The organism is Streptomyces sp. NPDC020490, from assembly GCF_044335305.1.
Lineage (GTDB): Bacteria > Actinomycetota > Actinomycetes > Streptomycetales > Streptomycetaceae > Streptomyces.
In genome coordinates this window covers 1-113,093 of the sequence record NZ_JBIRUY010000034.1, presented here as the reverse complement: position 1 = coordinate 113,093, position 113,093 = coordinate 1, and the positions used below count along the sequence as shown (strand labels likewise).

Annotated in this window: 93 protein-coding genes, 1 tRNA gene, 2 pseudogenes and 1 riboswitch; of the genes and pseudogenes, 58 read left to right on the top strand and 38 right to left on the bottom strand. The window is 72.6% G+C overall.

Annotated features, from left to right (window positions below; translation table 11 throughout):
* Window positions 1–355: 355 nt before the first annotated feature.
* The 4 genes from ACH4ZX_RS30350 to ACH4ZX_RS30335 all read left to right on the top strand — a co-directional run bounded on the left by ACH4ZX_RS30350 (window position 356) and on the right by ACH4ZX_RS30335 (window position 8,376).
* Entirely contained in the window at window positions 356–1,144 is a 789-nt protein-coding gene (locus ACH4ZX_RS30350; RefSeq protein ID WP_398279604.1) for an ABC transporter ATP-binding protein, read from the top strand.
* Complete coding sequence (locus ACH4ZX_RS30345; protein WP_398279601.1) at window positions 1,141–3,720, top strand: ABC transporter permease; 2,580 nt, start codon at window positions 1,141–1,143, stop codon at window positions 3,718–3,720. The genes ACH4ZX_RS30350 and ACH4ZX_RS30345 overlap by 4 nt, the downstream gene beginning before the upstream one ends.
* 319 nt (window positions 3,721–4,039) lie before the next feature.
* Window positions 4,040–7,573: a transcription-repair coupling factor gene (mfd, locus tag ACH4ZX_RS30340; RefSeq protein ID WP_398279598.1), complete on the top strand. Its 3,534-nt coding sequence runs from the start codon at window positions 4,040–4,042 to the stop codon at window positions 7,571–7,573.
* A gap of 86 nt (window positions 7,574–7,659) precedes the next feature.
* Window positions 7,660–8,376, top strand: coding sequence for an HNH endonuclease family protein (locus tag ACH4ZX_RS30335; protein ID WP_398279595.1), 717 nt, complete (start codon window positions 7,660–7,662; stop codon window positions 8,374–8,376).
* A 52-nt stretch (window positions 8,377–8,428) separates the two neighbouring features.
* On the opposite strand, the gene ACH4ZX_RS30330 is transcribed toward ACH4ZX_RS30335, so the two are convergent.
* The gene (locus ACH4ZX_RS30330) at window positions 8,429–8,809 is read right to left on the bottom strand and encodes a hypothetical protein (RefSeq protein ID WP_398279592.1); all 381 of its coding nucleotides are present in this window, start codon (window positions 8,807–8,809) and stop codon (window positions 8,429–8,431) included.
* 348 nt (window positions 8,810–9,157) lie between these two features.
* Here ACH4ZX_RS30330 and ACH4ZX_RS30325 point away from each other — a divergent pair, with 348 nt between their 5' ends.
* From ACH4ZX_RS30325 to ACH4ZX_RS30280, 10 genes are all read left to right on the top strand, one after another.
* Window positions 9,158–9,985: a glycoside hydrolase domain-containing protein gene (locus ACH4ZX_RS30325; RefSeq protein WP_398279589.1), complete on the top strand. Its 828-nt coding sequence runs from the start codon at window positions 9,158–9,160 to the stop codon at window positions 9,983–9,985.
* A gap of 146 nt (window positions 9,986–10,131) precedes the next feature.
* Complete coding sequence (locus ACH4ZX_RS30320) at window positions 10,132–10,767, top strand: SurA N-terminal domain-containing protein (protein ID WP_398279586.1); 636 nt, start codon at window positions 10,132–10,134, stop codon at window positions 10,765–10,767.
* A gap of 73 nt (window positions 10,768–10,840) precedes the next feature.
* Complete coding sequence (locus ACH4ZX_RS30315; RefSeq protein ID WP_398279583.1) at window positions 10,841–11,824, top strand: nucleoside triphosphate pyrophosphohydrolase; 984 nt, start codon at window positions 10,841–10,843, stop codon at window positions 11,822–11,824.
* A 652-nt stretch (window positions 11,825–12,476) separates the two neighbouring features.
* Window positions 12,477–13,772 carry a cytochrome P450 gene (locus ACH4ZX_RS30310; RefSeq protein WP_398279580.1) on the top strand — a complete coding sequence of 432 codons (1,296 nt, stop codon included), beginning with the start codon at window positions 12,477–12,479 and terminating at the stop codon, window positions 13,770–13,772.
* A 147-nt stretch (window positions 13,773–13,919) separates the two neighbouring features.
* Window positions 13,920–14,951 (top strand): transglycosylase family protein, encoded by a 1,032-nt coding sequence (locus ACH4ZX_RS30305; protein ID WP_398279577.1) that lies wholly within the window; start codon window positions 13,920–13,922, stop codon window positions 14,949–14,951.
* A 183-nt stretch (window positions 14,952–15,134) separates the two neighbouring features.
* A riboswitch (cyclic di-AMP (ydaO/yuaA leader) is annotated at window positions 15,135–15,304 on the top strand.
* Between the two features lie 3 nt (window positions 15,305–15,307).
* The gene (locus ACH4ZX_RS30300) at window positions 15,308–16,024 is read left to right on the top strand and encodes a transglycosylase family protein (protein ID WP_398279574.1); all 717 of its coding nucleotides are present in this window, start codon (window positions 15,308–15,310) and stop codon (window positions 16,022–16,024) included.
* Window positions 16,025–16,361: 337 nt separating this feature from the next.
* Complete coding sequence (gene eno / locus ACH4ZX_RS30295) at window positions 16,362–17,666, top strand: phosphopyruvate hydratase (protein ID WP_360743767.1); 1,305 nt, start codon at window positions 16,362–16,364, stop codon at window positions 17,664–17,666.
* Window positions 17,667–17,766: 100 nt separating this feature from the next.
* Window positions 17,767–18,243 carry a septum formation initiator family protein gene (locus tag ACH4ZX_RS30290; protein ID WP_398279571.1) on the top strand — a complete coding sequence of 159 codons (477 nt, stop codon included), beginning with the start codon at window positions 17,767–17,769 and terminating at the stop codon, window positions 18,241–18,243.
* Window positions 18,244–18,278: 35 nt separating this feature from the next.
* On the top strand, window positions 18,279–18,809 hold the full coding sequence (locus tag ACH4ZX_RS30285) for a DUF501 domain-containing protein (RefSeq protein WP_360743773.1): 531 nt from the start codon (window positions 18,279–18,281) through the stop codon (window positions 18,807–18,809).
* Window positions 18,806–19,747 (top strand): exopolyphosphatase, encoded by a 942-nt coding sequence (locus ACH4ZX_RS30280; RefSeq protein WP_398279568.1) that lies wholly within the window; start codon window positions 18,806–18,808, stop codon window positions 19,745–19,747. Before ACH4ZX_RS30285 ends, ACH4ZX_RS30280 begins: the two co-directional genes overlap by 4 nt.
* Before the next feature lie 4 nt (window positions 19,748–19,751).
* Here ACH4ZX_RS30280 and ACH4ZX_RS30275 read toward each other — a convergent pair whose 3' ends face one another.
* The gene (locus tag ACH4ZX_RS30275; protein ID WP_398279565.1) at window positions 19,752–20,021 is read right to left on the bottom strand and encodes a type II toxin-antitoxin system RelE/ParE family toxin; all 270 of its coding nucleotides are present in this window, start codon (window positions 20,019–20,021) and stop codon (window positions 19,752–19,754) included.
* Window positions 20,018–20,290: a type II toxin-antitoxin system Phd/YefM family antitoxin gene (locus ACH4ZX_RS30270; RefSeq protein WP_398279562.1), complete on the bottom strand. Its 273-nt coding sequence runs from the start codon at window positions 20,288–20,290 to the stop codon at window positions 20,018–20,020. The genes ACH4ZX_RS30275 and ACH4ZX_RS30270 overlap by 4 nt, the downstream gene beginning before the upstream one ends.
* Before the next feature lie 562 nt (window positions 20,291–20,852).
* On the opposite strand from ACH4ZX_RS30270, the gene ACH4ZX_RS30265 reads away from it, so the two are divergent.
* Together ACH4ZX_RS30265 and ACH4ZX_RS30260 are read left to right on the top strand one after the other, a co-directional pair.
* Window positions 20,853–22,244 (top strand): NAD(P)/FAD-dependent oxidoreductase, encoded by a 1,392-nt coding sequence (locus ACH4ZX_RS30265; RefSeq protein WP_398279559.1) that lies wholly within the window; start codon window positions 20,853–20,855, stop codon window positions 22,242–22,244.
* A gap of 224 nt (window positions 22,245–22,468) precedes the next feature.
* Window positions 22,469–23,755: a class I SAM-dependent methyltransferase gene (locus ACH4ZX_RS30260; RefSeq protein WP_398279556.1), complete on the top strand. Its 1,287-nt coding sequence runs from the start codon at window positions 22,469–22,471 to the stop codon at window positions 23,753–23,755.
* A gap of 98 nt (window positions 23,756–23,853) precedes the next feature.
* Here the strand turns inward: ACH4ZX_RS30260 and ACH4ZX_RS30255 are convergent, their stop codons facing one another.
* Complete coding sequence (locus ACH4ZX_RS30255; protein WP_398279553.1) at window positions 23,854–26,382, bottom strand: ABC transporter permease; 2,529 nt, start codon at window positions 26,380–26,382, stop codon at window positions 23,854–23,856.
* Entirely contained in the window at window positions 26,382–27,155 is a 774-nt protein-coding gene (locus ACH4ZX_RS30250) for an ABC transporter ATP-binding protein (RefSeq protein ID WP_398279550.1), read from the bottom strand. Before ACH4ZX_RS30250 ends, ACH4ZX_RS30255 begins: the two co-directional genes overlap by 1 nt.
* Before the next feature lie 389 nt (window positions 27,156–27,544).
* Between ACH4ZX_RS30250 and ACH4ZX_RS30245 the strand changes: the two genes are divergently transcribed.
* A tRNA-Leu gene (locus tag ACH4ZX_RS30245) sits at window positions 27,545–27,628 on the top strand.
* A gap of 559 nt (window positions 27,629–28,187) precedes the next feature.
* On the opposite strand, the pseudogene ACH4ZX_RS30240 reads toward ACH4ZX_RS30245, so the two are convergent.
* The 3 genes and pseudogenes from ACH4ZX_RS30240 to ACH4ZX_RS30230 form a co-directional block, all read right to left on the bottom strand.
* A pseudogene (locus ACH4ZX_RS30240) lies at window positions 28,188–28,779 on the bottom strand (HD family hydrolase).
* A 13-nt stretch (window positions 28,780–28,792) separates the two neighbouring features.
* Entirely contained in the window at window positions 28,793–29,008 is a 216-nt protein-coding gene (locus tag ACH4ZX_RS30235; RefSeq protein WP_398279547.1) for a hypothetical protein, read from the bottom strand.
* Window positions 29,009–29,071: 63 nt separating this feature from the next.
* Entirely contained in the window at window positions 29,072–29,485 is a 414-nt protein-coding gene (locus ACH4ZX_RS30230; RefSeq protein ID WP_398279544.1) for a spore-associated protein A, read from the bottom strand.
* 689 nt (window positions 29,486–30,174) lie between these two features.
* Here ACH4ZX_RS30230 and ACH4ZX_RS30225 point away from each other — a divergent pair.
* Window positions 30,175–31,350 carry a 4-hydroxybenzoate 3-monooxygenase gene (locus ACH4ZX_RS30225; RefSeq protein WP_398279541.1) on the top strand — a complete coding sequence of 392 codons (1,176 nt, stop codon included), beginning with the start codon at window positions 30,175–30,177 and terminating at the stop codon, window positions 31,348–31,350.
* Window positions 31,351–31,553: 203 nt separating this feature from the next.
* Complete coding sequence (locus ACH4ZX_RS30220; RefSeq protein WP_398279538.1) at window positions 31,554–32,465, top strand: Bax inhibitor-1/YccA family protein; 912 nt, start codon at window positions 31,554–31,556, stop codon at window positions 32,463–32,465.
* Between the two features lie 196 nt (window positions 32,466–32,661).
* Here ACH4ZX_RS30220 and ACH4ZX_RS30215 read toward each other — a convergent pair whose 3' ends face one another.
* Window positions 32,662–32,892, bottom strand: coding sequence for a DUF4287 domain-containing protein (locus ACH4ZX_RS30215; protein WP_351891514.1), 231 nt, complete (start codon window positions 32,890–32,892; stop codon window positions 32,662–32,664).
* 104 nt (window positions 32,893–32,996) lie between these two features.
* Between ACH4ZX_RS30215 and ACH4ZX_RS30210 the strand changes: the two genes are divergently transcribed.
* On the top strand, window positions 32,997–33,308 hold the full coding sequence (locus ACH4ZX_RS30210) for a hypothetical protein (protein WP_398279535.1): 312 nt from the start codon (window positions 32,997–32,999) through the stop codon (window positions 33,306–33,308).
* 41 nt (window positions 33,309–33,349) lie between these two features.
* On the opposite strand, the gene ACH4ZX_RS30205 is transcribed toward ACH4ZX_RS30210, so the two are convergent.
* The 3 genes from ACH4ZX_RS30205 to ACH4ZX_RS30195 all read right to left on the bottom strand — a co-directional run bounded on the left by ACH4ZX_RS30205 (window position 33,350) and on the right by ACH4ZX_RS30195 (window position 37,792).
* The gene (locus ACH4ZX_RS30205) at window positions 33,350–34,114 is read right to left on the bottom strand and encodes a hypothetical protein (RefSeq protein ID WP_398279532.1); all 765 of its coding nucleotides are present in this window, start codon (window positions 34,112–34,114) and stop codon (window positions 33,350–33,352) included.
* Between the two features lie 284 nt (window positions 34,115–34,398).
* Window positions 34,399–35,619 (bottom strand): acetyl-CoA C-acetyltransferase, encoded by a 1,221-nt coding sequence (locus ACH4ZX_RS30200; protein WP_398279530.1) that lies wholly within the window; start codon window positions 35,617–35,619, stop codon window positions 34,399–34,401.
* Window positions 35,620–36,754: 1,135 nt separating this feature from the next.
* Window positions 36,755–37,792 (bottom strand): SGNH/GDSL hydrolase family protein, encoded by a 1,038-nt coding sequence (locus ACH4ZX_RS30195; RefSeq protein ID WP_398279527.1) that lies wholly within the window; start codon window positions 37,790–37,792, stop codon window positions 36,755–36,757.
* A gap of 161 nt (window positions 37,793–37,953) precedes the next feature.
* Here ACH4ZX_RS30195 and ACH4ZX_RS30190 point away from each other — a divergent pair, with 161 nt between their 5' ends.
* On the top strand, window positions 37,954–39,342 hold the full coding sequence (locus ACH4ZX_RS30190) for a cystathionine beta-synthase (RefSeq protein ID WP_398279524.1): 1,389 nt from the start codon (window positions 37,954–37,956) through the stop codon (window positions 39,340–39,342).
* Window positions 39,343–39,773: 431 nt separating this feature from the next.
* Here ACH4ZX_RS30190 and ACH4ZX_RS30185 read toward each other — a convergent pair whose 3' ends face one another.
* Window positions 39,774–40,202: a hypothetical protein gene (locus ACH4ZX_RS30185; protein ID WP_398279521.1), complete on the bottom strand. Its 429-nt coding sequence runs from the start codon at window positions 40,200–40,202 to the stop codon at window positions 39,774–39,776.
* A gap of 184 nt (window positions 40,203–40,386) precedes the next feature.
* On the opposite strand from ACH4ZX_RS30185, the gene ACH4ZX_RS30180 reads away from it, so the two are divergent.
* Window positions 40,387–41,277: a MurR/RpiR family transcriptional regulator gene (locus tag ACH4ZX_RS30180; RefSeq protein WP_398279518.1), complete on the top strand. Its 891-nt coding sequence runs from the start codon at window positions 40,387–40,389 to the stop codon at window positions 41,275–41,277.
* A gap of 140 nt (window positions 41,278–41,417) precedes the next feature.
* Window positions 41,418–41,972: a hypothetical protein gene (locus ACH4ZX_RS30175; protein WP_398279622.1), complete on the top strand. Its 555-nt coding sequence runs from the start codon at window positions 41,418–41,420 to the stop codon at window positions 41,970–41,972.
* An 11-nt stretch (window positions 41,973–41,983) separates the two neighbouring features.
* On the opposite strand, the gene ACH4ZX_RS30170 is transcribed toward ACH4ZX_RS30175, so the two are convergent.
* The 5 genes from ACH4ZX_RS30170 to ACH4ZX_RS30150 all read right to left on the bottom strand — a co-directional run bounded on the left by ACH4ZX_RS30170 (window position 41,984) and on the right by ACH4ZX_RS30150 (window position 45,847).
* Entirely contained in the window at window positions 41,984–42,358 is a 375-nt protein-coding gene (locus ACH4ZX_RS30170) for a hypothetical protein (protein ID WP_324783146.1), read from the bottom strand.
* A gap of 19 nt (window positions 42,359–42,377) precedes the next feature.
* Entirely contained in the window at window positions 42,378–42,878 is a 501-nt protein-coding gene (locus ACH4ZX_RS30165) for a roadblock/LC7 domain-containing protein (RefSeq protein WP_398279515.1), read from the bottom strand.
* A gap of 13 nt (window positions 42,879–42,891) precedes the next feature.
* A complete protein-coding gene (locus ACH4ZX_RS30160; protein WP_398279512.1) occupies window positions 42,892–43,857 on the bottom strand; it encodes a hypothetical protein in 966 nt (321 codons plus the stop codon).
* On the bottom strand, window positions 43,854–44,261 hold the full coding sequence (locus ACH4ZX_RS30155) for a hypothetical protein (protein ID WP_398279509.1): 408 nt from the start codon (window positions 44,259–44,261) through the stop codon (window positions 43,854–43,856). The genes ACH4ZX_RS30160 and ACH4ZX_RS30155 overlap by 4 nt, the downstream gene beginning before the upstream one ends.
* A gap of 179 nt (window positions 44,262–44,440) precedes the next feature.
* Window positions 44,441–45,847 carry a diaminopimelate decarboxylase gene (locus ACH4ZX_RS30150; protein WP_398279619.1) on the bottom strand — a complete coding sequence of 469 codons (1,407 nt, stop codon included), beginning with the start codon at window positions 45,845–45,847 and terminating at the stop codon, window positions 44,441–44,443.
* A gap of 137 nt (window positions 45,848–45,984) precedes the next feature.
* Here ACH4ZX_RS30150 and hutU point away from each other — a divergent pair, with 137 nt between their 5' ends.
* The 4 genes from hutU to hutI all read left to right on the top strand — a co-directional run bounded on the left by hutU (window position 45,985) and on the right by hutI (window position 51,606).
* Complete coding sequence (hutU, locus tag ACH4ZX_RS30145; RefSeq protein WP_398279506.1) at window positions 45,985–47,649, top strand: urocanate hydratase; 1,665 nt, start codon at window positions 45,985–45,987, stop codon at window positions 47,647–47,649.
* Window positions 47,650–47,843: 194 nt separating this feature from the next.
* Window positions 47,844–49,058, top strand: a complete 1,215-nt coding sequence (locus tag ACH4ZX_RS30140; RefSeq protein ID WP_398279616.1) for an allantoate amidohydrolase — start codon at window positions 47,844–47,846, stop codon at window positions 49,056–49,058.
* Window positions 49,055–50,422, top strand: a complete 1,368-nt coding sequence (locus ACH4ZX_RS30135) for a formimidoylglutamate deiminase (RefSeq protein WP_398279503.1) — start codon at window positions 49,055–49,057, stop codon at window positions 50,420–50,422. Before ACH4ZX_RS30140 ends, ACH4ZX_RS30135 begins: the two co-directional genes overlap by 4 nt.
* Window positions 50,419–51,606: an imidazolonepropionase gene (gene hutI, locus ACH4ZX_RS30130; protein WP_398279500.1), complete on the top strand. Its 1,188-nt coding sequence runs from the start codon at window positions 50,419–50,421 to the stop codon at window positions 51,604–51,606. The genes ACH4ZX_RS30135 and hutI overlap by 4 nt, the downstream gene beginning before the upstream one ends.
* Window positions 51,607–51,721: 115 nt before the next feature.
* Here hutI and ACH4ZX_RS30125 read toward each other — a convergent pair whose 3' ends face one another.
* Entirely contained in the window at window positions 51,722–52,630 is a 909-nt protein-coding gene (locus tag ACH4ZX_RS30125; RefSeq protein WP_398279497.1) for an RNA polymerase sigma factor SigF, read from the bottom strand.
* 250 nt (window positions 52,631–52,880) lie between these two features.
* Between ACH4ZX_RS30125 and ACH4ZX_RS30120 the strand changes: the two genes are divergently transcribed.
* The 6 genes and pseudogenes from ACH4ZX_RS30120 to ACH4ZX_RS30095 all read left to right on the top strand — a co-directional run bounded on the left by ACH4ZX_RS30120 (window position 52,881) and on the right by ACH4ZX_RS30095 (window position 58,479).
* Window positions 52,881–53,267, top strand: a complete 387-nt coding sequence (locus ACH4ZX_RS30120) for an STAS domain-containing protein (protein WP_398279494.1) — start codon at window positions 52,881–52,883, stop codon at window positions 53,265–53,267.
* Between the two features lie 221 nt (window positions 53,268–53,488).
* On the top strand, window positions 53,489–54,043 hold the full coding sequence (locus ACH4ZX_RS30115) for an ATP-binding protein (RefSeq protein WP_398279491.1): 555 nt from the start codon (window positions 53,489–53,491) through the stop codon (window positions 54,041–54,043).
* Window positions 54,044–54,348: 305 nt separating this feature from the next.
* Window positions 54,349–55,053 (top strand): LPXTG cell wall anchor domain-containing protein, encoded by a 705-nt coding sequence (locus ACH4ZX_RS30110; protein WP_398279488.1) that lies wholly within the window; start codon window positions 54,349–54,351, stop codon window positions 55,051–55,053.
* Window positions 55,054–55,200: 147 nt separating this feature from the next.
* On the top strand, window positions 55,201–56,028 hold the full coding sequence (locus tag ACH4ZX_RS30105; RefSeq protein ID WP_398279485.1) for a hypothetical protein: 828 nt from the start codon (window positions 55,201–55,203) through the stop codon (window positions 56,026–56,028).
* Window positions 56,025–57,142: pseudogene (locus ACH4ZX_RS30100) on the top strand (hypothetical protein). Before ACH4ZX_RS30105 ends, ACH4ZX_RS30100 begins: the two are co-directional and overlap by 4 nt.
* Window positions 57,139–58,479: a hypothetical protein gene (locus ACH4ZX_RS30095; RefSeq protein ID WP_398279482.1), complete on the top strand. Its 1,341-nt coding sequence runs from the start codon at window positions 57,139–57,141 to the stop codon at window positions 58,477–58,479. The pseudogene ACH4ZX_RS30100 and the gene ACH4ZX_RS30095 overlap by 4 nt, the downstream one beginning before the upstream one ends.
* A 931-nt stretch (window positions 58,480–59,410) precedes the next feature.
* Here the strand turns inward: ACH4ZX_RS30095 and ACH4ZX_RS30090 are convergent.
* Window positions 59,411–60,907 carry an oligopeptide:H+ symporter gene (locus ACH4ZX_RS30090; RefSeq protein ID WP_398279479.1) on the bottom strand — a complete coding sequence of 499 codons (1,497 nt, stop codon included), beginning with the start codon at window positions 60,905–60,907 and terminating at the stop codon, window positions 59,411–59,413.
* Between the two features lie 314 nt (window positions 60,908–61,221).
* Here ACH4ZX_RS30090 and ACH4ZX_RS30085 point away from each other — a divergent pair, with 314 nt between their 5' ends.
* Both ACH4ZX_RS30085 and ACH4ZX_RS30080 read left to right on the top strand, forming a co-directional pair.
* Window positions 61,222–61,899, top strand: coding sequence for a response regulator transcription factor (locus ACH4ZX_RS30085; protein ID WP_225840188.1), 678 nt, complete (start codon window positions 61,222–61,224; stop codon window positions 61,897–61,899).
* Window positions 61,900–61,986: 87 nt separating this feature from the next.
* The gene (locus ACH4ZX_RS30080) at window positions 61,987–63,261 is read left to right on the top strand and encodes an ATP-binding protein (protein WP_324783132.1); all 1,275 of its coding nucleotides are present in this window, start codon (window positions 61,987–61,989) and stop codon (window positions 63,259–63,261) included.
* Between the two features lie 205 nt (window positions 63,262–63,466).
* Here ACH4ZX_RS30080 and ACH4ZX_RS30075 read toward each other — a convergent pair whose 3' ends face one another.
* A complete protein-coding gene (locus tag ACH4ZX_RS30075) occupies window positions 63,467–63,985 on the bottom strand; it encodes a GtrA family protein (RefSeq protein ID WP_398279474.1) in 519 nt (172 codons plus the stop codon).
* 209 nt (window positions 63,986–64,194) lie between these two features.
* Between ACH4ZX_RS30075 and ACH4ZX_RS30070 the strand changes: the two genes are divergently transcribed.
* The 4 genes from ACH4ZX_RS30070 (at window position 64,195) to ACH4ZX_RS30055 (ending at window position 68,414) form a co-directional block, all read left to right on the top strand.
* Complete coding sequence (locus ACH4ZX_RS30070) at window positions 64,195–65,334, top strand: 5-(carboxyamino)imidazole ribonucleotide synthase (protein WP_360758718.1); 1,140 nt, start codon at window positions 64,195–64,197, stop codon at window positions 65,332–65,334.
* On the top strand, window positions 65,331–65,855 hold the full coding sequence (gene purE, locus ACH4ZX_RS30065) for a 5-(carboxyamino)imidazole ribonucleotide mutase (protein ID WP_398279471.1): 525 nt from the start codon (window positions 65,331–65,333) through the stop codon (window positions 65,853–65,855). The genes ACH4ZX_RS30070 and purE overlap by 4 nt, the downstream gene beginning before the upstream one ends.
* Window positions 65,856–65,860: 5 nt before the next feature.
* On the top strand, window positions 65,861–67,045 hold the full coding sequence (locus ACH4ZX_RS30060; protein ID WP_398279613.1) for a dipeptidase: 1,185 nt from the start codon (window positions 65,861–65,863) through the stop codon (window positions 67,043–67,045).
* Between the two features lie 127 nt (window positions 67,046–67,172).
* Entirely contained in the window at window positions 67,173–68,414 is a 1,242-nt protein-coding gene (locus ACH4ZX_RS30055) for a dipeptidase (protein WP_398279468.1), read from the top strand.
* 105 nt (window positions 68,415–68,519) lie between these two features.
* Here ACH4ZX_RS30055 and ACH4ZX_RS30050 read toward each other — a convergent pair whose 3' ends face one another.
* Both ACH4ZX_RS30050 and ACH4ZX_RS30045 read right to left on the bottom strand, forming a co-directional pair.
* The gene (locus ACH4ZX_RS30050) at window positions 68,520–68,903 is read right to left on the bottom strand and encodes a VOC family protein (protein WP_398279610.1); all 384 of its coding nucleotides are present in this window, start codon (window positions 68,901–68,903) and stop codon (window positions 68,520–68,522) included.
* A 20-nt stretch (window positions 68,904–68,923) separates the two neighbouring features.
* Window positions 68,924–69,283 carry a VOC family protein gene (locus ACH4ZX_RS30045; protein WP_398279465.1) on the bottom strand — a complete coding sequence of 120 codons (360 nt, stop codon included), beginning with the start codon at window positions 69,281–69,283 and terminating at the stop codon, window positions 68,924–68,926.
* 127 nt (window positions 69,284–69,410) lie between these two features.
* Between ACH4ZX_RS30045 and ACH4ZX_RS30040 the strand changes: the two genes are divergently transcribed.
* Complete coding sequence (locus ACH4ZX_RS30040) at window positions 69,411–69,911, top strand: CGNR zinc finger domain-containing protein (RefSeq protein ID WP_398279462.1); 501 nt, start codon at window positions 69,411–69,413, stop codon at window positions 69,909–69,911.
* 110 nt (window positions 69,912–70,021) lie between these two features.
* Here the strand turns inward: ACH4ZX_RS30040 and ACH4ZX_RS30035 are convergent, their stop codons facing one another.
* A complete protein-coding gene (locus ACH4ZX_RS30035) occupies window positions 70,022–71,365 on the bottom strand; it encodes a UDP-glucose dehydrogenase family protein (RefSeq protein WP_398279459.1) in 1,344 nt (447 codons plus the stop codon).
* Window positions 71,366–71,552: 187 nt separating this feature from the next.
* Here ACH4ZX_RS30035 and ACH4ZX_RS30030 point away from each other — a divergent pair, with 187 nt between their 5' ends.
* A complete protein-coding gene (locus ACH4ZX_RS30030; protein WP_398279456.1) occupies window positions 71,553–72,710 on the top strand; it encodes an acyl-CoA dehydrogenase family protein in 1,158 nt (385 codons plus the stop codon).
* A gap of 81 nt (window positions 72,711–72,791) precedes the next feature.
* Here ACH4ZX_RS30030 and ACH4ZX_RS30025 read toward each other — a convergent pair whose 3' ends face one another.
* Window positions 72,792–74,483, bottom strand: coding sequence for a M28 family peptidase (locus ACH4ZX_RS30025; RefSeq protein ID WP_398279453.1), 1,692 nt, complete (start codon window positions 74,481–74,483; stop codon window positions 72,792–72,794).
* A 326-nt stretch (window positions 74,484–74,809) separates the two neighbouring features.
* On the opposite strand from ACH4ZX_RS30025, the gene ACH4ZX_RS30020 reads away from it, so the two are divergent.
* Window positions 74,810–75,172 carry a four-helix bundle copper-binding protein gene (locus ACH4ZX_RS30020; protein WP_398279450.1) on the top strand — a complete coding sequence of 121 codons (363 nt, stop codon included), beginning with the start codon at window positions 74,810–74,812 and terminating at the stop codon, window positions 75,170–75,172.
* A gap of 32 nt (window positions 75,173–75,204) precedes the next feature.
* Here the strand turns inward: ACH4ZX_RS30020 and ACH4ZX_RS30015 are convergent, their stop codons facing one another.
* Both ACH4ZX_RS30015 and ACH4ZX_RS30010 read right to left on the bottom strand, forming a co-directional pair.
* The gene (locus tag ACH4ZX_RS30015; RefSeq protein ID WP_360758735.1) at window positions 75,205–75,831 is read right to left on the bottom strand and encodes an HAD-IA family hydrolase; all 627 of its coding nucleotides are present in this window, start codon (window positions 75,829–75,831) and stop codon (window positions 75,205–75,207) included.
* On the bottom strand, window positions 75,824–77,107 hold the full coding sequence (locus tag ACH4ZX_RS30010; protein WP_398279447.1) for an LCP family protein: 1,284 nt from the start codon (window positions 77,105–77,107) through the stop codon (window positions 75,824–75,826). Before ACH4ZX_RS30010 ends, ACH4ZX_RS30015 begins: the two co-directional genes overlap by 8 nt.
* 119 nt (window positions 77,108–77,226) lie before the next feature.
* On the opposite strand from ACH4ZX_RS30010, the gene ACH4ZX_RS30005 reads away from it, so the two are divergent.
* Complete coding sequence (locus tag ACH4ZX_RS30005) at window positions 77,227–77,784, top strand: acyl-CoA thioesterase (RefSeq protein WP_398279444.1); 558 nt, start codon at window positions 77,227–77,229, stop codon at window positions 77,782–77,784.
* 27 nt (window positions 77,785–77,811) lie between these two features.
* Here the strand turns inward: ACH4ZX_RS30005 and ACH4ZX_RS30000 are convergent, their stop codons facing one another.
* On the bottom strand, window positions 77,812–79,155 hold the full coding sequence (locus ACH4ZX_RS30000; protein ID WP_398279441.1) for an LCP family protein: 1,344 nt from the start codon (window positions 79,153–79,155) through the stop codon (window positions 77,812–77,814).
* A gap of 254 nt (window positions 79,156–79,409) precedes the next feature.
* Between ACH4ZX_RS30000 and ACH4ZX_RS29995 the strand changes: the two genes are divergently transcribed.
* A complete protein-coding gene (locus ACH4ZX_RS29995; protein WP_398279438.1) occupies window positions 79,410–80,438 on the top strand; it encodes a glycosyltransferase family 2 protein in 1,029 nt (342 codons plus the stop codon).
* A 196-nt stretch (window positions 80,439–80,634) separates the two neighbouring features.
* Here ACH4ZX_RS29995 and ACH4ZX_RS29990 read toward each other — a convergent pair whose 3' ends face one another.
* The 4 genes from ACH4ZX_RS29990 to ACH4ZX_RS29975 form a co-directional block, all read right to left on the bottom strand.
* Complete coding sequence (locus ACH4ZX_RS29990) at window positions 80,635–82,290, bottom strand: LCP family protein (protein ID WP_398279435.1); 1,656 nt, start codon at window positions 82,288–82,290, stop codon at window positions 80,635–80,637.
* Between the two features lie 344 nt (window positions 82,291–82,634).
* Complete coding sequence (locus tag ACH4ZX_RS29985) at window positions 82,635–84,308, bottom strand: LCP family protein (RefSeq protein WP_398279432.1); 1,674 nt, start codon at window positions 84,306–84,308, stop codon at window positions 82,635–82,637.
* Window positions 84,309–84,385: 77 nt separating this feature from the next.
* On the bottom strand, window positions 84,386–86,176 hold the full coding sequence (locus ACH4ZX_RS29980) for an LCP family protein (protein WP_398279429.1): 1,791 nt from the start codon (window positions 86,174–86,176) through the stop codon (window positions 84,386–84,388).
* A 726-nt stretch (window positions 86,177–86,902) separates the two neighbouring features.
* On the bottom strand, window positions 86,903–87,658 hold the full coding sequence (locus ACH4ZX_RS29975; RefSeq protein WP_398279426.1) for a TIGR03089 family protein: 756 nt from the start codon (window positions 87,656–87,658) through the stop codon (window positions 86,903–86,905).
* 129 nt (window positions 87,659–87,787) lie between these two features.
* Here ACH4ZX_RS29975 and ACH4ZX_RS29970 point away from each other — a divergent pair, with 129 nt between their 5' ends.
* Window positions 87,788–89,272: a peptidoglycan recognition protein gene (locus ACH4ZX_RS29970; protein ID WP_398279423.1), complete on the top strand. Its 1,485-nt coding sequence runs from the start codon at window positions 87,788–87,790 to the stop codon at window positions 89,270–89,272.
* Between the two features lie 131 nt (window positions 89,273–89,403).
* The gene (locus ACH4ZX_RS29965) at window positions 89,404–90,486 is read left to right on the top strand and encodes a sugar phosphate nucleotidyltransferase (RefSeq protein ID WP_398279420.1); all 1,083 of its coding nucleotides are present in this window, start codon (window positions 89,404–89,406) and stop codon (window positions 90,484–90,486) included.
* Between the two features lie 139 nt (window positions 90,487–90,625).
* Here the strand turns inward: ACH4ZX_RS29965 and ACH4ZX_RS29960 are convergent, their stop codons facing one another.
* The 4 genes from ACH4ZX_RS29960 to ACH4ZX_RS29945 form a co-directional block, all read right to left on the bottom strand.
* Window positions 90,626–91,645 (bottom strand): DNA-3-methyladenine glycosylase family protein, encoded by a 1,020-nt coding sequence (locus tag ACH4ZX_RS29960; protein WP_398279417.1) that lies wholly within the window; start codon window positions 91,643–91,645, stop codon window positions 90,626–90,628.
* A 165-nt stretch (window positions 91,646–91,810) separates the two neighbouring features.
* Window positions 91,811–93,148: a coenzyme F420-0:L-glutamate ligase gene (locus tag ACH4ZX_RS29955; protein WP_398279414.1), complete on the bottom strand. Its 1,338-nt coding sequence runs from the start codon at window positions 93,146–93,148 to the stop codon at window positions 91,811–91,813.
* The gene (gene cofD, locus ACH4ZX_RS29950; protein ID WP_398279411.1) at window positions 93,145–94,104 is read right to left on the bottom strand and encodes a 2-phospho-L-lactate transferase; all 960 of its coding nucleotides are present in this window, start codon (window positions 94,102–94,104) and stop codon (window positions 93,145–93,147) included. Before cofD ends, ACH4ZX_RS29955 begins: the two co-directional genes overlap by 4 nt.
* A 104-nt stretch (window positions 94,105–94,208) precedes the next feature.
* Complete coding sequence (locus ACH4ZX_RS29945) at window positions 94,209–94,703, bottom strand: cysteine dioxygenase (RefSeq protein WP_398279408.1); 495 nt, start codon at window positions 94,701–94,703, stop codon at window positions 94,209–94,211.
* A 660-nt stretch (window positions 94,704–95,363) separates the two neighbouring features.
* On the opposite strand from ACH4ZX_RS29945, the gene ACH4ZX_RS29940 reads away from it, so the two are divergent.
* From ACH4ZX_RS29940 to ACH4ZX_RS29930, 3 genes are all read left to right on the top strand, one after another.
* Complete coding sequence (locus tag ACH4ZX_RS29940) at window positions 95,364–95,627, top strand: WhiB family transcriptional regulator (RefSeq protein ID WP_003975777.1); 264 nt, start codon at window positions 95,364–95,366, stop codon at window positions 95,625–95,627.
* 172 nt (window positions 95,628–95,799) lie between these two features.
* The gene (locus ACH4ZX_RS29935; RefSeq protein WP_398279405.1) at window positions 95,800–99,558 is read left to right on the top strand and encodes a glycosyltransferase; all 3,759 of its coding nucleotides are present in this window, start codon (window positions 95,800–95,802) and stop codon (window positions 99,556–99,558) included.
* Window positions 99,555–101,093 carry a DUF5719 family protein gene (locus ACH4ZX_RS29930; RefSeq protein WP_398279402.1) on the top strand — a complete coding sequence of 513 codons (1,539 nt, stop codon included), beginning with the start codon at window positions 99,555–99,557 and terminating at the stop codon, window positions 101,091–101,093. Before ACH4ZX_RS29935 ends, ACH4ZX_RS29930 begins: the two co-directional genes overlap by 4 nt.
* Window positions 101,094–101,206: 113 nt before the next feature.
* Here the strand turns inward: ACH4ZX_RS29930 and ACH4ZX_RS29925 are convergent, their stop codons facing one another.
* Window positions 101,207–101,656, bottom strand: a complete 450-nt coding sequence (locus ACH4ZX_RS29925) for a metallopeptidase family protein (RefSeq protein WP_398279607.1) — start codon at window positions 101,654–101,656, stop codon at window positions 101,207–101,209.
* A gap of 293 nt (window positions 101,657–101,949) precedes the next feature.
* Between ACH4ZX_RS29925 and ACH4ZX_RS29920 the strand changes: the two genes are divergently transcribed.
* From ACH4ZX_RS29920 to ACH4ZX_RS29885, 8 genes are all read left to right on the top strand, one after another.
* Window positions 101,950–102,372: a DUF3499 domain-containing protein gene (locus ACH4ZX_RS29920; RefSeq protein WP_324783104.1), complete on the top strand. Its 423-nt coding sequence runs from the start codon at window positions 101,950–101,952 to the stop codon at window positions 102,370–102,372.
* A 217-nt stretch (window positions 102,373–102,589) separates the two neighbouring features.
* The gene (locus tag ACH4ZX_RS29915; protein WP_398279398.1) at window positions 102,590–103,954 is read left to right on the top strand and encodes a phosphomannomutase/phosphoglucomutase; all 1,365 of its coding nucleotides are present in this window, start codon (window positions 102,590–102,592) and stop codon (window positions 103,952–103,954) included.
* A gap of 264 nt (window positions 103,955–104,218) precedes the next feature.
* A complete protein-coding gene (locus tag ACH4ZX_RS29910; RefSeq protein ID WP_159666488.1) occupies window positions 104,219–104,389 on the top strand; it encodes a Trm112 family protein in 171 nt (56 codons plus the stop codon).
* Between the two features lie 27 nt (window positions 104,390–104,416).
* Window positions 104,417–105,544, top strand: a complete 1,128-nt coding sequence (locus ACH4ZX_RS29905; RefSeq protein ID WP_398279394.1) for an SIS domain-containing protein — start codon at window positions 104,417–104,419, stop codon at window positions 105,542–105,544.
* Between the two features lie 64 nt (window positions 105,545–105,608).
* On the top strand, window positions 105,609–106,760 hold the full coding sequence (manA, locus tag ACH4ZX_RS29900) for a mannose-6-phosphate isomerase, class I (RefSeq protein WP_398279391.1): 1,152 nt from the start codon (window positions 105,609–105,611) through the stop codon (window positions 106,758–106,760).
* 129 nt (window positions 106,761–106,889) lie between these two features.
* Window positions 106,890–107,870 (top strand): cation diffusion facilitator family transporter, encoded by a 981-nt coding sequence (locus ACH4ZX_RS29895; RefSeq protein WP_398279388.1) that lies wholly within the window; start codon window positions 106,890–106,892, stop codon window positions 107,868–107,870.
* Between the two features lie 340 nt (window positions 107,871–108,210).
* Window positions 108,211–109,668 carry an adenosylhomocysteinase gene (gene ahcY, locus ACH4ZX_RS29890; protein ID WP_398279385.1) on the top strand — a complete coding sequence of 486 codons (1,458 nt, stop codon included), beginning with the start codon at window positions 108,211–108,213 and terminating at the stop codon, window positions 109,666–109,668.
* Between the two features lie 181 nt (window positions 109,669–109,849).
* Window positions 109,850–110,464 carry a hypothetical protein gene (locus ACH4ZX_RS29885; protein WP_398279382.1) on the top strand — a complete coding sequence of 205 codons (615 nt, stop codon included), beginning with the start codon at window positions 109,850–109,852 and terminating at the stop codon, window positions 110,462–110,464.
* A gap of 12 nt (window positions 110,465–110,476) precedes the next feature.
* On the opposite strand, the gene ACH4ZX_RS29880 is transcribed toward ACH4ZX_RS29885, so the two are convergent.
* The gene (locus ACH4ZX_RS29880; protein WP_398279379.1) at window positions 110,477–111,556 is read right to left on the bottom strand and encodes an RDD family protein; all 1,080 of its coding nucleotides are present in this window, start codon (window positions 111,554–111,556) and stop codon (window positions 110,477–110,479) included.
* Window positions 111,557–111,681: 125 nt separating this feature from the next.
* Between ACH4ZX_RS29880 and ACH4ZX_RS29875 the strand changes: the two genes are divergently transcribed.
* A complete protein-coding gene (locus tag ACH4ZX_RS29875) occupies window positions 111,682–112,689 on the top strand; it encodes a stage II sporulation protein M (protein ID WP_398279376.1) in 1,008 nt (335 codons plus the stop codon).
* Window positions 112,690–113,093 lie beyond the last annotated feature (404 nt).

The following is a 113,093-nucleotide window of genomic DNA, read 5'->3' as shown; positions in this document are numbered from 1 at the left end:
CCGCGATCTGGCACAACAACGCAACCAACGCACCGATCACCCGGTCACTGATCGCCTATGACCACTGACCGGAGATCGGACTTACTCGTCTAGGGGGAGATCCGTCCTACGGCTCGGGGAGGGGTCGTACCGCCGGAGGACGAGACGGGCCGGGGGGTGTCCTTAGCCTGGCTTTACGCCGCCGAGGGGTGGTCGGGAGGCCGTCGGGGGGTGGCCGGCCCGACCGGTGGGGTGGGGTTTTCCCCCCGCGCAAGACGGTGCCGGGCACCAGCGCGCGGGACCCCCTCGACGGACCAGACTCATCGGCGTACCGGGTTCGTGCGGTTCACCGATCCACCCACAGAGGAGACTCATCATGACTTCGGCCGTGACCATTCCCAGGCACGGGGGCACTGGAGGGCGTACGGCCGTTGCCGCGCGGGCGCGACAGGTCGTCAAGGCGTACGGGGCCGGGGCGACCCGCGTCGTCGCCCTCGACCATGTCGACGTGGACATCGCCCGCGGCCGGTTCACCGCGATCATGGGCCCCTCGGGGTCCGGCAAGTCCACGCTGATGCACTGCCTCGCCGGCCTCGACACGGTGACGAGCGGTCAGATCTACCTGGACGAGACCGAGATCACCGGCCTGAGGGACAAGAAGCTGACGCAGCTGCGCCGGGACCGGATCGGGTTCATCTTCCAGGCGTTCAACCTGCTGCCGACGCTGAACGCGCTGGAGAACATCACCCTGCCCATGGACATCGCCGGGCGGAAGCCCGACCGGGCGTGGCTGGAGCGGGTGGTGGAGACCGTGGGGCTCGCCGGGCGGCTCAAGCACCGGCCCAGCCAGCTGTCCGGCGGTCAGCAGCAACGTGTCGCCGTGGCCCGCGCGCTGGCCGCGCGGCCCGAGATCATCTTCGGGGACGAGCCGACCGGCAACCTCGACTCGCGCGCCGGTGCGGAGGTGCTCGGCTTCCTGCGGCGCTCGGTGGACGAGCTGGGCCAGACCATCGTCATGGTCACGCACGACCCGGTGGCCGCCAGCTACGCGGACCGGGTGCTCTACCTCGCCGACGGCCGGATCGTCGACGAGATGCAGCGGCCGACCGCCGAGGCCGTGCTGGACCGCATGAAGGACTTCGACGCCCGGGGGCGCACGTCATGACCGTCCTGAGAACCTCGATGCGCAACTTCTTCGCGCACAAGGGGCGCATGGCCCTGTCGGCGGTCGCGGTCCTGCTGTCGGTGGCGTTCGTGTGCGGCACGCTCGTGTTCACCGACACGATGAACACGACGTTCGACAAGCTGTTCGCGGCGACCTCCTCGGACGTGACGGTCAGCGCCAAGGGCGCCTCCGACACCGGTGAGACGACCTCCGAAACCGGCAAGCCGCCGGTCATGCCGGCGTCCGTGGTGGGCAAGGTGCGTCGGGCGGAGGGTGTGAAGTCGGCGGAGGGGACCGTGTTCTCCACCTCCGTGACCGTCGTGGACGCCGACAAGGACAGCCTGTCGCCCAAGAACGGCGGGCCGACCATCGTCGGCAGCTGGAACGGCAACGACGCCCGCACCATGAAGATCACCTCGGGGGCGGCGCCCAAGGGCTCCGGCCAGGTCATGGTCGACGCCGACACCGCCGACAAGCACCACCTGAAGCTCGGCGACGAACTCGGCGTGATCAGCGCGGTCGGCACGCACACCGCGAAGATCTCCGGCATCGCGACCTTCCAGGTCACCAACCCCGGCGCGGCGATCTTCTACCTGGACACCCGCACCGCGCAGCTGACGCTGGTCGGCGAGCCGGACGTCTACACGAGCGTCAACGTCACCGCGGCCGCCGGGGTCAGCGACGCCCGGCTGAAGAAGAACGTCGTCTCCGCGCTCGGCGCCGGTTACCGGGTGCAGACCGCCAAGGAGACCGCCGACGCCAACCAGAAGGACGTCGAGGGATTCCTGGGCGTCATGAAGTACGCGATGCTCGGCTTCGCCGGGATCGCTTTCCTCGTCGGCATCTTCCTGATCATCAACACCTTCTCGATGCTGGTCGCCCAGCGCACCCGGGAGATCGGCCTGATGCGGGCGATCGGCTCCTCCCGCAGGCAGGTCAACCGGTCGGTGCTGGCCGAGGCGCTGCTGCTCGGCGTCTTCGGTTCCGTCCTCGGCGTCGGCGCGGGGGTCGGCATCGCGGTCGGGCTGATGAAGCTGATGGGCCAGATGGGCATGCACCTGTCCACGGACGACCTCACGATCGCCTGGACGACCCCGGTGGCCGGCGTGGTGCTGGGCGTCGTCGTCACCGTCCTGGCCGCCTACCTGCCCGCCCGCCGTGCCGGGAAGATCTCGCCGATGGCCGCGCTGCGCGACGTCGGGGTTCCCGCGGACGCCCGCGCGGGCCGCGTCCGGGCCGTGACCGGCACGGTGCTCACCGGCGCCGGCTGCTGTGCCCTGTACCTGGCGGCGGCCGCCGACAAGGCCAAGGGCGGCTCGCTGTGGCTCGGCCTGGGCGTGCTGCTGTCGCTGATCGGTTTCGTGGTCATCGGCCCGCTGCTGGCCGGCGGTCTGGTGCGGGTGCTGGGCGCGGTCGTCCTCAGGGTCTTCGGCCCCATCGGCCGCATGGCCGAGCGCAACGCCCTGCGCAACCCGCGCCGCACCGGCGCGACCGGCGCGGCGCTGATGATCGGCCTGGCGCTGGTGGCCTGCCTGTCGGTGGTCGGCTCGTCCATGGTGGCGTCGGCGACGGACCAGCTCGACAAGACCGTCGGCACGGACTTCATCCTGCAGTCCGACAGCGGGCAGCTGATCACCCCGGAGGCGGTGAAGGCGATCAAGTCGGTGCCGGGCCTGGAGCGGGTCACCGAGTACAAGACCACCGAGGCGGATTACACCACGCCCGACGGCAAGACGCTCAAGGACACCGACATCACGGCGGCCGACCCGTCGTACGCGACCGACCTGCGCACCAAGACCGTCGCCGGGGACCTGAAGGACGCCTACCTGCCGGACTCGATGTCCGTGCACGAGAAGTTCGCCGAGGCACACGGCATCCGCCTCGGGTCGAAGATCGACGTGAAATTCAAGGACGGCGGCACCGCCCGCCTGACGGTCCGCGCGATCACCAGCAGCGACGTCGTCATCGACGCCGGGGCCAAGTACATCTCCATCGCCACGCTCGCCGAGTACGTTCCGGACGACAGGATGCCGCTGGACCAGATGATCTTCGCCACCGCGAAGGACGGGCAGCAGGACGCCGCGTACAAGTCGCTGAAGACGGCGCTGCACGACTACCCGCAGTACACCGTGCGCGACCAGACCGACTTCAAGCAGGACCTGAAGGACCAGATCGGCCAGCTGCTGAACATGATCTACGGCCTGCTGGCGCTGGCGATCATCGTCGCGGTCCTCGGTGTGGTGAACACCCTGGCGCTGTCGGTGGTCGAGCGGACGCGGGAGATCGGTCTGATGCGGGCGATCGGCCTGTCGCGGCGGCAGCTGCGCCGGATGATCCGCATGGAGTCGGTGGTGATCGCCCTGTTCGGCGCCCTGCTGGGGCTGGGCCTGGGGATGGGCTGGGGCGCGACCGCGCAGCAGCTCCTCGCCCTGGAGGGCCTGAAGGTGCTGGACATCCCCTGGCCGACGATCGTCGCGGTCTTCCTCGGCTCGGCCTTCGTGGGCCTGTTCGCGGCGCTGGTCCCGGCCTTCCGGGCGGGGCGCATGAACGTCCTGAACGCGATCGCGACGGAGTAGCCACCACGCGCGGGGGCCACACGCGGGCCTTGGGGGATCGCGGGGACCGGCCCGGCGCCGAGAAGTCACGGGGGACTTCTCGGCGCCGGGCCCTTTCCACGTCGCGGTCCACCGGCCAGGCGCCGGCCCTCCGGGCCGGGCCGGTGGACCGTTGCCGGCCGTCGGCGCCGGGTTTTCCACAGGCCGGGTGCCGGGCGCGGGCCGGGGTTGTCCACAGGCCACGGCACCGCCGAGCGCACCGTCGTAGGCTGGAGACCCCCGGCCGGTCTCCGTGTCGGGCCCTTCGCGTTGCCCACCCCCGGACGAAAGCCGCCTCCGAATGAGCCTGCACGGTCTGCTCGACGCCGTCGTCAAGGACACCGCCCTCGCGGAAGCGATTCAGGCGGCCCGCGACGGCAACCGCATGCACGTCGACCTGGTCGGCCCGCCGGCGGCCCGCCCGTTCTCGGTGGCCGCCCTGGCCCGGGAGTCCGGCCGGACCGTGCTGGCGGTGACGGCGACCGGGCGCGAGGCCGAGGACCTGGCCGCGGCGCTGCGCTCGCTGCTGCCGCCGGACGGCGTCGTGGAGTACCCCTCCTGGGAGACGCTGCCGCACGAGCGCCTCAGCCCCCGCAGCGACACCGTCGGCCGCCGCCTCGCCGTCCTGCGCCGGCTGGTCCACCCCAGCGCCGACGACCCCGAGACCGGCCCCGTCTCGGTCGTCGTCGCGCCCGTCCGGTCCGTGCTCCAGCCGCAGGTCAAGGGGCTGGGGGACCTGGAGCCGGTGGCCCTGCGCACCGGGCAGACCGCCGACCTGAACGAGGTCGTGGAAGCCCTCGCCGCCGCCGCGTACGCGCGCGTGGAGCTCGTCGAGAAGCGCGGCGAGTTCGCCGTCCGCGGCGGCATCCTCGACGTGTTCCCGCCCACCGAGGAACACCCCCTGCGGGTCGAGTTCTGGGGCGACGACGTCGAGGAGATCCGCTACTTCAAGGTCGCCGACCAGCGCTCCCTGGAGGTCGCCGAGCACGGCCTGTGGGCGCCGCCGTGCCGGGAGCTGCTGCTGACGGACGACGTGCGCGCGCGGGCCCGCGCCCTCGCCGAGGCCCACCCCGAACTCGGCGAACTGCTCGGCAAGATCGCCGAGGGGATCGCCGTGGAGGGCATGGAGTCCCTGGCGCCGGTCCTGGTCGACGACATGGAGCTGCTGATCGACGTGCTGCCCGAGGGCGCCATGGCCGTCGTGTGCGACCCGGAGCGGGTACGCACGCGTGCCGCCGACCTCGTCGCGACCAGCCAGGAGTTCCTGCAGGCGTCCTGGGCCGCCACCGCGGGTGGTGGCGAGGCGCCCATCGACGTCGGCGCGGCCTCCCTGTGGTCCATCGCCGACGTGCGGGACCGGGCGCGCGAGCTGGAGATGATGTGGTGGTCGGTGTCGCCGTTCGCCGCCGACGACGCGCTGGAGGAGGCCGACACCCTCAAGCTCGGCATGCACGCCCCGGAGACCTACCGCGGCGACACCGCGAAGGCGCTCGCCGACACCAAGGGCTGGCTCGCCGACGGCTGGCGCGCGGTGTACGTCACCGAGGGCCACGGCCCGGCGGCCCGCACGGTCGAGGTGCTGGGCGGCGAGGGCATCGCGGCCCGGCTCGACACCGACCTCGGGAAGCTGTCCCCGTCGGTGGTGCACGTGGCGTGCGGCGGCATCGAGCACGGGTTCGTGGACCCGGCGCTGAGACTGGCCGTGCTCACCGAGACCGACCTGTCCGGCCAGAAGGCGTCCAGCCGCGACGGCACCCGGATGCCGGCCCGCCGCCGCAAGACCATCGACCCGCTCACCCTGGAGGCGGGCGACTACATCGTCCACGAGCAGCACGGCGTGGGCCGCTACATCGAGATGGTGCAGCGCACCGTCCAGGGCGCGACCCGCGAGTACCTGGTCGTCGAGTACGCCCCCGCCAAGCGCGGCCAGCCCGGCGACCGGCTGTACATCCCGACCGACCAGCTGGAGCAGATCACCAAGTACGTCGGCGGCGAGGCACCCACCCTGCACCGGCTGGGCGGCGCCGACTGGACCAAGACGAAGGCGCGCGCGAAGAAGGCCGTCAAGGAGATCGCCGCCGACCTGATCAAGCTGTACAGCGCGCGGATGGCGGCACCCGGGCACACCTTCGGCCCGGACACGCCCTGGCAGCGCGAGCTGGAGGACGCCTTCCCCTACGCGGAGACGCCCGACCAGCTCACCACGATCGCCGAGGTCAAGGAGGACATGGAGAAGTCGGTCCCGATGGACCGCCTGATCTGCGGCGACGTCGGCTACGGCAAGACCGAGATCGCGGTGCGGGCCGCCTTCAAGGCGGTCCAGGACGGCAAGCAGGTCGCCGTCCTCGTCCCGACGACGCTGCTGGTGCAGCAGCACTTCGGCACGTTCAGCGAGCGCTACGCCCAGTTCCCGGTGAACGTCAGGGCGCTGTCCCGGTTCCAGACCGACTCCGAGGCCAAGGCGGTCCTGGAGGGCCTGCGCGACGGCTCGGTGGACGTCGTCATCGGCACCCACCGCCTGTTCTCCTCGGAGACGAAGTTCAAGGACCTCGGTCTGGTCATCGTCGACGAGGAGCAGCGCTTCGGCGTCGAGCACAAGGAGCAGCTGAAGAAGCTCCGCGCCAACGTCGACGTGCTGACCATGTCCGCCACGCCCATTCCGCGCACCCTGGAGATGGCGGTGACCGGCATCCGCGAGATGTCGACGATCACCACGCCGCCGGAGGAGCGCCACCCGGTGCTCACCTTCGTCGGCCCCTACGAGGAGAAGCAGATCGGCGCGGCGATCCGCCGTGAGCTGCTGCGCGAGGGCCAGGTCTTCTACATCCACAACCGGGTCGAGTCCATCGACCGGGCCGCTGCCCGCCTGCGCGACATCGTGCCCGAGGCGCGGATCGCCACGGCGCACGGCCAGATGTCGGAGCAGACGCTGGAGCAGGTGGTGGTCGACTTCTGGGAGAAGAAGTACGACGTCCTGGTCTCCACGACGATCGTCGAGTCCGGCATCGACATCTCCAACGCCAACACCCTCATCGTCGAGCGCGGCGACAACTTCGGCCTCTCCCAGCTGCACCAGCTGCGCGGCCGGGTCGGCCGCGGCCGGGAACGCGGCTATGCCTACTTCCTGTACCCGCCGGAGAAGCCGCTGACGGAGACCGCCCACGAGCGGCTGGCGACCATCGCCCAGCACACCGAGATGGGCGCGGGCATGTACGTGGCGATGAAGGACCTGGAGATCCGCGGCGCCGGAAACCTGCTCGGCGGCGAGCAGTCCGGCCACATCGCGGGCGTCGGCTTCGACCTGTACGTGCGGATGGTCGGCGAGGCGGTCGCGGACTACCGGGCCTCCCTGGAGGGCGGCGTGGAGGAGGAGCCGCCGCTCGAGGTCAAGATCGAGCTGCCGGTCGACGCGCACGTCCCGCACGACTACGCCCCCGGCGAGCGCCTGCGCCTGCAGGCCTACCGCGCCATCGCCTCCGCGAACACGGAGGAGGACATCAAGTCCGTCCGCGAGGAACTCGTCGACCGCTACGGCAAGTTGCCGGAGCCGGTGGAGAACCTGCTGCTGGTGGCGGGCCTGCGCATGCTCGCCCGCGCCTGCGGCGTCGGCGAGATCGTCCTGCAGGGCAACAACATCCGCTTCGCGCCGGTGGAGTTGCGCGAGTCGCAGGAGCTGCGGCTCAAGCGCCTCTACCCCGGCACGGTCATCAAGCCGGCCGTGCACCAGATCCTGGTGCCGCGCCCGAAGACCGCGAAGGTGGGCGGCAAGCCCCTGGTCGGCCGCGATCTGCTCGGCTGGGTGGGCGAGTTCCTGACCTCGATCCTGGGGTCGTAGACCTCCGCAGTACGGTGTGCGCACGGCCGTCCCCGGGAAGACGGCACCTGCGGGGGCGGATCGTGTCGGCAAGGGGAGGACGCGCCGTGAGGCGTACGAGGGGCGGGAGCGCGGCCGCCGTCGCGCTGGTGTTCGCGGTGGCCGGATGCACGGAGCAGACCACGGGGTCCGCGGGCCCCCAGGAGACCGGCGGGAAGTCGGGCGCCGCCCTCACCGCCGCCGAGTCGCTGCCGGTGAAGGGCCGGGCGCCGAAGACGGGTTACGACCGGGACCGCTTCGGCACCGCCTGGGCGGACACGGACTCCAACGACTGCGACACCCGCGACGACATCCTCCGACGGGACCTGGAGGACGTGCGGTTCACCGACGGCGACTGCAAGGTGTCCTACGGCGTCCTCGACTCGGACCCCTACTCCGGCAAGCACGTCGTCTACCGGCGCGGCCGCAGCCAGGTCGACATCGACCACGTCGTCGCGCTCTCCGACGCCTGGCAGAAGGGCGCCAAGTACTGGAACGCCGGCAAGCGCATAGCCCTCGCCAACGACCCCCTCAACCTCATCGCCGTCGACGCGAGCACCAACCGCGCCAAGGGCGACGGCGACACCGCGACCTGGCTGCCGCCCAACAAGGGCTACCGCTGCACGTACGTCGCCGCGCAGGTCGCGGTGAAGAAGAAGTACCAGCTGTGGGTCACCGCGGCCGAGAAGGCGGCGATGGAGAAGGTGCTCAGGACCTGCCCGGGCCAGAAGCTCCCCTCGGGCGGCAACCCGACCGAGGCACCGGCCCGCTTCCACGCGAACTGACGCGTGGTGCGAACCGGCGGCCGTACAGGGCGGTCAGGGCTGCCGAGGCCGGCTACCGCGCGTACGGGTATCCCTGGCCGTACGGCTGACCCGGCTGCGGGCCGGGCATCGGCATCGCTCCGTACGGCTGCTGACGCGGCAGCGGGCTGTCGAACTCGGCGAACAGCAGCATGATCGTCCCGATCAGCAGGGTCAGGACGATGACGGAGCCCAGGATCGCGTCGCCGTCGTCGTTGGAGAGGCTGAGCCAGGGGATGGTGATCAGCTCGTAGAGGACGAACGAGCAGAAGGCGCCCCAGTCCGACCCGCGGCCGCGGCGGATCGCCACGTACAGGAACGGCACCCACGCCAGCAGGCCCAACGACCCCCACACCAACACCGACCAGGCGATCCGCTGCAGCCAGCCGGCTTCCAGACGCTTGACCGTCACCATGGCGACCCCCATCCCCCGAAGCACTCGCGCCGCGGTACGCGTAAGGCGGCGCAGGCAGCAAGAGTAGGGCACGGAGGGGCGAGAACGGGCCATGGGCTGCCTTTGCCGAGGCATGAGGGAAACTTGTGGCCGCCGATAGGCTGCGTTTCCCGATCGGAGGGACACCGTCGGTTACGGTGCGATCCGCATCGGGCGCCGCGCGACAGGGCCGCGACAGGTCAGTGTCGTACGCCGCGCCGTCTCGGGGGCTCTGCAGAACCGGTTTTGGCGGACGTACGCCGTCGTGGACGCGACGCCGTACGACGCTCAGGCGCGTACGCACGCAGGCGTACGCATGAAGGGGTGGGGATGGCCGAGCACCGGCAGTCCAAGAAGCGCAGGTACCTCACGTGGGCGGTGGCCGGCGCGGCCGTCGTCGCGGGGGCCGGGATCGCGGCGCAGACCTCGATGGCGGCCACCACCTGGCCCGCCCAGAAGACCTACACCGGCCGCGCCTTCGACACCTGCGCCGCGCCCTCGCTGAGCGCGATGAAGGCATGGCACACCGGCTTCTACGGCGCCGCCGCCGTCTACATCGGCGGCAAGAACCGGGGCTGCAGCCAGCCCAACCTCACCGCGTCCTGGGTGAAGTCGGTCAACTCCGTCGGCTGGAAACTGATCCCCCTCTACGTCGGCGCCCAGCCGCCCTGCCAGAGCGGCTCCAACCCGGAGAAGCTCACCGCCTCCACCGCCGCCTCACTCGGCGCGACGGACGCGGCCGACGCGGTGGCCAAGGCGTCGGCGCTCGGCATGAAGGCCGGCAGCCCGATCTACCTCGACATGGAGCCGTACGACGTGACGAACACGTCGTGCAACGACGCGGTGCTGACGTACGTCCGCTCCTTCGACAAGACGCTGCGGGCCAAGACGTACCGCGCCGGTTTCTACGGCTTCACCAGCTCCAGCGCCAAGGCCATCGCCACGGCGAAGGACAAGACGGACCTGCCGGGCAACCTCTGGTACGCGCTGTGGGACAAGCAGAACACCACCACCGCCGACTGGCCGTGGGGGTCCACGCAGTACACCGGCCACAGCCGCGGCCACCAGTACATGGTGAACAGCAAGGAGACGCGGGGCGGGTACACGATCACCGTCGACCGCGACGCCTGGGACGCGCCCGTCGCCATCGTCGGCTGAGCCGCCCGCGCCGCGGCGGGGTCGCGGCGGTGCCCGAAGTCCTGGTGAATCGTTGGTCGAATGGGTTGGCCACAGCCGACCCACTGCCTACCATCGATCATCGCAAGACTTTGTGCACCGTCGCACAATCTCCTCGGGAGGCTTCCTTGCACCGCCGCCGTCGCACCGCGCTCCTCCTCTCCGCCGCGATCGTCGCCGCGGCCCCCGTCCTGACCGCCTGCGGAAGCGACGCGCATCCGGGCGCGGCGGCCGTGGTCGGCGGCCAGCGGATCACCGTCTCCCAGCTGCAGAGCCGCGTGAACGAGGTACGCGCTGCACAGCGCGCGGCGGTGCGCAGCGACGCGCAGTACCAGCAGGTCCTCGCGCAGACCGGCAGCCTCACCCGCGACACCCTGCACGGCATGGTCCTCGACCGGGTGCTGCACCGCGCCGCCGAGGACGCGGGCGTGACCGTGTCCCGCAAGGAGATCCAGCAGATGCGCACCGGCCTGGAGCAGCAGGTCGGCGGGGAGAAGGCGCTGCAGACGGCCTGGCTGCAGCAGTACGGCGTCGCCCCCGAGCGCCTCGACGACAACCTCCGCCTGCAACTGGAGGCCCAGAAGCTCGCCCGGTCGCTCGGCACGAACACCGGCCAGCCCGCGTTCTGGAAGGCCCTCTCGCAGACGTCGAAGGAACTCCACGTCGACCTCAACCCGCGCTACGGCAGCTGGGACGTGCAGAAGAGCAGCCGCGTCGACGCCAGGACGCCGTGGCTGCGCGAGGTCACCTCCTCGACGGCGTGACGGCGACGCAGGACGGTCGCCCGCCCTGTGGATAACTTCGGGGGGTGTCGGTGGCGTGGGTTACGTTCGGAGGGTGAACGCAACCAGCTCCGACGCCACGCCCGGCCGTATCGTCCTGCTCACCACCAGCCACCGCGTCGCGCCCGGCCTGCTGTCCTGGCCCGCCTGGCAGGCCCTGCACGCCGCCGACCGGGTGCTGTGCGCGGACGGCGCGCACCCGCAGCTTCCGTACCTGCGGGAGGCCGGGATACGGGTGGACGAGGCGTCCCCGACCGCCGAGGAACTGGTCGGCGCCTGCGCGGGCGGGCGGACGGTCGTCGTGGTCGCCACCGGCGAGGGCGAACCCGCCCTGACCGACGGCCTCGCGCGCCTCGCCGGCTCCGGGCGCGTCGCCATGCCCGAGCTGGAACTGCTGCCCGCCTCCTACGACCTGCCGGGCGCCCGCCTCCTCGACCTGGTCCAGGTCATGGACCGCATCCGCGCCGAGTGCCCGTGGTCGTCCCGGCAGACGCACAAGGGCCTGGCGAAGTACGGCATCGAGGAGGCGTACGAACTCGTCGAGGCGATCGAGGACGGCGACCGGGACGAACTCCGTGAGGAACTGGGCGACGTGCTCCTCCAGGTCGTCTTCCACGCCCGCATAGCGGAGGAGGACCCGGACGCCCCCTTCTCCATCGACGACGTGGCCGCCGGGATCGTCACCAAGCTCATCCACCGCCACCCCCATGTCTTCGGGGACGAGACGGCCACGACCCCGGAGGAGGTCAAGGAGCACTGGCTGCGCACCAAGGCGGTCGAGAAGCGGCGCACCTCCCTGACCGACGGCGTCCCCCTCGGCCAGCCGGGTCTCGCCCTCGCGTCGAAACTGGCCTCCCGGGTGCGCACGGCGGGCCTCACGGTGCCGCCACCGGCCGGCGAGGGCATCGGCTACGACCTCCTCGCGATGGCGGTGCGCGCGGAGGCGGAGGGCGTCGACCCCGAGGCGGCCCTCAGAGCGGCGGCCCGCGCCTACCGGGACGCGATCCGCGAGGCCGAGGGCACGCCGACGGAAGGCTGACGCCAACGGGGCGGGACCGCCCAGCGGGGCGGGACTGCCCACTGGGGCGGGACTGCGGAGGGCCGGCACCCGTGGCTCCTCGGCCGGGCACCCGTCGGCTCCTCGGCGGCTCCCCCGGCCCGGCACCCGTAGCTCCCCGGTCCGGCGGCCTCGTCGCTCAGGCGCGGTGCGACCGTGCCCGTGGGCGCGAAGGTCGTCACGTCGTCCGGGCCCGGCCCGGGACGCACACCGGCCGCGCCCAGGGCTCGGGCGCCCATTGGCCGCGCCCGGTGCTCGGGCGCTCGGGTACGCGTCGGTCGCGCCGGGCGGCGCGGTCGCGGTTGCGGTCGCGGTCGTGAGGGCGGGGCGTGCGCGGGTGCGCCGCCCGGCGGTCGTCCGTGGCTGCGGGGCCCCGCGTCTGCCGGGACGCGATCCGCGAGGCCCTACCGGCGCGCTCCTGGAAGTGGGCGCGCTGTCCGGGCCCGGCCCGGAGCGCGCGCCGGTCGCGCCGGGGGCTCGGGTGCGGTCGCCGTCGCCGTCGCCGTCGTGATGGCGGGCGTGCGCGGGTGCGCCGCCCGGCGGTCGTCCGCGGCTGCGGGGCCCCGCGGCCACCAGTACGCGATCCGCGAGGCCGAGGGCACGGAGCCGGAGGGCCGACGGATACCGTCGAGGGGTGACCGACCAGCCCACCGCCGACTCCGCCGCCCCCGAACTCTTCAGCTGGGAGTTCGCCACCGACCCCTACCCGGCCTACGCCTGGCTGCGCGAGCACGCGCCCGTGCGCCGCACACGGCTGCCCAGCGGGGTGGAGGCATGGCTGGTCACCCGGTACGAGGACGCCCGGCAGGCCCTGGCCGACCAGCGGCTGAGCAAGAACCCGGCGCACCACGACGAGCCCGCGCACGCCCGGGGCAAGACCGGCATCCCCGGGGAGCGCAAGGCCGAGCTGATGACGCACCTGCTCAACATCGACCCGCCGGACCACACCCGGCTGCGCCGGCTGGTCAGCAAGGCGTTCACGCCGCGCCGCGTGGCCGAGTTCGCGCCCCGGGTGCAGGAGCTGACCGACACCCTCATCGGGCGGTTCGCCGGCCGCGGCCACGCCGACCTCATCCACGAGTTCGCCTTCCCGCTCCCCATCTACGCGATCTGCGACCTGCTCGGCGTCCCCCGCGAGGACCAGGACGACTTCCGGGACTGGGCGGGGATGATGATCCGTCACGGGGGAGGCCCGCGCGGCGGGGTCGCCCGGTCGGTGAAGAAGATGCGCGGCTACCTCGCCGACCTCATCCACCGCAAGCGGGCGGCGTTGCCCGCCGAACCCGCCCCCGGCGAGGACCTCATCTCCGCCCTGATCCGCGCCTCCGACCACGGCGAGCACCTGACGGAGAACGAGGCGGCCGCCATGGCCTTCATCCTGCTGTTCGCCGGTTTCGAGACGACCGTCAACCTCATCGGCAACGGGACCTACGCGCTGCTGACCCACCCCGCCCAGCGATCCCGCCTCCAGCGCTCCCTCGCCGCGGGCGAGCGCGGCCTGCTGGAGACCGGCGTCGAGGAACTCCTGCGCTACGACGGCCCGGTGGAGATCGCCACCTGGCGGTTCGCGACCCGGCCGCTGAGCATCGGCGGGCAGGACATCGCCGCCGGCGACCCCGTGCTGGTCGTCCTCGCCGCGGCGGACCGGGACCCGGAGCGGTTCGCCCAGCCGGACACCCTCGACCTCGCGCGCCGCGACAACCAGCACCTGGGGTACGGCCACGGCATCCACTACTGCCTCGGCGCCCCGCTCGCCCGCCTGGAGGGCCAGACCGCGCTCGGCACGCTGCTGACCCGCCTCCCGGACCTCCGACTCGCCGTGGAACCAGCCGAGTTGAGGTGGCGCGGCGGCCTCATCATGCGCGGACTGCGCACCCTGCCGGTCGAGTTCACCCCTCCGGAACCAGAGGGCCGGAGTCCCAGAACATGACACGCACTCAACTTCGTGATCTTCATGTGATCTGTGCGGCATCAACTTGTGACAAGTGATCGTCTGCCTATACCTTCACCCATCAACGCGGCTGCTTCGAACACTCTTTGCCGCGTGGGTCACCGCTGTCTCGCGAAAGGTCTCCGCATGCTCTCCGGGAACGGTCGTCACCGTCGCCCCCGCCAGGCTCCGGCTCTCCTCGTCGCGGCCGGAGTGACCGGCTCCGCCATCGCCATCCCGCTCCTGGGCGCCTCCGCCGCGAACGCCGCCGACGGTTCGACGTGGGACAAGGTGGCGGAGTGCGAGACCGGCGGCTCCTGGAGCGAGAACAGCGGCAACGGCTTCTCCGGCGGCCTGCGGCTGTCCCAGGAGGACTGGGAGAAGTACGGCGGCCTCGACTATGCGCCGAGCGCCGACCTGGCCAGCCGCAACCAGCAGATAGCAGTCGCCGAGAAGATACTCGCCGACCAGGGTGTCGGCGCCTTCGCCACCTGCGGGCTGACCTCCGGGCTCGACAAGGACAAGGGCGCGGCCGACATCGACACCGGAATCGGTGACGACTCGTCCGACTCCACCGGCGCCACCGACTCCACCGGCCTGTCCAACGGCTCGTCCGGCGCGTCGGGTGACGCGTCCGGCGCGGCCTCGCCCTCGGACGCCCCGTCCGACGCCTCCGCGTCCCCCGGGGCGTCGAAGGGCTCCTCCAGGGCAACGGACAAGCCCGCCAAGTCCGACAAGTCGGCTTCGCCGTCCGCCTCCCCGTCCGCGTCGCGGACGTCCGACGGCTCACTCGACGAAACGGCTGAAAGCGACGACACGGACAACTCGGAGCAGATGGTGGGCTCCTGGAACCTCGTCGACACCGGCTCCCTTGACGCCGGCGGTGCCGGCGGCGACACCGGCACCGGCCGCCACCGCGGCGGCAGCGCCGACGAGGCGGCGAACGGCCGCTCCACGGAAGCGTCCTCGGGCCGTCATGCCGCGCGCACGGACGCCGACGACGGCGACGCCTACACGGTCCACGCCGGCGACACCCTCGCCTCCGTCGCGGACACCCTCGACGTCGACGGCGGGTGGCGCGAGCTCTACGCCCTGAACAAGAAGGCGATCGGTGCCGACCCGAGCCGCATCGTCCCCGGTCAGACCCTGCGAGTCGGGGCGGAAACGGGCGAAAACTAGCGGGAGTTGACGTCCGCTTTCGCTGTGGAATGTCCGGTTTGGTGAAAGTGTGGGATGAGTCTCAGAGGCCCTGATCGTCTTTGAAATCCGGTGGATTCCGTGTCTACGGTCATGACCGCTCGCCAACGCGGGCCCCGGCTGCCGCAACGCCGAATCCTGCCAGCGGCCGTCCGGGAACAGTCGTCGCGTCAAGCGCCGTAGGCAGGAGCGGGGGACCCAAGGTAGGCGCCGGGCCCGGCCCTTGAGGGGTGGGAACGGCTAGGGGTGGAGCCGCGCACCGGGAGGTGGGCGGCCGGGCAACTCAACCGGCCCGAACCCGACAGCTCACCTCGCAGGCGTCGGTGAGGGGATCAACCATGCTGTTTTCCGGCAAGGGCAAGCACCGTCGTCCGACCGTTCTCCAGCGCTCCACCCGCGCCGTCGCCGTCGCCGGTGTCACCGGCGCCGCCGTCGCCGCCCCGCTGCTGGCGGCCGGCAACGCCTCCGCCGCCACCGCCTCCGAGTGGGACGCCGTCGCCCAGTGCGAGTCCGGCGGCAACTGGTCCATCAACACCGGCAACGGCTACTACGGCGGCCTGCAGTTCTCCGCCTCCACCTGGGCCGCGTACGGCGGCACGCAGTACGCCTCCACCGCCGACCAGGCCAGCAAGGCGCAGCAGATCGCCGTCGCCGAGAAGGTCCTCGCCTCCCAGGGCAAGGGCGCCTGGCCGGTGTGCGGCACGGGCCTGTCCGGCGCCTCCTACGACGGCGCCGCCGGGGCACCCTCCTCGTCGTCCTCTTCGTCGTCCTCCTCGTCGAGCGGCGGCACCGCCTCCCGCTCCACCGAGCAGCAGAGCGCCTCCCGCTCCACCGGGCGCCCGGCCGTGAAGTCGCAGAAGACCGTCACCACCCCGACCGGCAAGAAGGTCAAGAAGGGCGACGGCGAGTACAAGGTCGTCAAGGGTGACACGCTCTCCTCGATCGCCGCGGAGCACGACGTCAAGGGCGGCTGGAAGAAGGTGTTCCGGCTGAACAAGGACATCGTCGAGGACGCCGACCTCATCTACCCGGGCCAGCAGCTGCACCTGAAGTGACAGCCGCCCGGTAGCCGGACCACAGGCCCCGCACAGCCGCGTCCCCCACAGTGGACCGCCATGGGGCCGCCCCCGGCCCCATGGGCTCCCCGCCCCGGTGCGTGTTCCCCCGTACGCACCGGGGCGGGGTTTTTCTTCGCCCGCCGGCGCCCGGTGTGCACGCGTTGTTCACCTCGCTTTGTTCCGGGGGTGAACAATAGGTACCGTCTGACCTTGTCCACGGGACGGTCGGTCGGCTGCCGACGGCCCCGGGACGGTTAGGCTCTAGTCGCAAGGCTGCAAGACGGGCCGTCAGGCCCAAGTGCCCCGCACTACCAGCGTCACATCCACGAAGGAGATGCTCGTGCCGTCCATCGACGTCGTCGTAGCCCGGGAAATCCTGGACTCCCGAGGCAATCCCACGGTCGAGGTCGAGGTCGGCCTCGACGACGGCAGCACGGGTCGTGCCGCCGTCCCCTCCGGCGCCTCCACCGGCGCCTTCGAGGCCATCGAGCTCCGTGACGGCGACCCGAACCGTTACCAGGGCAAGGGTGTCGAGAAGGCCGTCCTCGCCGTCATCGAGCAGATCGGCCCGGAGCTGGTCGGCTACGACGCCACCGAGCAGCGCCTGATCGACCAGGCGATGTTCGACCTGGACGCCACCGACAACAAGGGCTCGCTCGGCGCCAACGCCATCCTCGGCGTCTCGCTCGCCGTGGCCCACGCCGCCTCCGAGGCCAGCGACCTCCCCCTCTTCCGCTACCTGGGCGGCCCCAACGCGCACCTGCTGCCGGTGCCGATGATGAACATCCTGAACGGCGGCTCGCACGCCGACTCCAACGTGGACATCCAGGAGTTCATGATCGCCCCGATCGGCGCGGAGTCCTTCTCCGAGGCACTGCGCTGGGGCACCGAGGTGTACCACACCCTGAAGAAGGTCCTGAAGTCCAAGGGTCTGGCCACCGGTCTGGGCGACGAGGGCGGCTTCGCCCCGAACCTCGGCTCCAACCGCGAGGCCCTCGACCTCATCCTGGAGGCGATCAAGGAGGCCGGCTACACCCCCGGCGAGCAGATCGCCCTCGCCCTCGACGTCGCCGCCTCCGAGTTCTACAAGGACGGCAAGTACCTCTTCGAGGGCAAGGAGCGCTCCGCCGCCGAGATGACGGAGTACTACGAGGAGCTCGTCGCGGCCTACCCGCTCGTCTCCATCGAGGACCCGCTGTTCGAGGACGACTGGGCCGGCTGGAAGGTCATCACCGACAAGCTCGGCGACAAGGTGCAGCTCGTCGGCGACGACCTGTTCGTCACCAACCCCGAGCGGCTGGCCCGCGGCATCGAGGAGGGCACCGCCAACGCCCTGCTGGTCAAGGTCAACCAGATCGGCTCGCTGACCGAGACCCTGGACGCCGTGGAGCTCGCCCAGCGCAACGGCTTCAAGTGCATGATGTCCCACCGCTCCGGCGAGACCGAGGACGTCACCATCGCCGACCTGGCCGTCGCCACCAACTGCGGCCAGATCAAGACCGGCGCCCCGGCCCGCTCCGAGCGCGTCGCCAAGTACAACCAGCTGCTGCGCATCGAGGAGATCCTCGACGACGCCGCGGTCTACGCCGGCCGCAGCGCCTTCCCGCGCTTCAAGGGCACCCAGATCTCCAAGGGCTGACCCCGGCGCGGCCGCTCACGAGCCGGTCGTACGTACGTCCCCGTACGCGGTCCCGTACCGTGTGCGGGGACGTACGCGCGTGTGAAGGGGAGGCGGGGACATGGCCGGCAGGGACCGCGACCGGTTCTCCACCACGACCAGGATCAAGCTGCTCGGCGAGCAGACGGCGGCCCGGGTCTACCGCTCGCAGACCAGACGCCAGGCCCGCCGCTCCCGGCTGACCAGCCGGGCGGCGCTGCTCGCCCTCGTCGTGTGCACCCTGGTCGTCGCGCTCGCCTACCCGATACGGCAGTACGTCTCCCAGCGCGCCGAGATCGCCGACCTGGAGCGGCAGAAGCAGCAGGCCCGGGAACGGGTCGGGCAGCTGCGCGACCTCAAGGCACGCTGGAAGGACGACGCGTACGCCGAACAGCAGATCCGGCAGCGGCTGCACTACGTGATGCCGGGCGAGACGGGCTACGTCGTGATCGACCCGGGCGCGGCCCGGCGGTCCCGCGCCGGCCGGACGGCGGCCGACCGCTCCTGGTACTCCAACGTCTGGTACGGCGTCGACAGGTCCGACGCCGCCGCCCAGTGACCCGACCGACACTCGAGAGAGACTTTCGCACAGGCATGGAAACGCCCCCGCCGACCACCCCGCGCACCGAGCCCACCGACGCGGACGTCGAGGCCTTCAAGCAGCAGCTCGGGCGGCCGCCGCGCGGACTGCGCGCGATCGCGCACCGGTGCCCGTGCGGGCAGCCGGACGTCGTGGAGACCGCGCCGCGGCTGCCCGACGGCACCCCCTTCCCGACGCTGTACTACCTGACGTGCCCCAAGGCGAACTCCGCCATCGGCACGCTGGAGGCCGAGGGCGTGATGAAGGAGATGACCGAGCGGCTGCGCACCGACCCGGAGCTGGCCGCCGCCTACCGCGCCGCGCACGAGGACTACATCCGGCGCCGCGATGAGATCGAGGAGCTGACCGGCTTCCCGAGCGCGGGCGGCATGCCGGACCGGGTGAAGTGCCTGCACGTCCTGGTCGCCCACTCGCTGGCCGCCGGTCCCGGCGTCAACCCGCTCGGTGACGAGGCCCTGGCGATGCTGCCGGAGTGGTGGCGCAAGGGAGCGTGCGTGACGGCCGCGGAGGGGGAGCAGCGATGACCCGGGTCGCCGCCGTCGACTGCGGTACGAACTCCATCCGGCTCCTGGTCGCCGACGCGGACCCGGAGACCGGCGAACTGGTCGAGCTGGACCGGCGCATGACGATCGTGCGGCTCGGGCAGGGCGTCGACCGCACCGGCCGGCTCGCCCCCGAGGCGCTGGAGCGGACCTTCGCCGCCTGCCGCGAGTACGCGGAGATCGTCAAGGAGCACGGCGCCGAGCGCCTGCGCTTCGTGGCCACCTCCGCCTCCCGGGACGCCGAGAACCGGGACGAGTTCGTGCGCGGGGTGCTGGACATCCTGGGCGTGGAGCCGGAGGTCATCACCGGGGACCAGGAGGCGGAGTTCTCCTTCACCGGGGCGACCAGGGAGCTGGCCGGCAGCGACCACCTGGACAGGCCGTACCTGGTCGTGGACATCGGCGGCGGCTCGACCGAGTTCGTGGTCGGCGACGACCACGTGCGGGCCGCACGGTCCGTCGACGTGGGCTGCGTGCGGATGACCGAGCGGCACCTGGTGCGCGACGGGGCCGTGACCGACCCGCCCTCCGCGGAGCAGATCGCGGCGATGCGGGCCGACATCGAGCGGGCCCTGGACCTCGCCGAGCGGACGGTGCCGCTGCGCGAGGCGCGCACCCTGGTCGGACTCGCCGGTTCGGTGACCACCGTGTCGGCGATCGCGCAGGACCTGCCCGAGTACGACTCCGCGCGCATCCACCACTCCCGGGTCTCCCGCGACCGGGTCCGCGAGATCACCGAACGGCTGCTGCACTCCACCCACGCGGAGCGCGCGGCCGTCCCCTCCCTGCATCCCGGGCGCGTGGACGTCATCGCCGCGGGCGCCCTCGTACTGCTGTCGATCATGGAGCGGATCGGCGCGGAGGAGGTCGTCGTGAGCGAGCACGACATCCTCGACGGCATCGGATGGTCTTTGGCCTGACCGCCTACAGGTCGCGGTGGACGTCCCGCCGGTCGCCCACCTTGACGACGAGGATGACGAGTTCACCATCGTTGATCTGATAGGCGACCCGGTAGCTTCCGACCCTGAGCAGGCGGAGCCCGGACGGGCCGGTGAGTTTCTTGACGTCGGCGTCCTCGCGGTACGGGTCGTCACCGAGCGCGGTCAGCGCGGTCAGGATGCGCATGGCGTCGGGGCGGCTGATGGCCCGGAGCTGCCGCTGCGCCGCCGTGGTGAACCGGAAGGCGGATTTCACGCCGCGTCGCCGTCGTGCTCGGTGAACAGATCCGCCAGTAGTTCCGCCATCGTCACGGTGGGACCGCCCTCGGCCAGGACCGCTTCGGCTTCGCGCGCCAACATCACGTCGGCCGCTTCCTTCAGCGCCTCGAAGTCCGCGATCGGAACCACGGCCGCCACCGGAGCGCCGTTGCGCGTGATGACGGTCGGAACGCCTTCCTCGGCCCGGTTGATGTGGTCGGCGAGGTGCGCGCGGGCTTCCCGTACGGTCACGGTGTGCTCAGTCACGAGATCAGTGTGCGCATTCACGTGTACACGCGGCGCCGGCTCGGGGAGTCGCGTTCGGGAGCGATCCTCGACGGCATCGCGTGGCCGGTCGCCCAGGGGTGCCCGGCCGGTGTTCCGGGTCTCTTTCCTACTGATCAGTAGCTCTCGGCTGAGCAGGTCGGATAGCGTATGAGCGGGTCCCGGAGGGCCCCGACGGGCCCCTCGGGGGCGGGTCGCCGGGAAAGTTCGTGAAGTTCTTCACAAGGAATTCGGCTCCGCCGGTGCGGGAAAAGGCCCTCGTCGGCCCTCCAGAGGGGTCGAAAGGCCCTTGAACATGTTCAGAAGGGTGGTGTAGAGGGGTGGTGAGCACCGGATCCGCGAGGGTGTTTCGGAGGTCTCACGCAGCCCCCTCCGAGCCGGAGAGGCAGCTCACGCGGCATTGACAACGGTCCGGCCGGCGTGAAGGTTCCCCCACTCCGCGATGGCCTGCGCCAAGTGAGCGGGGGAGGATAACACAGCCCCCGCAGAAGCTTGTGAAGGGGCGCACGAGCCACCCCCCTGGGGCGGGTGGATACTCGATGCCATGAGCACCACGGAGCGTCCCAGGATCCTCGTAGTAGGCGGTGGGTACGTAGGCCTGTACGCAGCTCGGCGCATCCTGAAGAAGATGCGCTACGGCGAGGCGACCGTCACGGTCGTCGACCCCCGGTCGTACATGACCTACCAGCCCTTCCTCCCCGAAACCGCCGCCGGCAACATCTCCCCGCGCCACGTCGTCGTCCCGCTGCGGCGCGTGCTGCCGAAGGCGGAGGTGCTCACCGGCCGGGTCACCACCATCGACCAGGACCGCAAGGTCGCCACGATCTCCCCGCTGGTCGGCGAGTCGTACGAGCTGCCCTTCGACTACCTGGTGATCGCCCTCGGCGCGGTCTCCCGCACCTTCCCGATCCCCGGCCTCGCCGAGCAGGGCATCGGCATGAAGGGCATCGAGGAGGCCATCGGCCTGCGCAACCACGTCCTGGAGCAGCTGGACAAGGCCGACTCCACCACCGACGAGGAGATCCGCCGCAAGGCGCTCACCTTCGTCTTCATCGGCGGCGGCTTCGCCGGCGCGGAGACCATCGGTGAGGTGGAGGACCTGGCCCGCGACGCGGCCAAGTACTACAAGAACGTCTCCCGCGAGGACATGCGGTTCATCCTCGTCGACGCCGCCGACAAGATCCTTCCCGAGGTCGGCCCGAAGCTCGGCCAGTACGGCAAGGAGCACCTGGAGAGCCGGGGCGTGGAGATCTACCTCTCCACCTCCATGGACTCCTGCGTCGACGGCCACGTGGTGCTGAAGAACGGCCTCGAGGTCGACTCCGACACGATCGTGTGGACGGCGGGCGTCAAGCCCAACCCGGCGCTGTCCCGCTTCGGTCTGCCGCTCGGCCCCCGCGGCCACGTCGACTGCGAGCCCACGCTCCAGGTCAAGGGCACCGACTACATCTGGGCCGCCGGCGACAACGCCCAGGTGCCCGACCTCGCCGGCCGCAAGGCGGGCAACGAGAACGCCTGGTGCCCGCCGAACGCCCAGCACGCCCTGCGCCAGGCCCGTGCCCTCGGCGACAACGTGATCTCCGGCATGCGGGGCTTCCCGCAGAAGGAGTACAGCCACGCCAACAAGGGCGCGGTGGCCGGTCTCGGCCTCCACAAGGGCGTCGCCATGATCGTCATGGGCAAGATGAAGATCAAGGTCAAGGGACGCCTCGCCTGGTACATGCACCGCGGATACCACGGCCTGGCCATGCCGACCTGGAACCGCAAGATCCGCGTCTTCGCGGACTGGACGCTCGGCATGTTCCTCAAGCGCGAGGTCGTCGCCCTCGGCGCGCTGGAGTCCCCGCGCGAGGAGTTCTACGAGGCCGCCAAGCCGGCGCCGGTCGCCGCCGCGCCGAAGACGGAGAAGACCGGGGAGAAGGCCAAGGCCTCCTGACCCTCGCCCGGCCGGTCTGACGCCGGAGGACCTCCCGCCATCCGTGGTGCGGGAGGTCCTCCGGCGTTTCCGCGCGTTTGCGCGACCGCCGCCCCCGCCCGGGACATCCGCCGGCCACCGGCTTTTTTCCCAGCCGTAACGCCAACGGGGGAGTGCGCGGCCGCGCCGCCGGTGTTTACGTGGTGCTGGACATTCCGGGATCGCCCGTCACGGAGGTGTGTGCCATGGCCGACGCCGCGCCGCGGTTGAGGAACTTCGTCGAACAGTTGCTGGGAGTGCCGTTCCCGTTGCGCGTCCGCGCCTGGGACGGTTCACAGGCGGGGCCGCCGGAGGCGCCCGCCCTGGTCGTGCGCAACCGCCGGGCCGTGCGCCGCCTGCTGTGGAAGCCGGGCGAGCTGGGGCTCGCCCGCGCCTGGGTCGCCGGCGACCTGGACGTCGAGGGGGACCTGTACGTCGCGCTCGACGCCATCTCCGGACTGGTGTGGGACCGCGGGGAGGACGCCCGGGGCCTCGCCGAGACGCTGCGCGACCCCCAGGCGCGGGCCGCCGCCCGCGGACTCGTCCGGCTCGCCGGGCTCCCGCTGCCGCCCGCCCCGCCTCCCGAGGAGATCCGCAGGCCGCGCCACCTGCACACCAGGCACAGCGACCGACGCGCCGTCAGCCACCACTACGACGTCGGCAACGACTTCTACGAACTCGTCCTCGGCCCGTCCATGGTCTACTCGTGCGCCTACTGGGAGGACGGCGGCACCCTCGAGGACGCGCAGCGCGACAAGCTCGAACTGGTCTGCCGCAAGCTCGCCCTGAGGCCCGGTCAGCGCCTCCTCGACGTCGGCTGCGGCTGGGGCTCCATGGCGCTGCACGCCGCCCGCGAGCACGACGTGAGCGTCGTCGGCATCACGCTCTCGCAGGAGCAGGCCGCCTACGCCCGCAAGCGCGTCGCCGACGCGGGGCTGACCGACCGGGTCGAGATCCGCGTGCAGGACTACCGCGACGTCGCCGACGGCCCGTACGACGCAATCTCCTCCATCGGCATGGCCGAACACGTCGGCGCCGAGCGGTACCTGGAGTACGCCGAGACGCTGCACCGCCTCCTCAAGTCCGGCGGACGGCTGCTCAACCACCAGATCGGCCGGCCCCCGCGGCGCGACGAATCGGGCTACGCCGTGGACGAGTTCATCGACGCCTACGTCTTCCCCGACGGCGAGCTCGCCCCCGTCGGCAGCACCGTCACGCAGCTGGAGCGGGCCGGGTTCGAGGTGCGTGACGTCGAGTCGCTCCGCGAACACTACGCCCTCACCCTGCGCCGCTGGGTGGCCAACCTGGAGGACGGCTGGGAGCGGGCGGCCGGCCTCGTCGGACCGGGGCGCGCCCGGGTGTGGCGGCTGTACATGGCCGCCTCCGCCGTCGCGTTCGAGCGTCACGGCATCGGCGTCAACCAGGTGCTGGCCGTGAAGACCCCCGACTCCGGCGCCTCCGGGATGCCGCTGCGCTCCCGCACCTGGAACTGAGCACGGCAGGAGGGGCCCCGCCTCCCGGCGGGGCCCCTCCTGCCGCAGCGCTGCCCGGCAAATCGGCTGTGCCGCTGTGCCGCTGTGCGGCTGTGCGGCTATTCGGCCTTGATGGCCGCCAGGGTGTTCAGCCGGGCCGCGCGGCGGGCCGGCCACAGCGCCGCCAGCACACCGACCGCCGCGGCCAGCAGCAGGAAGACGCCCATCCTCGCCCACGGCAGGACCAGTTCGTACGTCGGCATCTTCGTGCCCAGCAGCTCACCGGCCGCCCAGCCGAAGAACACCCCGAGCCCGATGCCGAGCACACCGCCGAACAGGGAGATCACCAGCGACTCCAGACGGACCATCCGCTTGACGCCCCGGCGGTCCAGGCCGATCGCGCGCAGCATCCCGATCTCCTGCGAGCGCTCGAAGACCGACATGGCCAGGGTGTTGACGACCCCGAGCACGGCCACGATCACCGCCATCGCCAGCAGCCCGTAGAGCATGTTCAGCATCAGCGTGAACATCTGCGCGACGGTGTCGGAGAGGTCCTTCTTGTCCTGGACCTTGATGGCCGGGTTGGTGCCGAGGGCCTTCTCCAGCCGGTCCTTGGCGGCGCCGGACGCGCCGCCCGCCGTCTTGACCAGGACCTGCATGTCCGCCGGGTCGCTCAGGTGCGGGGAGAGCAGGGAGTCGTCCAGCATGATGCCCCGCATCAGCTGGTTGCCCTCGTAGACACCGGCGACCGTCAGCCGCTCGCCCTTGCCGTCCTCGAAGTGCGCGGTGAAGGACGAACCCGCCGTCCAGCCGTGCGACTCGGCGGTGTCGGCGTCGACGACGACCCGCGCGCCGTCCACCGTGAAGGAGCCGTCGTCGACCTTCAGGTCGGTCAGCCCGCCGATCGCCTTCCCGTTCACGCCGGTCAGGTACTCGGTCCGGCCGTCGATGCGCGAGGGGGCGTTGCGCAGCGGGCTGATGGCGGTGACGCCCTCGGTGACGGCCAGCTTCCGGGCGACGTCCGGCGACAGCTCGTTGCCGTTGGCCATGGAGACCACGTAGTCGGCCTCCACGGCGGACGCCGCCATCCGGTCGATCGACCTCTGCAGGCTGCCCGCCATCACCGTCATGCCGGTGATCAGGGTCAGCCCGATCATCAGCGCGGAGGCGGTGGCCGCCGTACGGCGCGGGTTGCGCAGCGAGTTCTGGCGGGCCAGCTTTCCGGAGACGCCGAACAGCCGCAGCACGGGCGCCGCCGCCGCGATCAGCGGGCGGGACAGCAGCGGGGTCAGCACGAACACGCCGATGATCAGCAGCACCGCGCCCAGGCCCATGGGGGCCTGCCCGTCCGTGCCGTCCATCGTCGTGGCCGCCAGCACCACGGCGACGCCCGCCGCGGCGAACAGCGCGCCCAGCGTGTTGCGCAGCACCAGCGACTTGGCCGTCGCCTTCGCGTGCACGCTGCTCATCGCGGCGACCGGCGGGATCTTCGCGGCCCGGCGGCCGGGCAGCCAGGCCGCCAGCACGGTGACCACGACACCGACCGTGAGGGCGGCGGCCACCGTGGCGGGGGAGATCACCAGGGGCCCGTCGGGGACGGTGGCGCCCAGCGTGCCCATCAGGGAGCGCAGCCCGGCGCCGATGCCGACGCCGGCGGCCAGACCGGTCACCCCGGCGACCGCGCCGACCACGAACGCCTCGACGAGCACCGACCGGGTGACCTGCCGGCGCGAGGCGCCGACCGCGCGCAGCAGCGCCAGCTCCTTGGTGCGCTGGGCGACCAGCATGGTGAAGGTGTTGGCGATGATGAACGTGCCGACGAACAGCGCGATGCCCGCGAAGACCAGCAGGCCCTGCTTCAGCCCGCTCATCGAGGAGGCGATCATCTCCGCCTGCTCGTCGGCCAGTTGCCGGCCGGTGGTGGTCTCGGTGAGTTCCGCGGGCAGGGCCTTGTCGAGCGCGGCCTTCAGCGCGGTCTGGGAGGTGCCGGAGGCGGCCGTCACGTCGATCTCGTCGTACGTGCCCGCCTTGCCGAACAGCTTCTGGGCGGTGGCCGTGTCGAACAGGGCCAGGCTGCCGCCGGCCGCGACGTTGCCGTCGTCGGTGGTGAAGATGCCGCTGATCACCGGCTTCAGCACCGGTCCGTCGACCGAGATCCGCACGGTGTCGCCGACCCGGTAGCCGGCCCGCCGCGCGGTCTCGGCGTCGATGGCGATCCGGTTCTCGCCGTGCGGGGCGGAGCCGGACGTCAGCGGGTAGCGCGGGTCCTCGTCGCCCCAGTAGTTGCCGCCCTCGGAGCGGAAGCCGCCGCCGATGAGCTTGCCGTCCTTGCCGGCGATGGCGGTGAAGCCGTTCACGACGCCGATCGCGTCCGCGGCCCCCGGCACCCGGGCGGCGGTGTCGAGCATGGCCCGGGTCAGTTCGGGCGTCCTGCCGATCCGGTCGCCCTGGTCCGCCCGGGACCTGGGCTGCACGGCCACGTCGACCCGGTCGAAGCCCTTGGCCGAACTCTTCTGGTAGGCGTCGGAGATGCTGTCGGTGAAGACCAGGGTGCCGGACACGAACGCCACGCCGAGCATCACGGCGAGCACGGTCATCAGCAGCCGGGCCTTGTGCGCGAGCACGTTGCGCAGGGCGGTGCGGAACATCAGCTGGTACGGCCCTTCGCGTCGAAGCGCTTCATGAAGTCCAGGACGGCGTCCGCCGTCGGACGGAGCATCTCGTCGACGATCCGCCCGTCCGCGAGGAACACCACCCGGTCCGCGTACGACGCGGCCACCGGGTCGTGGGTCACCATCACTACCGTCTGCCCCATCTCCCGGACGGAGTTGCGCAGGAAGCCCAGCACCTCGGCGCCGGAGCGGGAGTCGAGGTTGCCGGTCGGCTCGTCGCCGAAGATGATCTCGGGCCGCGCGGCCAGGGCGCGGGCCACGGCGACGCGCTGCTGCTGGCCGCCGGACAGCTGCGCGGGGCGGTGGCCGAGCCGGTCGCGCAGACCGACCATGTCGATCACCCGGTCCAGCCACTGCCGGTCCGGCTTGCGGCCCGCGATGTCCATCGGGAGGGTGATGTTCTCCAGCGCCGTCAGCGTCGGCAGCAGGTTGAACGCCTGGAAGATGAAGCCGATCTTGTCCCGGCGCAACTTGGTGAGCTGCTTGTCCTTCAGCGAACCCAGCTCGGTGTCGCCGATGCGCACGGAGCCCGAGGAGAAGGTGTCCAGCCCGGCCACGCAGTGCATGAGCGTGGACTTCCCGGATCCGGAGGGTCCCATGATCGCGGTGAACTCGGCCTGCCGGAAGTCGACCGAGACCCGGTCGAGGGCGACCACCTGGGTCTCGCCCTGTCCGTAGGTCTTCGACAGGTCCGTGGCGCGTGCGGCCACGGCGGCGGCGGTGCGGCCGGCGACGGGTGTGGTGGTCACGGGATGGCGCTCCTCGCGGGACGGCGGATGAAAGGGGACGGAAGTCCATCGTCGTCGCCGCAGGCGGCCGTGGAGTCAGCCGCTGTTCCGGTTGTCGGGGCAGACTCCGGTCGGACCCCTCGCCGCCGTGTCATACCTGGGGATGACGTCGCCCTGACGAGCGCTCTCGTCAAGAACGGGTGGAGCACCCTCGTTCGGGCGGTGAAATTCCGTCATTCCGCATGCGTGGGCGGCCGTCGCCCGCAAGGCTACTGGCAAGTGCGGATGGCGTGTACCCGGGTCTGATGCTCCCTCAGACGCCAATAAAATAAGACAACATCGGTCTGTCCGGCCGATGTTCGAGGGATGCATCCCGATAGGGTCGAACCTCGACGCGGAGCCCATGGCCTGCCCGGATGGTGGAATGCAGACACGGCGAGCTTAAACCTCGCTGCCCCTTCGCGGGCGTGCCGGTTCGAGTCCGGCTCCGGGCACTCACCGTTACGCAGCGTCTGACCAGTGGAAACGTCCCTACGGGGACGTTTTCTCGTTTTGGCTCGGGAGCACACTGGGAGCACCAAGCGTATGGTGCCGTGCCACGGCGTACGTGACACCACGGAAAGACACCGACGTGGACAACACGACCAGCAGTGGCCGCCTGGGTGGGGCAAGGGTGAGGGATACATCGACCCGTCCGCCGGGGTGGAGGAGCGGTTCATCTTCCGCGACTACGCCCGGGCGTGCATCGAGCGCACAACGGGTGTGGAGGACCGTTGCCGCCAGGACTGCCTCCGGGAGCTGCAGCAGCACCTGGTGCCCACGTTCGGCAACTGCGACGTGCGCAGCCCGGAGCACTTCAGCCGGGCGACCGTGGCGGCCCAAGTCAACAAGATTGCCCAGACGTGCGTATGGCTTGAGGCCGGGCCGTGCGCCAGGTGCCGGCGCAGGACCGCACAAGTACGGCCCACGCTCGTGCGGACCGCTGTGCAGCTGGTGCCGTGAGGCACTGGCGGAGAACGGCGCCCCGCCCCCTTGAGGTAGCTCTACAGGTCGTCAGTGCTGCGTCTCGCCAAGGGCGGCGCGCAGCCAGTCCAGGGAGCCGGTTTCCAGTACGGCGTCCGCGATGGCCTGGCCGCTCTTGGTGGTGATCCGGCCGCGGCTGTTGTCGATCCACCGTTGTACGTCGGCGTAGCCCTGCGCCCGGTACTCCAAGCCCTGGATCATGCACTCCAGCTTGTCCGCGTCCCGGGCGCAGACGGCTTCCGGGCTCTCCTTCGCCTCGTACTCGCCGATCAGGGCGCGGACAGCGTCGGCCAAGGCCGTCGGGCATTCCGGTGACCTGGTCGGCGGTGATGTCGCGTGGGTCCGCCTCGACCTTGGCGTACTTCTTGCCCAGATGGTTGACGTCGCCGGTGCGGGTCTCCTGGGTGTCATGCCACACGGCGAGGAAAGCGGCCCGGGCCGGGTCGGCACCTTCCAGTTGGGCGATGATCGAGGCGACAAGGGCGGTGCGCCAGGAGTGGTCCGCCACGGATTCCGGGTCCTTGACGCCCGCCATCCACCAGCCGCTGCGCCTGGTGTTCTTGAGCGTCCCCGCCTCGTACAGGAAGCGCGCCACCGCAGTCAGCTCCTGGGCCTCGGACACCGTGGGGCTCCTCTCACGCCTCGGCGAGGCGGATCGCGTACCGGATGCTCTCCAACTCCCGCCGCCCGCGCGCCGAGAGCTCCCGGCTGTCCAACGTGATCGGAAGCCGTTCGCGCAGGGCCCTGGCCGCCTCGCCCGACTGGAGCAGGTCGGGGCGGACCTGGAGCAGCGCCCACACGCTGTGAATATTGAGCTCCACATAACCGTGCTCGGGCGCGATGCCTGCCACGAGGTGGGCCAGAAGGAGACCGCCTCCTCGCCGGCTGGGTCGACGAGGTCGTTGTCCGGCCTGTCAGCCGCAGTGGTCGTTGTAGTTGACGCGGGTGTAGTTGGACGCCGCGGCGCCGCCCCAGTCGATGCACGAGTTCGGGGCGTAGACGTAGATGGGACCCGCGTAGTACTTGTAGCTGCCGTCGTCCACGGTGCCGGCTGCCCACGAGGTGGATGTGCTGTGCAGTCGCAGGCGGGCGTCCAGGTACGCGGCGGTCCCCGGGGTGTCGCTGACGGTCACGACGCAGTTGTAGCCGGTGGAGCTGTTGTAGGTCAGGAAGGTGTTGCCCTCGCCGACATCCATCGAGTCGATCACGCTGTAGCCGGATCCGCAGGCGCTGTTGTAGGAAGCCGCCTCGGCGGTGCCGACCGTCAGGGCCATGCCGGCGGTGGTGAGGCCGAGGACCGCCGCGGCGGACGCGAGTCGTCTGGGCATGCGCACGGGTGAACTCCTGTCGGGCTTGTTGCGACGTCGAAGGCGACGGGCTCGTGGCGCGGGCCGTCGCCTGAGAGCGCGGCCGAGGGATGGACGCTGCGGTTCCCGGCCGTTTCGGCTTCGGACCTGGCCGTGACTGGCCATGACAGCCCGTGCGGGGCACTGCCGGTCATGGGCGTCGGTTCGGAGCCGTTCAAGATCGTGACATGACTCGATCAATGGCGAAGTCCGCGCGCGCGACGATGGCTGAATAGGCAGGAAGGCTGGCCGATATCCAGGACCGCTGTCGATGCCCTGACCCGCGCGCGGCCCGGGATGGCGGGGCGCGGTGATCCGTGTACTATTGATCTTGAGCTGGTCGCCGCGACAACGGTGATCCGGTTCTGCGTTGGTGGTCCAAGGAAAGACGCCCCACTTCCTGTGGGGAGATGCAGGTGCAAGGCCTGCCCGGCGCTCCGGCGAACGAGTCCCATCCCGTGCCGAACGGGGTGGGACTCGTTCTGTTTCGCCGGGTCCTCGCAGGCGGCGGCGTCCCGCGGCGGCCGGGGCGTGTCCTCCAGGACGGTCGCGGTGACCGTGGACTTCGCCGCGCGACCGTTGACACTCGCTGGGCGTGGGCGCAGACTCACGTTCCGATGAAGTGAAGGAAATTTCACCAGACGAACAAGCCTCCTCGAAGGGAACGCCCGATGCGCACCACCGTCGGCATCATCGGCGCCGGTCCGGCCGGCCTCCTCCTCGCCCGGCTGCTGCACAACGCCGGCATCGACGCGGTCGTCCTGGAGAGCCGCGACCGCGCCTACGTCGAGCAGCGCCAGCGCGCCGGGATCCTGGAGCAGGGCACGGTGGACGTGCTGCGCGCGGCGGGCGCCGGGGAACGCATGGACCGCGTGGGGCTGCGGCACGACGGCATCGAGCTGCGGTACGCGCGCCGGCGCCACCGCGTCGACTTCCCCGCCCTCACCGGCGGGAAGTCCGTGATGGTCTACGCCCAGACCGAGGTCTGCAAGGACCTCATCGCCCTGCAGCTCGAGGAGGGCGGGCCGCTGCTGTTCGAGGCCGAGGCCCTCGCCGTGGAGGGCGCGGAGAGCGACCGCCCCCGCGTCCGGTTCCGGCACGAGGGGCGCGAGGACGTCCTGGAGTGCGACTACGTCGTCGGCTGCGACGGCTTCTGGGGCGTGGCGCGGAAGGCGGTCCCGGCCGGTGTGGGCCGGGTCTTCGAGCGGACGTACCCCTTCGGCTGGCTCGGCATCCTGGCCGACGTGCCGCCCTCCCACGACGAACTCGTCTACGCCCGCCACGACCGCGGCTTCGCCCTGCTGTCCATGCGCTCGCCGTCCGTCTCCCGCCTCTACCTCCAGGTGCCCGAGGGCACGGACGCCGAGGCGTGGAGCGACGAGCAGATCTGGGACGAACTCGAGCGGCGCTTCGAGACGGACGACGACTGGACTCTCCGGCGCGGCCCGATCACCCAGAAGTCGGTGACCCCCATGCGCTCCTTCGTGCACGAGCCCATGCGCCACGGCCGCCTGTTCCTGGCCGGCGACGCCGCGCACATCGTCCCGCCCACCGGCGCGAAGGGGTTCAACCTGGCCGTCGGCGACGTGGTCACCTTCGCGCGGGCGCTGACGCACCAGCGCGGGACGGGGTCCGCGGAACTCCTCGACGCGTACTCCGAGACCTGCCTGCGCCGCGTCTGGCAGGCCGAGCGGTTCTCCTGCGACATGACCGTCCTGCTGCACCGCGCGCCCGACGCCACCCCCTTCGAGGACCGGCTCCAGCTCGCCCGCCTGGAGCGGCTCGCCTCCTCCCGCGCGGCAGAGACCGATCTGGCGGAGGCGTACACCGGGTTCGCGTTCGGGTGACGTGCGGGCCGGATCTCCGCGCGGTTCCGGCCGTGTCGCGGGTTGGTCATGAATGACACCCTCCGGTCGTGGGAATCAGGGATCCGCGTAGCGTGTTGCGCAGCACGACGAGGGAAAGATCCTCCCCAAGCATTAGGGTCAATCCTTTGCCTACCTATTACTCTTGAGCCAAGGCGCACGCACCGTGGCCATGGAGGAGTGAAATGAGGAGCAGAAACCCGGTCTTCTCGCGACGGGGGTTCAGCCGCGACAACGGCTACGCGGGATTCAACGCGGCGCCGCAGGCCGGGGGACCCGCTGTCGGCACGCAGGGCAACCCGTACGCTCAGCCGTCCGGCAACCCCTACGCGCAGAACCCGTACGCGCAGAACCCCTACGCCCAGCAGGACCTGCAGTACGGCGCCCCGCCGCAGGCCCCGGCCACCACCGCGGGCCGCATGACGATGGACGACGTCGTCATGCGCACGGCGTCCACGCTCGGTGTGCTGATCCTGACGGCCGCGCTGTCCTGGGCGCTGCTGCCGGTGGACGACGCCAACGTCTCCCGCTCTTACGGGCTCGGGATCGGCGCCGCGCTCATCGGCATGGTTCTGGCGTTCGTGCAGTCCTTCAAGCGCACGGCCTCGCCCGCGCTGATCCTGTCGTACGCCGCGTTCGAGGGTGTGTTCCTCGGCGTCGTGTCCAACTTCGTCGACAGCCGCATCGCGAGCGGTGCGGCGATGCAGGCGGTGATCGGCACGATGGCGGTGTTCGCCGCCGTACTGGTCGCCTACAAGGCGGGCTGGATCCGCGTCAACCGCCGCTTCTACGGCTTCGTGATGGCGGCCGGGCTCGGCTTCGTGCTGCTGATGACGGTGAACCTGCTGTTCGCGGTCTTCGGCGGCGGTGACGGCCTCGGCTTCCGCAGCGGCGCGCTCGGCGTGTTCTTCGGCATCGTCGGCGTCATCCTCGGCGCCTGCTTCCTCGCCCTGGACTTCAAGCAGGTCGAGGACGGCATCGCCTACGGTGCCCCGCGCCAGGAGGCGTGGCTCGCGGCCTTCGGGCTGACGCTGACGCTGGTGTGGATCTACATGGAGTTCCTGCGCCTGATCGCGATCCTCAACAGCAACGACTAGCGGCGACCGACGGCGACGGCCGGTCGGCGACGACCGGCCGGGCGGCCGACGAGAAGGGCTCCGGCGCACCGCCGGGGCCCTTCGTCGTGGTGCGGGCAGTGCCGTGCGGACAGCGTCGTGCGGACGGTGCGTCAGGCGGACGGTGCGTCAGGCGGACGGTGCGTCGTGCGGACGGTGCCGTGCGGACAGTGCGCGCCTAGAGGAATTTGCGCGCGGCCCTCCTCAGGTCGTACTCGTGGACGATCGCCTTGGCGTGGCCGTACGCGAGATTGTGCTCGTGGCGGAGCCAGCTCACCTTCTCCTCGAAGCGGAAGAGAGCGGGTCCTTCTTCGACGGTGCGCAGCCAGTCGGAGATGGCACGACCGGTGCAGTGCGGGATGCGGGCGAGCAGGTTGCGATGGGTCTCCTCGGAGAAGACTTGGGACATCGGCGCCTCCGTACGCAAAAGGGGTGTAAGCCGGTCCTTCACGTCACGGTGCCTGAGCGTCGGCCTGTTGGCAACACTCGTGCGGGTCCGCGTACGCTCGGCCCGTGGTTGATACGACGCCCTTGACCCGAGCCGTTGATCACTTCGCCGACCGGTTGAGGGCCGCGCCGCAGAGCCGGCTGCAGCGGGGCGCCGCCGCCGAGGCCCTGCGGCTGGCCAGGGACCTGGCCCGGCGGGCGCAACTGCTGGAGGCTCCCGGGGCGGAGCCGCGCGAGATGCCGGACGCCGGGATGTTCGCCGCCGCCGACCAGATCACCGTCGCCGTACACGACCTGGCCCTCGTGCTCACGGACGAGGACCAGGTCGCGGAAGCGGTGCGGTGCGTGGCGCGGGCGCAGGAGCGGGCGGGGGTCTGACAGCCCGGCGAGATCCTGCCGGGGCGTCCTGGTGAGGTGTCCTAGAGGGACGCGATGACCCGGTCGGCCAGGATGTAGACGTTCTCCTCGCCGCAGGCGAACGTCAGCGTGTAGGCGCCGGAGACACCGGAACCGCCCAGCAGCACCGGCGTCTGGCCGGAGCGCAGGGCCGCGGCCAGGCGCTCCGCCGTCTCGCGGTGGCCCGGAGTCATGCACAGGGTGGTGCCGTCGGCGAAGACGTAGACGTCGAGGGTGCCGAGCGGGCCCGGGCGGACGTCGGCCAGTTCGACGCGGGAGGCGGCCAGTTCCTCGAGGGTGGCCACGGTGCGCTCATGGTCGTTCCCGGCCGGTGACTGCACCGGGACGAAGTCGGGGTGGGAGGGGTGCCGGCGGCGGGCCGCGGCCAGTTCCGGCGACTCGTCGGTGTCGGCGGCCTGCTCGCTGACCGGCTCGAGGCCCACGAAGTCCGTCTGGCGGGGGAGGAACAGCTCGCTGTCGGGCAGGCCCAGCAGCGAGGGCGCCTCGGAGGCGTCACGGGCCTCCTGGGCGGCCCAGAAGGCGCGCGCCTCGGCCAGTTCCCGCTCGCGTTCCTCGGCGAGCGCCTCGGCCACGGCGGCGCGTATCTCGTCGGCCTCGGCGGACGGACGCGCGGCGGGCACCAGACCGCGTGCCGCGCGGTGCTCCACGAGGTCGGTGTGCAGGGCCGCGACCTCACGGCGCAGCACCACGAGGGTGCGCAGGACGGCGACGCCCACGGCGCCTGTGGCGGCCGTGGTGAGCAGCAAAGCGATCGGCATGGCGCTCACTGACGTACTCCCGGTTCAAAGTCGACCCCCGACTTCCTACAACAGCTTGAAGGGCGGACGAACCGCCTGTCAGTGCGTAACGTCACGAAACGGGCGGGGAAGTGGGTCTGGGGTTCGCTGGTGCGGTGGCGCTGACCTGGGTCGTTGTCTCCGTAAGGGAGATAGGTCACATCCTGGGGGAGATTGGATCACAAAACGGCCCGGAGTTCAGGTGCTTCCCGAACTCCGGGCCGGAAGCTCACGGTGGGTCCCGCGGCGGTCACGCAGCGGGACCCACCGGGGGCTCAGCTGAGGCGCTCGATGACCATCGCCATGCCCTGGCCGCCGCCGACGCACATCGTCTCCAGACCGAACTGCTTGTCGTGGAACTGGAGGGAGTTGATGAGCGTGCCGGTGATGCGGGCGCCGGTCATGCCGAAGGGGTGGCCGACGGCGATGGCGCCGCCGTTGACGTTCAGCTTCTCCAGCGGGATGCCCAGGTCGCGGTAGGAGGGGATCACCTGGGCGGCGAACGCCTCGTTGATCTCGACCAGGTCGATGTCGTCGATGGTCAGGCCGGCCCGCCGCAGGGCCTGCTGCGAGGCCTCCACCGGGCCGAGGCCCATGATCTCCGGGGAGAGGCCGGAGACGCCGGTCGAGACGATGCGGGCGAGCGGGGTCAGGCCGAGCTCGCGCGCCTTGGTGTCGCTCATGACGATCACCGCGGCGGCGCCGTCGTTCAGCGGGCAGCAGTTGCCGGCGGTGACCATGCCGTCGGGGCGGAAGACCGGCTTCAGCCCGGCGACGCCCTCCATGGTGACGCCGGCGCGCGGGCCGTCGTCCTTGGAGACGACCGTGCCGTCGGGGAGGGTGACCGGGGTGATCTCGCGCTCCCAGAAGCCGTTCTTGATGGCCTCCTCGGCGAGGTTCTGCGAGCGGACGCCGAACTCGTCCATGTCCTGGCGGGTGACGCCCTTGAGGCGGGCGAGGTTCTCCGCCGTCTGGCCCATCGCGATGTAGGCGTCCGGGACCAGGCCGTCCTCGCGCGGGTCGTGCCAGGTGGTGCCCTCCTGCTCGGCCACGGCGGCGGTGCGGGCCTCGGCCTCGGCGAAGAAGGGGTTGTGGGTGTCCGGGAGGCTGTCGGAGTTGCCCTTGGCGAAACGGGAGACCGTCTCGACGCCGGCCGAGATGAAGACGTCGCCCTCGCCGGCCTTGATCGCGTGCAGGGCCATGCGGCTGGTCTGCAGCGACGAGGAGCAGTAACGGGTGATCGTGCAGCCCGGCAGGTGGTCCATGCCCATCTGCACGGCGACGATCCGGCCGAGGTTGTTGCCCTGCTCACCGCCGGGCAGACCGCAGCCGAGCATCAGGTCGTCGATGTCCCTGGGGTCCAGCTCGGGGACCTTGGCGAGGGCGGCCTGGATGATGGTGGCGGTCAGGTCGTCGGGGCGCAGGTCCTTCAGGGAGCCCTTGAAGGCGCGGCCGATGGGGGAGCGGGCGGTCGAGACGATCACGGCTTCGGGCATCACGGCTCCAGAAGAAGGTGCGGCAGGGCTGTCTGGGAAGTTACCCGTACGTATGGTCCCGGTCACGCCGTCGGTGGTGTGACCCTGGCCGCAATTTTCTAAGCGCTTGCTTTGTGCCCACCCGCTCACCCCCCGAACGCACCGGCCCCGGCCCGCGCCGGCACGGCGCCGCCCCCGGGCGCGTCGGCGCCCGCTAGCACCGGCGCCCGCTAGCACCGGCTCCTGCTCGCCTGATCCGGCCAGGCAGGGGCGGCCCCCGCCTGCCTCCCCGGGCCGGTCACGCGGGCCTGCGCCCGCGCCCCGACCCGTCCAGCCGCGGCTCGCGCCGGCTCCCCGGCGCCCATCGCGCGGGCTCGCGCCCCCTTGCGCGCCGGGCGGACCGGCGGGTGTGCCCGGCCGCCGGGGGCCCGGCGCATGGCCGCTCGGGCGGGCGGCTGCCCGGGCGGATCGGGGGCGGCCCGCTACCCGTGGTGTGCGCGGGCGTGCCGCGCACACCGCGGCGCGTCCGGGTGGGCCCGCGCCGTCTTCGGGTGCCGGGTGGGTCGGCGGGTGTGGCCGGCTGCGGATGGGGCCGGTGTATGGCCGCTCGCGTGGGTGGGCTGTGGTTGTGCGGCGGGGCGGGGTGGGGGCTGGTGTCCCCGGTGTGTGAGGGTGCCGAGGCGCGGGGGCGTGTCGGGTGGGCTCGTGCCTGTCCTTGTGCGCCGGGCGGGTCGGCGGGTGTGGCCGGCTGCCGGTGGGGCCCGGCCGGCGTATGCCACTCGGCGGCCCGCTGCCTGCGTGTGCGGCCTCGCGGCGCACGCCCGCGGCGCGTCCGGGTGGGCCCGCGCCGTCTTCGGGTGCCGGGTGGGCCGGCCGCCGTTGGGCCCGGCGGGCCGTTCAGGTGTGGCTGCGCGGCGGGACCGGGCGGGGCCGGTGCCCGTGGTGCGTTCGGGTTGCGGCGTACGGCCCGGGGCGGCGGGCTGCGGCTCACGCCCGGGTGTGTCGGGTTGGTTGCGGGTACGCCCCGGGCGCAGTGGGCTGCGGCGCACGCCCCGGGGGTGGCGGGTGCGGGTGCCTGGCTGTCGGTGTTCGGGGCGGGGGCGGTCGGGTGTCGGTGGTCGGCGGCTGCCCGGGCGGTCGCGGGTGGGCGGTGGGGTCAGACTCCGGTCGGGGTGGTGGGGGTGGTGGTGGGTTCCGGTTCGGTCAGGCGGCGGCGCTTGCGGCGCTTGAGGAGTGCCCAGGGGCGGCCGCGGGGACCGCTGGGGAGGGCCGCCGTGACCTCCGTACCGGCGTCCGAGGCGGCCTCCGCGGCGGCCCGCGCCACCGGCAGGAAGCCCTCGTGGCGGAAGGCGTCCGGGCGTTCCTCCTCGGCCGGCCACAGGCCCAGCGCCGCGCACACCGTCGGCAGGACGGCCATCGCGGCGGTCGCGTAACCCTCCGCCGAGGGGTGGTAGTTGTCGGGGCCGAAAAGCTCGCGCGGGTTGGCCTCGAACTCGGGGCCCAGCAGGTCGCCCAGCGACACCGTCCGGCCGCCCTGCTCGACGACCCCGATGGTCTGGGCGGCGGCCAGCTGGCGTGAGGTCCGGCGGGCCAGCCAGCGCAGCGGCTGCTGCACCGGCTCGATGGTGCCGAGGTCGGGACAGGTGCCGACCACCACCTCCGCGCCGGCCGTGCGCAGCCGCCGTATCGCACAGGCGAGATGGCGGACCGAGCGGGTCGGCGGCATGCGGTGGGTCACGTCGTTCGCGCCGATCATGATCACGCAGACGTCCGGTACCCGGGCGGGGTCGGACAGCACCAGCGACACCTGGCGGTCGAGGTCGTCGGAGCAGGCGCCGGGCAGGGCCACGTTGTGCAGCCGCACCGGGCGTTCCGCCACCGCCGACAGGCCCGACGCCAGCAGCGCGCCCGGGGTCTGCCCGGCGCGGTGGACGCCCTGCCCCGCGGCCGTGGAGTCGCCGAGCATGGTCAGCCGCAGGGGAGGTTCGTCGGGGACGGTGTACGCGGTGCCGTACAGGCCGTCCGCCACCGGGACGCGGCCGCTCGTACCGTTGCCCACGTGCCGCCTGGCCAACTGCATCTCGGCCAGCAGCAGCCCGACGGCCGCCGCGCCGGCCAGTCCGATCCCGCCACCGCCGTACGCGGCGCCGGCCGCGATCCGCCGGGCCACCCTCGCCCTCGACATGCTCGTCATGCCTCGCCGCCACCTCCTCGAGAAGCCGTACACCCACTCCTTGCCCCGTACGGGCTGTGGGCCAATCCCGACGGGGAGTGAACGACCGCCGTGGTCCCCTGCCAGGCCATAGGCTGGCGGGACCACCACGACCACCTCTTTTGCAGCATCCGGAGACAACGGTGCATTTCCACGACTCGATGATCAGCCTCGTCGGCAACACCCCGCTGGTGAGGCTCAACAGCGTGACCAAGGGCATCAAGGCGACCGTCCTGGCCAAGGTCGAGTACTTCAACCCGGGCGGCTCCGTGAAGGACCGCATCGCCCTGCGCATGATCGAGGCGGCCGAGCAGAGCGGCGAGCTCAAGCCGGGCGGCACGATCGTCGAGCCGACCAGCGGGAACACCGGTGTCGGGCTGGCGATCGTGGCGCAGCAGAAGGGGTACAAGTGCATCTTCGTGTGCCCCGACAAGGTGAGCACCGACAAGATCAACGTCCTGCGGGCCTACGGCGCCGAGGTCGTCGTGTGCCCCACCGCGGTGGCTCCCGAGCACCCTGACTCCTACTACAACGTCTCCGACCGGCTGGTGCGGGAGACCCCCGGAGCCTGGAAGCCCGACCAGTACTCCAACCCCAACAACGCCCTCTCCCACTACCACTCCACCGGCCCCGAGCTGTGGGAGCAGACGGAGGGGAAGATCACCCACTTCGTGGCGGGCGTCGGCACCGGCGGCACCATCTCCGGCACCGGGCGCTACCTGAAGGACGTCAGCGACGGCCGGGTGAAGGTCATCGGCGCCGACCCCGAGGGCTCGGTGTACTCCGGCGGCTCGGGACGGCCGTACCTCGTCGAGGGCGTCGGTGAGGACTTCTGGCCGTCCGCGTACGACCGGACCGTCGCCGACGAGATCATCGCCGTGTCGGACAAGGACTCCTTCCAGATGACCCGGCGCCTGGCCCGGGAGGAGGGCCTGCTCGTCGGCGGCTCCTGCGGCATGGCGGTCGTGGCGGCGCTGCGGGTCGCCGAGCGGCTCGGACCGGACGACGTGGTCGTGGTGCTGCTGCCGGACAGCGGCCGCGGCTACCTCAGCAAGATCTTCAACGACGAGTGGATGGCCGACTACGGCTTCCTGGAGGACGAGGGCCCGAGCGCCCGCGTCGGCGACGTGCTCAGCGACAAGGAGCACGGCGCCATCCCTTCCCTGGTCCACATGCACCCGGACGAGACCGTCGGCCAGGCCATCGAGGTCCTGCGCGAGTACGGCGTCTCGCAGATGCCGATCGTGAAGCCGGGCGCCGGTCACCCGGACGTGATGGCCGCCGAGGTCGTCGGCTCCGTCGTCGAACGGGAACTGCTCGACGCACTGTTCACCAAGCGGGCCTCCCTCGACGACCCGCTGGAGAAGCACATGTCCGCGCCGCTGCCGCAGGTCGGCTCCGGTGAGCCGGTCGCCGACCTGATGGCCGTGCTCGGCGAGGCGGACGCGGCGATCGTCCTCGTCGAGGGCAAGCCGACCGGTGTGGTCAGCCGACAGGACCTGCTGGCCTTCCTCGCGAAGAACGGGAAGTAGAGGAACGGGAAGCGGAAGAACGAGAAGCGGAAGAACGGCAAGCGGCGGCAAACGTCCGGTGAACGGCGGGTGCGGGCGCCGAACTTGCGGTGATCAACCACCTTCGTGGACTTCGTGAAAGTGGTACGAGCGCGTCACGTCCGCGCAGCACCCGCTTAACACGCGTCCGGCACATTGGTGGGTGTCGGCAGGGCGGGAGCGGCTCCCCGCCCCGGCCGGCGCCGAACGTCCAAGGACCTCCGGAGCGGCTCCCGGACCTCCATGGACGCCACGGACGCGCAGCCCGGCCTGACCCGGCCCGCGTCCCTCGCGGGGACCGCCGTCGTCCCGCCCCCCGGCAACGGGGGTGCGGCGGTCCCCGCGCACACCTCTTCTACGCGCGTCCCGCTCGGCGTTCCTGCCCGGCGCTCCTGCCCGGCGGGCGCGGGCGCTCACTCCTCCCAGTCGCCGCCGTCCTCGGCGCCCCTGCGGCGGCGGCCGAAGAGGTGGGGGTTGGCGCGCGCGGCCTGGAAGGCGTTGACGCCGACGATCCCGGCCCAGGCGACGAGCAGGCCGGGCAGGTGGGCGATGCCGCCGCCGATGGCGGACAGCGGGATCGCCAGCACCAGCGTGACGATGCCGAAGCCGAACCGCTCCCCCCAGGAGTCGGTGGGCCTCGGCGTCCGGGCGCCCCGCGCCACCACCATCTGCTGCTCGGCCAGCTGCCGGCGCACCCGTCGCTCGACGGCCCCGTCGATACGCTGGTCGACCTTCTCCAGGAACGAGTCGACCAGCGCGGACTCGTACTCCTCGCCCAGTTCCCTGCGGGCCTGCAGGGTGGCGTCGAGTTCCTTCTTGAGTTCGGTGTCGCGCGCGTCCATCCCCGTCTCCTCTTCCCGCCGACCTACCCGTCGACGGGATCCACGGTAGGCAGGCGGCACGCCCGCCGCACTGGGGATAGCCCCCCTGTCGGGGTGGGGGTCCACCGGTCGCCCTGCATAGGGTCATGCAGGGTTCTTACTATCTGAATAGGGTGGGCCGGTCGATCTCTGGAGGGAGCGGGGCATGAGCGCACGGACCACGGGGGTGGCCGACAGCTTGGCCGCACCGGCCGCCGGAGCGGCCGACAGCCCGGCCGCACGGCTGCAGGCGCTGTTCGAGGGGCACCGGCTGACGCCGACGCAGCGGCGCATCGCGCACAGCATGGTCCGGCGGGCCGCCGACGTCCCGTTCCTGTCCAGCGTGGAGCTGGCCGAGCTGGCCGGGGTCAGCCAGCCGTCCGTGACCCGTTTCGCCGTCGCCCTCGGCTTCGACGGCTACCCGGCACTGCGCCGGCACCTGCGCGAGGTCGCGCCCGCCGAGCCGGCCGCCGAGGCGGGGCCGTACAACGCCTACCAGCAGGCCGTGGAGGCCGAGATCGAGAACCTCCGGCACCTCGCCGAGGTGCTGGCCGACCCGCGGCCCGTGCAGCGGGCCGGGCGGATCCTGGCAGCCTCGCGGCCCCTGCCCGTCCTCGGCCTGCGGGCCGCCGCCTCCCAGGCCCACGGCTTCGCCTACTTCGCCGCCAAGGTCCATCCGGACGTCCGGCTGCTCAACGAGGGCGGCACGATGATCCAGGACCGCATCGAGGCGGCCGTGCGCGCCGGGGCCGGCGCGCTGCTGTGCTTCGCCCTGCCCCGGCATCCGCGCGAGGTCGTGGACACGCTGACGTTCGCCAGGGAGGCCGGGCTGACCGTCGTCACCGTCGCCGACTCGGCTTTCGCGCCGGTCGCCAAGGTGTCCGACCTGCTGCTGCCGGCCCCCGTCGGCACCGGCCTCGCCTTCGACACCGCCTGCGCGCCGATGCTGCTGGGCCGGGTCCTGCTGGAGGCGATGTGCGACGACCTGCCCGAGGCGCAGGCCCGCCTGGAGGAGTTCGACGCGCGCGCGGCGACCCGGGGCCTGTTCGTGGAGTAGACGGGCGCGGCCGGACGCGGCGTTCCTCAGACTCGTCTCACCTTCGCTCGCTAATCTGCCCGCCGGACAAGCACTGTGCCTGGACGACGAGGAGGGTGAACGTGGCACGCGGAGATCGTCGGGCGTACGGCCTGGCTCGGGTGGCCGTCGTCGTACGCGCGGGGGCGGCGCCCCTGTGGTGGCTCGGAGTGTTCTCGGCGGGCGCCGGGCTGCTGGTGCCGGGGCTGACCGGCCGCCGGATCGGCGTCATGGCCGGGGCGGCGCTGTTCATCGTCGCGGCGGCCGTGGTGGTGTGCGCCCGGCGCAAGCGCTACGCCGGACTCGCCCGCTCCGCCGTCCGCGCCGGCAGGCACGACGTGCTGCAGGACCGTGCGGTGAGCGTGCGCAACTGGCGCCGCGGACACCGCTGGTGGCTGCTGCTCGGCTTCGCCGCCGCGCTCGGCGGGTCCTTCGCGGTGCCCGCCGCGGGCGGCATGCTGCTCGCCGGGTGCGGCGCCGGGCTGCGGCTGAAGGCGGCCTGGCTCGGGCGGCTGGAGAGGGCCGGGGACGCCCTGCTGTGGGTGCGGGTCGACTGGCTCGCCGCGAACGGCGGCCGCCCGGCCGGCAAGGCGGTCAAGGGGTACCGCAGCACGGGCATCGCGGCGGGCGACGCGGCCCCGGGCGGGGCGCGGCGCCGCACCGCGGCGCTCGTCTGAGGGGCGGGAGGTCAGACCTCCAGCTCCTCCTCGATCCTCTTCAGCTGGTGGCGGGCCATCGCCAGGTTGGCCCGCTTGCCGTCGAGCACCAGGTAGAGGAAGAGGCCGTTGCCGCCGCGGCCGCTGAGCAGGCGGATCAGGTGGTACTGGTCGGACAGCGTGATCAGGATGTCCTCTATCTGGCCCTTGAGCCCCAGGTGCTCCATCGTGCGCATCTTGGCGCGGACGACATCGGTGTTGCCGGCGGCGGCGACGTTGAGGTCGAAGCTCTTGCCGCCGCCCATCGTGCCGAGTGCCATGCCGCTGGTGTAGTCGACGAGCGCGACGCCGGTCGCGCCCTCGATGGAGGCGAGCGCTTCCTTCAGCGCGGTCTCGGTGTTGGCCATGACTGTGGTTCCTCTCGGTTCAACTGTGCGTGTCGGTAACGGGGTCGGTGGTGGTCGGGCGCGGGGCGCGCGCGGTTCCGGTCCGGGCGCCGGCACCCTTGGCGGCGGGTTTCGCGGCCCTGGCCTGCCTCGCGGGCGCCGTGCCCGCCCGGCGCTCCTCGAGGAGTTCGCCGATGCGGGCGCCGGCGCGGCGGCCCTCCAGCAGCAGGCGGCCGACGTTGACGCGGTCCTGGGCGAGCAGGGTCAGCACGGCGCTGGGGCCGGCCGTGTACGTGGCGACGTAGCCGTACCCGCCGCGCACCAGCAGTTCGCGGAAGTCGCCCTGCCCCGTCGCGTCCGCCAGCTTCACGGCGAGGCCGTGCGCGCTCGTGATCAGCACGGCCACGCCCTCCGGTGCCACACCGGGGGTGTCCTGGGCGAGGACGACGCCGTCGACGCCGGTCGCCAGGGCGCCGGTGAGCTGGGGCACTCGGGCCCGCAGGCGGCGCAACTCGTCGAGGATGTCTGGGTCGGCAGCCATCCGGGGTCTCCTCTCAAAGGGCCTCCAGCGCATCCCTGAGCCTCTTCAGCAAGGTGATATGGGGGTCGGTCGACAAGTGCGCCGGCAGCGGGCCGGCGAGGTCGGGGGGCGGGTCGCCGCCGCGGGCGGGACCGTGGCCGGGGGCGGGAGCGGTGCCGGTCACGCGGGCGGGACCGCGGCCGGGGGCGGGAGCGGTGCCGGCCGCGGGTGCGGGACGGCGGCCGGTGCCGGTCGCGGGGGAGGGACCGCGGCCGGTGGTGGGGCCGCGCACGACTCCGGCCGCGGTCAGCCGCCGTACGTCCACCAGCGTGTGGAAGGCCGGCCGGCCGAGCTCCCGGGCGATGTCCGTGGCCGTGCGGACGCCGTTCACTCGGTCCAGTACCACCCGCTGGCGGCGGGTGAGCGCGGGGGCCGCGGCGAGGCCGGTGCGCAGCAGCGGGACGTCGTCCGTGCGCGGGTCCGGCCAGATGCGGTGCAGCAGGTCGCGGCGGCGCAGGGTCTCGTGCTCCACGGCCTCCACGGGGACGGGGCGTACGGCCACGGGCCGGCCGGCGTCGCCGTAGCGGAACCGGCCGGGGGTGCTGCTGGGCGCCAGGGCGAAGAACGCCGCGTCGTACAGGGCGGCCAGGTGGCACATCTCCAGCGTGCCGAAGGGGAGCCGGCCGCTGTCGGCCAGCGCGCGGGCGGTGTGCAGACGGTCGCCGTCGGCCGCGGCGAGCGCCTGCCGCCAGGTGCCCGCGGCGACCGTGCCGTGGGCGGTGAGCAGGACGTCCAGTCCGGGCGCCGCCGGGCTCTCGGCGTCCACCACCAGGCCCTCGGCGAGGTGGAGCGTGCCGCGCTCGCGGACCAGGACGCCGGTGGCCCGCTCGGCGGCGAGCCGGGTCAGCATGGGGGAGACCCCGCCCCGGCCGCGCTCGCGTGCCTCCGCCCAGTGCCGCACGGGCAGTCTCGGGGGTTCGGTCGTCCCGACGACGGTCATGCCAGCACCAGCCGTTCGGCCATCTCGCCCAGCCGGATGCGGGCCAGCGCCAGGTTGCCCTCCGCGCGGGCCAGCCACAGGTGCAGGACCACGCTGCCGTCGAAGGACGTCCCCACGAACCGCAGCACGTGGTAGCTGTCCCGGTTGCTGAGGATCAGATCCTCGACCGGCGGATCGACGTCCGCGCCCGCGGCGCCGTCGGGATCGTCGGCGGGCGCGAAGACGCGCTGCTCCGCGGCGAGGCGGGCGATCTCGGCGGCCTCGGCGGCGGCCGTCTCGTGATCGCCCCCCGGCGACTCGCCCACGGTGCCCAGGGCAAGCCCGCTGATCCAGTCGACCAGTGCGGCGCCCCGGGCACCGGGCAGTCGCATGGCTTCCAGCAGGCACTCGTCGATTCCGGGCACCGTGGCTCCCCTCCCGCCTGGGGTTCGGCTGAGTGACGCCGAAACTACGCAACGTGTGCGCGACGGGTGAGCCTTCCGGCATTTTCCGGCGGAACATGCTCCGGACCACTAGGGTGGGACGGCTTTCCAGGTCGCGAAAACCGCGGAGAACAAGGGGACTGCAGAGCCGCGGGCATGCGTCAACGGCGACTGGGAGCGCCCAGGGTGGTGAGCGAACCGGCGTGCGCCCCTCCCGACTCGGCGACCACCTCGGCCAGGCTCTGCTCCTCGCGCACGGTCGCGAAGGCGACGCCGCCGCGGCCGTCCGGGGCGAAGCCGTGGATCGCGGGCCGGACCAGGGAGTTGTAGGCGTAGTGGTGCGCGAAGTAGTACGCGCCGGTGTCCAGCGCCGCCACGTGGTCGCCCTGTTCGAGCAGCGGGAGCGGGCGGGCCTCGGCGAGCAGGTCGCCCGCGAAGCACGCCGGGCCGGCGACGTCCTGCACGACCGGCGGCCCCTGCTTCGGCCGCCCCTCGGCGTCGTACGCGGCGACGCGCAGCGGCCACGCCCCCGGCACGTACACCGTCCGCGTCGCCACCTGCACGCCCGCGTGCGTCACCGCGACCGGCCGCCCGCCGGCGCTCTTGGCGTACTCCACCCGCGCCACCACCGTGCCGTGCTTGGCCAGCAGCGACCGCCCGAACTCGGTGACCAGCCCGTACCGCCCGTCGAACAGCCCCGGCACCGTCTCCCGCAGCAGCCGCGCGTACTGCGCGTACGTCGGTGTCGTCGCGTCCGAGGAGAAGTTCACCGGCAGCCCGCCGCCGATGTCGATCGTGTCGACCTGCCGCCGTCCGACACGCCGGTTGATCTCCTCGGCGAGCGCGTACGTCTCGGCCACGCCCCGCGCCATCAGCGGCAGCGGGACGCCCTGCGAACCGGTGTGCGCGTGCAGCCGGGTCAGCCACGGCCGCTCGGCGTACGCCCGCACCACCCAGGCGCGCGCCCCCTCGTCGCGCAGCGCCACCCCGAACTTCGAGGTCTCGGTGGCCGTCGACAGCGCCTCGATGGCGCCCCCGCCGACCTGCGGGTTCACCCGGAGCCCGAGCGGTGAGCGGCCGGCGGCGGACCCGATCAGGCCGTCGATGCGCGCCAGCTCCTGCGGATTGTCGGCGTTCACCGCGATCCCCAGCTCCAGCGCCTCGCGCAGCTCGGCCGGCGTCTTGGCGGGCGAGTCGAGGACCGTCCGCCCGGGCGGCACCCCGGCCGCCTGAGCGAGTGCCAGCTCGCCCGGGCTCGCCACCTCCGCGCCGATGCCCTCCTCGTGCAGCAGCCGCAGCACCGGCACCAGCGGGGTCGCCTTCACGGCGAAGGCGTGCAGCACCGGCGTGCCGGGGGCGACGACCGCCTCGAACGCGGCCCGCAGCCGCGCCGCCGACTCCCGGATGCCCGTGACGTCCAGAAGGCCGACGATGGGGGTGGCGGGCCCGAGCAGCCCCTGTTCCACGGCGGCCCGCACGGCCTCGTCGCGCCGGGCGGCCCGGTCCTCGTGAAGGCCGTCACCCCTGTCGTTCCCGTCCACCGCGTCCCCCGTCCCGTGGTCACCCATGGCCATGGGTCCAGCGAAACACCCGCGGCCCCGGGCGCGCTCGCCCACGGACGTATTGACTAGTTCTATTCAGAAAGTGAGGATGTGAATAGCGAGAGCAAAAAAACCGTCGGCAGCGATCCGCCAGGAGGCACACCATGTCAGGACCCCGCCCCGTAAAAGCGCCGCGCGGTACGGACCTGAGCGCGCTGGGCTGGCAGCAGGAAGCCGCCCTGCGGATGCTGCAGAACAACCTCGACCCCGAGGTCGCCGAGCACCCCGACAAGCTCGTCGTCTACGGCGGCACCGGCAAGGCGGCCCGCGACTGGCGCTCCTTCGACGCGATGGTCCGCACGCTGAAGACCCTCAAGCAGGACGAGACCATGCTCGTCCAGTCCGGCCGCCCGGTCGGCGTCATGCAGACCCACGAGTGGGCCCCGCGCGTCCTCATCGCCAACTCCAACCTGGTCGGCGACTGGGCCACCTGGGAGGAGTTCCGCCGGCTGGAGGCCCTCGGCCTGACCATGTACGGCCAGATGACCGCCGGCTCCTGGATCTACATCGGCACCCAGGGCATCCTCCAGGGCACCTACGAGACGTTCGCCGCCGTCGCCGCGAAGAGGTTCGGCGGCACCCTCGCCGGGACGATCACCCTCACCGCCGGGCTCGGCGGCATGGGCGGCGCCCAGCCGCTCGCCGTCACCATGAACGACGGCGTGGCGATCTGCGTCGACTGCGACCCGCGCGCCATCGAGCGCCGCATCGAGCACCGCTACCTCGACGTGCGGGCCGACTCCCTCGACCACGCCCTCCAGCTGGCCGTCGAGGCCCGTGACGCCCGCCGCCCGCTGTCCATCGGCGTCCTGGGCAACGCCGCCGAACTCGTCCCGCAGCTCCTCGCCATGGGCGCCCCCGTCGACATCGTCACCGACCAGACCTCGGCCCACGACCCGCTGTCCTACCTGCCGCTCGGTGTCGCCTTCGAGGACATGGCCGAGGCCGCCGCCAAGGACCCGGCCGGGTTCACCACCCGCGCCCGCGAGTCGATGGCCCGGCACGTGGAGGCCATGGTCGGCTTCATGGACGCCGGCGCCGAGGTCTTCGACTACGGCAACTCCATCCGCGGTGAGGCGAAACTCGCCGGGTACGACCGGGCGTTCGCCTTCCCCGGCTTCGTCCCCGCCTACATCCGCCCGCTGTTCTGCGAGGGCAAGGGCCCGTTCCGGTGGGCCGCGCTGTCGGGCGACCCGGCCGACATCGCCAAGACCGACCGGGCGATCCTGGAGCTCTTCCCCGAGAACGAGTCCCTCGCCCGGTGGATCCGGATGGCGGGGGAGCGGGTCCACTTCCAGGGCCTGCCCGCCCGTATCTGCTGGCTCGGCTACGGCGAGCGGGACAAGGCCGGCGAGCGCTTCAACGACATGGTGGCGAGCGGGGAACTGGCCGCGCCGGTCGTCATCGGGCGCGACCACCTCGACTGCGGCTCGGTGGCCTCCCCCTACCGGGAGACCGAGGCGATGCTCGACGGGTCCGACGCGATCGCCGACTGGCCGCTGCTGAACGCCATGGTCAACGTGGCCTCGGGAGCCTCCTGGGTGTCCATCCACCACGGCGGCGGCGTCGGCATGGGCCGGTCGATCCACGCCGGGCAGGTGACGGTGGCCGACGGCACGCCGCTGGCCGGGGAGAAGATCCGCCGTGTGCTCACCAACGACCCCGGCATGGGCGTCGTCCGGCACGTGGACGCGGGCTACGACATCGCGGAGTCGGTCGCCCAGGAACGCGGCGTGCGCATCCCGATGCGCGAGGGTGACGAGGCGTGAAGCGGAACGAGGGCGTGAGCCGGTACGAGGGCGCGGACAGGCACGCGGGCGGGACCGGCGCCCCGTCGGCGGGAGCCGGGGTTCCGTCGCCGCCCGCACCGGCCGACGCACCGGTTGACGTATCGGCCGACGCACCGGCCGACGTGCCGGGGGCCGCCGTGCGGCCCGTTGCGGCCGGCGACTCCTTCCACGAGATGTGGGACCGGCTGCGCCCCGTCGGCCGGCACCCCGAGTCCGGCGGCTACCGCCGGTTCGCCTGGACCGGCGCCGACGCCGAGTGCCGGGCCTGGTTCCGGGAGCAGGCGGAGGCGCGCGGACTGACCCACGAGGTCGACCGCAACGGCAACCAGTGGGCCTGGCTGGGCGATCCGGCCCGGGGGGACGCCGTTGTCACCGGGTCGCATCTGGACTCCGTGCCCGACGGAGGCGCCTTCGACGGCCCCCTGGGCGTCGTGTCGGCCTTCGCCGCCCTGGACGAACTGCGCGGCAGGGGAGCGCGGTTCGCCAAGCCCGTGGCCGTCGTCAACTTCGGCGACGAGGAGGGCGCCCGGTTCGGGCTCGCCTGCGTCGGCTCACGGCTGACCTCCGGGAAGCTCACCGCCCGGCAGGCGCACCTGCTGACCGACGCCGACGGCGTCACGCTGCCCCGGGCCATGGAGGCCGCCGGTTACGACCCCGAGGCCATCGGGCCGGACCCGGAACGGCTCGCCCGCATCGGCGCGTTCGTCGAACTGCACGTCGAGCAGGGCCGGGCCCTGGACCTGTCCGGTGACGCCGTCGGCATCGCGAGTTCCATCTGGCCGCACGGACGCTGGCGGTTCGACTTCCGGGGCGAGGCCAACCACGCGGGCACCACCCGGCTGGCGGACCGCCGCGACCCGATGCTGCCGTACGCCGAGGCCGTGCTCGCCGCCCGGCGCGAGGCCCGGCTGGCCGGCGCCGTCGCCACCTTCGGCAAGGTCGCGGTCGAGCCGAACGGCGTCAACGCCGTGCCGTCCCTGGTGCGCGGCTGGCTCGACTCCCGCGCCGCCGACCAGGACGGCCTGGACACCGTGGTCGCGGCCGTGGAGGCCGCGGCCCGCGACCACGCCCGGGAACACGGCGTCGACCTCGACGTCGTCCGCGAGTCCTTCACGCCGGTCGTCGAGTTCGACAACGTCCTGCGCGACGAGATCGCCCGCATTCTGGGAGCCGGGAACCGGGAGAGCGGTCGGCTGAATGTGCCCGTGCTGGGTACCGGAGCAGGACACGACGCCGGGATCCTCGCCGGGAGCATTCCGACCGCCATGCTGTTCGTGCGCAACCCCACCGGCGTCTCGCACTCCCCGGCCGAGTCCGCGGCCGAGGACGACTGCGCGGCCGGGGTGCTCGCGCTCGCCGACGTACTGGAAGGACTGGCCTGCAGGTGACGGCGACCCACACGTACTGGCTGGAGCACGCCTGGCTCGGCACCCACGTCGAGCCGGGGGTCGCCGTCGAGGTCGCGGACGGCCGCGTCACCGCCGTCCGCAGGGACACGCCCGCCCCGCCGCCGGGCGCCGCGATCCTGCGCGGCCTGACCCTGCCCGGCCTCGCCAACGCGCACAGCCACGCCTTCCACCGTGCCCTGCGCTCCACCGTCCAGGTCGGCTCCGGCACCTTCTGGACCTGGCGCGAGATCATGTACGCGACCGCCGACCGGCTGACCCCGGACACCTACCACGCCCTCGCCCGCGCCGTGTACGCCGAGATGGCGCTGGCCGGGATCACGGCTGTCGGCGAGTTCCACTACGTGCATCACGCCCCCGGCGGCACGCCCTACGCCGACCCCAACGCGATGGGCGAGGCGCTGATCGCGGCCGCCGCCGAGGCCGGCATCCGCATCACCCTCCTCGACACCGCCTACTTCTCCTCCGGCTTCGGCGAGCCGCCAGGCGCCCACCAGCTGCGCTTCTCCGACGGACACGCCGACGCCTGGGCCGAACGCTGTTCAGTTCTCAAGGAACGCGATCATGCGCGGATCGGAGCGGCGATCCACTCCGTGCGGGCCGTGCCCGCGGGCCAGCTGGCGACCGTGGCGCGGTGGGCCGAGCAGCGGCGCGCCCCGCTGCACGTGCACCTGTCCGAGCAGACCGCCGAGAACGACGCCTGCCTGGCCGCCCACGGCTGCACGCCCACCCGGCTGCTCGCCGACCACGGCGTCCTCGGCCGGCGCACCACCGGCGTCCACAACACGCACCTCACCGACGAGGACATCGCCCTGATCGGCGGCAGCTCCACCGGCACCTGCATGTGCCCGACCACCGAGCGGGACCTCGCGGACGGCATCGGACCCGCCGCCGCGCTGCAGGCCGCAGGCTCCCCGCTCAGCCTCGGCTCCGACAGCCATGCCGTCGTCGACCTGCTGGAAGAGGCGCGCGCCATGGAACTGGACGAACGGCTGCGCACCCGCACCCGCGGCCACTGGACGGCCGCCGCCCTGCTGCGCGCCGCCTCCGCCGACGGTCACGCCGCGCTCGGCTGGGACGGGGCCGGCCGGATCGAACAGGGCGCGCTCGCCGACTTCACGACGATCGCGCTGGACTCCGTCAGGACGGCCGGCACGCTGCCCCGGCTCGGCGCCGAGACCGCCGTATTCGCCGCGACGGCGGCCGACGTACGGCACACGGTCGTCGCGGGCCGGCACATCGTGCGCGACGGGGCGCACACCCTCGTGCCGGACGTGCCGCAGGCTCTCGCCCGGGCCGTCGCGGCTCTGCGCGAGGGAACCCCACCATCACCGAGGACGCCATGAGCAGCAGCACAGCCAGTAGCACAGCCATCGTCAACATCGCCACGCTGATCACCAACGACCCCTCCCTCGGTGACGGATCTCCCCTCGGACTGGTCCAGGACGCGGCGCTCGTCATCGAGGGCGACCGTGTCGTGTGGACCGGTGAGTCAAGCAAAGCACCCGCCACTGACAACCGGGTCGACGCCGAGGGCCGGGCGGTCCTCCCCGGCTTCGTCGACTCGCACTCCCACCTGGTCTTCGCGGGGGACCGGACCCGGGAGTTCAACGCCCGCATGTCCGGCCGGGCCTACCGCGCGGGCGGCATCCGCACCACCGTCGCCGCCACCCGCGCCGCGAGCGACGAGGAGCTGGAGGCCAACCTCACGCGCTACCTCGCCGAGGCCCTGCGCCAGGGCACGACCACCATGGAGACCAAGTCCGGCTACGGCCTGACCGTCGCCGACGAGGCCCGCTCCCTGCGCATCGCCGCCCGCCACACCGAGGAGGTCACCTACCTCGGCGCCCACGTCGTCCCCGAGGAGCACGCCGACGACCCGGCCGGCTACGTCGACCTCGTCACCGGCGAGATGCTCGACGCCTGCGCGCCGCACGCCGGCTGGATCGACGTCTTCTGCGAGAAGGGCGCCTTCGACGGCGACCAGGCCCGCGCTGTCCTCACCGCCGGCCGGGCCAGGGGCCTGCGTCCGCGCGTCCACGCGAACCAGTTGTCGCACGGCCCCGGCGTGCAGCTGGCCGTCGAGCTGGGCGCGGCCAGCGCCGACCACTGCACCCACCTCACCGACGCCGACGTCGACGCCCTCGCGCACGGCGACACCGTGGCCACCCTGCTGCCCGGCGCGGAGTTCTCCACCCGCGCCGAGTGGCCGGACGCCCGGCGCCTGCTGGACGCCGGGGCCACCGTCGCGCTGTCGACGGACTGCAACCCGGGCTCGTCGTTCACCTCGTCGATGCCGTTCTGCGTCGCGCTCGCCGTGCGGGACATGCGGATGACGCCGGACGAGGCGGTGTGGTCCGCCACGGCGGGCGGGGCGGCGGCCCTGCGCCGGGACGACATCGGCCGCCTCCGGCCGGGCGCGTACGCGGACCTGATCGTCCTCGACGCGCCGAGCCACGTCCACTTGGCCTACCGTCCCGGCGTCCCGCTGGTCACCGGCGTCTGGCGGCGGGGCACGCGCCTCCACTGACCGGGCGGGCCGCTGCCCGACGGCCGCCGCTGGACGGCCGCTGCCCGACGGCCGCTCCCGGACGGACCGCCCGTGAAGGGCGTCGTCCGGGAGCGGCCGTCCATGAGCGCGGGCGTCACTCCTCGACGGTCAGCCCCTTGCGCAGCCGCACCAGCGTCCGTGACAGCAGCCTGGACACGTGCATCTGCGAGATGCCCAGCTCCTCGCCGATCTCCGACTGGGTCATGCCCGCCACGAAGCGCAGGGAGAGGATCTTCCGGTCACGCGGGGGCAGCCCGGCGATCAGCGGCTTCAGCGACTCGACGTACTCGATGCCCTCGATGCCGTGGTCCTCGTAGCCGATGCGGTCCGCGAGCGCGCCCTCCGCGTCGTCCTCCTCCGGCTGGGCGTCCAGCGAGGAGGCGGTGTACGCGTTCGACGCCGCCATGCCCTCGACGACCTCGTCGTTGGAGATGCCGAGGCGTTCGGCCAGCTCCGCCACCGTCGGCGCGCGGTCCAGCTGCTGGGCCAGCTCGTCACCGGCCTTGGCCAGGTCGAGCCGCAGCTCCTGGAGCCGGCGCGGGACACGCACGGACCACGACGTGTCGCGGAAGAATCGTTTGATCTCGCCGACGATGGTCGGCATCGCGAACGTGGGGAACTCGACTCCGCGCGAGAGCTCGAAGCGGTCGATCGCCTTGATCAGGCCGATGGTGCCGACCTGGACGATGTCCTCCATCGGCTCGCTGCGGGAGCGGAACCGGGAGGCGGCGAACTTGACCAGGGCGAGATTCAGCTCCACGAGGGTGTTGCGGACGTAGGCGTACTCGTGGGTGCCTTCCTCGAGGGATTCCAGCCGCTCGAAGAGGGTCTTGGAGAGGGCGCGGGCGTCGACCGGTCCCACCTCGTCGTACGGGGGGATCTCCGGGAGCCCGGCAAGCCCGGCGGCAGCGTCCGCGTCGTCGTCCTCCGCGGGATCCAGAGGTTCCGGAATGGGGGCCGGCGTCTCCTGACGGGAACGCGATGCGTCGAGCCGGGGTGACATGGTGTCCTCCATCGTTCTCGGCATTTGGCTGCCGAAGCCAGTACCTGCACTGCGGTGTGCGGCGCCTCCAAAGCCGGCCGTGTCGGTTGCGTGTTTATCTAGCCCTACCCGCTTCCCCGAGCCCCTCGCAAGTGCGCTACGTCGGGATATGTCCGTTTGCTTGGGGTTGTTCGGGTGTCGGAGAGTGTGGAGAAGGCGTAGTGTTCGAGGGCGTCAGTCAGCAGCCTCGACGTCGGGAGAGAGAGACGGCATGGACCGCGGGACGGTCGGCAGCGCACAGTCTGGCCGGCTACTGGTGGAGGTTCGGGAAGAGGGCTCCAGTGCCGTCGTGACCCCGGCGGGCGAGTTGGACCACCACACGGCCGATCTGTTGCGTGAGCCGCTCGAGGACTGCCTCGACAAGGGACACAAGCGGTTGGTCGTGGACTGCTCACGGCTGGAGTTCTGCGACTCCACCGGGCTGAACGTGCTGCTCGGCGCGCGGCTGAAAGCCGAGGCGGCGGGCGGCGGGGTGCACCTCGCGGGGATGCTGCCCGTGGTGGCACGGGTTTTCGAGATCACGGGGGCGGACGCGGTGTTCGCCATCCATGACACGCTGGAGGCGGCCCTCGCCGACGAGGCCGACGAGGCGGGCTGACCCGGCCGGGCGTTCAGTCCGGTGTCGGGCTCGGGGCGCCCCTGCACGACCGGCACTTTCCGGGCGTCACGCCTTCCGTGCCGAAACGAGGGGTGTTCCACCGGTCCGGTCGGGCAGGAGACATCCTGAAACATTGTCGGCAGGCAGAGCGGCGCATCCGCCGCCCGGCCACGTACTGACTCCTGAATGATGAACTGGTGAATCGGTGAGGTGAAGCGCTGATGAGCACCACCCGGCCTTGCTCGCCGGGCGACCGCGGCCCGGAGCCCAGCGGCGCTTCCGGGGCGTCCGAGGGGGGCGCGCCCGTGACCGGGGCGTCCGGCGGGGACGCGGCCGCGTCGTCGGCGGCATCCGCATCGTCCGGGGGGCGCCAGGTCCGCAGACTGAGTTTCGACGGCGAGAGCGGGGTCGTGCCGCTCGCCCGCGACTTCACCCGGCAGGCGCTGTACGCGTGGGGATGGCTGCCCGCCGCCACCGCCGACCGGCGGGCCGCCGCCGAGGACGTCCTGCTCGTCGTCTCCGAACTGGTCACCAACGCCTGCCTGCACGCCGAGGGGCCGGACGAGCTGGGCATCACCTGTGACAACAAGGTGATCCGCGTGGAGGTCTCCGACCGCGGCGGGGGCCAGCCGGCCCCGCGCAACCCGCACCGCGCGGGCCGCCCCGGCGGCCACGGCATGTTCATCGTGCAGCGGCTGTGCCTGGACTGGGGGGTCGTACGCACGCAGGGAGCGGCGGGCAAGACCGTCTGGGCGGAGCTCGGCGCACCGGCCTGAGCCCGCCCTGGGCAGGCCGCTGCCCAGACGTACGGCGTGCGGGTCACGCCGCCCCCTGCCCCGGCGCGCACGCCGATTCCGGTCCCGGTCGGGTGCCCGTGCCCGTCCGCCCGGTGTGCGACTGTCGCCGAGGCCGGCCCCGGAGGCGGGGCGCCGGCCGATCGTCAACTCCCCCGTACGCACGCCGGATCCGCACAACTCCGGCCCGTACCGTGTCTTCCCCTCTTCCGGCCCCGGGCGTACCTTGACGGCCCGATCTGATGTGCCGTCAGGAAGCGTCAGGAGACAGGAAAGGGAGCGGAACCGTGTCGTACCGGAAACGAACCGCCGCGCTCGCGTCCGCCGCGGCCCTGGCCGGCTCGGCGGTGCTGATGGCCGCCCCCGCAGCCCATGCCGAGGTCGTCGACGTCGACTACCGGTGCAAGACGCCGATCGGCGACAAGAGCGCCGTCTCGCCCATCGACATGAAGGGCGTCAAGAGCGGCAGCGGCTACCGGATCACCATGTCGTGGCAGAAGGGCGTCTCCTCCAGCCCGGTCGAACTGGGCAAGGGCGCGATGAACCCGAGCGCCACCATCGAGCTGGGCGGCGCCGACAGCGGCACCCTGTCCGTCACCGGCCCCGCCAACCAGGCCGCCATCCCCGCCAACACGCCCATCAAGATCAGTGACCTGTCGGGCACGTACACCCCGAAGAAGACCGGCAAGGTCACCTTCACCGCGGGCGTGCTGACCATCAAGGCGCTCGGCACGACCACCACCTGCACCCCCTCGAACGACCCGGGACCGTCGCTGACCCTCGACGTGACGGCAGCGGGCGGCGGCGGCTCCTCCGGGGGCACGCAGAGCGGCGGCGGCGCCCAGAGCGGCGCCGGCACCGGCGACAGCCTCCCGCAGACCGGCCCCGAGGACTCGGCGATCGCCCTCGGCACGCTCGGCGGCACCGTGCTGCTCACCGGCGCCGCGGGCGCGCTGTGGCTGACCCGGCGCCACCAGACGGCGCGCCGCTGACCCCTGACCGCCCGAACGAAGCCGCCCGAACGAAGCCGCCCGAACGAAGCCGCCCGAACGAAGCCGCCCGAACGAAGCCGCCCGAACGAAGCCGTACGAACGAGGTCGTACGAACGAGGCCGCCGCGCCTTCCCGCTGGAGCCGCCGATGCCGTCCGCCGCCCGTGTCGCCCTGTGCCTGCCCGCCCTGCTCCTGCTGACCGCCGCCCCGGCGGCCGCCGCGGCCGACGGCTGGTCCCTCGCGCCCGCCGGCGGCTCCCGCCCCGCCTTCTACGCCGAGGGCCCCGCGGGGACGGTCCTGCGGGACACGGTGTCCGTGACGAACCGCGGCGGGCGGGCGGTCACCGTGCGGCTGTACGGCAGCGGCGTCCACGTCGTCTTCGCCGCCGCCCGGGTCCGGGTCCCGGCCCGCACCCGGGCGGAGGTGCCCTTCACCGTGACCGCCTCCGGCGACCGGGCCGGCGAGATCGTCGCCCGTGACGCCGACGGCCGCTCCCGGTCGGTGCCGCTGCGGCTGAGGGCCGGCGGGCCCGCCCTGTCCGCGCTGACCGTCGAGCACGTGACCGTACGCGCCGACGGCATCGCCTACGAGCTGGTCAACCGCGGCACGACCGTCCTGGCGCCCCGGCTCGCCGTGCACGCCGACGGCCTGTTCGGCGCGGTCCTGGACAGGCCCCCGCGCAGCCTGCCCGTCCGGCTGCCGCCCGGCCGCCGCCTGCGACTCACCGAGCCCTGGCCCGGCCGCCCGGCGCTGGACGCGGTCGACGTGCGGCTGACGGTGACGGCGGCGGGCGGGGCGCGCGGCAGCGCGGCGACGCGGGCCCGTTTCGTGCCCCGGGGCGCGGTGCCGGGGGCCGCCGGGGCGGTGGCGGCCGCGGGCGCCCTGTTCGCCGTACTGCGTCGTACGCGCCGTCCGGGTGGCGCCGCGCCCGCGTCCCCGCCGGTGGAGGCCGAGCCGACGGGAGCCGGGACGTGAAGCGCGCGGTGCGGATCGCGGCGCTGGCGGCGGTGCTCGCCCTGCTGCTGCCACTGCTGCCGACGGCGGCGGGCACGGCGGTGGCCGCCGACGGGCCGGCCGTCGAGCTGTCGACGTCCCAGGCGGGCACCGGCGGCTCGGTCACCGTCCGCGGCAGCGGCTGGTGGGCGCACGCGCTGCTGATGGTGCTGATCTGCGGGCAGGCCGTGCCGTCGCGCGGCGTGCCCGGCGGCACCAACTCCTGCGCCAACGCCGACGGCCGGGCCGTCACCACCGACGCCCACGGCTCCTTCAGCCGGAAGCTGCCGGTCGCCGAGCCGCCGGTGCCGTGCCCGTGCGTGGTGCACGTGGCCACCGTGACCGGCGCGCGGGCCCAGGCCGACGCCGTCTTCCAGGTGGCCGGGCACGCCGTCGAACCGCTGCCCGCCCGGCCGGCCGGCGGACGCCTGTCGGTCCTCACCGACACCCGGCTCGACGGTTCGAGCGGGCTGCTCACCTGGTTCGGCGCCCCGCCCGCGCGCACGCTGGTGCTCACCGTCGGCAACGTCGGCACGTCCCCGGTGAAGGACCCGGTCTTCCAGGTTGGCACCTCGCACGGCGTGTTCGCCCCGCAGTGGGAGGACCAGCGGTGGCGCGGCACGATCCGGCCCGGGAAGCGGGCGCGGATCGAACTGCCCGTCGAGCTCACGGGGGGCGCGCACGGCGACTACACCGTCTCCCTCAAGTACGGCGGGAAGGTCCTCGCCGAACAGCCCTGGGGCGTGGGGCGCCCCTGGGGCGTGACCCTGTTCTGGCTGCTGGTGTTCCTGGTGGTGCCGGCCGCGGTGTTCCGGGCCGGCATGGCCCTGGTGGACCGGGTCCGGCCGCGGCGCGCCCGCGGCGTCCGGCACCGCGGCCCGCGTCTGCCGGGACGCGGCCCGCGTCTGCCGGGACTCGCCCGGCGTCTGCCGGGGCTCGCCGAGCGCCTGCCGCGGTTCGCCGCGCGGGCGGAACAGGCGCCACCCTCCGCTTCGACCCTGCCGTGGTTCACCCCGGACTCCGATCCGGGGGCGCACCCCACGACGACAGCCCGACGAGTCACACGACTCCCACCAGGAGGAAGGGACCCCCGTGAGCGAGCGAAGGAGAGTCACGCCGGCCGGCCGGCTGAGAGCGGGTGCCGTGGGCGCCGCGACGGTGCTCTGCGGCGCGGGCGCGCTGCTCGGCCTGACGGCCGGTTCCGCGCAGGCCGCGGAGGTGTCGTACGCGACGCACTGCGTGCCGCCCGCCGGCATCGACCCCGTCGACGGCACCACGAAGGTCGAGATCACCGCGCCCGCCACGGCGAAGGTGGGCGACACCGTCGACATCGTGTGGAAGTTCGTGCAGGCCGCGTCGAAGAACCCGGACATCATCGACCTGCCCGCGGACTCCGTCCAGCCGTCCGGCACCCTCAGGGCGGCCGGCGCGCAGACCGCCGACGTCACCATGCAGGGGCCGCGAAAGAACCCGGCGATCCCCAAGGGCGGCGCCATGGCGCTGTCCGACATGAAGGGCACCCTGAAGCTCACGGCGCCCGGCGAGGTGACGCTGACGCCGGACGCGTACACCGTCAACGCGATGTCGACGAACACCGTGTGCACACCTACCGGGACGGTGCAGAAGGCGGCGACCATCGAGGTGGCGGCGGGCGACGGCGGCACCTCCAGCGCGTCGCCCACCGGACCGGGCACCGCGTCGCCCACCGGATCGCCCACCGGGGCGCCGTCCGGGACGGGCACGCCGAGCGCCTCCGCGTCGGGCGGGGACAGCGCGGGCTCGGACACCGCCGGCTCGGGATCGGGCGGGCAGACCGACTTCACCGGCAAGCAGGTCGACATCCCGTACACCTGTCAGTCCCCCATCGGGGAGAAGAAGGCGACCTCGCCGATCCGGATCGACGCCAAGAAGGACGGCGGCGCCTTCGACCTCACCGTGCGGTTCGGGAAGTCCGTGATGAACAGCCCGGCCGACATCCCCAAGGGCTCGGTCAAGCCGTCGATGGAGGTGGTCCTGGGCGGCGCGGACAAGGGCACCGTGCACGTGGAGGGACCGGTGAACGCCGAGGACATCAAGTCGGGCGACCCGATCGCGATCCCCGACCTGACCGGCACCTACAAGCCGGGTGCGACCGGCAGGTCGACGCTCTCCCCGGACGTGCTGACCATCGAGGCCCTCGGCACCACCACGACGTGCACCCCCGACAGGACGGCGGTCTCCCTGACCCTGGACACCACCCAGCAGGCGAACGGCGCCTCGGGCGGCTCGGGCGGTTCGTCGGCGACCGGCGGCTCGGCGTCGTCGGACGGCGGACTCGCGGCGACGGGCGCGGACGACCACGGCGCCCTGAAAGCCCTGGGCCTGGTCGCCGGCACAGCGGTCCTGCTGGGCGGCGCGGTGTTCACCTTCCTGCCGGGCCGCCGCACACGGTGACGGCGGAACACCACCACGCGGCCCGCGGCACCGCACGCGGTGACCCTGGAGCACCGCCCAGCGGCCGCCGGACCGGTCGGCGGCGCCGGCCCGCAGCTCGCGCTGACGACGAAGCGCCGCTGCACGGCCGGCGGTGGTGACCCGCCACAGCCGCCGCCGGCGGCAGGCCACCGCACGGCTGTCGATGAAGGGCCCGCCGCCCACCGCGACGGCGAAGCGCCACCGCACCGCTCGGCGGAGAGGAGCCGGCGCACGCGCTGACGGCCAAGCGCCGCCGGACCCGCGGGCGGTGCCGGGCCGTCGCGCGCCGCCGCCGAAGTGCCGTCGCGCGGTCGGCGGTGGGCCACTGCCGGTCGGCGGCGGCCCGCCACAGATGCCGGCGGGGGGTCTGCCGTGCGGCAGCCGGTGGAGACCCGCTGCACCTGTCGCCGGTGATGGGCCGCCGCCGCGCGTTACCGGTGAAGTGCCGTCGCGCGGCCGACCGTGGTGGGCCGCAGCACCGCTTGGTGGTGGGGAGTCGGCGCACGGGCCGACGGCGGAGTGCCGCCGGCCACGCCGGGCGGGGCAGGGCCCGCTGCGCCGGTCGGTGGCGATGGGCTGCCGCACGCACCGGCGGTGAAGTGCCGTCGTGCGGTCGGTGGCGGCGGGCCGCTGCACCGGTTGGTGTGGCCTGCCGAAGGTGCCGGCGGCGAGGGTCTGCCGTGCGCGCCGGCGGCGGCGTGCCGTCGGCCCATGCCGGGCGGGGCAGGGCCCGCTGCACCGCCCGATGGGGCCGCGGGAAAGGCTCATTGCACCGGTCCGGTGCTGAAGGGCCGCAGCGCGCGCAGGTGCTGAAGGGTCGCCGTGGGCGGGTACGGCGGAGGGCCGTCGTACCCGTCGGGTGCGGCGGCCCTCTCCGGAGCGCGGGTGGCCGGCGGGCGCCGGCCGGCGGTCAGTGGACGTCGCCCATGAGGGCCTTCACCTTCCGGCGGTACATCCACACCGCCGCGCCGGCCACGGCGGCGAGTGCGGCCTCCAGGGCCACGATGGCCGTCTTGTTCAGGTCGACGCCGGCGATGGAGAGCAGGCCGGTCGTGGCGTCGCCGGCGGTGACGGCCAGGAACCACACGCCCATCATCTGCGAGGCGTACTTCGCGGGCGCCATCTTCGTCGTCACCGACAGACCCACCGGCGACAACGTCAGCTCGCCGACCGTCTGCACGAAGTAGATGCCGACCAGCCACAGCGCGGCCGCCTTGTGACCGCCGTCCGCGATCGCCAGCGGGGCGAGGAAGAGGAAGAAGGACGCGCCGATCAGCACCAGGCCCATCGCGAACTTCACGGCGGTGCTCGGCTCCTTGCCGCGCCGGGCCAGCGCCAGCCAGGCCCAGGCGAACAGCGGCGCCAGCGCCATGATCATGACCGGGTTGACCGACTGATACCAGGAGACCGGGAACTCCCAGCCGAAGACCGTGTTGTCCGCCGAGGACTCGGCGAACAGCGACACCGTCGAGCCGCCCTGGTCGTAGATCATCCAGAACACGGCAGCGGCGACGAAGAACCAGATGTACGCCGACATCTTCGACTGCTCGGCCCGGTCCAGCTCCCGGTCCCGCTTGATGCGGGCGATGACCAGCACCGGGATGAGCAGCCCGGCCAGGGTGATCGGCACCAGCAGCCAGTTCAGCGTGTAGTGGCCGGAGAAGCCGACGACCGCGTAGAAGACGACCGCCAGCGCGGCCCAGAACGCCGACTTGCGCAGGGTGGCCGCCTTCTCCGCCGCCGACAGCGGGGTCGGCACCAGGCTGGAGCGGGCGCTGAGGTGGCGGCCGCCGAGCAGGAACTGGGTCAGGCCCAGCGCCATGCCGAGCGCGGCCAGCGCGAAGCCGAAGTGCCAGTTGACGTTCTCACCGACCGTGCCGATGACCAGCGGCGCGGCGAAGGCGCCCAGGTTGATGCCGATGTAGAAGACGGTGAAGCCGCCGTCGCGGCGCGGGTCGTCCGGGCCGTCGTAGAGGTGGCCGACCATCGTGGAGATGTTGGCCTTCAGCAGGCCGGAACCGATCGCGACCAGGCCGAGGCCGGCGTAGAAGGTGCCCGCGTTCGGCAGGGCCAGGGTGAGGTGCCCGAGCATGATGACCGTGCCGGCCACGGCGACCGTCCTGCGGGGGCCGAGCACGCGGTCCGCGAACCAGCCGCCGGGCAGGGCGAGCAGGTACACGAGCGACAGGTACACCGAGTAGATCGCGGTCGCCGTCGCCGCGCTCAGATGCAGGCCGCCCGGGGCCACCAGGTACAGCGGGAGCAGGGCCTTCATGCCGTAGTAGGAGAAGCGCTCCCACATCTCGGTCATGAAGAGAGTGGCCAGTCCGCGGGGGTGGCCGAAGAAGGTCCGCTCGGAACCGGGGATGCCCGGGATCGCCGAGTCCTTCGTCAGGCTGGACGCCATGGTTGTGGTCCTTGCTGATCGTTCATTCCCAGGCCGGCGGTGGCCGGCCGCACGCAAAAGAGACCTTCAGCGACATCCTTGCCGAAGGTCCCCGCGGTGCTACAGGCGTAGATTCACCATACGGCAGGACAGAGTCGGAAATGGAGGGACTTGAGACGCGAATCACAGGCCGAGGCGGAACCGCACGCCACTTTTCCAAGGTCGGCCGGTGATCGCACCTCGTACCCATAGGTTCGTGCCGGTACGCCCAAAGGTAAGAACCCGGGATGGCGATCACACCGCGGCTCCTGACCGGGGCGGTCTACCATCACCTCATGACCCGTGTACTGCTCGCCGAGGACGACGCGTCCATCTCGGAGCCGCTGGCCCGCGCCCTGCGCCGGGAAGGGTACGACGTCGAGGTGCGTGAGGACGGACCCACCGCGCTCGACGCCGGGATGCAGGGGGGCGTCGACCTGGTCGTGCTGGACCTCGGGCTGCCCGGCATGGACGGCCTGGAGGTCGCCCGCCGGCTGCGCGCCGACGGCCACACCGTGCCCATCCTCATCCTGACCGCGCGCGCCGACGAGGTGGACACCGTCGTCGGTCTGGACGCGGGCGCCGACGACTACGTCACCAAGCCCTTCCGGCTCGCCGAACTGCTCGCCCGCGTCCGGGCCCTGCTCCGGCGCGGCGCCGCGGAGCCGCAGCAGCCGCCCGCCACGCACGGCGTGCGCATCGACGTCGAGTCGCACCGCGCCTGGATGGGCGACGAGGAACTCCAGCTCACCGCGAAGGAGTTCGACCTGCTGCGGGTGCTGGTGCGGGACGCCGGCCGGGTCGTCACTCGGGACCAGCTGATGCGGGAGGTCTGGGACACCACCTGGTGGTCCTCGACCAAGACGCTCGACATGCACATCTCCTGGCTGCGCAAGAAGCTCGGCGACGACGCGGCGAACCCCCGCTACATCGCGACCGTGCGAGGCGTGGGCTTCCGCTTCGAGAAGAGCTAGCAGAGCCGGCCCGACAGGACGTTCCGGCTGCGCGTGTCGCGCCCTTGGCACACTGGTCGTCGTAGAGCCACTGCTCGGAGGGCCCCTGTGCGTCGTCGTCTCATCCAGTCCACGCTCGCCGTGGTGCTCGTCGTCATCGCCGTGTTCGGTGTGTCCCTGGTCATCGTGGAGACGCGGACGATCACCAACAGCGCCCGGGAACGGGTCGGCTCCGAGGCGCAGCGGCTGGCGAGCATCGTCGACAGCCGGCTCATCGGCGACGGCACGGTCAGCGCGGAGGTGCTGCGCGGCCAGGTCACCCAGGACCGCTACGCCCGGATCCGGATCCCCGGGCAGCAGGCCATCGAGGTCGGCGCCAGGCCGTCCGGCGAGGTCATCCGGGCCACGGCCAAGGGCGAGGAGGGCGAGACGGTCACCGTCGAGGAGCCCCGCTCCAGGGTGACCCGGGAGGTCGGCCGCACGCTGCTGATCATCGGCCTGGTGGCGCTGCTCGCGGTCGTCGCGGCGGTGCTGCTGGCCATCCGCCAGGCCAACCGGCTCGCCTCCCCGCTCACCGACCTCGCCGAGACCGCCGAACGCCTCGGCTCGGGCGACCCGCGCCCCCGGCACAAGCGCTACGGCGTCCCCGAGCTGGACCGGGTCGCCGACGTCCTGGACTCCTCCGCCGAGCGCATCGCCCGCATGCTGACCGCGGAACGCCGCCTGGCCGCCGACGCCTCCCACCAGCTGCGCACCCCCCTCACCGCGCTGTCGATGCGGCTGGAGGAGATCACCCTCACCGACGAGCTGGACACGGTGAAGGAGGAGGCCAACGTCGCGCTGACCCAGGTGGAGCGGCTGACGGACGTCGTCGAACGCCTGCTGACGAACTCCCGCGACCCGCGCACCGGCTCCGCGGTCTCCTTCGACCTCGACGAGGTCATCCAGCAGCAGCTCGCCGAGTGGCGCCCCGCCTACCGCAGCGCCGGCCGCGCCATCGTCAGCTCCGGCAAGCGGCACCTCCAGGCGGTCGGCACGCCGGGGGCGGTCGCCCAGGTGCTGGCGGCGCTGATCGAGAACTCGCTGATGCACGGCGGCGGCACGGTGGCGCTGCGCACCCGGGTGACCGGCAACCAGGCGGTCGTCGAGGTCACCGACGAGGGACCCGGTGTGCCGGCCGACCTCGGGGCGCGGATCTTCGAGCGCACGATCAGCGGCCGCAACTCCACGGGCATCGGTCTCGCGGTCGCCCGGGACCTCGCGGAGGCGGACGGCGGACGGCTGGAGATGCTCCAGACGAAACCGCCGGTGTTCGGGCTGTTCCTGTCCCGCACGCAGCCGCTGAAGAAGCCCCCGCACGAGGAGGAGCCGACGGTGCGGTGACCCGCCGCCCGTCCGGCTCGCGCGCCGCCCGTCCGGCTCGTGTGCTGCGGTTCGGCTCGTGTGCTGCCGGTCGGCTCGTGCGCCGCGGTCCGGCTCATGCGCCGCCGGTCAGCCCGCGCGGGACGGTGCGGTGACCCGCCGCCCGTCCGGATCGGGCGCCGCCCGTCCGGATCGGGCGCCGCCCGTCCGGCTCAGCCGCCGCAGGTCAGTTCGCGCGCTGCCCGGCCTTCGACCGTCGCGCGGCGCTTCCCTCCGCCCGTCCCAGCAGCGACTCCGCGTCCGCGACGGCGGCCTCCACGGCCGGCAGCGTGCGGAACACCCAGGTGCGGTACGACCAGAAGCGGAACAGGGTCGCGATGCCGATGCCGACGACCTTGAAGACGTTGCGCTGCAGGGAGCTGTCCCAGCCGAAGCCGTAGATCGCCGCGTACAGGATGCCGTTCTCGATGACCAGGCCCACCACGCTGAACGCCAGGAACAGCGTCAGCTCCCGGGTGCGGGCGCTCTTGTCGCGGTCCCGGTAGGTGAAGTAGCGGAAACCCACGTAGTTGCAGGCGATGGCGACGATCGTCGCGATCACGTTGGCGCGCACGGCCTGCAGGCTGGTGAGGTGCCACAGCAGGTTGGACACGCCGAAGTTCACGACGGTGCCGAGCGCGCCGACGGCGCCGAATCTGGCGATCTCGTGGGTGAGCCTTCGCAGCCCGGAGGAACCAGGTTCCATGGTCGTGAAGGCTCCCGTCGGGTCGGTTCGGTCGACCCGGCCATGCTAACCACCCCCCTGGGGGATTGCCCGCGGATGTGCCCTCGGCTGCGGAAGAAGTGCACAAGAGCTGCGGAAAGAACCGGAAAAGAGCCGGTGGCGGGGGCCCGCGAGGGAGCCGGGAACGGCCGGAAACCGCCCACCGCGGCGCTGCCGATACCCTAGGGGGCGTGACGTTCCCGGTAGTCGGCATGGTCGGCGGGGGCCAGCTCGCTCGTATGACACACGAGGCGGGCATCCCGTTGGGCATCAGGTTCAAGCTCCTCAGTGACACTCCCCAGGATTCCGCGGCGCAGGTCGTCGGTGATGTCGTCGTCGGCGACTACCGCGACCTCGACACGCTGCGCGAGTTCGCGCGCGGGTGCGATGTGATCACCTTCGACCACGAGCACGTGCCCACCGAGCACCTGCGGGCCCTGGAGGCGGACGGCATCCCCGTGCGCCCGGGTCCCGACGCGCTCGTGCACGCCCAGGACAAGGGGGTGATGCGCGCCAGGCTCGACGCGATCGGCATCCCCTGCCCACGGCACCGGATCGTGAGCGACCCGGCCGACGTCGCGGCGTTCGCGGCGGAGGGCGATGGCTTCCCGGTCGTCCTGAAGACCGTCCGCGGCGGCTACGACGGCAAGGGCGTGTGGGTCGTGGACTCCGAGGAGGAGGCCGCCGACCCGTTCCGCGCGGGCGTCCCGGTCCTCGCCGAGGAGAAGGTGGACTACGTCCGCGAGCTCGCCGCCAACGTGGTGCGCTCCCCGCACGGCCAGGCCGTCGCCTACCCCGTCGTGGAGTCCCGGCAGGTGAACGGCGTCTGCGACACCGTGATCGCGCCCGCTCCCGGCCTCGACGACGACCTCGCGCTGCACGCCGAGCAGATGGCCCTGACCATCGCCAAGGAACTGGGCGTCGTCGGCCATCTCGCCGTCGAGCTGTTCCAGACCCGCGACGGCCGCGTCCTGGTCAACGAGCTCGCGATGCGCCCGCACAACTCCGGCCACTGGTCGCAGGACGGCGCGATCACGTCCCAGTTCGCCAACCACGTCCGCGCGGTCCTCGACCTCCCGCTCGGCGACCCGCGCCCGCGCGCCAAGTGGACGGTCATGGTCAACGTCCTGGGCGGCGACTACCCGGACATGTACTCCGCGTACCTGCACTGCATGGCCCGCGACCCCCAGCTCAAGATCCACATGTACGGCAAGGACGTGAAGCCCGGCCGCAAGGTCGGCCACGTCAACACCTACGGCGACGACCTGGACGACGTGCTGGAGCGCGCCCGTCACGCTGCCGGCTACCTGAGAGGCACGATCACCGAATGAGCCCAGTCGTAGGCATCGTCATGGGGTCGGACTCGGACTGGCCCGTCATGGAGGCCGCCGCCAAGGCCCTGGACGAGTTCGAGATCGACTACGAGGTCGACGTCGTCTCCGCGCACCGCATGCCGCGCGAGATGGTCGCGTACGGCGAGCAGGCGGCCGACCGGGGCCTGAAGGTGATCATCGCGGGCGCGGGCGGCGCGGCCCACCTGCCCGGCATGCTCGCCTCCGTCACCCCGCTGCCCGTCATCGGCGTCCCCGTGCCGCTGAAGTACCTCGACGGCATGGACTCGCTGCTGTCCATCGTGCAGATGCCGGCCGGTGTGCCGGTCGCCACGGTCTCCGTCGCCGGCGCCCGCAACGCCGGCCTGCTGGCGGCCCGCATCCTCGCGGCGCACGACGAGGACCTGCTCTCCCGCATGCGGGACTTCCAGCAGGAGCTGAACGACCAGGCCACCGAGAAGGGCAAGCGCCTGCGCGCCAAGGTCGAGGGCAGCGGCAACGGCTTCGGCTTCGGGAAGTGAGCGCGATGACCTCGCCCTCGCTGCCGCGGGCCCGGACCCTGCTGGGCGAGTTCCCGGTCGTCGACGGCCACAACGACCTGCCCTGGGCGCTGCGCGAGAAGGCCCGCTACGACCTCGACGCCCTCGACGTCGCCGTCCGCCAGGACGCCGCCCTGCACACCGACATCCCGCGGCTGCGCGAGGGCGGCGTCGGCGCCCAGTACTGGTCGGTGTACGTGCCGTCGGACCTGCCCGACCCGGTGCCGGCCACGCTGGAGCAGATCGACTGCGTACGGCGGCTGCTGGCGCGGCACCCGAAGGACCTGGCGCCCGCGCTGACGGCGGCCGACATGGAGTCCGCGCGCGACGAGGGCCGCATCGCCTCCCTCATGGGCGCCGAGGGCGGCCACTCCATAGCGAACTCCCTGGGCACCCTGCGCGGCCTGTACGAGCTGGGCGTGCGCTACCTGACGCTCACCCACAACGACAACGTGGACTGGGCGGACTCCGCGACGGACGAGCCCGGCGTCGGCGGCCTGTCGGCCTTCGGCCGCGAGGTCGTCCGGGAGATGAACCGCCTCGGCATGCTGGTCGACCTCTCCCACGTGGCCGCCACGACCATGCGGGACGCGCTCGACGCCACCTCCGCCCCGGTGATCTTCTCCCACTCCTCCTCCCGCGCGGTGTGCGACCACCCGCGCAACATCCCCGACGACGTCCTCGAACGTCTCCCGGCCAACGGCGGGGTGGCGATGGTGACGTTCGTGCCGAAGTTCGTGCTCCAGGCGGCCGTGGACTGGACGGCCGCGGCCGACGAGAACCTGCGCGCGCACGGCCTGCACCACCTGGACACCGGTGCCGAGGCGATGCGGCTGCACCGGGCCTTCGAGGAGCGCCACCCGCGCCCGGTCGCCACGGTCGCGACGGTCGCCGACCACCTCGACCACATGCGCGAGGTCGCCGGCGTCGACCACCTGGGCATCGGCGGGGACTACGACGGCACGGCGTTCACCCCGGACGGCCTCGGCGACGTCTCCTGCTACCCCAACCTGCTGGCCGAACTGCTCGACCGCGGCTGGTCCATGGCCGACCTGGCCAAGCTGACCTGGCAGAACGCGGTGCGGGTGCTGGGCGCGGCGGAGGACGTGGCCCGTGACCTCCGGGCGACCCGTCCGCCGTCCCACGCCACCATCGACCTGCTCGACGGCTGATCGCCTGCCTGGCCCGGCCGCGACCGCGCGGCCCGCGCGGTACCCCCGAACGCACCGCTCACCAGGAAGCCCCGCGGGCGCCGTGGGACGGTGACCGTACGGACACCGATCACGTACGGAGACCGCCATGGCAGACCTCCAGCCCCAACTGCACACCAGGACAGAGGTCGGACGGCTCGGCGATCTGCCCAAGCCGTTCCCCGCGGAGCCCTACGACGCCGAGGACGCGCCGTACGACGGCGACGGCGAGGACGCGCCGTACGACGGCGACGGCGAGGACGAGGACGAGGCGTACGACGGCGCGGGCGGGGCGGAGGGCGGCGAGGGCGGCGAGCATGGGCCGGGAGGCGGGGCGGCCGCGACGGATCCCCTCGAGCGGGCCCACGCCCTGCTCGCCGAGCACCCCGTCGCCGACGGCTACAGCGGCCTGCCCTGGGCGCTGCGGCACCTGTCCTGGTACGACCTGGAGGCCGGCGAGAGCGCCGTCGACACGGACGTGCCCCGGATGCGCGAGGGCCACGTCGGCGCACTGTTCTGGTCGCTGCACCTGCCCGACGGGCTGACCGGGGACCGCGCGATCGGCGCGACCCTGGAGCAGCTGGACCTGATCGAGAACGTCACGCGAGCGCACCCCCAGAGCCTGCGCCCGGCCCGCACCGCCGGTGAGCTCACCGACGCCCGCCTGTGCGGCCGGGTCGCCGTCGTGCCCGGCCCGGCCGGCGCCGCCGGCCTCGGCGACTCCCTCGGCATCCTGCGCGCCCTGCACTCGCTGGGTCTGCGCGTGCTGACCCTGTCCGGCGCGTCATGGGCGAGTGAGGCCGGGCTGACCCGGTTCGGCGAGGAGGTGGTGCGGGAGATGAACCGGCTCGGCGTCCTCGCCGACCTCTCCGGCGCCTCCCCGGAGACCGTGCGCCGGGCCCTCGTCGTCTCGAAGGCGCCCGTGGTGTTCACCCGCTCCGCCGCCCGCTCCCTGCGCCCCCACCCGGCCAACCTCACCGACGACCTGCTGGCCGAGCTGGGCGCGGCCGAGGGGGTGTGCATGGTGCCGCTGACGGCCGAGCAGACCGGCCCGAGCGTCCGGGACGTCGCCGATCACCTCGACCATGTCCGCGCGGTCGCCGGACCGGCCTGCGTCGCCCTGTCCGGCACGTACGACGCGGGCACCGCCCACCCGCAGGAGCTCGGCGACGCATCCTGCTACCCGCACCTGATCGCGGAGCTGCTGCGCCGCGACTGGCCGGAGACCGACATCGCCCTGCTCACCTGGGGCAACGTCCAGCGCCTGCTGCGCAGCGCCGACTTCACCGCCCGCGCCGCCCAGCAGCGCCGCGAGCCGTCGACGGCGACGATCGGCGAACTGGACGGCTGACGCCCGCCGGAACGGGACGGCCGACGGCCGCATCGACGCAGGCGCCGGACCGGCCGACGAACGCACAGACGCAGGCGCCGGACCGGGCGCCGCTGACGGCCGGGCTCAGGAGTGCTCGATCCGGCAGAGGCAGAACGGATGCCCGGCCGGATCGGCGTACACCTGGAAGTCCTTCTTCTCCCGGTCCTCCAGGTCCAGCGGGCGCGCCCCCAGCGACAGCACCCGCTCGTGGGCCGCGTCGATCTCCTCCCACGTCGATCCGGCGTCGAAGTCGAGGTGGAACTGCTGGGAGTCGCGGTCCGCGCGCGGCCACTGCGGCGGGGCGTACCCCTCCGCCCGCTGGAAGGCCAGCCGCGGCCCGCCGGGAACCTGCAGGACGACCCAGTCGGGGTCCTCCTCCACGGGCGTGCCGCCCGTCACGCCCGCGTAGAACCGGGCGAGTGCGCGCGGGTCGGGGCAGTCGAGGACGACGGAGCGGAAGCGTGCCACGGTCACAGGGGTCCTCCCGGTCAGCAGGCGCAGAGGCAGAACGGGTGCCCGGCCGGGTCCGCGTAAACCCGGTAGCTCCGCGAGCCGTCCCCGGCGTCCAGCACCTTCGCGCCGAGCGCCAGCACGCCCTTCTCGGCGGCGTCCAGGTCCGGGACGCTCAGGTCGAGGTGGAACTGCTGCGAACGGTCCGGCGCGGGCCACTCGGGAGCCACGTGCCCGGGCGCGGCCTGGAAGGCCAGCGTCTGACCGCCGGGCGTCCTCAGGTCCACCCAGTCGTCGTCGCCCTCCACGGTGCCGCCCAGCACCTCGGCGTAGAAACCGGCGAGGGCACGGGGGTCCGGGCAGTCCAGTACGACGGCGCCGAGTTCGGCGAGAGCCATGGCTTCCTCCTAGAGACGTGGTCACCAGCGGCGTTACCTGCAATGCCGGGTAACCGGTAACCGTTACTGCATGCTGCCGCATAAGGGGTAACCTCGCAAGCGGTTTACCGGGAGGTAGCGTGCAGGCATGAGTGCGAGATCGGCTGCCCCGGGGAGCCTCGCCCTGGTCGAGTCCTTGGTGAACACGCTGGACATCCGGCCGGGCGCCGACGCGCTCGACACGGCGGAGGGCCGCGCGCGCTTCTCGCTCACCGAGGACGACGTCCCCGCGGCGCGCGAGCTGCGCGAGTCGCTGCGGGCCGCGCTGCTCGCCCACGCGGGCCACCCGCCGCACGCCCCGGTCACGCCCCTGGGCGACCTGCTCGCGTCGGCCCCGCTGCGCGTGACGGTCGACGCCGCCGACGGCGCGGCCGCCCTCGCCCCCGTCGACGGCGCCTGTCTGCTCTCCCGCGTCGCCGCCGCCGTCGCCGAGGCCCTGGTCGCTGGCACCTGGCAGCGGCTGAAGGCGTGCGAGGCCGAGGACTGCCACTGGGCGTACTACGACCGCAGCCCCGCGGGACGCGGGCGCTGGTGCTCGATGCAGTCGTGCGGGGCCCGCGCGAAGATGCGCCGGTACCGGGCCAGGTAGGGCCCGCCGGGCCGTTCCCCGGCCGGGGGCGGGGCCGGTGGTGCAGAATGCAGCAGGACGCCGGTTCGGCCGACTGAGCCTCGGCCGAACCGGCGTCCGTCTCCGGCTCGTTACGCGGTGGGCCGCCCCATCGCGCGGTACGTCCAGCCGGCCTTGCGCCACAGCACCGGGTCGAGCGCGTTGCGCCCGTCGAGGATCAGCCGCGCCGCCGCCACCTCGCCCAGCTCCGCCGGGTCCAGCTCCCGGAACTCCCGCCACTCCGTCAGGTGCAGCACCACGTCGGCGCCCCGCACGGCCTGCAGCGCGCTGTCGGCGTACCCCAGCGTCGGGAAGAGCCGGCGGGCGTTGTCCATGCCCTTCGGGTCGTACACCGTCACCTGGCCGCCCTGCAGGTGTATCTGCCCGGCGACGTTCAGCGCGGGGGAGTCCCGCACGTCGTCCGAGTCGGGCTTGAAGGTGGCGCCGAGCACCGCGACCCGCTTGCCCAGGAACGGGCCGCCCCCGAGCTCCTGCCGCGTCAGTTCCACCATCCGCCCGCGCTGGCGCATGTTGATGGAGTCGATCTCGCGCAGGAACGTCAGCGCCTGGTCGGCGCCGAGCTCACCGGCCCGCGCCATGAACGCCCGGATGTCCTTCGGCAGGCACCCGCCGCCGAACCCGATCCCGGCCCGCAGGAACTTCCTGCCGATCCGGTCGTCGTACCCGATCGCCTCGGCGAGCTTGGCCACGTCGCCGCCCGCGGCCTCGCACACCTCGGCCATGGCGTTGATGAAGGAGATCTTGGTGGCGAGGAAGGAGTTGGCGGAGGTCTTCACCAGCTCCGCGGTGGGGAAGTCGGTGACGACGAACGGCGTGCCCCCGGCGATCGGCGTCGCGTACACCTCGCGCAGCAGCCGTTCCGCCCGCTCGCTGCGCACCCCGGCCACGATCCGGTCGGGACGCAGCGTGTCCTGCACCGCGAACCCCTCGCGCAGGAACTCCGGGTTCCACGCCAGCTCGGCGTCCTCCCCGGCGGGCGCGTGCTCGGCGAGGTAGGCGGCGAGCCGGTCGGCGGAGCCCACCGGCACCGTGGACTTGCCGACCACCAGGGCGGGAGCGGTCAGATGCGGGGCGAGGGAGGCGAACGCGGCCTCGACGTACGCCATGTCGGCCGCGTACTCGCCGTGCCGCTGCGGGGTGTTGACGCACACGAAGTGCACGTCGCCGAACGCGCCGATCTCGGCCCAGTCCTGGGTGAACCGCAGCCGCCCCGAGGAACCCTCGAAGCCGGCCACGTGCTGCTTCAGCAGCTCCTCCAGGCCCGGCTCGTACATCGGGGTCTCGCCGCGCTGGAGCATGGCGATCTTCTCGGCGTCGACGTCCAGCCCCAGCACCTCGAACCCCAGCTCGGCCATGGCCGCGGCGTGCGTGGCGCCGAGATAGCCGGTACCGATCACGGTGATCTTGAGGGCCATGGGGTGCTCCAGGAGGCGACGGCGGTGGGACGGCGGTGATCCGGGCCTGAGCATAGTCGGGGGAGGCGGCGGGCAGTTTTCCCGCTGTCGCCAAGCTCACGTACCCCTGGCGTCCGCGGACCCCTAAAATTTGTGTTACTTAACGGTAATTAGCGTCGGCAACGCAGCGTTTTGGAGCGTGAACACCTTGGCCGGATCGGCTGACTTCGACCTGTACCGCCCGTCCGAGGAGCACGACATGCTCCGCGACGCCGTCCGCTCGCTGGCCGAGGCGAAGATCGCGCCGTACGCCGCCGCGGTGGACGAGGAGGCCCGCTTCCCCCAGGAGGCCCTCGAGGCCCTGGTGGCGAACGACCTGCACGCCGTGCACGTGCCCGAGGAGTACGGCGGCGCGGGCGCCGACGCCCTTGCCACGGTCATCGTGATCGAGGAGGTGGCCCGCGTCTGCGCGTCCTCCTCCCTCATCCCCGCGGTGAACAAGCTCGGCTCACTGCCCGTCCTGCTCTCCGGCTCCGAAGAGCTGAAGAAGACGTACATGACCGCGCTCGCCAAGGGCCAGGGAGGCTTCTCGTACTGCCTCTCCGAGCCCGACGCCGGCTCCGACGCGGCCGGCATGAAGACCAAGGCGGTCCGCGACGGCGACCACTGGGTCCTCAACGGCGTCAAGCGCTGGATCACCAACGCGGGCGTCTCCGAGTTCTACACGGTGATGGCGGTCACCGACCCCGCCAAGCGCTCCAAGGGCATCTCGGCGTTCGTCGTCGAGAAGTCCGACGCGGGCGTCTCCTTCGGCGCTCCGGAGAAGAAGCTCGGCATCAAGGGCTCGCCGACCCGCGAGGTCTACCTCGACAACGTGCGCATCCCCGCCGACCGCATGATCGGCGAGGAGGGCACCGGCTTCGCCACGGCGATGAAGACCCTCGACCACACCCGCATCACCATCGCCGCGCAGGCCCTCGGCATCGCCCAGGGCGCCCTCGACTACGCCAAGGGCTACGTCCAGGAGCGCAAGCAGTTCGGCAAGCCGATCGGCGACTTCCAGGGCATCCAGTTCATGCTCGCCGACATGGCCATGAAGATCTCGGCCGCCCGCGCCCTGACCTACCAGGCCGCGGCCGCCTCCGAGCGCGGCGACGCCGATCTGACCTACCTGGGCGCAGCGGCCAAGTGCTTCGCCTCGGACGTCGCCATGGAGGTCACCACGGACGCCGTCCAGCTCCTCGGCGGCTACGGCTACACCCGCGACTACCCGGTCGAGCGCATGATGCGCGACGCCAAGATCACGCAGATCTACGAGGGCACGAACCAGGTCCAGCGCATCGTCATGGCCCGCAACCTTCCCTAGCGGCCCCCGGCACGGTCGCAGTACAGCCCCCGGCACCGCGCCGGGGGCTGTGTCGTGCCTGGAGGAGTGGTCAGCCGGTCGTCAGCCGGTCGTCAGCGTGGCGTCGTCGATGACGAAGCCGGTCTGGAGGCTGGAGTCCTCCGTCGCCGTGAAGGTGAGCGTGATCTGCCGGCCGAGGTACTGGCTCAGGTCGAGGGTGCGCTCGGTGTAGCCGGTGGCCGCGTCGGCGTTGGAGTACGTCTGCCTGGTGGTCCCGTCGACCTGGACCTTGAAGGTGTCGTACGCCGTCGTGCCGGACTCGGCGGTGTCGATGTGCAGCCAGTACTTCAGGGTCGCCTTGGTGCAGCCCGCCGGGACGGTCACGGTCTGGTTGACGGTGTCGGTGGCGGCGTAGCCGTAACCGGCCAGCCAGGCGTAGCGGGTGCCGGAGTGCGCGGACTGGCCGCTGAACGAACCGATCGCGCCGGTGTCCCCGGTCCACGGCGAAGTGCCGTTCTCGAAGCCGCCGTTGGAGATCACCTGGGAGACGGTGCAGCCGCCCGCGCCGTTGACGGTCAGCGTGTACTGCGCGGTGTGCGTGGTGGTGCCGGTGCCGGTGAGGGTGAGGGCGTACGTACCGGGCGCCACCGAGGAGCCGACGCCGATCGTCGCGGTGGACGAGGCGCCGGAGGTCACCGAGGCCGGGCTGAAGGAGACGGTGGTGGTCAGCGAGGTGCCCGGGTCGGCGCTGCCGGAGGCGGGGCTCGCCGCGATCGAGAAGTCGTTCGCGGGGACGGTGTCCGAGACGGCCTGCGCCCACAGCGTGTAGGCGACGCCGTCGGCGCTGCGGTTCAGCCCGGTGACGTTGATGTTGGCGGTGGTGTCGCAGGAGGAGTGGTAGCAGCTGTCGTACGCGGCGCCCGCCGTGCCGCCCCACTTGGCCGCCTGCGCCGAGGTCTTGCGGGCGCTCGCGCCCATGGCGTAACCGGACGTGGGGACGCCGTAGTTCTCGAAGGAGTAGTCGTCGCTGCGGCCCGCCCCCTCGGTGTTCTCCTCGGGCTGGAGGTTCAGCGAGTCCCAGTACGCCTTCATCGGCGCGGCGGCGGTCGACGTGATGTGGTTGATGAAGTAGCCGCCGTTGGGCGAGGCGACCATGTCGAAGTTGTAGTACGCCTTGATCGCCGAGCGCTGCGCGGAGGTCAGCGAACGGACGTAGAAGTCCGAGCCGTTGAGGCCCTGCTCCTCGTCCGTCCACCAGCCGAAGCGGACGCGCGCCGCCATCGCCGGGTTCGTCTCGGCGAGCTTCAGCGCGACCTCCAGGAGGGTCGCGCTGCCGGAGCCGTTGTCGTTGATGCCGGGTCCGGCGGAGACGCTGTCCAGGTGCGAGCCGAACATGTACACCTTCGACGAGTCGCCCTGGGGCCACTCGGCGATCAGGTTGGGTCCGGCGCCGCTCGCGCAGCCGGAGGTGCAGGCCTGCTCGGTGACGGTGTAACCGGCCGCCTGGAGCTTGCCCTTCACATAGGCGACCGAGTCGCGGTAGCCCTGTCCGGTCGACTTGCGGTTGCCGCCGTTGCGGTCGGCTATGGCGTTCAGTTCGGTCAGGTGCGCCTGGACCTTGGTCACGTCGATGTCGGGGGCGGTCGCGGCGAGGGCGGCCGGCGCCGAGAGCGTCGCGGCGCGATGGCCTTCGGAGGCCGGCGCGGCACTCGCGGGGAGCGCGGCGAGGCCCAGTGCGGCGGCCAGCAGGAGGCCGGTCAGGGACAGGCCGGTCGGGGAGAGTCTTCGAAGCACCGTGTGTCCTTTGTGAGGTGGCAGTAAGCGGGAGGCGGGGCGTGGTGGTGCCCCGCCTCCCGCCCGATGCGGAGTCGGCTCGTGGTGAGTAGCGGCGTCCTACAAGCATGCACATGTCAAGCGAAACGCCAAGCCCCAGGCCGAGAGTCCTGTGGGATCCGGGGTGTGCGGGGTGTCGTTTCTGGGCGGTGAACACCTGGTTCGGGTGCTGTGTGCGTTTACGGTGCGGAATGTTGGGGTCCGCCCGATGGCGTGTCGCGTTCGGCGGGCGTAGGACAGAGAGGCACGGGACCCGTCCGGGGTCCCTTCGTCCTCCAGGAGGAGCCATGACCCAGCCCGGAACCGCCGGCACCATGAGCAAGGAGATGCAGGACTGCGTCGAGGCCTGCATGGCCTGCCACAGCGTGTGCGAGGAGACGATGAGCTCCTGCATGCAGATGGGCGGCCAGGCGCAGATGCAGATCATGCGGGCGCTGATCGACTGCTCCGAGATGACCCGCATGTGCGCCGACATGATGATGCGTCGCTCGCCCATGGCGGCCGAGATGTGCGCGCTGTGCGCCAAGGCGTGCGACATGTGCGCCGAGGCGTGTATGTCCATGCCGGACGACGCCCAGATGACGCGCTGCGCCGAGGCGTGCCGCCGCTGTGCGCAGATGTGCCGGACGATGGCGGGCGCCACCATGTGACGACCGCGCGACCACGCGTCCGCGGACCGGCGTCACCCGAACAGCGGCTCCAACGCCCGTTCCAGGTCCGCCGGTTCGCGGAAGTGGAGGGAGTGCATGCCGACCGCGGCGGCCGTCGCCGCGTTCTGCTCGTCGTCGTCCACGAACAGGCAGCGGCCGGGGCGGACGCCGGCCAGGGAGGCGGCCAGGCGGTAGATGCGCGGGTCCGGCTTGGCGAGTCCGACGCGGGCGCTGTTGACGACGTGGTCCGCGAGGTCGGTCAGCCCCAGGGTGGCCAGGTCGTCCTCCAGCCGGAGCGTCGCGTTGCTGACCAGCACCAGCGGCACGCGGGTGCGCGCCCGGCGCAGCAGCGACACCACGGCCGCGTCGGCCGCGAACGGCGACTCCAGCAGGGCCGTGCCCAGCTCCCACGCCGTCGCCTCGGGCGCCAGTCCCGTCAGGCCCTCGGCGATCGACCGCGCCCACTCCTGCAGGTCGGTGTGGCCCAGCAGCACCGGCTGCACGGTCTCCGGCGCGAAGGCCACCTTCATGGTGGTGCCCTCGGCCAGTCCGGCGGCGCGCTCCAGGGCGTGCAGCGCGGAGGAGTCGTAGGACCGGATCACGTTGTCGACGTCGCAGAGCACCGCGTCGAACGGTGCTCTGCCAGGCAGGTCACTCACTCGAGACCGTGACCTTCTCGTCGTTGTTCAGCTGGTTCACGAGCGTCTTCACCTTGGCCTTGTCCCAGACGAGGTTGCCGCCGACCGAACCGGATATCGGCATGTTCATCGAGGTGCCGTCGCCGCCGCTGACGCCCTTCATCGCCCAGAACATGGACGCCAGGTCCCACAGGCCCATGTCCTTGTCGACGATGAGGGAGTCCAGGCCCGCGCCCATCGTCGGGTACAGCTTGAAGGGGTTCAGCACCGTCGAGGGGGTCGCCACCTGGTGGGCCAGCGCCGACAGGAACTTCTGCTGGTTCTTGGTGCGCTGCAGGTCGGAGGTGGCGAAGGCGTGCCGGGTCCGCACGAAGGCCAGGGCCTGCTCGCCGTTCAGCGTCTGCTTGCCGGCCGCGAAGTCGGCGCCGGAGTACTTGTCCTTGAAGCCCTTGTCGATGTCTATCGTCACGCCGCCGACGGCGTCCACGATGTTCGCGAAGCCGGCGAAGCCGATCTCCACGTAGTGGTCGATGTGCAGGCCGGTGTTGTACTCGATCGTGCGCACCAGGAGCGTCGGGCCGTCGAACGCGTAGGCCGCGTTCAGCTTGTTGGCGCCCAGCGGGCCCTTGATCTTGCCGGACTCGGACCCGCGGAACGTCGGGATCGTGACGTTGGAGTCGCGCGGCAGCGAGATGAGCGTGTCGCCGTTGTCGCCGACGTGCAGGATCATCATCGAGTCGGTCCGCTTGCCCTCCGCGGAGCCGGTGTGCAGCTTCTTCTTGTCCTCGTCGGACAGCCCGGCGCGGCTGTCCGAGCCGACGATGAGGTAGTTGGTGCCCTTGCCGGCCTCGGGGCGGTCGATGACCTTGGACAGGTCGACCTCGCGGTTGAGCTTGGAGTCGGCCCAGAAGTAGGTACCGACGGTCGTCACCACCAGCACCACGGAGAGGGTGACCGCCGTCCACTTGATACGGCGGCGCCAGTCGGGACGGGGGCGCCCGCCGCCGGTACCGCCCGGCCCGCCGTAGACATGGCCGGTGTTGTAGCCGCCGTCGTAACCGCCGCCGTCATGGCCGCCGTCCTGGGCGCCGCCGTATCCCTGGCCGTCGATGTACGTCGGCTGCTGCGGCACCCCGCCGTAGGGCGGGGAGGCGGGGCCGGAGCCCTGGTACGGGCCCGAGGCGGCACGGCGGACCTGCCGCATCACACGGGCGCTCTCGGGCTGTGCGCTCGCGCTGCCGCGACCGTACCGGTCGCCGCGGTTCTCGTCGGACCATCCCTCGGGCCAATCGTTCATGGGCCCAAGTGTGCAGGGCGGGGCAGTGGTCCTTACAAGGGTCGTCGGAAAATCAGGGCCCCGCTGTTGCCAACCCGACACAAAGTCCGCGGATGGCACCGCGGCATAAGGTGGAGGCCATGACAGATCAGGCCACCGCCCCGGAAGCGAACAACCAGGGCATACCGGGTAAGCCGACCTCCGCTTCCCGTACCACCCTCAGCCACATCATGACCCACAACGACACCAACCTCCTGGGCACGGTGCACGGCGGTGTGATCATGAAACTGGTCGACGACGCGGCCGGCGCCGTAGCCGGCCGGCACAGCGGCGGGCCCGCCGTCACCGCGTCCATGGACGAGATGGCGTTCCTCGAGCCGGTGCGCGTCGGCGACCTCGTCCATGTGAAGGCCCAGGTCAACTGGACCGGCCGGACCTCGATGGAGGTCGGCGTGCGGGTGCTGGCCGAGCGCTGGAACGAGTCCGCCCCGCCGACCCACGTCGGCTCGGCGTACCTCGTCTTCGCCGCCGTCGACGCCGACGGCACACCGCGCCGCGTACCGCCGGTGCTGCCGGAGACGGACCGGGACCGGCGCCGCTACCAGGAGGCCCAGATCCGCCGCACCCACCGCCTGGCCAGGCGCCGCGCCATCCTGGAACTCCGCGAGAAGCGCACGGCGGAGGGCTTCACGGAGTGAGCCCGCGGCGGGACGGGCGACCGTCGGTCACGGGCACACCACCTCGTCGCCCGTCACCACCGCGCCCTGCCGCTGCGGGGCGTCCTCGCCGCGGACCTCGCGGACCTCGTGCGAGTCGGCGCCCGCGATGACCTTCAGGGTCGCACCGAGGCCCTTCGTCGGGCGCAGCCGGCTGCCGGGCAGGGCGGCCGCCAGCGACCGGGCGGAGCGGTCCCAGCGGGGGTCGAAGGCGACGACCGTCCGCCGCAGCGAGCGCTCGGCCGCGTTGGCCGGCGCCCCGGTGGTCCGGAACCCGGTCCGCGCCAGCGCCGCGTCGACGCGCCGGCCCAGGCCCGCCGTGCCGGTGCCGTTCTCCACCTGGACGCGGATCTGCTGCGGGGCCACCTCCACCCGCATCGCCCGGCTGGGCGGCCGGTGCACGGTGAGCGGCCGGTCGTCGCGCAGCCGGGCGAAGAGCGCGTCGGCCTTGGCGGTGTCCCACTTCAGGGTCGAGCCGTAGCCCTTGACGAGGTATCCCATCCGGCCGATGGGCACGGTCGTGAACTCCGAGGAGGAGGGGGAGAAGTCGCGCATGGCCCGGCCGAGCTCCAGCAGTTCGTCGGTGCCGAAGCCCTTGTCGGCCCGCACCGAGCCCAGCACCGCCCGGGTCACGTCCCGGAACTTCATCGGGTTCAGCAGCACCCCGGAGGAGGTGGCCCGGTCCACCAGCGCCGCCAGGAACCGCTGCTGGCGCTTCATCCGGCCGAGGTCGGAGGCGCCGTCGACGTGCCGCGAGCGGACGTACTGCAGCGCCTGACCGCCCCCCAGGGTGTGCGTGCCGGCGGGCAGGTCCAGGCCGGTGTAGGAGTCCTTCAGGGGCCCGGCGGTGCAGATCTTCACCCCGCCCACCACGTCCACCGTCTTCATGAAGCTGGTGAAGTCGACCTCCAGGTAGTGGTCGATCTTCACGCGCGTCATCCGCTCGACCGTGCGCACGGTCAGGTTCGGACCGCCCTCCGCGTACGCCGCGTTGATCTTGATGGGGCGCGGGGGACGCCCCCCGGCGGAGGGCAGCTCGGCGTAGGAGTCGCGCGGCAGGCTCACCACGCTGGCCCGCTCCCGGTCCTCCGAGATGTGCACGATCATCAGCGTGTCGGTGCAGTGACAGGGGGCGCCGCCCAGGTGGTACCGGCGCCGCTCCTGCTCGGTGATCCGGTCGCGGCCATCGGTGCCGACCAGCAGGACGTTCATGCCGTGACCGGCCGGCGGACGGTTCTTCATGTCCTTGAAGGGGTCGACCCGGGCGATGTCCTGGTCGAGGCTGGTGACCATCGCGTGTCCGATGCCGGCGGAGGCGAGCACGACGACGGACAGCGTGGTCGCCGCCCGCATGGTCCAGCGCGGCTTCTTCCGCCGTACGGGCGGAAGCGGTGCGCGCGACCGCGGGGGTCGCCGCGGCGGACGCGGGAGCGGCGGCTGCGGGCGGCGCTGCGGGCGGACCGGGGCGGCGGACCGAGGCGGCGTGGGCATGGGGACACCTCCGGGCGGCGGCCGTACGTGGGATGTATGAGCACCGTAGGCCGATACGATCTTCCGCCCGCGGCGGCGCGCAACCGTGTCCCCCGTTCGCGGTAACGTAACGGGCGATGAACGCCAACCCCGACGTGCGGCTGCCCGCCGTTTCTGTGATCATGCCCGTCCTCAACGAGGAGCGGCATCTGCGCGGAGCCGTCCAAGCGATCCTCGCGCAGGAGTACGCCGGCGAGATGGAGGTCGTGATCGCCCTCGGTCCGTCCACGGACCGCACGGACGAGATCGCCGCCGAGCTCGTCCGCGAGGACTCGCGCGTCCACACCGTCCCGAACCCCACCGGCCGCACGCCGGCCGCCCTGAACGCCGCGATCAAGGCGTCCCGCCACCCGGTCGTCGTCCGCGTCGACGGGCACGGCATGCTCTCGCCGGACTACATCGCGACGGCCGTGCGGCTGCTGGAGGAGACCGGCGCGATGAACGTCGGCGGCATCATGCACGCCGAGGGCGAGAACGACTGGGAGCACGCGGTCGCCGCAGCGATGACGTCGAAGATTGGCGTCGGTAACGCCGCCTTCCACACGGGCGGCCAGGCGGGCCCGGCCGAGACCGTCTACCTGGGCGTCTTCCGGCGCGAGGCGCTGGAGCAACAGGGCGGCTACAACGAGGAGTTCATCCGCGCCCAGGACTGGGAGCTGAACTTCCGCATCCGGGAGGCCGGCGGGCTGATCTGGTTCTCGCCGGAGCTGAGGGTGTCCTACCGGCCGCGGCCGAGCGTCAGGGCGCTGGCCAAGCAGTACAAGGACTACGGGCGTTGGCGGCACGTCGTCGCCCGGTACCACGAGGGCTCCATCAACCTGCGCTACCTCGCCCCGCCCACGGCGGTGCTGGCGATGGCGGCGGGCCTGGTGACCGGGGTCGTCCTGACCCCCTGGGGCTTCGTCGTCCCCGGCGGCTACCTCGCGGCGATCCTGCTCGGGTCCGTCCCGGCCGGCAAGGGGCTGCCGCTGAAGGCGCGGGTGCGGATACCCGTGGCCCTCGCGACGATGCACATGTCGTGGGGGTGGGGCTTCCTGACCAGCCCCAAGTCACTGGCGAAGAAGGTCATCGCCTCCCGGCGCCCCGCGGTGCTCGCCGCCGACTGACCGCGGCGCCCGCGGTGCCCGGCCTCCGACCTAGCGCGGCGCCCGCGGTGCCCGGTCTCCGACCTAGCGCGGCGCCCGCGGTGCCCGGCCTCCGACCTAGCGCGGCGCCCGCGGTGCCCGGTCTCCGACCTAGCGCGGCGCCCGCGGTGCCCGGTCTCCGACCGGGCACCGCGGACCGCTCGGCGGCCCGCCCGGACTACCAGGTGTAGTCCGGGTTGACGTGCATGCACTGCTTCTTGTCGGACCCGTTGATGGCCTGCGCCGAGTCCGGGATCGAGTCGTCCTCCTGCCCGGCGGTGTACTTCGTGCCCGAGCGCCAGTCCGCGCCGACGATCAGGGTGACCCCGGACACGTCCGTCGACTTCTCCACCGACGACAACGGGATGCCGAGCGCCTCGGCCACCCGCTGGGCGTCGCCCTCCAGGTCCGCGTTCGGGTAGCGGACCACCGTGGTGTCCTCGCCGGCGCCGGCCGAGGCGTCCGCCGCCGCCTGCGTGAAGCCCTCGCCCACCAGCAGCCGCGCGATGTCGGACGCCCGCCCGGCGACCGGTGCCTCGATGTCGGTACGGGTGCCGTTCCGCACCTGCACCGCGATCTCGTCGTCCGCCGCGGCCGGGTCCGAGGACTTCTTGTCCTTCGCGGACTTCTTCTTGTCCTCGCCGTCGAGCGCGATGTCCTCGCGGACCAGCCGGAACAGCTTCGCCGCGTCACCGGGCCTGGGCACCACCCGGCCGCTGTCGTTCGCCGAGTACTGCCACGGCATCGTCGTCATGGTGATGCGCTTGGTGGGGACCTTCTTGAGCTCCTTGCTCAGGTCGTACAGCTTGGTCACCGTGCCGAGGCCGTCGTCGACGGTCAGCGCCTCGGTGGCCGTCTCGGCGAGCTTGCGCAGCTTGTTCGGGCTGCTGAGCGTCGCGTTCTCGCGCAGCTGGCGGACCATCGCGTTCATGTACTGGTGCTGGGCGCGGGCGCGGGCGATGTCGGTGTTGTCCTCGAAGCCGTACCGGGTGCGCAGCCACTGCAGGGCCTGCTCGCCCTTGATGTACGTCGTGCCCTCCTCCAGCTTCAGGCCCGAACCGTGGCCGGTGGAGGTGTGGGAGTAGATGTTGGCGTCCACGCACACCGGCACGCCGCCGATCGCGTCCGCCATCGACACCACGCCCGCGAAGTCGATCATCATGAAGTGGTCGATGTGGATGTCGGTGAGCTTCTCCCAGGTGGCGACCGTGCAGCCCGGCCCGCCACGGCCCAGCGAGTCGTTCGTCATCGCCTGCGTGAGCGCCCCGTAGACCTTGCCGCTGTCGGGGTCGGTGCACTCCGGGATGTCGACGAGCGTGTCGCGGGGCATGCTCACGACCGACATGTTGGTGCGGTCCGCCGACAGGTGCAGCAGCATCTGGACGTCCGCGCGCGGGGCGGTGTTGTAGGTGTCCTTGGCGCCGCCGAGCTTCTGGTTCTCCTTGCTGTTCCGCGCGTCCGAGCCGATCAGCAGAATGTTCAGCGGGGTCTGCCCGGCCGCGTTGGCCTTGGGCTTCGCCGCCCTGTCCTTCGCGTCGCCGATGTTGAGGTCGTCCTTCTTGATGTTGCCGTTGAGATGCCGGTAGTAGAGGTACCCGGCACCCGCGGTGCCCAGTATCACCACCGCCAGGACCATCGCCGACCAGCGCAGGACGCGCCGTCTGCGGCGCGGCCGGTCACCGTCGGGGCCCGCTTCGCGCCGCCCGCCGCCACCCCGGCCGCGCCCGGCCGGCGTGTCCTGGTCCTGGTCCTGGTCCTGGTCCTGGTCCCGCGGCGTGAGGGACATGGTGTCCTCGACCGCGGGGACCTCTCCGCGCACACTGCTACGCGTCAACTCCCTGTCCTTTCCACCCCTGCGCCGGCATCGCGCCGTGGATCACCGAGACCGCTCGGTCGGGAGCGTGTGCGGGCCTCGTTTCCACCGTGGGACGTGGGACTGCCCGGGGCTCTCGGACGTGAGCGCGCCTCATCATTCTGCAGCCGGTTAGGAGTTCGCTGTGGGTCACCGGGCGGAGGCCGGATCCCCGTGCGTACCGGCCTCGACACGAGCACGCGTCGTCGCACACGTCTTCTGCACCGATTTCCCCTGCTTTCAGCCCGATCGGGCATGCCAGAACGCCACGGCACGGCTCAGCCGTACGTCCTGGAGACACACGACGGGCCCGTGAGGTTGCGCTGCTACCAGCGGTAGGGCGCGTACACGTCCATGCAGGGGCTCTTGTCCGAGCCGTTGATGGCGTCGGTGCCCTTGGGCAGGTCGCCCGCCTCGGGCGTGGACTGCTTGGGATACACGGTGCCCGTACGCCAGTCGGCGCCGACCACGACCGTGACCCGGGAGACGTCGGTCGACCGTTTCACCGAACTCAGCGGGATCCCCAGCGACGTGGCGACCCGCTGGGCGTCGCCCTCCAGGTCGGCGCTCGGGTAGCGCACCACCGTCCGGTCCTCGGACAGGCCCGCCGTGGCGTCCTTGGACGCCTGCGTGAACCCCTTCCCCACCAGCTCCTGGGCGATCGCGCCCGCGCGCCCGGAGACCGGGCCGAGCGTGGCGGTCCCGGTGGCGTTCTGCACCGTGATGCCGATCTCGCCGTCGGGCACCGAAGGGGCCTTGGTGGGCTTGTCCTTCGAGGTCTTCTTCTTCGAGTCCGACTTCTTGCCCTTGTCGTCGAGGGGCACGTCGTCGCGCAGCATCCGCCACAGCTGCTCGGCGCTCGCGCCGTCCGGCACGACGTGGTCGGCGTTGCCCGGGTCCGGGACGTTCGGCATCGTCACCGAGGTGATGCGGTCCGTGGGCACCGACTTCAGCTGCGCGCCCAGGTCGTAGAGCTTCTTGACGGTGCCGATCTCCTCGGAGACCGACAGGGACTTGGTGGCCGCCTCGGCGAGGTCGGTCAGCCGGCCGGTGTCGGTGAAGACGTTCTGGTCCTTGAGCTTGCGGATCATCGAGTTCAGGTACATGTGCTGGGCGCGGGCCCGCATCAGGTCGCTGCCCCAGGCGTGCCGGGTGCGCAGCCACTGCAGGGCCTGCTTGCCCTTGACCTCGTGGGTGCCGGCCGTCAGCTTCAGACCGGAGCCGCCGGGCACCGCGGCCGTCGGGCGGTCCCACACGTTCTGGTTCACGCACACGTCGACGCCGCCGACGGCGTCGGCCATCCGCACCACGCCCGCGAAGTCGATCGTCATCCAGTGGTCGATGTAGACCCCGGTGAGGTTCTCCCAGGTGGCCAGCGTGCAGCCGGCGCCGCCGCGGGCCAGCGAGGTGTTGATGATGTCGTTGACCGCCGGGTACACCTTGCCCGTCTCGGGGTCGGTGCACTTGGGGATGTCGACGCGGGTGTCGCGCGGGATGCTCACCATCGCGGCGCTCTTGCGGTCCGCGGACAGGTGGATGAGCATCTGCACGTCGCCCAGCGGCGGGCTGCCGCGGTCGTACCGGGCGCCGCCCAGTTTCACGTTCTCGTCGGAGTTACGGCTGTCCGAGCCGATCAGCAGGATGTTGAGCGGGGTCTGCCCGGCCGCGTTGGCCCCGGGCTTGTGCGCCCTGGAGTCGCCGCTGTTGCGCTGGCCCTTGTGGAGGTTGTCGTTGAGGTGCTGGTAGTACAGGTATCCGGCGCCGGCCGTGCCGAGTATCAGCACCGCCAGAGTGGTCGCCGACCATCTCAGCGCCCGCCGCCCCCGCTTCGGCGCGCCCCGGCGGCGTCCACCGCGCCCCGTGGCCCCCGTGTCGGAGCTGCCGGATCTGCCGGAGCCGTCCGCCTCCCGCGTGCTCCCCTCCCGGGTGTCCCCCCGGCCGTCCGAAGCCCGCGGAACGCCCCCTCGCGTTCCCTCCCCACGCACACCGCTCTGCGCCATTCCCCCGCCTTCCCCAGCCGCACCCCGTCGAACGGGCCTGTCGTACGTCCTGTTAGACGCACGACAGGCGCGTCACGTCACTTGGCGCACTCAACCTTGTCGGCCGTCGTCTTGTTGTCGACGTCCGGCGCCTTGGCCGGCGCGGAGTACGACTTCCCCGCCCCCGGGAAGTCCTTGCCCAGGGTCAGCGTCATCGCCGGCAGCCCCTGGTCGTTGGTCACGCTCTTGCCCGGCTTCATCTGCGCGCCGGACAGGCCGAGGATCGCGGCCAGCCGCCGTGCCTGGTCGGCCTGGTCGGGGGCGTACTCGAGGGTGGTCTTCGCCTGTTCGCTGCCCGCGTTGCCCGCGTTCTCGGACTTCAGCACGCCCGCGTCGTTCTGCAGGTAGCTGAGCTCGGCCTGCGCGCTGCCGGACTCGGCACCGCCGTTGAGGATCCGCACCCGCACCTCGGAGGCGGCGGACTTGGTGCCCTTGAGGCGGGCGGCGACGGCGGCGGCCTCCTTCTTCTTCTTGGCCTTGACCGCGGTGAAGGAGACGTCGTTCTTGATCGCGTCGAACACCTGCTGCGCCGCGCCCGGCCTCGGCACGACGGTCACCTTCACCGTCTCGGCCGGGTTGTCGTCCACCGGCACGGTGGTGAACGTCAGGTTCTTCGGGTTGAGCTTGCCCAGTTCCAGGCCGAGGTCCTTCAGCTTGCCGATGCTGTCGAGGTTGGAGTCGACGGTCAGCGCCTTGGTGCCCGCCTCGGCGACCTTCATCATCTTCGTCGGGCTGGTGAGCGTGTCGTTCGACTTCAGCTTCCGCATCAGCGCGCTGAGGAACTGCTGCTGCAGCGTGATCCGGCTCAGGTCGCCGCCGGTGCCGACCGCGTGCCGGGTGCGCACGAAGGCGAGCGCGGTCTCGCCCTGGATGTGCCGTATGCCCTTCTTCAGGTTCAGGTGCGAGTCGGGGTCGTTGATGTCCTTGCCGAGGCAGACGTCCACCCCGCCCACCGCGGTGGTCAGCGTCTTGACCGCGTTGAAGTCGGCGACCATGAAGTTGTCCGGCTTGATGCCGGTCAGCTCGGTGACGGTCCGCGCGACGCAGCTCGGCGTGCGCTCGTCCTGGCCGAGGCTGGTGTTGAAGCGGACGCCCGTCGTGCCCGCGATGACCTTCTCGGTGCCGTCGGCCAGCTTGGTCGGGCAGTCCGGGATGTCGGTGATCAGGTCGCGGGGGATGCTCAGCGCCGTCGCGTTCGAGCGGTCCTTGGAGACGTGCAGCAGGATCGTGGTGTCGGCGTGGCCGACGCTGTCCTTGTCGCCGTACTTGTCGTTGCCCTTGCCGGTGCGTTTGTCGGTGCCGATCAGCAGGATGTTGATCGCCTTGCCCTTGCTGAAGCCACCGGTGCTCGCGCCGTCGTCGGAGACGGACGTGATGTTGTCGTTGAGGTGCTTGATGTACAGGTAGGCGCCGCCCGCCGCGGCGACCAGCACGAAGGCCATGGTGCCGCCGGTCCACAGCACCACCCGCTTGGCCTTGTTCTTCTTCTTCGCCGGGCGGCGGCCGCGCCGGCCCGGCAGCGGCTCCTCGGGCTCGCTCCGCCGTCTGCGCGGGGCGGGGACGTCCCGTCCGGGGGCGCGCTCGGGGGCCGCCGTACGGCCCTCGGCGCCCCGGCCGTCGGCGCCCCGGCCGTCGGTGCCCCGGCCGTCGGCGCCCCGGCCGCGCGTGCCACGACCGCCCGCGTCGGCGGGAGCCGATCTGCGGGGACCGGGAACCGATTGCGCTCCGGAAGGGGTCAGTCGCAATTCGTATTCGCCGGTGTTCGGATTGAGTACCCACTGGTCTGCGGGGTCAATGTTGTCCGCCCGCCCACGGCCTTGCGCGTCCACGGTTGTCCGAATCCTCCGTCAGGGCCACGCGGCGCCTTCCCCCTCAAAGACGCTCGGGTCTCGGTCACTAGTGCCAGGCCCCGGGGGTGTCCTCGTGGCCGGATGATGCACCGGATCGCTCACACTATCCGCCCGGCTCGGCATGGAGCGACGACGGTGACAAATTCCACGTCCCTACAACTGGGCAATCCGCCCATTTCTGTGGACTTTCTTGACACGGCTGTTCGCTGACTTGGCGTTCGCTTTACTCGCAGGTCTGCTCGACGGCTGTGTTCCCGCGGAACGCGGGTGGGGAGAAGCGCCGTCCTCGGGGTAATCGTGCGAGGGGGCATGCGTGTCCGGGCCCGAATCGGCCGGTGGGGTCGCGGAGGAACGGGCGGTCGAATTGGGAATTTTTGTGGCGGAATGCTGGGTAATTTCCTTGCCGACCGTCACCGGCGCGTCCCCGCGCAGCCGTTCGAACGGTTTCTCCGCCTCGGGTTCCACGAGCCGGTCGCGGTCGGCGTCATGGACGCACGGCGTCCGCGGCGGCCAGGAACCGCATCTGCTGTGGGGAGATGTCGTGCAGAACCGCCGCCGGGACGCGGGGTGCGCGCGGTGCCGGTCACGCCGGGTCCGCCTGGGGGCGTGCGAGCGTGCTGGTCCCACGACCATGCCCCGGAGAGGGTCCCGACGGCGGCCGGTGCTGCCCCGGACGGGTGGGCCGCACCCGCCCGGTGGCCCCGGTCAGCGGCGTACGACCGTCACCCGCTCGCTCTCCACCCGCTTCGCCAGCGCCTCTTCCTCCAGTCGCTCCAAGTTCCGGCACAGCACCACCGACCCCCCGGTCGCGAGCGGCGCGTACAGCCCCGCGTTCAGCCCCTCCCAGGTGTCGTACGGCAGCCCGGACAGCAGCCGCGAGCCGGGCCCGGTCAGCCCCAGCCCCGGTGCCTCCGCCGCCGCCCGCTCGACCACCTCGGCCGCGCTGAACTCCCGCCCGGCCACGATCAGCGCGGGCTCCTCGGGGTCGACCGGGACGAACGGCGCGAACCGGTCGCCCTGCCCCGGCGCCTCGACGGCGTAGTCGGCGAACCCGGCCGGCGGCTGCGGGAACCGCCCGCCCAGCGGCCGCAGCGCCAGCGCGACGCGCTCCCCGCCGCACGCCCGCGCCCGTTCCAGCGTGTCCGGCCCGCTCACCACGACGTCGGCCGCCGCCGGGTCCCCGGCCACGTCCGCGACCACGCCCACCGAGGCGCACGCCAGCAGCCACACCGCGGTCTGCCAGTGCGCGGGCAGCAGCAGCGCGACCCGGTCGCCGGGCGCGGCGGCGAGGTCGCCCTGGAGGAGGTTGGCGGTCTTGGCCACCCAATTGGCGAAGGTGGCCACGGACAGTTCGACCCGTTCTCCCGTGGCGTCGTCGTAGAACGTCACCAGGGGGCGTCCGGGATCCGCGGCGAGCGCGGAAGACAGCAGGTCGGCGGGGGTGCGGTCGCTGGCGTTCACCCGGGCAAGCGTACGCGTGCGCCGGGCCCGGCACCGGGCGGCGGGGCCACCGGTTCGGGGGAACGGCAGCCGACGGCCCGTCAAATCCCAAATGGACAGGTACTGGTTGATCTGTTCAATATCCGGAGCATGCGTGGATTCCTTGTTTCCTCCATCGGCGTCACCTGCGCGGCCGCCCTCGCCCTCCCGCTCACCCCGCCCGCGGCCGCCGCGCCGGGCGGGCCGGCACCGGGCGGTGCGGCGCCCGTGCCGGCCGCCGCCCGGTCCGCCGCCTCCGAGCCCGCCGCCCGGTCCGGCGCCTCCGAGACCACCGCCCGGTCCGGCGCCTCCGAGACCTCCGACCTGCCAGGCAGCACCCAGTCCCTGCGCCTGTTCCCCCTGGCCCGCGGCCGCGGCTCGGCCACCTCCGCCCCCGCCGCCGAGCAGGGGCTCGGCCGCCGCCACGTACGGCACTTCTCGCTGGTCGGCGTCGTCTGGGACGACCCGGACACCGACCTGCACGGCCGGGTCCAGGTCCGCACCCGCGCCGCCGGCACCGGCGCCTGGTCCGGCTGGCAGGCCCTGCAGACGCACAGCGACGACGCGGCCGACCCCGGCACCGCCGAGCGCGCCTCCGGCCGCGTCCGCGGCTCCACCGCGCCGCTGTGGGTGGGCGACTCGGACGGCGTGGAGGTGCGCGTCCGGGCGGAGGGCGCGCCGCGCGCCGGAGAGACCGGCCGTGGCTCCCACGCCGAGCCGGGCGCCTCCCCGCTGCCCTCGGGCCTGCGCCTGGACCTCGTCGACCCGGGCGACGCGTCCCCCGCGCGCGGGGCCGCCCCGGCCGTGCACCGCGGCGCCCCGGCGGCTGCCCGCCCGCTCACCGGACCGGCCGTCGCCGCCTCCGCCGCCAACGCCGGACTCGCCCCGCTCGGCGCCACCGAGATCCCCGCGCTGGACAGGGCCGCCACCGTGCGGGAGATGTCGGCGCTGCGCGCGGGCGGGCTGACGTCGACTCAGCGGGCGAAGCCGTACATCGGGCCGCGCCCGAGGATCGTCACCCGGCGCGGCTGGGGCGCGGACGAGGGGCTGCGCGAAGGGGGGTTCGTCTTCACGAAGAAGGTGAAGGCCGCCTTCGTGCACCACACGGCGACCGGCAACGGGTACAGCTGCTCCCAGGCGGCCTCCGTCATCCGCGGCATCTACCGCTACCACGTCCGCAGCATGGGCTGGCGGGACATCGGCTACAACTTCCTCGTCGACAAGTGCGGAAACATCTACGAGGGCCGTGCCGGAGGGGTCGCGAAGCCGGTCATGGGCGCCCACACCCTCGGCTTCAACAGCAACAGCATGGGGATCGCCGTCCTCGGTACCTTCGGCTCGCACAAGCCGCCCGCGGCCGCGCTGCGGGCCATCGCCCGGCTGACGGCGTGGAAGCTCGGCCTGTGGGGCGGCAATCCGCGCGGCAAGACATACCTGAAGTCCGCCGGTGGCAATCTCTACCGCAAAGGAAGGAACGTACGACTGAATGTGATCTCCGGCCACCGTGACGGCTTCCTGACGGAGTGTCCGGGCCGGCAGCTCTACCGCAAGCTCGGCACGGCCCGCTCGACCGCGGCGCGCTACCAGGGGCGTTAGCCGAGCGGGTCCGGGCGGGTGCCGGAACCGCGGCAGGCCGTACGGCCGTCGAAGGCGTCGCACGACGGTCTGCACACACTGGCCGGCCGAAGGACAGTTCGGCCGGTCCCGGCAGGAAGCAGAGACGACAGGTGACAGAAGCGATCCTCCTGGTCGGCGGCAAGGGCACGCGGCTGCGGCCGCTCACCGTGCACACGCCGAAGCCCATGGTCCGGGCGGCCGGGGTCCCCTTCCTCACACACCAGCTGGCGAGAGCGAGAGCCGCCGGCGTCGAGCACATCGTCCTGGCCACCTCCTACCTGGCCGAGGTCTTCGAGCCGTACTTCGGCGACGGCTCGTCTCTCGGCCTCCACCTCGAGTACGTGACCGAGGAGGAGCCCCTCGGCACGGGCGGAGCCATCCGCAACGTCGCCTCCCGCCTCCACTCCGGCCCCGACGACCCGGTCCTGGTCTTCAACGGCGACATCCTCACCGGCCTCGACATCCGCAGGCTGGTCGCCGCCCACGAGACGACCGGCGCGGACGTCTCCCTGCACCTGACGAAGGTCACCGACCCACGCGCCTACGGCCTGGTCCCCACCGACGGCACCGGCCGCGTCCTGGCGTTCCTGGAGAAGCCGCAGACCCCCGAGGAGATCGTCACCGACCAGATCAACGCGGGGGCGTACGTCTTCCGCCGCTCGGTCATCGACACCATCCCGTCCGGCCGCCCGGTCTCGGTGGAGCGCGAGACGTTCCCCGACCTGCTGTCGGCCGGGGCGCACCTGCAGGGCATGGTCGACTCCACGTACTGGCTGGACCTGGGCACGCCGGCCGCCTTCGTGCGCGGTTCGGCGGACCTGGTCCTCGGCCGCGCCCCGTCGCCCGCGGTCCCCGGCCGCTGCGGGGACCGCCTGATCCTGCCGACGGCCAGGGTCGCCCCCGACGCGAAGCTGACGGGCGGCACGGTGGTGGGCGAGGGCGCGTTCGTGGCGGAGGGCGCCCGCGTCTTCGGCTCGACGATCCTGCCCGGCGCCGTGATCGAGCCCGGCGCCGTCGTCACCGACTCGCTCATCGGCACCCGCGCCCGCGTCGGCGAGCGCTCCGTGCTCACCGGCACGGTCATCGGCGACGGCGCGGTCGTCGGCGCCGACAACGAACTGCGCGACGGCGTGCGGGTGTGGTGCGACGCGCGGATCCCGGCGGGGGCGCTGCGCTTCTCCTCGGACCGGTGAACCCGGACGGGCGCATCAGCCCGTCCGGCGTTCGAGGACGAGGCCGTTCAGGCCGATGCGGGGGTGCGGCCCCCGCCCCGAGGCTGTGACGCGGGCGCGGCCCCCGCCCTGGGAGGCTGTGACGCCGGCGTAGCCCGTGTCACAGCCTCCCGATGTCCCCCCGCGGCATCCGCGGCGCCCGCCTCGGCGGTGTCCGCCCGCTCAGCAGGATCAGCCGGGCCGCCCGGTGCCGCTGCCCCGCGTACGGCTCGAGCAGCTCCAGCATCACCGAGTCGTCCGCGTCCCGGTTCCCGGCCAGCGCCCACCCCACGATCCCCGGCAGGTGCAGGTCCCCCACGGTCACCGCGTCCGGCGCCCCATGGCTGCGCTGCACCGTCTCCGCCGACGTCCACGGCCCGATCCCCGGTACGGCCTCCAGCCGGGCCCGCGCGGCCTCCGGCGCCATCCCGGCCGCCTCCTCCAGCCGCGCGGCGACCCGCACGGCCCGCAGGATCGTCGACGCCCGCTTGTTGTCGACCCCGGCGCGGTGCCACTCCCAGGACGGGATCAGCGCCCACGTCCGCGGCGCCGGCATCACCCACAGCCGGCCGCCCGCCGCGGGCCCCGGCGCCGGCTCGCCGTACTTGCGCACCAGCAGCCGCCAGGCCCGGTACGCCTCGTCGGTGGTGACCTTCTGCTCCAGGACCGACGGGATCAGCGACTCCAGCACCAGCCCGGTCCGCGTCAGCCGCAGCCCCGGCCGCCGGTGCCGCGCCAGGGCCACCACGCGGTGCCGGGGCGCGAAGGCGTCCGGGTCGTCCGCGGCCCCGAGCAGCTGCGGCAACTGCTCCAGCAGCCACTCGGCCCCCGGCCCCCACGCCTCCCCGCGCACCTCGCCGGCGTGCGCGGTCACCCGCAGCGTCCCCGGCCCGGCCGGGGTCTGACTGGCCCGCCACACGGACCCGTCGGGCATCGCCCGGAACGTCGGATCGGCCGGCCCGCGCCGCAGCGGCCCCAGCACCAGGCCGAGGTCCAGCGGCCCGTCCGGCACCACCGTCCGTACCCGCCCCGCAGCGGCGGCGGGGCGCGGCGCCCCGGCGGGCGCGGGCACGGCGACATGCCCGCCGCGCACCGTCGTACGCGTGGGCCGGGGAGGCCGGGGAGCGAAACGTCCTGCCACGAATGAAGTCCCGGGATGTCGGAGGGGCCCTACGAGGGTAGACGCACCCGGCGACCCGCACCGCACCCCGTGGACGCACCCGGACAGCCCGCACGGCATCTCGCCGAACGCCGCACCGCACCTCGCAGACGCCCCGGCGGCCCGTACCGCTTCTCGCCGAAGGCGTCACCGCACCTCGATGAACGCCTCCGCGTCCCGCTCCGGCCGGGGCCGCGGCTCCTCGGCCGGATGCCCGACCGCCACCGCCCCCATCGGGTCCCAGTCCCCGGGCAGGTCCAGCACCTCGCGCACGACGTCCCGGCAGAACATCGTCGACGACACCCACGCCGACCCCAGCCGCTCCCCGGCCAGCGCGACCAGGAGGTTCTGCACGCCCGCGCCGGCGGCGACGACGAACATCTCCCGCTCGGCGCCGTCCCGCCGGGCGTCGCCGTAGCTGTGCGCCCCGTCCGCCACCAGGCACGGCACCACCAGGTACGGCGCGTTGCGCAGCACGTCCCCGCGGCGGACCCGCTTGGCGATGGACTCCTCGGTCTTGCCGTCGCGCCGCAGGTCGGCGATCCAGGCGTCGCGCATCGCGTCCAGCAGTCGCGTCCGCGACTCCTCGGACTCCAGCAGCACGAACCGCCACGGCGTGGTGTGGTGCGGCGCCGGCGCGGTCACCGCCGCGGCCACCGCCCGGCGCACGGCACCGGGGTCGACCGGCTCGTCGGTGAAGGCCCGCACGGTACGGCGCTGGGTGACCGCCAGCCGTACCGCCTCGGAGGTGCCCAGCCGGAACATGTCGTCGCGCGCGTCGCGCACCATGGCCCGCGCCCCCTCTCCGTGCTCCCCGTTGTCTCCGGAGGCCCCGGTGTCGCCGCCGACCAGGTGTGCCAGCCCGCGCACGACGGCGACGGGCCGCCCGGCGGCCTTGCCCTTGACCAGGTCGCCCGCGGCGGCCAGTTCGTCGGCCGTGGCGACGACGGTGGCGCTGAGCGGATTGCCGTGGGCGTCCGTGCCGCCGCGCAGGTCGTCCAGCACGCGCACGCCGGCGGCGCCGATGGCGACGTCCGTCAGCCCCGCGCGCCAGGGCCGCCCGAAGGTGTCGGTGACCAGGACGCCGACGTCGACGCCGAGGGCGGCGCGCAGCCCCGCGCGGATCGCGCGCGCGGAGGCGTCCGGGTCCTCGGGCAGCAGCAGCACCGTCCCGGCGGGGGTGTTGGAGGCGTCGACACCGGCGGCGGCCATGACCAGGCCCTGCCGGTTCTCCACGATGCGCAGCGGCCCGCGCCGCGCCACCACCCGGACCGTCTCGGCGTCGATGGCGGCCTCCCGGTCGGCCGCCTCGACCACGCGGCCCTCCGCCTTGGACACGATCTTCGAGGTGACGAGCAGCACGTCGCCGTCGGCCAGCCCGGGCTCGGCGGCGGCGATCAGCTTGGCCAGGTCGTCGCCGGGGGCGACCTCGGGCAGTCCGGGCACCGCCCAGACCCGGTAACCGTCGGCGGGTGCTCCGCTCACGCCCCCCGCACCTCCTCCGCCAGGGCGAGCGCCTCGCGGGCCATCCGCGCGCTCGCGTCGAGGTCGGTCATCATCAGCGGCACCGCCCGGCACCGGATGCCGGCCGCCTCCACGCGGTCCACCGCCCCGGCGTCCACGGTGTCGACGAGCCAGCCGTCCAGCATTCCGGAGCCGTAGTGCTCGGCCACCGCGGCGGCCGTGGACTCCACGCCCACCGCGGCGAGGACCTTGTCGGCCATGCCGCGCACGGGCGCGTCCCCGACGATGGGGGAGAGGCCGACCACCGGCACCCCCGCGTCGGCGATCGCCTCGCGGATGCCGGGCACGGCGAGGATCGTGCCGATCGAGACGACCGGGTTCGACGGCGGGAACAGCACGACGTCCGCCTCCGCGATCGCCTCCAGGACGCCCGGCGCGGGCTTGGCCTGCTCGGCGCCGACCGGGACGACCGCCTCCGCCGGGACCGAGGCCCGCAGGCGCACCCAGTACTCCTGGAAGTGGATCGCCTTGCGCTCGCCGTCGATCTCCACGGCGACGTGCGTCTCGACGCGGTCGTCGGTCATCGGGATCAGCCGCACACCCGGCTGCCACCGGTCGCACAGCGCCTCGGTCACCGCGCTCAGCGGATATCCGGCGCCGAGCATCTGCGTCCGCACGATGTGCGTGGCGAAGTCCCGGTCGCCGAGCCCGAACCACTCCGGCCCCACGCCGTACGCCGCGAGGTCCTCCTTGAGGTGGAAGGTCTCGTCGGCCCGCCCCCACCCCTGCTCCTCGTTGATGCCGCCGCCGAGCGTGTACATCACCGTGTCGAGGTCCGGGCAGACCTTCAGCCCGAAGAGGTGGATGTCGTCCCCGGTGTTGCCGATGACGGTGATGTCCGCGTCCGGTGCGGCCTTCTTCAGGCCGCGCAGGAACCGGGCACCGCCGATGCCGCCTGCCAGAACCACAATGCGCATGAAAACAGTGTGTCAGCCGCCGGGCCGACTCGTTGCCGGGTGGTGGGACCGGTGACGGGACCGGTGGCGGGCCGGCCGGCCCCGCGGGCGGGCGCGGCCACGGGTCAGGCGGTCACCGGACGCGTCTCGCAGGCCGCGGAGGTGTGCATGGGCATCTCCGTCAGTCCGGGGTAGTACACGTGCAGGCTGACCGCCGGCTCCAGGGCGTCGTTGACGACCTCGTGCACGTAGCCCGGGGCGAACACGCGCTGGGCCCCCGCCCGCAGCGCGCGCGTGCCGCGCTCGGTCCGTTCGGTCAGCGTGCCCTCCAGCAGCGTCAGCACGCCGGAGGAACGGCCGTGGTCGTGCAGCCCGCTGCCCTGCCCCGGCACCCAGGACAGCAGCCACACCTCGTAGCCCGGTCCGGTGCGCAGCCGGTGGTACCAGCGCGTGGTGGCGTCGTACCGGACGAGGTGCTCCCACTGGGAGCGGTCGGCGGCGATGGAGCGGGCCAGGCCGACGAAGTCGGCGACGGTGGCCGGGTGCTCGCGCGGGGGCTGCAGCAGGTGGGGGACTTCGAGGATGTCGCCGGCGATCTGGAGGTCGCTGTCGCTGTTCATAGGAGTGCGGTGGTTCCTCAGTGAAGGAAGGCCAAAGGGCCGGAATGCCAGAGGGAACGGGAGCCGGGTCGCGGACGACACGGCCGACAGCCGGAGCGGGTGTGGCTCAACAGCCGGAACAGCGACAGCTACAGCGAGCGCGGGCAGCACCGTGGGACCCGGCGGTGCGGGTCGAGGTGAGTGCCGGATTCGCGAGCATGCCCACAAGCACATCGGTTCACACCTCCGCTGTCAACCTGACGCCCGGTATGTGGGACCTGTTTCACCTCATCCGGTTCATGCGCGAGGTGAAAGGTTTGTCCGGATGCCGTCAGGGCACATGGGCACAGCCGGGTGCCCGGGCCTCGTTGTGATCCTGTGATCCGAACGTGATCCGGTTTGCTTCGCGGCGCGCGTGGAACGAGATCGAAGCTCTGGGCGTCCTTCCTCGTACAGGCCCGTGTGCGGGGTCGGGGGCCCGTCGGGCCCCGCCTGCATGTCAAGGTTTATGCCTATTTGAACACTTTCCGCATGGCCTTGGTTCCGCAGAGTGAATAAGGGGCCCAATAGCAGATCTCGGCTTGACTCGCCCGGAGCAGCACACTTGTAATTTCACTCGTGTCGTTCAGCCGGAATCGGTTACGGCTACATCACGGGGACGCGAAAGACAGAGGGGCGCACATGACCGAGCTGGTGCAGCAACTGCTGGTCGACGACGCGGACGAGGAACTCGGCTGGCAGGAGCGCGCGCTGTGCGCCCAGACCGACCCCGAGTCGTTCTTCCCCGAGAAGGGCGGCTCCACCCGTGAGGCCAAGAAGGTCTGCCTCGCCTGCGAGGTCCGTTCCGAGTGCCTCGAGTACGCCCTCGCCAACGACGAGCGGTTCGGCATCTGGGGCGGCCTGTCGGAGCGGGAGCGCCGCAGGCTGAAGAAGGCCGCCGTCTGACCCGGGCGCACCCGCCCGCACCCGAACCGAACGGCCCGTCGCCCAGGTTGTCCACAGACGGCGGGCCGCTTCCATGCACAGCCGATAGTGTGGTCGCTCGTCCGAGACGCCTCACCGCCCCCACGGGCCGCAGGCGTCCACCGCAGTCCATCGAACCGGGGCCCGTACCTCGATGTCCGTGCACAGCCACACGGCAGCCCACGACCACGCTGCCACACCTGAGTTCCCGCGTCATGTGGTGACCGCGGTGCTCGTCTCCCACGACGGTGCCCGCTGGCTCCCCGACGCGCTCGCCGGGCTGCTCGGCCAGGAGCGCCCCGTCCAGTGCGTCATGGGCGCCGACACCGGCAGCGCCGACGACTCCGCCCAGCTGCTCACCGACGCCCTCGGCGCCGACCGCGTGCTCCACCTCGCCCGGCGCACCGGCTTCGGCCAGGCCGTCGAGGAGGCGAGCCGCACCGCGCCCGTCCTCACCACGGACGAGCTGCCGTACCTGAAACGGCCCAGCGGCTGGGACCCCGTCACGCGCACCTGGCGCGACGACGCCTACGACATGCCGGAACTGCCGTACGGCGAACCGGTCCAGTGGCTGTGGCTGCTGCACGACGACTGCGCCCCCGAACCCGACGCCCTGGCCCAGCTGCTGCGCGTCGTGGACAACGAACTGGAGCTCGGCCGCGACGACGTGGCCGTCGTCGGCCCCAAACTGCGCGGCTGGTACGACAAACGGCAACTGCTGGAGGTCGGCGTCACCATCGCCAACTCCGGCCGCCGCTGGACCGGCCTGGACCGCCGCGAACAGGACCAGGGCCAGCACGACCACGTGCGCGCCGTGCTGTCGGTGTCCACCGCCGGCATGCTGGTGCGCCGCGACGTCTTCGAACGGCTCGGCGGCTTCGACAAGCGGCTGCCCCTGATGCGCGACGACGTCGACCTGTGCTGGCGCGCCACCGCCGCCGGCCACCGCGTCCTCGTCGCCCCCGACGCCGTCGTACGGCACGCCGAGGCCGCCTCCCGCGAGCGCCGCACCGTCGACTGCGTGGGCCGCACCGCCGCCTCCCCGCACAAGGTCGACAAGGCGGGCGCCGTCTACACCCTCCTCGTCAACGCGCGGACCGCCGTGCTGCCGTGGGTGCTGCTGCGCCTGGTGCTCGGCACGCTCGTACGCACCGTCGCCTACCTCGTCGGCAAGGTCCCCGGACAGGCCCTCGACGAGATCCGCGGCCTGCTGGGCACCCTGCTGCGGCCCGAGCGGATCATCGCCGGACGGCGCAGACGCGGCGCCCCGCAGATCGACAAGGGCGAACTGCGGGCGCTGTTCCCGCCGCCCGGCGCCACCGTGCGCGCCACCGTCGAACAGGTCGCGGGCGACCTCGTCGGCCGCTCCGACCCCGAGGCCACCTCCGGCGCGGGGCGCCACGGCGGCGGCATCGAGTCCGGCCCCGGCGGCGACGACGCCGACTTCCTGGAGATCGAGCAGTTCGCCCGGCTCAAGCGCATCGCCCGCAAGCCCGGCCCGATGCTCTTCGTGGTGCTGCTGCTCGTCTCCCTGGCCGCCTGCCGCGCTCTCCTCGGCGGCGGCGCGCTCTCCGGCGGCGCCCTGCTGCCCGCCCCGGCCGACGCCGGCGAACTGTGGTCGCGCTACCTCGACGCCTGGCACCCGGTGGGCGCCGGCGGCACCCCGTCCGCGCCGCCCTACCTCGCGATCGTCGCGCTGCTCGCCTCCGCGCTGTTCGGCTCGACCGGGCTCGCGGTCACCGTCCTGCTCGTCGGCTCGGTACCGCTGGCCGGCTGCACCGCGTACTTCGCCTCCCGCCCGCTCGTCGAGTCGCGCCTGCTGCGCGCCTGGGCGGCCGTCTTCTACGCCTTCCTGCCCGCCGCCACCGGCGCGCTCGCCGGCGGCCACATCGGCACCGCCGTGCTGGCCGTGCTGCTGCCGCTCCTCGCCCGTGCGGGCGTCGCCGCGGCCGGCCTGGCCAACACCTCCGGCGCACGCGGCAGTTGGCGTGCCACCTGGGCGTACGCGCTGCTGCTGACGATCACCACCGCGTTCACGCCGATCGTGTGGCCCGTCGCGCTGGTCCTCGGCATCGCCCTGCTGGCCGTGCGCCGCGCCGACATCACCGCCAACGCCCTGCGCTTCCTGGCCCAGCTCGGCACCCCCCTGCTGGTGCTCGCGCCCTGGTCGCTGTCCCTGCTGCCGTTCGGCTTCTTCAAGGAGGCCGGCCTCACCTACGGCGCCTCGGCCGCCTCCGCGCTCGACCTGCTGGGCACGAGCCCCGGCGGCCCGGGCACGGTAGGCGGGCTGACGCTGATCGGGATCGTGGCGGCCGCGCTGGCCGCGCTGCTGCGCTCCGAGCGGCAGTTCGGCATCTGGACGGCCTGGGCGGTCGCCCTGGTGGGCCTCGTCTTCGCCGCGCTGTCCAACGGCTCGGCCTGGGCCGGCCCCGCCACCCTGGTCTACGGCCTCGCCCTGCTGTCCGCCGCCCTGCTGGGCGCCGACGGGGCACGCGCCCGGGTGGCCGAGCAGAGCTTCGGCTGGCGCCAGCCGGTGGCCGCGCTGATCGCGCTCGCCTGCGCCGTGGGCCCGCTGGTGGCCGCCGCCGGCTGGATGATCCGCGGTGCCGGCGACCCGCTTGAACGGCGCGACCCGGTACAGGTGCCGGCGTTCGTCGCCGAGGAGAGCGGCACCCGCGACCAGCCCCGCACGCTCGTGCTGGACAGCGACTCCACGGCCCACGTCGCCTACACCCTCGTCCGCGGCTCCGGCGCCCGCCTCGGCGACGCCGAACTCGCCGCGGCCGGCGGCGGCAACGGCAGGCTCGACAAGGTCGTCGCCAACCTCGTCGCCGGCTCCGGCGCCGACCAGGCCGACCAGCTCGGCAAGTTCGCGGTCCGCTACGTCCTGGTCCACAAGGGCGCGCCCCGCGAGGTCACCCGGGTCCTGGACGCCACGCCCGGCCTCTCCCGCCTGAGCCAGCAGGACGGCGGCGCCCTGTGGCGGGTCGACCAGGAGGTCGCGCGCGCCACCATCGTCAGCGCCTCCGGCTCCGGCACCCCGCAGCCCGTCGCCGCCGGGCCCGTCGAGATCCACACCACGGTCCCGGCCGGTTCCGACGGGCGCGTCCTGCGCCTCGCCGACACCGCCGCCGAGGGCTGGACGGCCACCCTGGACGGCAGGCCGCTCACCCGCACCACGGTCGACGGCTGGGCCCAGGGCTTCGAACTCCCCGCCTCCGGCGGCAGGCTGGACGTCACCTTCGACGCCCCGATCGGCCACACCGCCTGGCTGTGGGCGCAGGGCTCGCTCGCCGTCGTCCTCGTCGTCCTCGCCCTGCCCGGCCGGCGCCGCGACGTCGACGACGACCTCCCCGAGGAGGAGGCCGCCGTCCCCGCCCAGGCCGTCGAGGGCGAGGGCCGCCGCGCCCGCCGCCTGCGCGCCCAGGCCGAAGCCGATGCCGAGGCCGAGGAGACGGGCGGCGAACAGGAGCCGGAGTTCCCGGCGGCGGAGGAGGCCCCCGTGCCGGTCCCGCAGCAGCAGTCCTACGGAGACTGGGACGAGGCCGCCTACGCGGGCGCCGGATACGGCGAGTACGGCGGCGAGCAGTACCAGGGCGCCCAGCAGTACCCGGCGGGCACGTACGACCAGACGTATGCGGCCGACCAGACCTACCCGGCCGACCAGACCTACCCGGCGGATCAGGCGTACCCGGCGGATCAGGCGTACCCCGCCGACCCGTACGAGGGCGGCCAGTACGAGCAGCTCGACCAGTACGGGTACGGCGACGCGGCACCCGACCCGTACGCGGGGCAGCCGGCGTACGACCCGGCGTACGACCCGTCGTCGTACCCGCAGGGCTACGACCCCGCCTACGACCCGGCGCAGCAGCACCCGCACGCCCCTGAGCGCCCCGACGGGAGTCAGCAGTGAACCGCACCACCCTGTCCCTGATCGCCGGCGCGGCCGCGCTGGCCGCCGTCACCGGGTTCGCCTCGCTGACCGCGCCCGGGGCCTCCGGCACGACGGGCACGGACACCGCCAAGGCGGCCGCCGAGCTGCCCGTGGAGCGCACCAGCCTGCTCTGCCCGGCGCCCAGCTCCTCCGACCTCGCCGACACGACGTACACGTCGTTCACGCCCGTCACCAAGGGCACCGGCAGCACCGGCAAGGCCGAACTGGAGTCCGCCGCCGAGCAGTCGGCCGACGGGACGGGCGGCACGGGCGGCAAGAGCGACAGCGGCAAGGGTGCCGGCAGCGGCAAGAAGAAGGCCGGCAAGCCGGTCCTCGCCCCCGAGAAGCCGGGCACGCCGGCCACCGGGGACACCTCGGGCGGCGACGCGCCGGCGCTGCTGGGCACCGCCGAGGGCAAGTTCGCGCCCGGCTGGACCGTGCAGCAGACCACGGAGGTCGCCGCGGGCGCCGGCCGCGGCCTGCAGGGCCTCAACTGCACAGCTCCGGACACGGAGTTCTGGTTCCCGGGCGCGAGCACGGACGCCGCCCGCACCGACTACGTGCACCTGACCAACCCCGACGACTCCGCCGCCGTCGTCGACCTCGAGCTCTACGGCAAGGACGGCGCCCTGAAGTCGGCCGTGGGCGAGGGCATCACGGTCCAGCCGCACTCCAGCGAGCCGATCCTGCTGTCCACCCTCATCGACGAGAAGCAGACCAACCTCACCCTGCACGTCAACGTGCGCAGCGGACGCGTCGGCGCCGCCGTGCAGGCCCTGGACGACACGCTCGGCGGCGACTGGCTGGCCGCGGCCACGGACCCGGCGGGCAGCCTGGTCCTGCCCGGCATCCCGAAGGACGCCACGGCCGTGCGCCTGATCGCCTTCGCGCCGGGCGACGCGGACGCCGACCTGAAGGTACGGCTCGCCTCCCCGTCCGGGCTGATCACGCCCGCCGGGAACGAGACGCTGCACGTGAAGGCGGGCATGACGACCGCCGTCGACCTCGGCGACGTCACCCGCGGCGAGGCCGGCTCGCTGGTGCTGACGCCCACCGGGCAGTCGGCGCCGGTCGTCGCGGCGCTGCGGGTGGTGCGCGGAAAGGGCGCCAAGCAGGAGACGGCGTTCATCCCGGCCGCCGGCCAGGTCGGCACGCGCGCGACCGCCGCCGACAACAGCGGCAAGGGCTCGACCCTCTCCCTCACGGCGCCGGACCGCACCGCGCGCGTGAAGGTCACCGCGTCCGCGGGCAGCGAGGGCGGCACGGCGGTGTCGCGGACGTTCACGATCAAGGCCGGTACGACGCAGGACATCGACGCCCCGGTCCCCGACGGACTGAAGGGCACGTACGCGCTGACGGTCGAGCCGCTGTCCGGCGGCCCGGTGTACGCGGCCCGCACGCTGGCGGCGACGGAGGAGGGAGTGCCCGGCTTCACCGTGCAGACCCTGCCCGACGACCGGGGCACCGTCGCGGTGCCGGAGGCCGAGGAGGACCTGTCGGTGCTGCAGCGGTAGGTCCGCGGTTGTCGGGCGGGCGAGAGGGAAGGGAAGGGAACCGCGGTGGAGGGCGGGAGGAGACCAGCCCTCGCCGTGGCGAGGGGCCTCAGTCCTCGCTGTGGTGCAGAGCCTCAGTCCTCGCCGTAGCGCGGATCCACCGTCTCCGGCGTCAGACCGAGCAGCTCGGCGACCTGTTCGACCACGACCTCGTGCACCAGCGCGGCCCGTTCGTCCCGGCCCTTCGTACGGATCTCGACCGGCCGGCGGTAGACGATCACCCGGGCCGGCCGCCCCTGCCGGGAGGGGACCGTGCCGCCGAGCGGGACCGCCTCGTCGCTGTAGGACTGCCCCGGCCCGTCCAGGCGGGGCACCTCCAGGACGAGGAAGTCGATGTCGGCCAGCTGCGGCCACCGCCGTTCCAGACGCTCCACGGAGTCCTGCACCAGGTCCGCGAACGCGTCGGCGCGGCTCGCGGCGAGCGGCACCTGGGGCGGCGCGATCGGGCCGCGCATGCCCCGGCCGTGGCGATCACGACGGCGGGGCCCGGGGCCGGCGGCACGGGGCGGTACGGCGTTGTCCATCACTGGTGAAGGGTAGTCCCCGCCGGGACCCCGCGCCCGGCCCCACGCGGCGTTCGGCCGCCTCGCACGGCATGTCGCAGGATGACCCTTCCGGCCAAGGTCGGGCTCGATTCCGTATCTCTCCGGTATCTCTCCGAGACCGTCGGCCTCAAGGCGAATGACAGGGTTTGTCCCGAGTGGCGATCCGACGTGACGCCCCCGAGCACCGGCCGGACGGCCGTCCGCGCAGGTCAATGGGGCGGCCCGGACGTCGGTGTGGGGCGTTTCACAGCACGACACGGGGGAGCGACCTGATGGAGAGTCGTCGCGGCCCGCTCAAGAGTGCGGTACCGTCCAACGTCGTGAGCCCTGTACGTCGCTGTTCGCGCACCGCTTGCGGCCGTCCCGCCGTCGCGACGCTGACGTACGTCTACGCCGACTCGACCGCGGTCCTCGGCCCGCTCGCGACCTACGCCGAACCCCACTGCTACGACCTGTGCGCCGAGCACTCCGAGCGCCTCACCGCGCCCCGTGGCTGGGAGGTCGTGCGGCTCCTCGACGGCTCCGCACCGGCCCGCCCGAGCGGCGACGACCTGGAGGCGCTCGCCAACGCGGTGCGTGAGGCGGCCCGCCCCCAGGAGCGGGCTGCGGGAGCCGGCGGCGGGGCACGCGGGGCGGACCCGATGGAGGTCGCCCGGCGCGGCCATCTGCGGGTGCTGCGCTCGCCGGACAACTGACCGGCCCCCGCCACGACGTCTCGCGAAACGTTCCGCTGGGTGACCTGCCCGGCGTGACGCGCCCCGCGTGACGCCCTCAGCGTGCTCAACCCTGCCGCGACGCCGCTGCCCTGACCTGACGTTACGACTGCGGGTCCCTTCCGCCACCGCACGAAATCCCGCCGGCCGGTCCGGGTAGTTTTGGGGCGACCGACATCACTTCCTGGAGGGCCCGGCCGTGACTGCTGATCTGACGCAGATCGTGAAGGCGTACGACGTACGCGGAGTGGTCCCGGACCAGTGGGACGAGTCGCTCGCCGAACTCTTCGGCGCGGCCTTCGTCCAGGTGACCGGGGCCGAGGCGATCGTCACCGGACACGACATGCGCCCCTCCTCGCCCGGCCTGTCGGGCGCCTTCGCACGCGGGGCGGCCGCGCAGGGCGCCGACGTGACCGAGATCGGCCTCTGCTCGACGGACCAGCTGTACTACGCCTCGGGCGCGCTGGGCCTGCCGGGCGCGATGTTCACGGCCTCGCACAACCCGGCCCGGTACAACGGCATCAAGATGTGCCGCGCGGGCGCCGCGCCCGTCGGCCAGGACACGGGCCTGACGCAGATCCGCGAACTGGTCGAGGAGTGGACGCGGTCGGGCGCACCCGAGCCCGTCCCGACGCCGGGAACGGTCACCCGGCGCGACACGCTGCGGGACTACGCGGCCCACCTGCGCTCCCTCGTGGACCTGACCTCCATCCGCCCGCTGAAGGTCGTCGTCGACGCCGGCAACGGCATGGGCGGGCACACCGTGCCCACGGTCCTCGCGGGCCTGCCGCTCACGGTCGTCCCGATGTACTTCGAACTGGACGGCACCTTCCCCAACCACGAGGCCAACCCCCTGGACCCGGCCAACCTCGTGGACCTGCAGAAGCGGGTGCGTGAGGAGTCCGCCGACCTCGGGCTCGCCTTCGACGGCGACGCCGACCGCTGCTTCGTCGTCGACCAGAACGGCGACCCGGTGTCGCCGTCCGCGATCACCGCCCTGGTCGCCGCCCGGGAACTCGCCAGGAACGGCGGCAACGGCGCCATCATCCACAACCTGATCACCTCCTGGTCGGTCCCCGAGGTGGTGCGGGAGAACGGCGGCACCCCGATCCGCACCCGCGTCGGCCACTCCTTCATCAAGGCCGAGATGGCGAGGACGGGCGCGATCTTCGGCGGCGAGCACTCCGCGCACTACTACTTCAAGGACTTCTGGAACGCCGACACGGGCATGCTGGCCGCCCTGCACGTCCTCGCGGCCCTCGGCGGCCAGGACGGGCCGCTCTCCGACCTCGTTGCCCAGTACGACCGTTACGCCGACTCCGGCGAGATCAACTCCACGGTCGACGACCAGGCCGCCCGCCTGGCCGCGGTGCGGGCCGCCTACGAAGGCGCCGACGACGTCGAGCTGGACGACCTCGACGGCCTGACCGTCTCCTCGGCCGACTGGTGGTTCAACGTCCGCCCGTCCAACACCGAGCCGCTGCTGCGCCTGAACGCGGAGGCACGCGACGAGGAGACGATGGCGAAGATGAGGGACGAGGTACTGGCCATCATCCGCGGCTGACCCCGCCCGGAGTCCGCCCGGAGCCAGCGCGGTGTCCGCCCGGAGCCAGCGCGGTGTCCGCCCGGAGCCCGCCCGGAGTCCGCCCGGGGCCCGCGCGGTGTCCGTGCGGGCGGCGGTGCGGGAGCCTCCGGGAAACCGAAGCCCGTCCACCGCCGCCCGACGCCGCCACCGCCCGTCCACCGGCGGTACGCTGACCAGGCACATCCGTACGGCACACGCACGCGGCGGGCAACCGCACGCGCCCCGGCCCCGAAGGGACACCCCATGCCGCTCGAAGCCGGCCTCCTGGAGATCCTCGCCTGCCCCGCCTGCCACGCTCCCCTCAAGGAGCAGGACGACGAGCTGATCTGCACCGGCCAGGACTGCGGTCTGGCGTACCCCGTCCGCGACGGCATCCCCGTCCTGCTCGTCGACGAAGCGCGCCGTCCCGCGTAAACCCCCCGGCGATCGGAGGCTGCCGCCATGCTCGACGAATCGCTGCTCGACGCCCCCGAGGGACTCTCGGAGGCCGATCACCGCGGTCTGCTCCGCGGCGCCGCCGAAGCAGGCGCCCGCGTCCGCACCGCCGCCCGGCACGCCGCCGAGGCCGGCGTCAACGACCTCAAACCGGACGGCCGTCCCCGCGCCGTGATCATCGCGGGCCCCGGCGCCGCCGCCACCACCGTCGCCGACCTCCTCGGCACGCTCGTCGGCCCCGGCAGCCCCGTCACCCGCCTGACGCCCACCGGCGTCGCCCCGGCCGCGGGCGCCCTGCGCTGGGAACTGCCCGGCTGGGTCGGCTCCGTGGACCTGCTCCTGATCGCCACCCCGGACGGCACCGAACCGGGTCTCGCCCTGCTCGCCCAGTCGGCCTACCGCCGCGGCTGCACGGTCGCCGCGGTCGCCCCCGCCGGCACCCCGCTCGCGGAGGCGGTCGCAGGCGCCCACGGCCTGTTCGTACCGCTGGCCGTGGCCCCCTACGAGCAGGACGAGCCGCTCGCCGCGTCCGCCCCCGGCGTGCTGTGGGCGCTGCTCACCCCGCTGCTGGCGCTCCTGGACCGCATCGGCCTGCTCCCCGCCCCGCCGGACGCCCTGGAGAAGGTCGCCGACCGCCTCGACCAGGTCGCCGAACGCTGCGGCCCGGCCATCGCGACCTACAGCAACCCCGCCAAGACGCTCGCCGCCGAACTCGCCGACGCGCTGCCGCTGGTGTGGACCGAGGGAGTCTCGGCCGGACCCGCCGGCCGTCGTTTCGCCGCCGCCCTGGCCGAACTGTCCGGCATCCCGGCGGTCGTCGCCGAACTGCCCGAGGCGCTCGCCGCGCACAGCGCCCTGCTCGCCGGCCCGCTCGCGGCCAGCGCCGACCCCGACGACTTCTTCCGCGACCGCGTGGAGGAACCGCCCGCGCTCCACGCACGCGTGGTGCTGCTGCGCGACCGCCCGATCGGCGGCCTCACCGCCGCCCCGGGCGCCCGTGACCTGGCCCTCAGCCACGACACGCCGATCAGCGAACTGGAGCCGGAACCGGGGGCCGAACTGGAGACCCTGGCCGAACTGATCGCCATCACGGATTTCGCCGCCGTTTACCTGGCGCTCGCCACCAGGGCCTGACCTGGACCCACCCCTCCCGGCCAGCGCCCGCTGGGCAGCGTACGTACGGAGACAGAGACACAGCATGGACCGCCTGGACAACACCATCCGCCCCTACGCCTGGGGCTCGACGACCGCCATCCCCGGACTGCTCGGCGTCGAACCCAACGGCGAGCCGCAGGCCGAGATGTGGATGGGCGCCCACCCGGGCGCACCCTCGCGCACCGGACGCGGCACGCTCGCCGAGGTGATCGCCGCGGACCCCGAGCGGGAACTCGGCCCGGCGGCCGCGGCCAGGTTCGGCCCCCGGCTGCCCTTCCTGCTCAAGCTCCTCGCCGCGGGCGCCCCGCTCTCCCTCCAGGTCCACCCCGACCTCGACCAGGCCAAACAGGGGTACGAGGACGAGGAACGCCGCGGCGTCCCGGCCGACGCCCCGCACCGCAACTACAAGGACGCCAACCACAAGCCCGAACTCATCTGCGCGCTCACCGAGTTCCACGGCCTGTGCGGCTTCCGCGACCCGATTCAGGCCGCCGATCTGCTCGACGGCCTCGGCGTCGGCGCCCTCAAGCCGTACGTCGACCTGCTGCACGCCAGCCCCGCGGACGCGGCCCTGCGCGAGGTGCTCACCGCCGTCCTCACCGCCGACCCCGAGGAGATGCGCCGCACCGTGGCCGAGGCCACGACGGCCTGCACCCGCCTCGGCGGCGCGTACGCGCCCTACGCGGACATCGCCCACCACTACCCGGGCGACCCGGGCGTGATCGCCGCCATGCTGCTCAACCACGTCCGCCTGCAGCCCGGTGAGGCCCTGTTCCTCGGCGCGGGCATCCCGCACGCCTACCTCGACGGCCTCGGCGTCGAAATCATGGCCAACTCCGACAACGTCCTGCGCTGCGGCCTGACCCCCAAACACGTCGACGTGCCCGAACTGCTGCGCATCGTCCGCTTCGAGCCGAGCGACCCCGGCGTCCTGCGCCCGGAGGCCTCCCCCGACGGCGAGGAGGTCTACGAGACCCCCATCGACGAGTTCCGCCTGTCGAGATACGTGCTGCCCGAGGGCGGCGTCGCCCACGACCTCACCCGCGCGACCCCGCAGATCCTGCTGTGCACGGCGGGCCGCGTGCGCGCGGGCGAACACGAACTCGGCCCCGGCCAGTCGGTCTTCGTCCCGGCGGGCGAGACGGCGGAGTTGTCCGGAGCGGGCACGCTCTTCCGGGCCACTGTGATCGTATGACCGTGCTTGTGGACACCTGACGAGCCGTCCACCGACCGGGCTGCAAGAATGGCCCACCGGCAAAGGACGGGCAAAGGCCCGCGGGCTGAACGGGTCAGACGGGCAAAGGCGAAGGGACAACGCGAACATATGAGCGCGTCAGGCGGCACCAGGGCGATCGTGGCGGCACTCGGCGCCAACCTCGCGATCGCGGCATCGAAGTTCGTGGCGTTCGCCTTCAGCGGCTCCTCGTCCATGCTCGCCGAGGGCGTGCACTCGCTCGCCGACTCCGGTAACCAGTTCCTCCTCCTCGTCGGCGGCAAGAAGGCCGAGCGCGAGGCGACCCCGCAACACCCCTTCGGCTACGGCCGCGAGCGGTACATCTACGCCTTCCTCGTCTCGATCGTCCTGTTCTCCGTCGGCGGCATGTTCGCCATCTACGAGGGCTACGAGAAGATCAGCCACCCGCACGAACTGGAGCACTGGTACTGGCCGGTGGGCGTCCTCATCTTCGCGATAATCGCCGAGGGCTTCTCCTTCCGCACCGCCATCAAGGAGTCGAACGAACTGCGCGGCGGCCTGTCCTGGTCGCAGTTCATCCGCCGCGCCAAGGCGCCCGAGCTGCCCGTCGTCCTGCTGGAGGACTTCGGCGCGCTCATCGGCCTGCTCCTCGCCCTCGGCGGCGTCGGCCTGGCCCTGCTCACCGGCGACGGCGTCTGGGACGGCATCGGCACGGTCTGCATCGGCGTCCTGCTCGTCCTGATCGCCCTCGTCCTGGCCGGCGAGACCAAGTCGCTGCTGCTCGGCGAGGCAGCGGGCCTGGAAGAGGTCAAGAAGATCGAGCAGGCGATCGTCGACGGCGACACGGTCACCGGCATCATCCACATGCGCACGCTCCACCTCGGCCCCGAGGAACTGCTGATCGCCGCCAAGATCGCCGTCCAGCACGACGACACGGCCACCGAGGTCGCCGCCGCCATCAACGCCGCCGAGGGACGCGTCCGCGCGGCGGTCCCGATCGCCCGCGTCATCTACCTCGAACCGGACATCTACAGCGAGACCGAGGCCGCCAAGGGCCCGGATCGCGAGGCCACCCCCGGAGGCCCGGCACCCCACCCCGCCGGACACTGACATCCCACGCCACACGACGACGGGGCCCGCCGGACATCCGGCGGGCCCCGTCGTCCGTCCCGCCGCCCGCACGGCCCGCCCGCCGCGTCCTGATCGGCGTGATGTGTTCGCGTGGACTGGGGACGCGCGGGCCCACCGGTGTAGCTTGGATCCGAGCCAGACGTCGCTGCTGATGGCGGTCGGGCGGTCCCGACACGGACCGGCCGAGGGAGAGAGGGCCTCCGACGGACTGCGCTGCGCGCACGCGGGCATGCCTGTGTCCTCTTTCGGGCACCCCTGTGTCCGCCGCCGCGCAGACCAGACGTACCCACCTCGCCCCAACCCCGAGGAGCAGCTCGTAATGACGACTGTCGACAACCGACAGGACTTCAAGGTCGCCGACCTGTCCCTGGCCGAGTTCGGCCGCAAGGAGATCACCCTCGCCGAACACGAGATGCCGGGCCTGATGGCGATCCGCGCGGAGTACGCCGACGCGCAGCCCCTCGCCGGCGCCCGCATCACCGGCTCCCTGCACATGACCGTGCAGACCGCCGTCCTCATCGAGACCCTGGTCGCCCTGGGCGCGCGGGTCCGCTGGGCCTCCTGCAACATCTTCTCCACCCAGGACCACGCGGCCGCCGCCATCGCCGTCGGCCCGAACGGCACGCCGGACAACCCGCAGGGCGTCCCGGTCTTCGCCTGGAAGGGCGAGACCCTGGAGGAGTACTGGTGGTGCACGGAGCAGGCGCTGACCTGGCCCGACACCCCCACCGGCGGCCCGAACATGATCCTGGACGACGGTGGTGACGCCACCCTCCTCGTCCACAAGGGCGTCGAGTACGAGAAGGACGGCAAGGTCCCCGCCGTAGATACCGCCGAGTCGGACGAGCACCGCGTCATCCTCGAGCTCCTGCACCGCACCATCAGCGACGGCTCGCAGAAGTGGACCGAGCTCGCCTCGGAGATCCGCGGCGTGACCGAGGAGACCACGACCGGCGTCCACCGCCTGTACGAGATGCAGCGCGACGGCACCCTCCTGTTCCCGGCGATCAACGTCAACGACGCCGTCACCAAGTCGAAGTTCGACAACAAGTACGGCTGCCGCCACTCCCTGATCGACGGCATCAACCGCGCCACCGACGTCCTGATCGGCGGCAAGACCGCGGTCGTCTGCGGCTACGGCGACGTGGGCAAGGGCTGCGCGGAGTCCCTGCGCGGACAGGGCGCCCGCGTGATCGTCACCGAGATCGACCCGATCTGCGCGCTCCAGGCGGCCATGGACGGCTACCAGGTCACGACCCTCGACGAGGTCGTCGACAAGGCCGACATCTTCATCACCACGACCGGCAACCGGGACATCATCATGGCCGGCGACATGGCCAAGATGAAGCACCAGGCGATCGTCGGCAACATCGGCCACTTCGACAACGAGATCGACATGGCCGGCCTCGCCAAGGTTCCCGGCATCGTCAAGGACGAGGTCAAGCCGCAGGTCCACACCTGGACCTTCCCGGACGGCAAGAAGATCATCGTGCTGTCCGAGGGCCGTCTGCTGAACCTGGGCAACGCGACCGGCCACCCGTCCTTCGTGATGTCCAACTCGTTCGCGGACCAGACGCTGGCCCAGATCGAGCTGTTCACCAAGCCGTCCGAGTACCCGATCGGCGTCTACACGCTGCCCAAGCACCTCGACGAGAAGGTCGCCCGCCTGCACCTGGACGCGCTCGGTGTGAAGCTGACCAAGCTGCGTCCCGAGCAGGCCTCCTACATCGGTGTCGAGGTCGACGGCCCGTACAAGCCGGACCACTACCGCTACTGAGCGGCTCGCCGTCCGGGCGACGGACGGCGACCGCCGCGGTCACCGAGGAGCGTGTCGGTGCGCTGACACGCCCCCCGGCCGTGGCGACTCCACCCGAGGCAGGCCCCCGCACCCCCGTGTCGGGGGCCTGCCCCTGTGGCCGTCCGTGACCCGGACCAGCCCGTCAAGACCCAGGACCCCCATGCCCCGCGGCCGTTATTCGCTCCACGATCCGCACGATCACACCCCCCTCGCAGAAGAACACTTCCAGTGCGCCCCCGGCCCGTCCGGCTGGCGTTACGTCTCCCGGCTGGTCACCCCGGCGGGCGACCACGGCGGCTCCGTCGACCTCGCTCTCGACGAACTCGGCCGCCCCCTCCGCCTTGAACTGCACGCCGCCGGCTGGCAGGTCCGCGGCGCCGCCCTCGACGGCGTCACCTGGGTCCGCACCGACCCCACCGGAACCCAGGCCACCGAAGGCAACGTCCGCGCCCACGCCTTCACCGGCACCTCTCCGGCATTCCTCGTCGCGATCACTCGTCTCCTGCGCCTCACTCCCTCCGCGTCCGCAACCCGCGTACGCCTCGTCGCCTTCACGGACCCCGTCCTCGCCCCGCGCACCGTGGACCAGTCCTGGGCCTTGGTGAGAAGAGAAGCACACGCCACTGACAACGGCCCCCTGACGGTGGACGAATACCAGGTCACAGCCCTGGACACCGGCGAACAGCACGCCGTCCACATCGCCGGGGACGTGGTCCTGGCGGCCCCGGGCGTCGAGCTGGAGGACCTTGAATCGCCCCCGTCCGTCTTCACCTGAGCCGCGCCGCGATCACGCAGGCGGCACGAACCCGGTGGCGGGACGGTCGGCCGGCGCGGCGTCCCGCGGCACGGCCGACGGACGGCCGTCCGTCGGCCCCCCGGACGGAGCCGGAGCCGGAGGCGAGGCGGACGCCGATGGCCCGGGGCCCAGGGCTCCCGGTCCCGACATTCCGGGACCCGACATTCCGGGCTCGGATGTTCCGGGCCCCGACGGCAAGGCCCAAGGCCCAGTGGCTGCCTGGTACGCGGACGGCGAACCCTGGGCGGCCCGCGCCGTGCCGGGAGCGGGCCAGCCCTCTGCGACGGGTCCGCCGGCAGTCGGCCCGCTCACGCCCGCAGGACCGTTCGCGAAGGTCCGCCGCATCTCCCGGGCCTGCCGCTCCTGCACCACCGCGGCCAGATACGCCGCCGCCGGCACCCCCTGCGGCACCGGCGTCCCCGTGCGGGCCGAGAGGTCGGAGGCGAGCCGTTCCGCCATGGCCCAGCCCACCTGCGGGTCCAGCTGGTGCATCCGCGTCAGGTACTGGCGGACGGCCAGCCACAGGCCGTCGGGAACGGCCGACAGATCCAGCCCTGAGAACCGCCCGGCAAGCCAGGGCGGCGGCGGAGGCAGGAAACCTGTCCGCGCGGCCGGCACCCGTTCCCGTACGACGAGGGTCCCGGCGAAGACGTCACCGAGGCGCCGTCCGCGAGCCGACACCAGGGAGGCGATACAGGCCACGACCCCGAACGTCATCAGGATCTCCACCACTCCGATGCCGCCCCGGACCAGCGCGTGCCGGAACCTGATCGGACCGCCGTCGTCCCGGACCACCCGCAGTCCGCACGCCATCTTGCCGAGCGAACGGCCATGGCTGAGTGTCTCGACCGCGATCGGCCCGCCCACCAGCACCAGAACGAACGTCGCGATCGACACCGCGGTCTGCGCCGCCTGGTCCAGCGAAGCGGTGGCGGCGACCAGAGCTATGGTCACGACGAGGTAGCCCACCACGTACACGGCGAGATCGAGGAGTATCGCCAGCACCCTGCTGGGCAGCCTCGCGGGGCGCAGCTCCAGTGCCACCGCCTCACCCGTCACCAGCTCACTCACGCCCGTCGTCCTTCCCCTGGCCTGCCCCGTGGACGGCCAGTCTGCCAAGCTGAGCGCACATCGCGCGTCCGTACGACAAGCTGATCCCACGACCACCGACGAACAGCCGAGGAGCAGGCAGACAGATGGACCTCGACGTCTTCGTCAGCGCCCACCGGGCGGAGTGGGACCGCCTGGAGACCCTGCTCGGGCGCCGACGTCGACTCAGCGGCGCCGAGGTCGACGAACTCGTCGCCCTCTACCAGCGCACGGCCACCCACCTCTCCCTGATCCAGTCCAGCGCTCCCGACCCGCAGCTGACCGGCCGGCTCAGTCAACTCGTGGCACGCGCGCGCAGCGCCGTGACGGGCACCCGACGCGCCTCCTGGCGCGATGTCATGCGTTTCCTGGCCCACGGCTTCCCCGCCGCGGTCTACCGCTCGCGCCGCTGGTGGGTCCCCACCGCGCTCCTGTCCACAGCGATCGCCGTCCTCCTGGGCTGGTGGATCGGCACGCACCCCGAGGTGCAGTCCGCCATCGCGGCCCCCGACGAGCTGCGGGACCTCACCCGGCCCGGCGGCCAGTACGAGACCTACTACTCCAGCCATCCCGCGGCCTCCTTCGCGGCACAGGTGTGGACGAACAATGCCTGGGCCGCCGCGCAGTGCCTGATCCTCGGCGTCTTCCTCGGCCTGCCGGTCCTCTGGATCCTCTTCCAGAACATGCTCAACCTCGGCGTCGGCTTCGGCCTCATGTCCTCCGCGGGCAGGCTCGACACCTTTCTCGGCCTCGTCCTCCCGCACGGCCTGCTGGAACTGACGGCCGTCTTCGTCGCCGCCGGCACCGGACTCCGCCTCGGCTGGACCCTCATCGACCCGGGGCCGCGCTCCCGGCGCACGGCCCTCGCGGAGGAGGGACGCGCCGCGGTGGGCATGGCGATCGGCCTCGCACTCGTCCTCTTCGTATCCGGAGCCATCGAAGGCTTCGTCACCCCGTCCGGCCTGCCCACATGGGCCCGCATCGGCATCGGAATCGCCGCCGAGCTGGCCTTCCTCGCCTACGTCTTCGTCCTGGGCGGCCGGGCGGCACGCGCCGGCGAGACGGGCGACGTCGAGGAGGCGGAGCGGAGCGCGGTGGTGCCCACGGCCGCCTGATGTGCGGAGGGGCTCGCCGAGCTGCTACTCTCTTCTCCGCCCCACGAAGATCCGTTGACACGGAGCGAGTGGGGAGGTAGATTTGAGCAGTTGCCTGGACTGGACCTGGTTCGGTCGGCAGCGGTGAACATCTGTCTGCTTCCCGGAACAGCGATCATCGATCGCCGGTTCCGATGAAGCTCCCCCCGATGAATCGGAAAAGAGTGGCCGGTCAGTCCGGCGCGAAACTTCTGATAAAGTCGGAACCGCCGGAAAGGGAAACGCGAGAGCGGGAACCTGGAAAGCACCGAGGAAATCGGATCGAGAAAGGATCTGATAGAGTCGGAAACGCAAGACCGAAGGGAAGCGCCCGGAGGAAAGCCCGAGAGGGTGAGTACAAAGGAAGCGACCGTTCCTTGAGAACT

Bases quoted from the DNA above. Each gene is read 5' to 3' on its own strand.
- ACH4ZX_RS30350 (WP_398279604.1), top strand. From the start codon at position 356: ATGACTTCGGCCGTGACCATTCCCAGGCACGGGGGCACTGGAGGGCGT.
- ACH4ZX_RS30345 (WP_398279601.1), top strand. From the start codon at position 1,141: ATGACCGTCCTGAGAACCTCGATGCGCAACTTCTTCGCGCACAAGGGG.
- mfd (WP_398279598.1), top strand. From the start codon at position 4,040: ATGAGCCTGCACGGTCTGCTCGACGCCGTCGTCAAGGACACCGCCCTC.
- ACH4ZX_RS30330 (WP_398279592.1), bottom strand. From the start codon at position 8,809: ATGGTGACGGTCAAGCGTCTGGAAGCCGGCTGGCTGCAGCGGATCGCC.
- ACH4ZX_RS30325 (WP_398279589.1), top strand. From the start codon at position 9,158: ATGGCCGAGCACCGGCAGTCCAAGAAGCGCAGGTACCTCACGTGGGCG.
- ACH4ZX_RS30305 (WP_398279577.1), top strand. From the start codon at position 13,920: ATGCTCTCCGGGAACGGTCGTCACCGTCGCCCCCGCCAGGCTCCGGCT.
- ACH4ZX_RS30300 (WP_398279574.1), top strand. From the start codon at position 15,308: ATGCTGTTTTCCGGCAAGGGCAAGCACCGTCGTCCGACCGTTCTCCAG.
- eno (WP_360743767.1), top strand. From the start codon at position 16,362: ATGCTCGTGCCGTCCATCGACGTCGTCGTAGCCCGGGAAATCCTGGAC.
- ACH4ZX_RS30290 (WP_398279571.1), top strand. From the start codon at position 17,767: ATGGCCGGCAGGGACCGCGACCGGTTCTCCACCACGACCAGGATCAAG.
- ACH4ZX_RS30285 (WP_360743773.1), top strand. From the start codon at position 18,279: ATGGAAACGCCCCCGCCGACCACCCCGCGCACCGAGCCCACCGACGCG.
- ACH4ZX_RS30280 (WP_398279568.1), top strand. From the start codon at position 18,806: ATGACCCGGGTCGCCGCCGTCGACTGCGGTACGAACTCCATCCGGCTC.
- ACH4ZX_RS30265 (WP_398279559.1), top strand. From the start codon at position 20,853: ATGAGCACCACGGAGCGTCCCAGGATCCTCGTAGTAGGCGGTGGGTAC.
- ACH4ZX_RS30260 (WP_398279556.1), top strand. From the start codon at position 22,469: ATGGCCGACGCCGCGCCGCGGTTGAGGAACTTCGTCGAACAGTTGCTG.
- ACH4ZX_RS30255 (WP_398279553.1), bottom strand. From the start codon at position 26,382: ATGTTCCGCACCGCCCTGCGCAACGTGCTCGCGCACAAGGCCCGGCTG.
- ACH4ZX_RS30230 (WP_398279544.1), bottom strand. From the start codon at position 29,485: ATGCCCAGACGACTCGCGTCCGCCGCGGCGGTCCTCGGCCTCACCACC.
- ACH4ZX_RS30225 (WP_398279541.1), top strand. From the start codon at position 30,175: ATGCGCACCACCGTCGGCATCATCGGCGCCGGTCCGGCCGGCCTCCTC.
- ACH4ZX_RS30220 (WP_398279538.1), top strand. From the start codon at position 31,554: ATGAGGAGCAGAAACCCGGTCTTCTCGCGACGGGGGTTCAGCCGCGAC.
- ACH4ZX_RS30215 (WP_351891514.1), bottom strand. From the start codon at position 32,892: ATGTCCCAAGTCTTCTCCGAGGAGACCCATCGCAACCTGCTCGCCCGC.
- ACH4ZX_RS30200 (WP_398279530.1), bottom strand. From the start codon at position 35,619: ATGCCCGAAGCCGTGATCGTCTCGACCGCCCGCTCCCCCATCGGCCGC.
- ACH4ZX_RS30195 (WP_398279527.1), bottom strand. From the start codon at position 37,792: ATGACGAGCATGTCGAGGGCGAGGGTGGCCCGGCGGATCGCGGCCGGC.
- ACH4ZX_RS30185 (WP_398279521.1), bottom strand. From the start codon at position 40,202: ATGGACGCGCGCGACACCGAACTCAAGAAGGAACTCGACGCCACCCTG.
- ACH4ZX_RS30180 (WP_398279518.1), top strand. From the start codon at position 40,387: ATGAGCGCACGGACCACGGGGGTGGCCGACAGCTTGGCCGCACCGGCC.
- ACH4ZX_RS30170 (WP_324783146.1), bottom strand. From the start codon at position 42,358: ATGGCCAACACCGAGACCGCGCTGAAGGAAGCGCTCGCCTCCATCGAG.
- ACH4ZX_RS30165 (WP_398279515.1), bottom strand. From the start codon at position 42,878: ATGGCTGCCGACCCAGACATCCTCGACGAGTTGCGCCGCCTGCGGGCC.
- ACH4ZX_RS30160 (WP_398279512.1), bottom strand. From the start codon at position 43,857: ATGACCGTCGTCGGGACGACCGAACCCCCGAGACTGCCCGTGCGGCAC.
- ACH4ZX_RS30150 (WP_398279619.1), bottom strand. From the start codon at position 45,847: ATGGGTGACCACGGGACGGGGGACGCGGTGGACGGGAACGACAGGGGT.
- hutU (WP_398279506.1), top strand. From the start codon at position 45,985: ATGTCAGGACCCCGCCCCGTAAAAGCGCCGCGCGGTACGGACCTGAGC.
- ACH4ZX_RS30140 (WP_398279616.1), top strand. From the start codon at position 47,844: ATGTGGGACCGGCTGCGCCCCGTCGGCCGGCACCCCGAGTCCGGCGGC.
- hutI (WP_398279500.1), top strand. From the start codon at position 50,419: ATGAGCAGCAGCACAGCCAGTAGCACAGCCATCGTCAACATCGCCACG.
- ACH4ZX_RS30125 (WP_398279497.1), bottom strand. From the start codon at position 52,630: ATGTCACCCCGGCTCGACGCATCGCGTTCCCGTCAGGAGACGCCGGCC.
- ACH4ZX_RS30120 (WP_398279494.1), top strand. From the start codon at position 52,881: ATGGACCGCGGGACGGTCGGCAGCGCACAGTCTGGCCGGCTACTGGTG.
- ACH4ZX_RS30115 (WP_398279491.1), top strand. From the start codon at position 53,489: ATGAGCACCACCCGGCCTTGCTCGCCGGGCGACCGCGGCCCGGAGCCC.
- ACH4ZX_RS30105 (WP_398279485.1), top strand. From the start codon at position 55,201: ATGCCGTCCGCCGCCCGTGTCGCCCTGTGCCTGCCCGCCCTGCTCCTG.
- ACH4ZX_RS30090 (WP_398279479.1), bottom strand. From the start codon at position 60,907: ATGGCGTCCAGCCTGACGAAGGACTCGGCGATCCCGGGCATCCCCGGT.
- ACH4ZX_RS30085 (WP_225840188.1), top strand. From the start codon at position 61,222: ATGACCCGTGTACTGCTCGCCGAGGACGACGCGTCCATCTCGGAGCCG.
- ACH4ZX_RS30075 (WP_398279474.1), bottom strand. From the start codon at position 63,985: ATGGAACCTGGTTCCTCCGGGCTGCGAAGGCTCACCCACGAGATCGCC.
- purE (WP_398279471.1), top strand. From the start codon at position 65,331: ATGAGCCCAGTCGTAGGCATCGTCATGGGGTCGGACTCGGACTGGCCC.
- ACH4ZX_RS30060 (WP_398279613.1), top strand. From the start codon at position 65,861: ATGACCTCGCCCTCGCTGCCGCGGGCCCGGACCCTGCTGGGCGAGTTC.
- ACH4ZX_RS30055 (WP_398279468.1), top strand. From the start codon at position 67,173: ATGGCAGACCTCCAGCCCCAACTGCACACCAGGACAGAGGTCGGACGG.
- ACH4ZX_RS30045 (WP_398279465.1), bottom strand. From the start codon at position 69,283: ATGGCTCTCGCCGAACTCGGCGCCGTCGTACTGGACTGCCCGGACCCC.
- ACH4ZX_RS30040 (WP_398279462.1), top strand. From the start codon at position 69,411: ATGAGTGCGAGATCGGCTGCCCCGGGGAGCCTCGCCCTGGTCGAGTCC.
- ACH4ZX_RS30035 (WP_398279459.1), bottom strand. From the start codon at position 71,365: ATGGCCCTCAAGATCACCGTGATCGGTACCGGCTATCTCGGCGCCACG.
- ACH4ZX_RS30020 (WP_398279450.1), top strand. From the start codon at position 74,810: ATGACCCAGCCCGGAACCGCCGGCACCATGAGCAAGGAGATGCAGGAC.
- ACH4ZX_RS30010 (WP_398279447.1), bottom strand. From the start codon at position 77,107: ATGAACGATTGGCCCGAGGGATGGTCCGACGAGAACCGCGGCGACCGG.
- ACH4ZX_RS30005 (WP_398279444.1), top strand. From the start codon at position 77,227: ATGACAGATCAGGCCACCGCCCCGGAAGCGAACAACCAGGGCATACCG.
- ACH4ZX_RS30000 (WP_398279441.1), bottom strand. From the start codon at position 79,155: ATGCGGGCGGCGACCACGCTGTCCGTCGTCGTGCTCGCCTCCGCCGGC.
- ACH4ZX_RS29995 (WP_398279438.1), top strand. From the start codon at position 79,410: ATGAACGCCAACCCCGACGTGCGGCTGCCCGCCGTTTCTGTGATCATG.
- ACH4ZX_RS29985 (WP_398279432.1), bottom strand. From the start codon at position 84,308: ATGGCGCAGAGCGGTGTGCGTGGGGAGGGAACGCGAGGGGGCGTTCCG.
- ACH4ZX_RS29970 (WP_398279423.1), top strand. From the start codon at position 87,788: ATGCGTGGATTCCTTGTTTCCTCCATCGGCGTCACCTGCGCGGCCGCC.
- cofD (WP_398279411.1), bottom strand. From the start codon at position 94,104: ATGCGCATTGTGGTTCTGGCAGGCGGCATCGGCGGTGCCCGGTTCCTG.
- ACH4ZX_RS29945 (WP_398279408.1), bottom strand. From the start codon at position 94,703: ATGAACAGCGACAGCGACCTCCAGATCGCCGGCGACATCCTCGAAGTC.
- ACH4ZX_RS29940 (WP_003975777.1), top strand. From the start codon at position 95,364: ATGACCGAGCTGGTGCAGCAACTGCTGGTCGACGACGCGGACGAGGAA.
- ACH4ZX_RS29935 (WP_398279405.1), top strand. From the start codon at position 95,800: ATGTCCGTGCACAGCCACACGGCAGCCCACGACCACGCTGCCACACCT.
- ACH4ZX_RS29925 (WP_398279607.1), bottom strand. From the start codon at position 101,656: ATGGACAACGCCGTACCGCCCCGTGCCGCCGGCCCCGGGCCCCGCCGT.
- ACH4ZX_RS29920 (WP_324783104.1), top strand. From the start codon at position 101,950: ATGGAGAGTCGTCGCGGCCCGCTCAAGAGTGCGGTACCGTCCAACGTC.
- ACH4ZX_RS29910 (WP_159666488.1), top strand. From the start codon at position 104,219: ATGCCGCTCGAAGCCGGCCTCCTGGAGATCCTCGCCTGCCCCGCCTGC.
- ACH4ZX_RS29905 (WP_398279394.1), top strand. From the start codon at position 104,417: ATGCTCGACGAATCGCTGCTCGACGCCCCCGAGGGACTCTCGGAGGCC.
- manA (WP_398279391.1), top strand. From the start codon at position 105,609: ATGGACCGCCTGGACAACACCATCCGCCCCTACGCCTGGGGCTCGACG.
- ACH4ZX_RS29895 (WP_398279388.1), top strand. From the start codon at position 106,890: ATGAGCGCGTCAGGCGGCACCAGGGCGATCGTGGCGGCACTCGGCGCC.
- ahcY (WP_398279385.1), top strand. From the start codon at position 108,211: ATGACGACTGTCGACAACCGACAGGACTTCAAGGTCGCCGACCTGTCC.
- ACH4ZX_RS29885 (WP_398279382.1), top strand. From the start codon at position 109,850: ATGCCCCGCGGCCGTTATTCGCTCCACGATCCGCACGATCACACCCCC.
- ACH4ZX_RS29875 (WP_398279376.1), top strand. From the start codon at position 111,682: ATGGACCTCGACGTCTTCGTCAGCGCCCACCGGGCGGAGTGGGACCGC.